The organism is Polynucleobacter sp. JS-JIR-5-A7, assembly GCF_018687935.1.
In the GTDB taxonomy this organism is placed as follows: domain Bacteria; phylum Pseudomonadota; class Gammaproteobacteria; order Burkholderiales; family Burkholderiaceae; genus Polynucleobacter.
The window spans coordinates 175719-288872 of the sequence record NZ_CP061308.1; the positions used below are offsets into that span (position 1 = coordinate 175719).

Annotated in this window: 120 protein-coding genes and 2 pseudogenes (2 of these 122 running past the window's edge); 74 read left to right on the forward strand and 48 right to left on the reverse strand. The window is 45.0% G+C overall.

Annotation, left to right across the window (positions count from 1 at the left end; all coding sequences use genetic code 11):
• The 6 genes in view from zapD to AOC29_RS00990 are tightly spaced (at most 32 nt apart) and all read right to left on the reverse strand, a layout consistent with a single transcriptional unit that may run on beyond the window.
• Positions 1-628: the 5' portion of a cell division protein ZapD gene (gene zapD / locus AOC29_RS00965; RefSeq protein ID WP_215296208.1), read on the reverse strand. The gene continues 125 nt to the left of window position 1, outside the view; the window shows 628 of its 753 coding nt (coding positions 1-628); its start codon is at positions 626-628; its stop codon lies off the left edge, out of view.
• Positions 629-660: 32 nt separating this feature from the next.
• Entirely contained in the window at positions 661-1305 is a 645-nt protein-coding gene (coaE, locus tag AOC29_RS00970) for a dephospho-CoA kinase (protein WP_371819544.1), read from the reverse strand.
• The gene (locus AOC29_RS00975) at positions 1281-1781 is read right to left on the reverse strand and encodes an A24 family peptidase (RefSeq protein WP_215296209.1); all 501 of its coding nucleotides are present in this window, start codon (positions 1779-1781) and stop codon (positions 1281-1283) included. The genes coaE and AOC29_RS00975 overlap by 25 nt, the downstream gene beginning before the upstream one ends.
• Positions 1781-2827: a type II secretion system F family protein gene (locus AOC29_RS00980; RefSeq protein WP_215296210.1), complete on the reverse strand. Its 1047-nt coding sequence runs from the start codon at positions 2825-2827 to the stop codon at positions 1781-1783. The genes AOC29_RS00975 and AOC29_RS00980 overlap by 1 nt, the downstream gene beginning before the upstream one ends.
• Positions 2818-3900 (reverse strand): GspE/PulE family protein, encoded by a 1083-nt coding sequence (locus tag AOC29_RS00985; protein ID WP_215296211.1) that lies wholly within the window; start codon positions 3898-3900, stop codon positions 2818-2820. Before AOC29_RS00985 ends, AOC29_RS00980 begins: the two co-directional genes overlap by 10 nt.
• Positions 3897-5186, reverse strand: coding sequence for an HlyC/CorC family transporter (locus AOC29_RS00990; RefSeq protein ID WP_215296212.1), 1290 nt, complete (start codon positions 5184-5186; stop codon positions 3897-3899). Before AOC29_RS00990 ends, AOC29_RS00985 begins: the two co-directional genes overlap by 4 nt.
• Positions 5187-5316: 130 nt before the next feature.
• Here AOC29_RS00990 and AOC29_RS00995 point away from each other — a divergent pair, with 130 nt between their 5' ends.
• Entirely contained in the window at positions 5317-5829 is a 513-nt protein-coding gene (locus AOC29_RS00995) for a methylated-DNA--[protein]-cysteine S-methyltransferase (protein ID WP_215296213.1), read from the forward strand.
• Between the two features lie 3 nt (positions 5830-5832).
• On the opposite strand, the gene AOC29_RS01000 is transcribed toward AOC29_RS00995, so the two are convergent.
• On the reverse strand, positions 5833-6813 hold the full coding sequence (locus AOC29_RS01000) for a squalene/phytoene synthase family protein (protein ID WP_215296214.1): 981 nt from the start codon (positions 6811-6813) through the stop codon (positions 5833-5835).
• 107 nt (positions 6814-6920) lie between these two features.
• Here AOC29_RS01000 and AOC29_RS01005 point away from each other — a divergent pair, with 107 nt between their 5' ends.
• Positions 6921-8336: a sodium:solute symporter family protein gene (locus AOC29_RS01005; protein WP_215296215.1), complete on the forward strand. Its 1416-nt coding sequence runs from the start codon at positions 6921-6923 to the stop codon at positions 8334-8336.
• A gap of 103 nt (positions 8337-8439) precedes the next feature.
• The gene (locus AOC29_RS01010) at positions 8440-9459 is read left to right on the forward strand and encodes a 2-dehydropantoate 2-reductase (protein ID WP_215296216.1); all 1020 of its coding nucleotides are present in this window, start codon (positions 8440-8442) and stop codon (positions 9457-9459) included.
• 77 nt (positions 9460-9536) lie between these two features.
• Here the strand turns inward: AOC29_RS01010 and AOC29_RS01015 are convergent, their stop codons facing one another.
• Entirely contained in the window at positions 9537-10304 is a 768-nt protein-coding gene (locus tag AOC29_RS01015) for a fumarylacetoacetate hydrolase family protein (protein WP_215296217.1), read from the reverse strand.
• Positions 10305-10359: 55 nt separating this feature from the next.
• On the opposite strand from AOC29_RS01015, the gene AOC29_RS01020 reads away from it, so the two are divergent.
• Positions 10360-11295 (forward strand): hypothetical protein, encoded by a 936-nt coding sequence (locus tag AOC29_RS01020; protein ID WP_215296218.1) that lies wholly within the window; start codon positions 10360-10362, stop codon positions 11293-11295.
• Positions 11296-11301: 6 nt separating this feature from the next.
• On the opposite strand, the gene AOC29_RS01025 is transcribed toward AOC29_RS01020, so the two are convergent.
• Complete coding sequence (locus AOC29_RS01025; RefSeq protein WP_215296219.1) at positions 11302-12306, reverse strand: polyprenyl synthetase family protein; 1005 nt, start codon at positions 12304-12306, stop codon at positions 11302-11304.
• 76 nt (positions 12307-12382) lie between these two features.
• On the opposite strand from AOC29_RS01025, the gene rplU reads away from it, so the two are divergent.
• From rplU to proB, 4 genes and pseudogenes are all read left to right on the forward strand, one after another.
• Positions 12383-12694 carry a 50S ribosomal protein L21 gene (gene rplU, locus AOC29_RS01030; RefSeq protein WP_215296220.1) on the forward strand — a complete coding sequence of 104 codons (312 nt, stop codon included), beginning with the start codon at positions 12383-12385 and terminating at the stop codon, positions 12692-12694.
• Between the two features lie 19 nt (positions 12695-12713).
• Positions 12714-12974, forward strand: coding sequence for a 50S ribosomal protein L27 (gene rpmA / locus AOC29_RS01035; protein ID WP_011902041.1), 261 nt, complete (start codon positions 12714-12716; stop codon positions 12972-12974).
• 87 nt (positions 12975-13061) lie between these two features.
• Positions 13062-14156 (forward strand): Obg family GTPase CgtA, encoded by a 1095-nt coding sequence (gene cgtA, locus AOC29_RS01040; protein ID WP_215296221.1) that lies wholly within the window; start codon positions 13062-13064, stop codon positions 14154-14156.
• 26 nt (positions 14157-14182) lie between these two features.
• Positions 14183-14953, forward strand: a pseudogene (gene proB / locus AOC29_RS01045) (glutamate 5-kinase); the annotation flags it as partial.
• Positions 14954-14979: 26 nt separating this feature from the next.
• Here proB and AOC29_RS01050 read toward each other — a convergent pair.
• Positions 14980-15543: a CNP1-like family protein gene (locus AOC29_RS01050; RefSeq protein ID WP_215296225.1), complete on the reverse strand. Its 564-nt coding sequence runs from the start codon at positions 15541-15543 to the stop codon at positions 14980-14982.
• A complete protein-coding gene (locus AOC29_RS01055) occupies positions 15543-16142 on the reverse strand; it encodes an RNA pyrophosphohydrolase (RefSeq protein WP_215296226.1) in 600 nt (199 codons plus the stop codon). Before AOC29_RS01055 ends, AOC29_RS01050 begins: the two co-directional genes overlap by 1 nt.
• 48 nt (positions 16143-16190) lie before the next feature.
• On the opposite strand from AOC29_RS01055, the gene AOC29_RS01060 reads away from it, so the two are divergent.
• A complete protein-coding gene (locus AOC29_RS01060; protein ID WP_215296227.1) occupies positions 16191-17939 on the forward strand; it encodes a proline--tRNA ligase in 1749 nt (582 codons plus the stop codon).
• Between the two features lie 8 nt (positions 17940-17947).
• Here AOC29_RS01060 and ffh read toward each other — a convergent pair whose 3' ends face one another.
• Positions 17948-19330, reverse strand: a complete 1383-nt coding sequence (gene ffh / locus AOC29_RS01065) for a signal recognition particle protein (RefSeq protein ID WP_215296228.1) — start codon at positions 19328-19330, stop codon at positions 17948-17950.
• A gap of 17 nt (positions 19331-19347) precedes the next feature.
• On the opposite strand from ffh, the gene AOC29_RS01070 reads away from it, so the two are divergent.
• The 5 genes from AOC29_RS01070 to AOC29_RS01090 all read left to right on the forward strand — a co-directional run bounded on the left by AOC29_RS01070 (position 19348) and on the right by AOC29_RS01090 (position 26082).
• The gene (locus AOC29_RS01070; RefSeq protein ID WP_251370026.1) at positions 19348-20202 is read left to right on the forward strand and encodes an inner membrane protein YpjD; all 855 of its coding nucleotides are present in this window, start codon (positions 19348-19350) and stop codon (positions 20200-20202) included.
• A 3-nt stretch (positions 20203-20205) separates the two neighbouring features.
• The gene (gene ampD / locus AOC29_RS01075; RefSeq protein ID WP_256441762.1) at positions 20206-21024 is read left to right on the forward strand and encodes a 1,6-anhydro-N-acetylmuramyl-L-alanine amidase AmpD; all 819 of its coding nucleotides are present in this window, start codon (positions 20206-20208) and stop codon (positions 21022-21024) included.
• A 330-nt stretch (positions 21025-21354) separates the two neighbouring features.
• Entirely contained in the window at positions 21355-24282 is a 2928-nt protein-coding gene (locus AOC29_RS01080) for a ribonucleoside-diphosphate reductase subunit alpha (protein ID WP_371819545.1), read from the forward strand.
• A gap of 45 nt (positions 24283-24327) precedes the next feature.
• Positions 24328-25509 (forward strand): ribonucleotide-diphosphate reductase subunit beta, encoded by a 1182-nt coding sequence (locus AOC29_RS01085; RefSeq protein ID WP_215296230.1) that lies wholly within the window; start codon positions 24328-24330, stop codon positions 25507-25509.
• Positions 25510-25842: 333 nt separating this feature from the next.
• The gene (locus AOC29_RS01090; RefSeq protein WP_251370122.1) at positions 25843-26082 is read left to right on the forward strand and encodes a hypothetical protein; all 240 of its coding nucleotides are present in this window, start codon (positions 25843-25845) and stop codon (positions 26080-26082) included.
• 205 nt (positions 26083-26287) lie between these two features.
• Here AOC29_RS01090 and AOC29_RS01095 read toward each other — a convergent pair whose 3' ends face one another.
• The 7 genes and pseudogenes from AOC29_RS01095 to AOC29_RS01120 form a co-directional block, all read right to left on the reverse strand.
• Positions 26288-27247 carry a carbohydrate kinase family protein gene (locus tag AOC29_RS01095; RefSeq protein ID WP_215296231.1) on the reverse strand — a complete coding sequence of 320 codons (960 nt, stop codon included), beginning with the start codon at positions 27245-27247 and terminating at the stop codon, positions 26288-26290.
• 49 nt (positions 27248-27296) lie between these two features.
• Positions 27297-27866 (reverse strand): DUF3426 domain-containing protein, encoded by a 570-nt coding sequence (locus tag AOC29_RS11300; RefSeq protein WP_251370084.1) that lies wholly within the window; start codon positions 27864-27866, stop codon positions 27297-27299.
• Positions 27867-27926: 60 nt separating this feature from the next.
• A pseudogene (gene prmA, locus AOC29_RS11305) lies at positions 27927-28844 on the reverse strand (50S ribosomal protein L11 methyltransferase); the annotation flags it as partial.
• Positions 28845-28871: 27 nt separating this feature from the next.
• A complete protein-coding gene (gene accC / locus AOC29_RS01105) occupies positions 28872-30236 on the reverse strand; it encodes an acetyl-CoA carboxylase biotin carboxylase subunit (protein ID WP_215296233.1) in 1365 nt (454 codons plus the stop codon).
• Positions 30237-30283: 47 nt separating this feature from the next.
• Complete coding sequence (accB, locus tag AOC29_RS01110) at positions 30284-30745, reverse strand: acetyl-CoA carboxylase biotin carboxyl carrier protein (protein WP_215296234.1); 462 nt, start codon at positions 30743-30745, stop codon at positions 30284-30286.
• 35 nt (positions 30746-30780) lie between these two features.
• Positions 30781-31230, reverse strand: coding sequence for a type II 3-dehydroquinate dehydratase (aroQ, locus tag AOC29_RS01115; protein WP_215296235.1), 450 nt, complete (start codon positions 31228-31230; stop codon positions 30781-30783).
• A 259-nt stretch (positions 31231-31489) separates the two neighbouring features.
• A complete protein-coding gene (locus tag AOC29_RS01120; RefSeq protein WP_215296236.1) occupies positions 31490-32017 on the reverse strand; it encodes a TlpA disulfide reductase family protein in 528 nt (175 codons plus the stop codon).
• Between the two features lie 26 nt (positions 32018-32043).
• On the opposite strand from AOC29_RS01120, the gene mpl reads away from it, so the two are divergent.
• Genes mpl through mtgA form a run of 6 tightly spaced genes read left to right on the forward strand, consistent with a single transcriptional unit; the run spans position 32044 to position 38884 of the window.
• Positions 32044-33441: a UDP-N-acetylmuramate:L-alanyl-gamma-D-glutamyl-meso-diaminopimelate ligase gene (mpl, locus tag AOC29_RS01125; RefSeq protein WP_215296237.1), complete on the forward strand. Its 1398-nt coding sequence runs from the start codon at positions 32044-32046 to the stop codon at positions 33439-33441.
• 43 nt (positions 33442-33484) lie between these two features.
• Positions 33485-34219, forward strand: a complete 735-nt coding sequence (gene fabG / locus AOC29_RS01130) for a 3-oxoacyl-ACP reductase FabG (RefSeq protein WP_215296238.1) — start codon at positions 33485-33487, stop codon at positions 34217-34219.
• Positions 34220-34221: 2 nt separating this feature from the next.
• On the forward strand, positions 34222-36258 hold the full coding sequence (locus AOC29_RS01135) for a ribonuclease catalytic domain-containing protein (protein ID WP_215296239.1): 2037 nt from the start codon (positions 34222-34224) through the stop codon (positions 36256-36258).
• Entirely contained in the window at positions 36242-37129 is an 888-nt protein-coding gene (locus AOC29_RS01140) for an energy transducer TonB (protein WP_215296240.1), read from the forward strand. Before AOC29_RS01135 ends, AOC29_RS01140 begins: the two co-directional genes overlap by 17 nt.
• A gap of 51 nt (positions 37130-37180) precedes the next feature.
• On the forward strand, positions 37181-38086 hold the full coding sequence (gene aroE / locus AOC29_RS01145; protein WP_215296241.1) for a shikimate dehydrogenase: 906 nt from the start codon (positions 37181-37183) through the stop codon (positions 38084-38086).
• 30 nt (positions 38087-38116) lie between these two features.
• Positions 38117-38884, forward strand: coding sequence for a monofunctional biosynthetic peptidoglycan transglycosylase (mtgA, locus tag AOC29_RS01150; protein WP_215296242.1), 768 nt, complete (start codon positions 38117-38119; stop codon positions 38882-38884).
• Here mtgA and pyrF read toward each other — a convergent pair.
• Positions 38877-39716 (reverse strand): orotidine-5'-phosphate decarboxylase, encoded by an 840-nt coding sequence (pyrF, locus tag AOC29_RS01155; protein ID WP_215296243.1) that lies wholly within the window; start codon positions 39714-39716, stop codon positions 38877-38879. The two genes, mtgA and pyrF, sit on opposite strands and share 8 nt — an antisense overlap.
• A gap of 73 nt (positions 39717-39789) precedes the next feature.
• Here pyrF and corA point away from each other — a divergent pair, with 73 nt between their 5' ends.
• Positions 39790-40755, forward strand: a complete 966-nt coding sequence (corA, locus tag AOC29_RS01160) for a magnesium/cobalt transporter CorA (protein WP_215296244.1) — start codon at positions 39790-39792, stop codon at positions 40753-40755.
• 1 nt (position 40756) lies between these two features.
• On the opposite strand, the gene AOC29_RS01165 is transcribed toward corA, so the two are convergent.
• The 3 genes from AOC29_RS01165 to thiL are packed head-to-tail and all read right to left on the reverse strand — an operon-like array spanning position 40757 to position 42839.
• Positions 40757-41251, reverse strand: a complete 495-nt coding sequence (locus tag AOC29_RS01165) for a CinA family protein (protein ID WP_215296245.1) — start codon at positions 41249-41251, stop codon at positions 40757-40759.
• A gap of 2 nt (positions 41252-41253) precedes the next feature.
• Positions 41254-41823, reverse strand: coding sequence for a phosphatidylglycerophosphatase A (locus AOC29_RS01170; protein ID WP_215296246.1), 570 nt, complete (start codon positions 41821-41823; stop codon positions 41254-41256).
• Complete coding sequence (gene thiL / locus AOC29_RS01175) at positions 41820-42839, reverse strand: thiamine-phosphate kinase (protein WP_215296247.1); 1020 nt, start codon at positions 42837-42839, stop codon at positions 41820-41822. The genes AOC29_RS01170 and thiL overlap by 4 nt, the downstream gene beginning before the upstream one ends.
• A 94-nt stretch (positions 42840-42933) precedes the next feature.
• Here thiL and AOC29_RS01180 point away from each other — a divergent pair, with 94 nt between their 5' ends.
• Positions 42934-45255: an NADP-dependent malic enzyme gene (locus tag AOC29_RS01180; RefSeq protein ID WP_215296248.1), complete on the forward strand. Its 2322-nt coding sequence runs from the start codon at positions 42934-42936 to the stop codon at positions 45253-45255.
• A 128-nt stretch (positions 45256-45383) separates the two neighbouring features.
• Positions 45384-46004 carry a barstar family protein gene (locus tag AOC29_RS01185; RefSeq protein ID WP_215296249.1) on the forward strand — a complete coding sequence of 207 codons (621 nt, stop codon included), beginning with the start codon at positions 45384-45386 and terminating at the stop codon, positions 46002-46004.
• 32 nt (positions 46005-46036) lie between these two features.
• On the opposite strand, the gene AOC29_RS01190 is transcribed toward AOC29_RS01185, so the two are convergent.
• A complete protein-coding gene (locus AOC29_RS01190) occupies positions 46037-46798 on the reverse strand; it encodes a 16S rRNA (uracil(1498)-N(3))-methyltransferase (RefSeq protein WP_215296250.1) in 762 nt (253 codons plus the stop codon).
• A 44-nt stretch (positions 46799-46842) separates the two neighbouring features.
• On the opposite strand from AOC29_RS01190, the gene tkt reads away from it, so the two are divergent.
• On the forward strand, positions 46843-48855 hold the full coding sequence (gene tkt, locus AOC29_RS01195; protein ID WP_215297253.1) for a transketolase: 2013 nt from the start codon (positions 46843-46845) through the stop codon (positions 48853-48855).
• A 40-nt stretch (positions 48856-48895) separates the two neighbouring features.
• Entirely contained in the window at positions 48896-49924 is a 1029-nt protein-coding gene (gap, locus tag AOC29_RS01200; protein ID WP_215296251.1) for a type I glyceraldehyde-3-phosphate dehydrogenase, read from the forward strand.
• 113 nt (positions 49925-50037) lie between these two features.
• Here gap and fur read toward each other — a convergent pair whose 3' ends face one another.
• Positions 50038-50493, reverse strand: a complete 456-nt coding sequence (gene fur, locus AOC29_RS01205; RefSeq protein WP_215297255.1) for a ferric iron uptake transcriptional regulator — start codon at positions 50491-50493, stop codon at positions 50038-50040.
• Between the two features lie 124 nt (positions 50494-50617).
• Between fur and AOC29_RS01210 the strand changes: the two genes are divergently transcribed.
• The 10 genes from AOC29_RS01210 to hemL all read left to right on the forward strand — a co-directional run bounded on the left by AOC29_RS01210 (position 50618) and on the right by hemL (position 61353).
• The gene (locus tag AOC29_RS01210) at positions 50618-51268 is read left to right on the forward strand and encodes an outer membrane protein assembly factor BamE (RefSeq protein ID WP_371817087.1); all 651 of its coding nucleotides are present in this window, start codon (positions 50618-50620) and stop codon (positions 51266-51268) included.
• A gap of 79 nt (positions 51269-51347) precedes the next feature.
• Entirely contained in the window at positions 51348-52148 is an 801-nt protein-coding gene (gene dapB, locus AOC29_RS01215; RefSeq protein ID WP_215297257.1) for a 4-hydroxy-tetrahydrodipicolinate reductase, read from the forward strand.
• 53 nt (positions 52149-52201) lie between these two features.
• Positions 52202-54874, forward strand: coding sequence for a leucine--tRNA ligase (gene leuS, locus AOC29_RS01220; RefSeq protein ID WP_215296253.1), 2673 nt, complete (start codon positions 52202-52204; stop codon positions 54872-54874).
• Positions 54875-54906: 32 nt separating this feature from the next.
• A complete protein-coding gene (gene lptE / locus AOC29_RS01225; RefSeq protein WP_215296254.1) occupies positions 54907-55434 on the forward strand; it encodes an LPS assembly lipoprotein LptE in 528 nt (175 codons plus the stop codon).
• Between the two features lie 17 nt (positions 55435-55451).
• Complete coding sequence (gene holA, locus AOC29_RS01230) at positions 55452-56513, forward strand: DNA polymerase III subunit delta (RefSeq protein WP_215296255.1); 1062 nt, start codon at positions 55452-55454, stop codon at positions 56511-56513.
• Positions 56514-56530: 17 nt separating this feature from the next.
• Positions 56531-57808 (forward strand): glutamate-5-semialdehyde dehydrogenase, encoded by a 1278-nt coding sequence (locus AOC29_RS01235; RefSeq protein ID WP_215296256.1) that lies wholly within the window; start codon positions 56531-56533, stop codon positions 57806-57808.
• Between the two features lie 21 nt (positions 57809-57829).
• A complete protein-coding gene (locus AOC29_RS01240) occupies positions 57830-58255 on the forward strand; it encodes a CopD family protein (RefSeq protein WP_215296257.1) in 426 nt (141 codons plus the stop codon).
• A 61-nt stretch (positions 58256-58316) separates the two neighbouring features.
• Complete coding sequence (locus AOC29_RS01245; RefSeq protein WP_215296258.1) at positions 58317-59783, forward strand: class I SAM-dependent RNA methyltransferase; 1467 nt, start codon at positions 58317-58319, stop codon at positions 59781-59783.
• Positions 59784-59841: 58 nt separating this feature from the next.
• Positions 59842-60012, forward strand: coding sequence for a rubredoxin (locus AOC29_RS01250; RefSeq protein ID WP_068947854.1), 171 nt, complete (start codon positions 59842-59844; stop codon positions 60010-60012).
• A 45-nt stretch (positions 60013-60057) separates the two neighbouring features.
• A complete protein-coding gene (gene hemL / locus AOC29_RS01255) occupies positions 60058-61353 on the forward strand; it encodes a glutamate-1-semialdehyde 2,1-aminomutase (RefSeq protein ID WP_215296259.1) in 1296 nt (431 codons plus the stop codon).
• 14 nt (positions 61354-61367) lie between these two features.
• Here the strand turns inward: hemL and AOC29_RS01260 are convergent, their stop codons facing one another.
• Both AOC29_RS01260 and AOC29_RS01265 read right to left on the reverse strand, forming a co-directional pair.
• Entirely contained in the window at positions 61368-62207 is an 840-nt protein-coding gene (locus AOC29_RS01260) for a symmetrical bis(5'-nucleosyl)-tetraphosphatase (RefSeq protein ID WP_215296260.1), read from the reverse strand.
• Positions 62208-62245: 38 nt separating this feature from the next.
• Positions 62246-63718: a deoxyribodipyrimidine photo-lyase gene (locus AOC29_RS01265; protein ID WP_215296261.1), complete on the reverse strand. Its 1473-nt coding sequence runs from the start codon at positions 63716-63718 to the stop codon at positions 62246-62248.
• Between the two features lie 72 nt (positions 63719-63790).
• Here AOC29_RS01265 and AOC29_RS01270 point away from each other — a divergent pair, with 72 nt between their 5' ends.
• The 8 genes from AOC29_RS01270 to AOC29_RS01305 all read left to right on the forward strand — a co-directional run bounded on the left by AOC29_RS01270 (position 63791) and on the right by AOC29_RS01305 (position 70189).
• Positions 63791-64585 carry a YdcF family protein gene (locus AOC29_RS01270; RefSeq protein ID WP_251370027.1) on the forward strand — a complete coding sequence of 265 codons (795 nt, stop codon included), beginning with the start codon at positions 63791-63793 and terminating at the stop codon, positions 64583-64585.
• Positions 64586-64718: 133 nt separating this feature from the next.
• On the forward strand, positions 64719-65258 hold the full coding sequence (locus AOC29_RS01275; RefSeq protein ID WP_251370086.1) for a YqgE/AlgH family protein: 540 nt from the start codon (positions 64719-64721) through the stop codon (positions 65256-65258).
• A 4-nt stretch (positions 65259-65262) separates the two neighbouring features.
• The gene (gene ruvX / locus AOC29_RS01280) at positions 65263-65679 is read left to right on the forward strand and encodes a Holliday junction resolvase RuvX (RefSeq protein ID WP_215297261.1); all 417 of its coding nucleotides are present in this window, start codon (positions 65263-65265) and stop codon (positions 65677-65679) included.
• Between the two features lie 22 nt (positions 65680-65701).
• Positions 65702-66202: a bifunctional pyr operon transcriptional regulator/uracil phosphoribosyltransferase PyrR gene (pyrR, locus tag AOC29_RS01285; protein ID WP_215296263.1), complete on the forward strand. Its 501-nt coding sequence runs from the start codon at positions 65702-65704 to the stop codon at positions 66200-66202.
• Entirely contained in the window at positions 66202-67170 is a 969-nt protein-coding gene (locus tag AOC29_RS01290; RefSeq protein WP_215296264.1) for an aspartate carbamoyltransferase catalytic subunit, read from the forward strand. Before pyrR ends, AOC29_RS01290 begins: the two co-directional genes overlap by 1 nt.
• A 13-nt stretch (positions 67171-67183) precedes the next feature.
• Positions 67184-68536: a glycosyltransferase gene (locus AOC29_RS01295; RefSeq protein WP_251370028.1), complete on the forward strand. Its 1353-nt coding sequence runs from the start codon at positions 67184-67186 to the stop codon at positions 68534-68536.
• Between the two features lie 9 nt (positions 68537-68545).
• Positions 68546-69445 carry a DUF6492 family protein gene (locus AOC29_RS01300; protein ID WP_215296265.1) on the forward strand — a complete coding sequence of 300 codons (900 nt, stop codon included), beginning with the start codon at positions 68546-68548 and terminating at the stop codon, positions 69443-69445.
• A 9-nt stretch (positions 69446-69454) separates the two neighbouring features.
• Positions 69455-70189 carry a glycosyltransferase family 25 protein gene (locus AOC29_RS01305; RefSeq protein WP_215296266.1) on the forward strand — a complete coding sequence of 245 codons (735 nt, stop codon included), beginning with the start codon at positions 69455-69457 and terminating at the stop codon, positions 70187-70189.
• Position 70190: 1 nt separating this feature from the next.
• Here the strand turns inward: AOC29_RS01305 and AOC29_RS01310 are convergent, their stop codons facing one another.
• Positions 70191-71150: a glycosyltransferase family 10 domain-containing protein gene (locus tag AOC29_RS01310; RefSeq protein ID WP_215296267.1), complete on the reverse strand. Its 960-nt coding sequence runs from the start codon at positions 71148-71150 to the stop codon at positions 70191-70193.
• 36 nt (positions 71151-71186) lie between these two features.
• Here AOC29_RS01310 and rfbB point away from each other — a divergent pair, with 36 nt between their 5' ends.
• Genes rfbB through waaC form a run of 5 tightly spaced genes read left to right on the forward strand, consistent with a single transcriptional unit; the run spans position 71187 to position 75796 of the window.
• A complete protein-coding gene (rfbB, locus tag AOC29_RS01315; protein ID WP_215296268.1) occupies positions 71187-72248 on the forward strand; it encodes a dTDP-glucose 4,6-dehydratase in 1062 nt (353 codons plus the stop codon).
• A 13-nt stretch (positions 72249-72261) separates the two neighbouring features.
• The gene (gene rfbD / locus AOC29_RS01320) at positions 72262-73203 is read left to right on the forward strand and encodes a dTDP-4-dehydrorhamnose reductase (protein ID WP_215296269.1); all 942 of its coding nucleotides are present in this window, start codon (positions 72262-72264) and stop codon (positions 73201-73203) included.
• A 33-nt stretch (positions 73204-73236) separates the two neighbouring features.
• Entirely contained in the window at positions 73237-74175 is a 939-nt protein-coding gene (gene rfbA / locus AOC29_RS01325) for a glucose-1-phosphate thymidylyltransferase RfbA (RefSeq protein ID WP_215296270.1), read from the forward strand.
• Positions 74175-74750 (forward strand): dTDP-4-dehydrorhamnose 3,5-epimerase, encoded by a 576-nt coding sequence (rfbC, locus tag AOC29_RS01330; RefSeq protein WP_215296271.1) that lies wholly within the window; start codon positions 74175-74177, stop codon positions 74748-74750. The genes rfbA and rfbC overlap by 1 nt, the downstream gene beginning before the upstream one ends.
• Positions 74726-75796: a lipopolysaccharide heptosyltransferase I gene (waaC, locus tag AOC29_RS01335; RefSeq protein ID WP_251370029.1), complete on the forward strand. Its 1071-nt coding sequence runs from the start codon at positions 74726-74728 to the stop codon at positions 75794-75796. Before rfbC ends, waaC begins: the two co-directional genes overlap by 25 nt.
• Here waaC and AOC29_RS01340 read toward each other — a convergent pair.
• A complete protein-coding gene (locus tag AOC29_RS01340) occupies positions 75777-77411 on the reverse strand; it encodes a TolC family protein (RefSeq protein ID WP_251370030.1) in 1635 nt (544 codons plus the stop codon). The genes waaC and AOC29_RS01340 overlap by 20 nt on opposite strands.
• 109 nt (positions 77412-77520) lie before the next feature.
• On the opposite strand from AOC29_RS01340, the gene AOC29_RS01345 reads away from it, so the two are divergent.
• Genes AOC29_RS01345 through trmB form a run of 4 tightly spaced genes read left to right on the forward strand, consistent with a single transcriptional unit; the run spans position 77521 to position 80628 of the window.
• The gene (locus tag AOC29_RS01345) at positions 77521-78366 is read left to right on the forward strand and encodes an undecaprenyl-diphosphate phosphatase (protein WP_215296272.1); all 846 of its coding nucleotides are present in this window, start codon (positions 77521-77523) and stop codon (positions 78364-78366) included.
• A 27-nt stretch (positions 78367-78393) separates the two neighbouring features.
• Positions 78394-78852 (forward strand): DUF2721 domain-containing protein, encoded by a 459-nt coding sequence (locus AOC29_RS01350; protein ID WP_215296273.1) that lies wholly within the window; start codon positions 78394-78396, stop codon positions 78850-78852.
• 23 nt (positions 78853-78875) lie between these two features.
• Positions 78876-79811 carry a UDP-glucuronic acid decarboxylase family protein gene (locus AOC29_RS01355; protein ID WP_215296274.1) on the forward strand — a complete coding sequence of 312 codons (936 nt, stop codon included), beginning with the start codon at positions 78876-78878 and terminating at the stop codon, positions 79809-79811.
• Positions 79804-80628 carry a tRNA (guanosine(46)-N7)-methyltransferase TrmB gene (gene trmB, locus AOC29_RS01360; RefSeq protein ID WP_251370031.1) on the forward strand — a complete coding sequence of 275 codons (825 nt, stop codon included), beginning with the start codon at positions 79804-79806 and terminating at the stop codon, positions 80626-80628. Before AOC29_RS01355 ends, trmB begins: the two co-directional genes overlap by 8 nt.
• Positions 80629-80639: 11 nt before the next feature.
• Here the strand turns inward: trmB and AOC29_RS01365 are convergent, their stop codons facing one another.
• The 4 genes from AOC29_RS01365 to ribBA all read right to left on the reverse strand — a co-directional run bounded on the left by AOC29_RS01365 (position 80640) and on the right by ribBA (position 84436).
• Positions 80640-82112, reverse strand: a complete 1473-nt coding sequence (locus AOC29_RS01365; protein ID WP_215296276.1) for an NAD-dependent succinate-semialdehyde dehydrogenase — start codon at positions 82110-82112, stop codon at positions 80640-80642.
• Positions 82113-82234: 122 nt separating this feature from the next.
• Positions 82235-82753, reverse strand: coding sequence for a transcription antitermination factor NusB (gene nusB, locus AOC29_RS01370; RefSeq protein WP_251370032.1), 519 nt, complete (start codon positions 82751-82753; stop codon positions 82235-82237).
• An 8-nt stretch (positions 82754-82761) separates the two neighbouring features.
• A complete protein-coding gene (gene ribH, locus AOC29_RS01375; RefSeq protein ID WP_215296277.1) occupies positions 82762-83274 on the reverse strand; it encodes a 6,7-dimethyl-8-ribityllumazine synthase in 513 nt (170 codons plus the stop codon).
• 28 nt (positions 83275-83302) lie between these two features.
• Positions 83303-84436 (reverse strand): bifunctional 3,4-dihydroxy-2-butanone-4-phosphate synthase/GTP cyclohydrolase II, encoded by a 1134-nt coding sequence (gene ribBA / locus AOC29_RS01380; RefSeq protein ID WP_215296278.1) that lies wholly within the window; start codon positions 84434-84436, stop codon positions 83303-83305.
• Positions 84437-84559: 123 nt separating this feature from the next.
• Between ribBA and AOC29_RS01385 the strand changes: the two genes are divergently transcribed.
• From AOC29_RS01385 to AOC29_RS01410, 6 genes are read left to right on the forward strand one after another with little or no spacing between them, the layout of a single operon-like run.
• Positions 84560-84886, forward strand: a complete 327-nt coding sequence (locus AOC29_RS01385; RefSeq protein WP_215296279.1) for a hypothetical protein — start codon at positions 84560-84562, stop codon at positions 84884-84886.
• Positions 84870-85442, forward strand: a complete 573-nt coding sequence (locus AOC29_RS01390) for a hypothetical protein (protein WP_215296280.1) — start codon at positions 84870-84872, stop codon at positions 85440-85442. The genes AOC29_RS01385 and AOC29_RS01390 overlap by 17 nt, the downstream gene beginning before the upstream one ends.
• Positions 85439-85768: a hypothetical protein gene (locus AOC29_RS01395; protein WP_215296281.1), complete on the forward strand. Its 330-nt coding sequence runs from the start codon at positions 85439-85441 to the stop codon at positions 85766-85768. The genes AOC29_RS01390 and AOC29_RS01395 overlap by 4 nt, the downstream gene beginning before the upstream one ends.
• Entirely contained in the window at positions 85761-86318 is a 558-nt protein-coding gene (locus AOC29_RS01400) for a Tfp pilus assembly protein FimT/FimU (RefSeq protein WP_251370033.1), read from the forward strand. The genes AOC29_RS01395 and AOC29_RS01400 overlap by 8 nt, the downstream gene beginning before the upstream one ends.
• A 16-nt stretch (positions 86319-86334) precedes the next feature.
• Positions 86335-87450 (forward strand): bifunctional diaminohydroxyphosphoribosylaminopyrimidine deaminase/5-amino-6-(5-phosphoribosylamino)uracil reductase RibD, encoded by a 1116-nt coding sequence (ribD, locus tag AOC29_RS01405; RefSeq protein WP_215296282.1) that lies wholly within the window; start codon positions 86335-86337, stop codon positions 87448-87450.
• Positions 87451-87485: 35 nt separating this feature from the next.
• Positions 87486-88103, forward strand: a complete 618-nt coding sequence (locus tag AOC29_RS01410; RefSeq protein WP_215296283.1) for a riboflavin synthase — start codon at positions 87486-87488, stop codon at positions 88101-88103.
• Positions 88104-88126: 23 nt separating this feature from the next.
• Here AOC29_RS01410 and queC read toward each other — a convergent pair whose 3' ends face one another.
• From queC to tolQ, 7 genes are all read right to left on the reverse strand, one after another.
• Entirely contained in the window at positions 88127-88870 is a 744-nt protein-coding gene (gene queC, locus AOC29_RS01415; RefSeq protein WP_215296284.1) for a 7-cyano-7-deazaguanine synthase QueC, read from the reverse strand.
• Positions 88871-88887: 17 nt separating this feature from the next.
• Positions 88888-89619 carry a tol-pal system protein YbgF gene (gene ybgF, locus AOC29_RS01420; protein ID WP_215296285.1) on the reverse strand — a complete coding sequence of 244 codons (732 nt, stop codon included), beginning with the start codon at positions 89617-89619 and terminating at the stop codon, positions 88888-88890.
• Entirely contained in the window at positions 89620-90120 is a 501-nt protein-coding gene (pal, locus tag AOC29_RS01425; protein ID WP_215296286.1) for a peptidoglycan-associated lipoprotein Pal, read from the reverse strand.
• 124 nt (positions 90121-90244) lie between these two features.
• The gene (gene tolB / locus AOC29_RS01430) at positions 90245-91555 is read right to left on the reverse strand and encodes a Tol-Pal system beta propeller repeat protein TolB (protein ID WP_215296287.1); all 1311 of its coding nucleotides are present in this window, start codon (positions 91553-91555) and stop codon (positions 90245-90247) included.
• Between the two features lie 3 nt (positions 91556-91558).
• Positions 91559-92362 carry a cell envelope integrity protein TolA gene (locus tag AOC29_RS01435; protein WP_215296288.1) on the reverse strand — a complete coding sequence of 268 codons (804 nt, stop codon included), beginning with the start codon at positions 92360-92362 and terminating at the stop codon, positions 91559-91561.
• A gap of 26 nt (positions 92363-92388) precedes the next feature.
• Positions 92389-92808, reverse strand: a complete 420-nt coding sequence (gene tolR / locus AOC29_RS01440; RefSeq protein ID WP_215296289.1) for a protein TolR — start codon at positions 92806-92808, stop codon at positions 92389-92391.
• Between the two features lie 6 nt (positions 92809-92814).
• Complete coding sequence (tolQ, locus tag AOC29_RS01445; protein WP_215296290.1) at positions 92815-93471, reverse strand: protein TolQ; 657 nt, start codon at positions 93469-93471, stop codon at positions 92815-92817.
• A gap of 76 nt (positions 93472-93547) precedes the next feature.
• Here tolQ and glyA point away from each other — a divergent pair, with 76 nt between their 5' ends.
• Complete coding sequence (gene glyA, locus AOC29_RS01450; RefSeq protein WP_215296291.1) at positions 93548-94792, forward strand: serine hydroxymethyltransferase; 1245 nt, start codon at positions 93548-93550, stop codon at positions 94790-94792.
• A 30-nt stretch (positions 94793-94822) separates the two neighbouring features.
• A complete protein-coding gene (nrdR, locus tag AOC29_RS01455; protein ID WP_215293634.1) occupies positions 94823-95269 on the forward strand; it encodes a transcriptional regulator NrdR in 447 nt (148 codons plus the stop codon).
• Between the two features lie 79 nt (positions 95270-95348).
• Here the strand turns inward: nrdR and adk are convergent, their stop codons facing one another.
• The 6 genes from adk to AOC29_RS01485 form a co-directional block, all read right to left on the reverse strand.
• The gene (adk, locus tag AOC29_RS01460) at positions 95349-96014 is read right to left on the reverse strand and encodes an adenylate kinase (RefSeq protein ID WP_215296292.1); all 666 of its coding nucleotides are present in this window, start codon (positions 96012-96014) and stop codon (positions 95349-95351) included.
• Positions 96015-96119: 105 nt separating this feature from the next.
• Positions 96120-96884, reverse strand: coding sequence for a 3-deoxy-manno-octulosonate cytidylyltransferase (gene kdsB, locus AOC29_RS01465; protein ID WP_215296293.1), 765 nt, complete (start codon positions 96882-96884; stop codon positions 96120-96122).
• Between the two features lie 10 nt (positions 96885-96894).
• Positions 96895-97074: a Trm112 family protein gene (locus tag AOC29_RS01470; protein WP_215296294.1), complete on the reverse strand. Its 180-nt coding sequence runs from the start codon at positions 97072-97074 to the stop codon at positions 96895-96897.
• A gap of 57 nt (positions 97075-97131) precedes the next feature.
• Positions 97132-98217: a tetraacyldisaccharide 4'-kinase gene (gene lpxK / locus AOC29_RS01475; RefSeq protein ID WP_215296295.1), complete on the reverse strand. Its 1086-nt coding sequence runs from the start codon at positions 98215-98217 to the stop codon at positions 97132-97134.
• Between the two features lie 16 nt (positions 98218-98233).
• Positions 98234-98695 carry a biopolymer transporter ExbD gene (locus AOC29_RS01480; RefSeq protein ID WP_215296296.1) on the reverse strand — a complete coding sequence of 154 codons (462 nt, stop codon included), beginning with the start codon at positions 98693-98695 and terminating at the stop codon, positions 98234-98236.
• Positions 98695-99327 (reverse strand): MotA/TolQ/ExbB proton channel family protein, encoded by a 633-nt coding sequence (locus AOC29_RS01485; protein ID WP_215296297.1) that lies wholly within the window; start codon positions 99325-99327, stop codon positions 98695-98697. The genes AOC29_RS01480 and AOC29_RS01485 overlap by 1 nt, the downstream gene beginning before the upstream one ends.
• A gap of 313 nt (positions 99328-99640) precedes the next feature.
• Between AOC29_RS01485 and xseA the strand changes: the two genes are divergently transcribed.
• Complete coding sequence (xseA, locus tag AOC29_RS01490; protein WP_215296298.1) at positions 99641-100855, forward strand: exodeoxyribonuclease VII large subunit; 1215 nt, start codon at positions 99641-99643, stop codon at positions 100853-100855.
• An 18-nt stretch (positions 100856-100873) separates the two neighbouring features.
• Here xseA and murB read toward each other — a convergent pair whose 3' ends face one another.
• Entirely contained in the window at positions 100874-101911 is a 1038-nt protein-coding gene (gene murB, locus AOC29_RS01495; protein ID WP_215296299.1) for a UDP-N-acetylmuramate dehydrogenase, read from the reverse strand.
• A 79-nt stretch (positions 101912-101990) separates the two neighbouring features.
• Here murB and AOC29_RS01500 point away from each other — a divergent pair, with 79 nt between their 5' ends.
• The 10 genes from AOC29_RS01500 (at position 101991) to AOC29_RS01545 (ending at position 108599) form a co-directional block, all read left to right on the forward strand.
• Positions 101991-102476 carry a YajQ family cyclic di-GMP-binding protein gene (locus AOC29_RS01500; RefSeq protein ID WP_215296300.1) on the forward strand — a complete coding sequence of 162 codons (486 nt, stop codon included), beginning with the start codon at positions 101991-101993 and terminating at the stop codon, positions 102474-102476.
• A gap of 70 nt (positions 102477-102546) precedes the next feature.
• Positions 102547-102846, forward strand: a complete 300-nt coding sequence (locus tag AOC29_RS01505) for a BrnT family toxin (protein WP_215296301.1) — start codon at positions 102547-102549, stop codon at positions 102844-102846.
• On the forward strand, positions 102833-103105 hold the full coding sequence (gene brnA / locus AOC29_RS01510) for a type II toxin-antitoxin system BrnA family antitoxin (protein ID WP_215296302.1): 273 nt from the start codon (positions 102833-102835) through the stop codon (positions 103103-103105). Before AOC29_RS01505 ends, brnA begins: the two co-directional genes overlap by 14 nt.
• A gap of 44 nt (positions 103106-103149) precedes the next feature.
• Positions 103150-104070: a site-specific tyrosine recombinase XerD gene (gene xerD / locus AOC29_RS01515; protein ID WP_215296303.1), complete on the forward strand. Its 921-nt coding sequence runs from the start codon at positions 103150-103152 to the stop codon at positions 104068-104070.
• A 31-nt stretch (positions 104071-104101) separates the two neighbouring features.
• A complete protein-coding gene (gene plsY / locus AOC29_RS01520; RefSeq protein ID WP_215296304.1) occupies positions 104102-104734 on the forward strand; it encodes a glycerol-3-phosphate 1-O-acyltransferase PlsY in 633 nt (210 codons plus the stop codon).
• Positions 104735-104762: 28 nt separating this feature from the next.
• Positions 104763-105134: an MAPEG family protein gene (locus tag AOC29_RS01525; protein WP_215296305.1), complete on the forward strand. Its 372-nt coding sequence runs from the start codon at positions 104763-104765 to the stop codon at positions 105132-105134.
• 15 nt (positions 105135-105149) lie between these two features.
• A complete protein-coding gene (gene folE / locus AOC29_RS01530; protein WP_215296306.1) occupies positions 105150-105902 on the forward strand; it encodes a GTP cyclohydrolase I in 753 nt (250 codons plus the stop codon).
• Between the two features lie 13 nt (positions 105903-105915).
• Positions 105916-106122 carry a hypothetical protein gene (locus AOC29_RS01535; RefSeq protein ID WP_215296307.1) on the forward strand — a complete coding sequence of 69 codons (207 nt, stop codon included), beginning with the start codon at positions 105916-105918 and terminating at the stop codon, positions 106120-106122.
• A 159-nt stretch (positions 106123-106281) separates the two neighbouring features.
• Positions 106282-106560 (forward strand): high-potential iron-sulfur protein, encoded by a 279-nt coding sequence (locus AOC29_RS01540; RefSeq protein ID WP_215296308.1) that lies wholly within the window; start codon positions 106282-106284, stop codon positions 106558-106560.
• Positions 106561-106676: 116 nt separating this feature from the next.
• Positions 106677-108599: an acyltransferase family protein gene (locus AOC29_RS01545; RefSeq protein ID WP_215296309.1), complete on the forward strand. Its 1923-nt coding sequence runs from the start codon at positions 106677-106679 to the stop codon at positions 108597-108599.
• Between the two features lie 581 nt (positions 108600-109180).
• On the opposite strand, the gene AOC29_RS01550 is transcribed toward AOC29_RS01545, so the two are convergent.
• The gene (locus AOC29_RS01550; protein ID WP_215296310.1) at positions 109181-109327 is read right to left on the reverse strand and encodes a hypothetical protein; all 147 of its coding nucleotides are present in this window, start codon (positions 109325-109327) and stop codon (positions 109181-109183) included.
• Positions 109328-109489: 162 nt separating this feature from the next.
• Here AOC29_RS01550 and galE point away from each other — a divergent pair, with 162 nt between their 5' ends.
• From galE to AOC29_RS01565, 3 genes are all read left to right on the forward strand, one after another.
• Entirely contained in the window at positions 109490-110503 is a 1014-nt protein-coding gene (gene galE, locus AOC29_RS01555) for a UDP-glucose 4-epimerase GalE (protein WP_215296311.1), read from the forward strand.
• 155 nt (positions 110504-110658) lie between these two features.
• Positions 110659-111888, forward strand: a complete 1230-nt coding sequence (locus tag AOC29_RS01560; protein WP_215296312.1) for an O-antigen ligase family protein — start codon at positions 110659-110661, stop codon at positions 111886-111888.
• Between the two features lie 10 nt (positions 111889-111898).
• Positions 111899-113154: the 5' portion of a mannose-1-phosphate guanylyltransferase/mannose-6-phosphate isomerase gene (locus tag AOC29_RS01565; protein ID WP_215296313.1), read on the forward strand. Its footprint extends 226 nt past the window's final position; 1256 of the gene's 1482 nt are visible here — the first part of the coding sequence; the start codon lies at positions 111899-111901; its stop codon lies beyond the right edge, outside the window.

The window sequence follows — 113154 nt, forward strand, 5'->3', positions numbered from 1 at the left end:
GCGTGTCATCTTCTACCGCAACTCGCATCAGCTGATAAATTTTCCCAGAAGGTGCCTGCTGGAATGAGCCGTTATGAGCCAAGACATCTTTTGCTTCACCTGACTGACGTAGTAAGCGTAAAAATAATTGACAGGCATCTTGCCATGGTAACAAGGGGTGTGCAAAATTTTCTAGTAGCTTGCGACGCTCATTCGATGGACTATTTTTCCAAGCATGATAGCTAGGCAAATCAATCGGACTTGTACCGCCGGGAATATTTAAGCGTGTACGAATACTATTGAGCCACTCGCTCTCAGAAATTGCTAAGTTTGGTCTGCCGGTTGATTGATTAATCTTGCTAGCAACAGAATCTATTTCTGCTAGTGTTTGAGAAAGAGTTTCTTGATCTACTTTTTGTGAGGTCTTAAGTCCATTGAGGGCATATTTTTGACGCTCAAATTCTTTTAGTAGTAGTGATTTGATATCGCCACGTGCACCAATATCTCCCAGGTCAAACAACATGGCGATTGCATTGTGATGAAGTTCGGGGTCATCGGAGCGTACGAAATGATTGAAGCGGGCGAACAAATACTCCAGTCGAAGCATGCTTCGAACTAATTCATTGAAGGGGTATTCGTAGACAATCACAAGCCCATATTCTATGACGAACTGAGCTGTTCTTACTTAATCTGTAGGATTTTTTCGTGCAAATGGTTTACTTCAGCTTTCAACTTCTCAAAGCTAGCTTGATTCTCAATAACGATATCCGCACTAGCAAGACGATCTTTTCTGGCTGCTTGAGCCTGCAAAATTTTTTCCACCTCTGCCCGGGGTAAATTGCTGCGCTGCATCACTCTGGTAATTTGGACTTCTTCAGGGCAGTCCACCACCACCAACTGGTCAATCAGTCCTTGCCAAGAGCCTGATTCAAGCAGGAGAGGAACGACAAAGACTAAGTAGGGCACACCTTCAGCAGCCAATCGCTTGGCTTGCTTGATAGTCTCTAGGCGGATGAGGGGGTGGGTAATCGCCTCTAAGTTCTTTCTCGCCTCAGGCTTAGCAAATACTAGGGCGCGCATCTTGCCCCTATTTAATGCTCCGGCTGCATCGAGATAGTCGGCGCCGAATTGTTCCTTTATAGCTTCTATTGCCACTCCCTTTGGCGAGGTGATCTGATGGGCTATGAGATCCGTATCTACAATCCCTGCTCCTAAGCTGCCCAGTAAATCGCTGACTGCAGTTTTGCCTGAGCCAATGCCTCCGGTTAGACCGATCAGGGGAATGCGCCCCTTGAGTCCGCTTAAATCGGATTGTTCAGAAACCATGTTTGGAGGATCTGTGGCCATAACAACTCAATGATGCCAGCAACAGCCAGGAATGGTCCAAAAGGAAATGCTGAGCGAATAGATTGCTTTTGGTATCGAAGCCAGATGAGCCCCCCAAGCAGGCCGCTGATGGATGCCACTAATAAAATTCCTGGTAAAGCACTGAGGCCAAACCATGCTCCAAGTGCAGCTAGTAGTTTTGCATCGCCCATGCCGACCCCATTTTGCTTTTTAGCCCATCTATAAATGAAGTTGAGCCCCCATAAAAATGCATATCCAAGGAATGCACCTGCAATCGCATTTGGAAAGCTGGTCAATCCTAAATTTGGTAAGTAATTAAAGACTAAGCCAGCGGCAATGATGGGAATAGTCATGGCATCAGGTAGGCGAAAAGTTCGCAGATCAATATAGGCTAGATATACCAAAGCCAAGATCAGCAAGGTGCGAACTAAATCCATCATCGTTAAAGCATGCATTAAACGATTTGCCCTAAATTAAATATTGGTAGATACAGAATAATGACTAGTCCACCAATGATGATGCCAACTAGCATGATGAGCAAGGGCTCTAGAGTCTGGCTAAGACTATTGAGGCCGCCGCTGAGTTGAGAGCCTAAAGTGTTGGCGCGCTTCCTTAGCATCTGTGCAAGAAAGCCACTTGCTGCTGCAATATGAAGCAATTGCAAAGTCTCAGTATCGAAAAAAGAATTTTTTGGATCAGCCTTTTTCAAGGACGCACCTAAGGGCCAGCCTCGGGTCAGGTGTTTAAAAACTTCTGCACTGAGGTCATGACTTAGCCAGTGATTAGAGGATTGCGCGGTGACGCGTAGCGCATCAGGAAGTGGTAAACCTGACTCTAGAAGATGGCCCAGGGTTCGACACCAGTAAGTCAGGGCGGCCAAACGAAGCAATTTACCCAGTAGCGGTATCCGAAAACTCCATTGATCACACATTTTTTGTAAGTAAATAGATTTTATCCAAGCAAGTAAGCAGATGAGAGTGCTAGTAAGAAGGCAGGCACAGATTTCTATAAAGAAATGATTCATGATGGACGATATTTGAATGAGTGCTTTGGTCGGCGGTGGTAATTCTGCTTGAAAGTGACCAAAGACATCTTTAAATACTGGCACCACCCAAATCATCATGACGATGACCAACAGAAGCGAGCTGCTTAAGGTAATGATGGGGTAGCTTAGTGCTTGTTGTACTTTGCGCCTTAATTCAATTTGAGCTTCTAGTTGTTGGCAAATAGTCTTGAGTGCAAGCTCAATATCTCCTGTACGTTCACTCACACGGATCAGATTAATGAACTCCATCGAAAACAGATTGTGTTGTGCCATGAGACTTTGGGAAAAACTGTTACCTTTCTTTAAATGAGCCTGTATATCCTTTAGCCAATGCTGCCATTCCTTAGGCGCTGAAGACTGAATGAGTTCAATGGCATTCAAGAGGGCTAGCCCAGCATTAAACAAGGTCAGTAATTGCTGAGCGAAATCTAATTGCGATTGCTTGTTTAGTGCCATGTACATACCTCAGTATCTAAGGTAGCTTGATCAATGTTGCCCTTTTTGACATGATGTAATCCAGCTTCAGCCATATTGAGGTAGGGCAAGGATGGGTCAAATAATTGCTGACGATCTAGAACCTCATGTACTCCGATGCGACCAAAGTAACCAATGCCCTTACAAACTCTACAAACTTCGGAGACATTGCCAGCAGTGCAGTTTTTACATTCACGGCAGAGTGTTCGAACTAAACGCTGAGAGCTGACACTTTGCAAACAAGATTCAAGCGATTCTTGATCTATCCCGAGACTTTTGAGTCTAGTGAGTGCAGCTCTGGCATCGCGCGTGTGTAAGGTGCTTAAAACAAGATGTCCTGTTTGTGCAGCCTGAATTGCAAGTGCCGCAGTAGCCCCATCCCGAATCTCTCCAATCATGATGACATCAGGATCTTGTCTGAGGAGTGCTTTGATAATGACTGGAAAATCAAGGCCTGGGCGTGGGTGATACGCCACTTGATTAACGCCAGGAAGACGAATTTCGATGGGATCTTCAATCGAACAAAGGTTGCGATGGCTTTGATTGAGTGCGTGTAGGCAGCTATAAAGCGTACGCGTTTTGCCGCTGCCTGTCGGGCCCGTTACTAGTATTAAGCCGTTAGGTCTTGCAATCGCTTTTTGAAAAATATGCAGTTGCTCAGGTAGTAAACCCGTTTGCTCTAGGGAAAGCTCTTCAAGCCGATTGGGAAGGATGCGAATAACCGCTTTTTCACCATGAAGGGTTGGAAGTATTGAGACGCGACAATCAATGATAGGTTTTGAAAAATCTAAGCCAATGCAGAGACGACCATCTTGAGGAATGCGTTTTTCTGCAATATCTAAACGCGCCAATATCTTGATACGCGTAATGAGACGCTCATGCAGTTCGGTAGGGTATTGTGACTGAGCTTGGAGTAAGCCATCCACTCGAATGCGAACTTGCGTTCCTAGAGCACACGCTTCAATGTGAATATCACTCGCCCTAGCGTGAATTGCATTTGCTGCGATTTCATACCAAGTGCGAATAATGAGTGAGTCATCTTGAGAAAGGTTCAATCTTGATCTTGATTGAGGGTAGGGCGATAGAGTTTGACAGTTTTCACTCCTTGATCATCAAACTGTACGATTTCCATGACAATGCCAGCAATTTTGATGCTGACATCATGGTCAGGAATCGCTTCAAGATTTTCTAAAATCAGCCCATTTAAAGTTCGTGGCCCATCGAGCGGTAGATTCAAATTCAAAAGACGATTGAGGTCTCGCAAGGACGCTCCGCCACTAGCTAGATAGGTACCGTCTGAAAGCCAGTGCGGATCGGTCGAGAGGCTGGAGAATGAGGTTGTAAATTCGCCAATAAGCTCCTCCACAATATCCTCAAAGGTAACTAGACCAAGAACCTCGCCATACTCATTCACTACTAGACTTAAGCGTTGCTGGTTGTCTTGGAAAAATTGCATCTGCTGTAATACCGGTGTACCGCTCGGTATGAAGTAAGGCTCATTAACCAAGGATCTAAAGTCCTCATGCTTTAGGTCTGAATCACCCAACAAAGACAAGGCTTTCTTAACCGATAGGATGCCTACAATTCTTTCGGAGTCGCCATAGCAAACAGGTAATTTGTTGTGATAACAAGTTTCTAATTGCTGAACTACTTCATCAATGGGTCTAGCAAGATCCAAAATTTCTATTTTTGACCTTGGTGTCATGACATCATCTACTGTGATGTTCTCTAGGTTAAATAGGTTGAGCAAAATATTGCGATGGTGATTAGAAACAAAGCGATTGGACTCCAAAACCAAGCTACGCAACTCTTCTTTACTCATCGTTCTACTATCTGAGGATGATTGCAGGCCAGAAACCTTCATCAAACCAGAAACAAAACTGTTAATCAGCCAAAGCAAGGGCTTTAATAAGAAAGTCAGCGGCAGAATGAGCCAGCCGACATTGGAGGCAATCTTTTCGGGGAAGGCGGCGCCAATGACCTTGGGAGTAATTTCGCTAAAGATGATGATCAGTAATGCAACTACCAGAGTGGCAATTGATAGAACCAGTCCACTATCACCAAATAGATGGAGAGCAATACCAGTTACCAGAATAGGGAGGATGGTATTGATGAGATTGTTGGATATCAGTAGGACTGATAAAAGGGAATCAATTCGCTTGAGAAGTCTTTCTGCTAGAGCGGCGCCTGTATTACCGCTATTAGCCATGGCGCGTAAGCGATGGCGGTTCGATGACAACATACTAGTTTCGGCCATCGAAAAGAAGCCAGAAAGCGCGAGCAAAAATAGGACTAAGGCAGCCTGGCTATAAAGGGGCCAATCGTCAAAAAAATTGTCCATGGTGTTTGCCTGCAAAAATTAAGGATGATTCAATATAGCAAAGTAGGCTTTCACAAGCCATATTCACAAGCTATGGCTAGGGTAGAAAGGCTTGTAATCTGCCTTACCGAATTATGTGAGAATTATCCCCATGCCCTCCTCTAAAAAATCACCTCTATCAGAAAGTGCGCGTTACTGCGTCATCGACGCCCCTTTTGGAAAATTGGGGATTTTGACTGAATTAGTCGATGGTAGTCTCATGCTATCGAAGATCGACTACCTGCCAGCTAAAGCCGCTTTATCAAAACCTCAGAATGAGCTGGCTAAGGAGGTGGCTCAGCAATGCACGGCCTACTTTAAGGACCCACAGTTCCAATTTGATTTACCTATGAAGCCTATGGGCACAGTTCACCAGCAAAGGGTATGGCAACAGATTCGGGAGATACCAGCTGGAAAGGCAAAAACTTATGGTGAGGTAGCTAGCGTTATCAAGAGTGGTCCCCGTGCGGTGGGCACTGCATGTGGCGCTAACCCTTTTCCTTTGATCACACCCTGTCATCGCGTCGTTTCCGCGCAAGGCATTGGCGGATTTATGAAAGAAAATTCACCAGGTCTTTATCGCCAAATAAAAATATGGCTTTTAAAGCACGAGGGAGTGCTTTAAGTTTTAAAGGGCTTTTCTAAGTGGGCTTGATGCATTATGAAAAAAGAGCTTCATGAGGGCATCGCTACCAACAGCTACTTTGGTAAAAGCATAAAAAGCCATTACTGTTTTTCTAGAAAGCTTTACTTCATCTTTGTGATCAAATTGTTTACGAGCAGCTATTTTGGAGAGTGTCATCACTGCTAAGCCAAAAGCTAAAAAACAAAAGCGCCTTACCCCAGCCTCTTCTTTCGGAATCAGAAGAATGTAACTCATCGAATCTTGAAGTTTTTGATACGCAATCTTGAGCAGCTCAGCTTGAGTCATATTGCCTGGCTTCCATGAGACGCCTCGTGCATTGTCCTCGGGCGAGTCTTTGAGAATGTTAGTCATTTGCAGAGCTTGACCAAAAGCAACCGAGAGGGCCTCGTGTCCCTGAATATTTATTGCAAACTTAGCAGAGTGATTACTAAAGATGCTTGTCAGGAGTTCGCCAACAACTCCAGCGACCACATAGCAATATTTCTCGAACTCTTGCAGATCCCTTAAACCCGATTCGGTTTGCTTCCCATGAAAATGCGACATGCCTTCAGACATGATGGAAACGCAGCGACTCACCGCCACTTGATCTGCACTTGAGCAAGTATGCAAAATTCTGAGGACGGCTGGAGTATGCGTAATTAAATCAAGCTCATCTTGATTGTCATAGCCCTTTAACTCTTGGAGACAGGGATCGACAAATGACTGTACCGGTAATTTATCCAGAACAGCATCGAGAAATAATTTAGATAATGTTTGCTTAGTCTCTGGGCTGAGGCCTGCGGCATCTTCAATCGTATCGACAATGCGGCAAAGCAGGTAGGTATTGCCAACGACCTTTTCCATCTCTGGTGGTAGCAAGGGGATAGTGAGTGCAAAGGTTCGCGATACCGAGCCCAAAATGGCTTTTTGGTAGGCTAGATCAATATCTAGATTCTCGATAGGGTTAGATTTAGGCGATTGCACCCATCAATTATGTCAGACGAACTTGCCCTGAATTGGGACTTATTTCCTTAGTAACAAAAGTGACATAGCCATATAATTTCACCAAATTCTGCAAGGAGAAATCAGGCGTGCTGATTTGGTTCGTCATCATTTACTGGGTTATATCGGTTGGCATCGGCCTATGGGCTGCATTGCGCGTAAAAAATACTGCGGACTTTGCAGCAGCAGGTCATAGCCTTCCAATGCCAATTGTGACGGCCACTGTTTTTGCTACCTGGTTTGGGTCCGAGACAGTTTTAGGCATTCCTGCCACCTTTTTGAAAGAAGGTTTGGGAGGCGTTGTCTCTGATCCATTTGGCTCCTCTCTTTGTTTGATTTTAGTTGGCCTCTTTTTTGCGCGACATCTCTACAACCGTCGCATGCTCACCATTGGTGATTTCTTTCGGGAAAAATATGGTCGCACTGTAGAGGTCTTGGTAACCCTTTGTATCGTTGTTTCGTATTTGGGTTGGGTTGCTGCTCAGATTAAAGCCTTGGGTTTAGTTTTTAACGTGGTGTCTGAGGGCAGCATTTCTCAAACAGGTGGCATGATGATTGGTGCTGCCAGCGTTTTGATCTACACCCTCTTCGGCGGCATGTGGTCAGTAGCCATTACCGACTTTATTCAGATGATCATTATTGTGATTGGCATGCTGTACATCGGTGGCGAGATGACAGCGCAAACAGGTGGTTTTAGCGTAGTCATTGAACATGCTGCTGCAGCGGGGCAATTTAGTAATTTCTGGCCGGAGATGAATTTGGCATCCATTCTCGGGTTTGTTGCAGCGCTTTGCACCATGATGCTAGGCTCCATTCCACAGCAAGATGTTTTCCAGCGCATTACCTCGAGTAAGAACGTCAACATTGCCGTCAATGCTGCCATTCTCGGTGGCGTGCTTTACTTTATTTTTGCTTTTGTACCGATGTACTTGGCCTATTCAGCGACCTTGATTAATCCTGATTTGGTAAAAGAATACTTAGATACCGATCCACAAATGATTTTGCCAAAACTGATTCTGAATCATGTCCCCATCGTTGCACAGGTGATGTTCTTTGGCGCTTTACTCTCGGCAATTAAGAGTTGCGCCAGTGCAACTCTATTGGCACCTTCAGTGACCTTTGCAGAAAATATTGTGAGAGGCTTTTTCAAGCATCTATCCGATCAAGATTTACTAAAAATCATGCGAATCACAGTGTTGTGTTTTGCCGTAATAGTCACTTTCTTTGCAGTGAATTCTGAGTTGTCTATTTTTAAGATGGTGGAGAGCGCTTACAAGGTGACTCTAGTGGCAGCTTTTGTGCCCCTTGCCTTCGGGGTCTATTGGTCTAAGGCTAATTCTTTGGGCGGTCTATTGGCCGTGGTTGGCGGTCTGACTATTTGGATTAGCTGTGAAATCCTGGCTCCTAACGCCATCATGCCACCTCAATTGGCCGGCTTACTGGCCAGTATTGCTGGCATGATTTTGGGCAGTCTAGTACCCAAAGACCTCTTAAAGGCAGTTTAGCTTCAGTAGTGCCTAAAAATTAGGCGCTCAAATGTGTTGTAGCCCAAAATGTTCTCCTCTAATATGACAGTAATACTAAATTTTCTATTCTTCTGGGGTTCCTATGAAAATCTGTGTGATCGGGGGAGGTGGCGCGATTGGCGGTTACCTAGCTGTCATGTTGGCGCGATCGGGCAATGATGTAACGGTTGTTGCGCGCGGTGCAACTTTAGCGGCAATTAAAGAGCGTGGCTTGGCATTAATTATGGATGACCAACCCGAGCCTTTAGTGGCAGAAGTAAAAGCAGTAGAAAAAATTAGAGATGCTGAAACACCAGATGTTGTGATCTTGGCAGTAAAGGCCCATCAAGTTGAGCCGATTATTGATGACTTAGCTGCGATTATGGGCCCAGAAACGATTTTGATCCCGATGCAAAACGGAATTCCTTGGTGGTATTTCCAAAAACTGGGTGGCGAATTTCAAGACCATTCTGTTGAAACAGTCGATGCTGGCGGTCAAGCAAAGAAGGCCATTAATCCAAACAACATCATTGGTTGTGTTGTGTATCCAGCAACTTTTACTCAAGCTCCGGGTGTGATTCGTCACGTAGAAGGCAATCGTTTCCCATTGGGCGAGCTGGATGGTAAGGTAACTGAACGTATTCAGAAGATGTCTGAGATGATGGGTGCAGCTAGCTTTAAGTCGCCCATTTTGGAGGATATCCGTTCCGAAATTTGGCTCAAGCTGTGGGGCAATATGACATTCAATCCAATCAGCTCATTGACTCACGGCACTTTGGAAGGCATTTGCCAATATCCATTAACCAAAGAATTAGCGCGCAGCATGATGGCTGAAGCACAAACGATTGCTGAAAAACTCGGTGTTACTTTCCGCGTGGATATCGAGCGTCGCATTGCGGGTGCCGAGAAGGTGGGCAAGCATAAGACTTCGATGTTGCAAGACTTAGAGGCTGGTCGTAGTTTAGAAATCGATGCACTCTTGGGCTCAGTAATTGAGTTAGGCAAGATTACTCAGACACCTACACCTTGTTTGAACACGGTATTTGCTTTAACGAAATATTTGGATGAAAACGTGCAGGCCTCTAAAGGTAGCTTGGCATTGCCATCGGTATCAGGTTACTAAAAACTTTTAGCTCTTTCAGTAAATAAAAAATCCTTGCTACTTAACATAGCAAGGATTTTTGTCTTGTAGAGAGTCAACTATTCGAAGCGATTATCGAGTCGACCCACGCCATCAATGATGATGCTGACATTGCTACCAGGTTTCATGGAGCCAACGCCTACTGAAGTGCCGCATGCAATGATGTCACCTGCCTCTAAAGGCACATCTTGGGAAATTAGGCTTACCAATTTGGCTGGTGGGAAGATCATGTCTGATATTGGGTAATTCTGACGCTCTTGATCATTGAGAATAGTTTTGATAGTTAATTTGCTTGGGTCAACATCGGTAGTGATGTAAGGACCAAAGACACCAAAAGTGTTGAAGCTCTTGGAGCGGGTCCACTGTGCATAACCAGGATCACGATTCAGAATCTCAATGGCAGTGACATCGTTAATACAGGTGTAACCAAAAATCGCTTTTGCTGCCTCAGCTTCATCTACTTCATGGATGCGCTTACCAATCACGATACCAAGTTCTCCCTCATAAACTACTTTTCCTGAATAGGACTTGGGAGTGCGAATCACTTGATTGGTAGCCAGAAAGGAATTATTGCCTTTGAGGAAATACAGCGGCTCGGCAGGTACGGCGTGCTCAAGCTTAGTTACGAGCGCATGAAAGTTATCCACCATGGCAACCATCTTGGATGGGATACATGGGATGTCAATGGTGACATCGACCAATTTTACGGTTTCGCCAGTCGGTTTTGGGTTTTGAAACAAGTCGCCTGAGTACACCGCGATTTGGTCACCCTGCACTTGTCCTAAACCGCTTTTTCCTTGATGTTGAAATTTGAGCCATTGAGCCATAATGAGTTCCTATGATTTAAATATTTGATAGTCAATATCTTACAGGGGTGAGTTGATGTCTAAGACTTCTGAGCTCGTTTTTGCACCAGAATTGGATCAGCCCGTTCGTTACATGAAACGCACCCGTAGCTATTATTTAGGTTTGGGATACGACAATCCCTATGTGTGGGCTCACTATATTGATGCGCCATTTACGCCGCTCAAGAAACCCCTCAATCAATCTATTTTGGGTTTAATTACTACCGCAGTACCCTTTGATGCTAGCAAAGGCAATCAAGGTCCTGGCGCCCCCTATAACGCGGCAGCAAAGTTTTATCAGCCCTATCAACATTCAATAGATGGCGATATCGATTTAAGAATTGCGCATGTCGGCATTGATCGTAACAATGCCAATATGGAAGATATGCCTTGTTGGTTTCCATTGTCAGCAGCTCAGCAGGCTGTAAAGGCGGGCAGGATCCTAGCACTTTCTCCCCATTTTTATGGTTTACCTACTAATCGCAGTCAACGTCATACTCTCGAGATAGACGCCCCAATCATTTTGGACATGTTGCGTGCAGATCATGTTGAGGTCGCTGTTTTAATTCCGAATTGTCCTGTCTGCCATCAGAGCCAAAGTTTATTGGCGAGATATCTGGAGGAAGCAGGTATTTCAACAGTAGTGATGGGCGCAGCAAAAGATATTGTTGAGTATTGTGGCGTTCCCAGATTTTTGTTTAGCGATTTCCCATTAGGAAATGCCGCTGCAAAACCCAAGGATCCCGAGTCTCAGATTCTCAATTTTGAATTAGCACTACGCCTATTGGAGTCTGCTCCTGCAGCTCGAACCACGATGCAATCACCCCTCGTTTGGTCGGTGGATCCTAGTTGGAAATTAGACTATTCCAATCTGGAAAAGTTATCCAAGCAAGAAGTTGAAAGATTGCGTGATGAAGCTGAACAGGCGCGCATTACAGCGCGTGAACTCAGAATGAAAAGCGTTGGAAATTAAGCGTTTTTAGGTCTGGCGCGAGAGCGAATATTCGCAGAGGGCTTGCAGTGCAGATGTCGCCTCGTTCGCTGGAAAATCCTGAATGCATTCCAAAGCCAAATCTGCTTCACGCTTTGCTGCGGCTTGGGTGTAATCAAGCGCACCAGAACTTTGCACTGCGTTCAGAATTTGTGCAAATACATCATCAGGTAAATCTTGGTTTTGCTCCACCGCTGCGCGGACCAATAAACGTTCTTCATTGCTGCCATTTTCTAGCAGATAGATGAGGGGTAAAGTGGGCTTACCTTCGCGCAAATCATCGCCAGCGTTTTTCCCCATCTGTGAGGAATTGGCTGTGTAATCTAAAAGATCATCCATCAACTGGAATGCAGTGCCAATGTGCCGCCCAAATGCTGCTGCTTGTTCACGTTGAACGTCTGTGGCATTTGCCAAAATGGCGCCAAGCTCAGTAGAAGCCTCAAACAATTTGGCAGTTTTGTAGCGAATGACTTGTAGGTAGCTCGCTTCGTCAACTTCAGGGTCATTCATATTCAGGAGTTGCAGTACCTCTCCTTCAGCAATCGTATTGGTTGCGTCTGACAGAATTTGCATCACCCGCAGATCGTTTGGCTTGACCATCATCTGAAAGGCTCTGGAATATAAAAAATCGCCCACTAATACGCTAGCGGCGTTGCCAAAAGCGGTATTTGCTGTCTCACGACCCCTTCTCAGCGTGGATTCATCGACTACATCGTCATGTAAGAGGGTGGCAGTATGGATGAATTCAACTACAGCAGCCATTTCTTGGGTATGAGGAGATACTTTGCCATTGCTCACAGCCTTGGCAACCAACATCAAGAGCGCAGGCCGCACGCGTTTGCCGCCAGCCTGAATGATATAAGCCGAAATTTGGTCAATTAAGGCTACTTTTGAGGCTAAACGCTCACGAATCACCCCATCTAAGCCCTTGAATTCTAAGGAAATAGGGGCCAGGATTTGGCTTAACTCATTGATTTTGACAGTGCTGGTCATGCAAGATATAATAATCGGCTTAGCTTATCCAGGGTGGATTAGCTTAAATGTTAGATATTAATTGAGGTTTCAAACCATGTACGCGGTCATAAAAACCGGTGGCAAACAGTATAAAGTTGCCGCAGGCGAAAAATTGAAAATAGAACAGATACCAGCGGAAATCGGCAGCGAAATCACTCTTGACCAAGTCCTCGCCGTTGGCGAAGGCGCTTCACTGAAGTTAGGTGATCCAATGGTTAATGGTGCAGCTGTGATGGCCACTGTCGTCTCCCAAGGACGTCACGATAAAGTGACAATCTTTAAGATGCGCCGTCGCAAGCATTATCAAAAGCACCAAGGCCATCGTCAGAATTTCACTGAAATTTTGATCAATACGATTAAAGCCTAATTCAGGGTAGGAGAAAGATATGGCACAGAAAAAAGGCGGCGGCTCAACACGAAATGGTCGCGACTCGGAATCGAAACGCTTAGGCGTTAAGGTATTCGGCGGCGAGCATATTAATGCTGGCAGCATCATTATTCGTCAACGTGGCACACGTGTTCATCCAGGTGCTAACGTTGGCATTGGTAAAGATCACACTTTGTTCGCCTTAATTGACGGTCAAGTGGAATTCGGCGTTAAGGGTGCTTTGAAGAAGGCCCAAGTTTCAGTTTTGCCTCGTTCATAAGGCGCCTGACTGAGACTCGTTTGATTCAGATTCATTCCGAATTTAACTCTTAGGAACAGGCCTCGCTAAGCGAGGCCTTTTTTATTCATGAAATTTATAGACGAAGCACGTATTGAAGTCATAGCTGGCCAGGGTGGCGCCGGGAGTGCTTCCATGCGCCGCGAAAAGTTTATTGAATTTGGTGGACCCGATGGCGGTGATGGTGGTAAGGGCGGGAGCGTTTGGGCAACGGCTGATCGAAATATTAATACCTTGATTGATTACCGCTACGCTAAAACACATACTGCAAAAAATGGTGAGCCAGGCCGAGGCGCTGATTGCTATGGTCGTGCAGGTGATGATATTGAATTGCGCATGCCAGTAGGCACCATCATTTCTGACTATGAAACTGGTGAGCCGATTGCAGACTTAACAACTCACGGTGAGCGTTTGTGTTTGGCACAAGGTGGTGTTGGTGGTTGGGGCAATATTCACTTTAAGAGCAGTACAAATAGAGCGCCACGTCAAAAGACCAATGGCAAGCCTGGTGAACGTCGCAAACTCAAACTCGAATTAAAAGTATTGGCTGACGTGGGTTTGTTGGGCATGCCAAATGCTGGTAAGTCTACTTTGATTACCGTCGTATCCAATGCGCGCCCAAAAATTGCGGACTATCCATTTACAACGCTTCATCCTAATTTGGGCGTAGTGCGTGTCGGTAATGAGCGGAGCTTTGTGATCGCAGATATTCCTGGGTTAATTGAGGGTGCGGCAGAGGGTGCGGGCCTAGGCCATCGTTTCTTACGTCACTTGCAACGTACTGGAGTTCTCTTGCACCTAGTTGATCTAGCCCCATTTGATGAGAATGTAGATCCAGTAGAGGATGCCAAGGCGATCGTGAATGAATTACGTAAATACGATGAGGCTTTGGTTGAAAAGCCACGCTGGTTGGTCTTAAACAAGGTCGATATGATTCCTGAAGAGGATCGTCAAAAAGTTGTTGCTGACTTTGTCAAAAAATTTAAGTGGAAAGGTCCTGTATTTGAGATATCTGCTTTAACTGGGCTGGGTTGCGACAAACTTTGTTATTCCTTGCAAGATTATTTGGATTCTGTACGTCGTGATCGTGATGATGCTGAGGAGCGCGCAGCAGACCCACGCTATCAAGATCAAGCGCAAGACAAAGATAAAACACCAGATTAAAAGTTAATTGAGCATCTTCATTTGCTATGAACCTTAAACAAACTAAACGTATCGTTGTCAAAGTTGGCTCTAGCCTAGTCACAAATAATGGTGAGGGCTTAGATCATGCTGCTATTGGCATGTGGGCAGAACAAATTGCGGGTTTGCTGCAGGCTGGTCATGAGGTTTTAATGGTGAGCTCGGGCGCGATTGCTGAAGGTATGCAGCGTTTGGGTTGGCCTAAGCGTCCACAAGAAATTCACCAATTACAGGCTGCTGCTGCCGTTGGTCAAATGGGTTTAGTGCAGGTATATGAGAGCTGTTTTGCACGCTTTAATTTGCGTAGTGCCCAGGTTTTACTAACCAACGCAGACTTAGCCCATACTGAACGTAATGCGAATGCAAAAGGTACCCTAGACACCTTGTTGAAATTAGGTGTAGTGCCTATCATCAATGAGAATGACACCGTCGTTACTGACGAAATTAAATTTGGTGATAACGATAGTCTCGCTGCCTTGGTGACAAACCTAGTGCATGCAGACCTCTTAGTGATTCTCACTGATCAGGGTGGTTTATTTACCGCTGATCCTCGTCAAAATCCGGATGCAACCCTCTTGATCGATGCGATTGCTGGCGATCCTGCCTTAGAAAAAATGGCTGGCGGGGCGGCAAGTGAGCTGAGTAAAGGTGGCATGCTGACTAAAGTATTAGCGGCAAAAATTGCAGTCCAAACTGGCGCATCTACGGTGATTGCTTCAGGTCGTGAGCCAGAGGTGTTAACACGCCTTCTAGCTGGCGAGAAAATTGGTACTTGCCTAAGCCCTAAATAAACTGCATTGCCACTTTATTGAATACCAAATGAGTTGGTTGGCTTGGTGCCCCCTGTGAATCCATTGGGATTTAGAGATTGAAGAATAGTCTTGATATTCTTTTCTTGCGAGTTGAAATTGCAAAATGCACCTTGCGCTAAAGCCGCTTGGTAGCGATTGGGAACATTGTTTTGGATCCCCCTCCAACTAGAAAGCGGATTTTCTCTCCAAGCATTATTTTCCAAGTTGCCATATAGGCGCCATTGGAATGAATCACAACGGATGCCCTCATATTGTGCTTGTTGACCACCGCTGGGATTTGTCATCACAACAATGTAGCGAGTTACGCCATCGGCACCAATCAAAATCGAGTCGGTGTCGACCGCAAATTTAAAAATAGTGTGTTGTGACACGTAAAAAGGGAGCAGAGTTGATGGATTGGGCGGGTTCAGGGGCATTTTGGTCGTACCTTCTTTAAACACCATCGGTGCGAAAGGATCAAGACCGCTTTGTATGGGATCACCAGCACAGGCCAGTAAAGTTAAGGCAACACAAATACAAGAGACATATTGGCTAAGGGTGCGAAAGAAAGAACTCATTATTTTTGCTTATCCGATTTAGTAGACTCTTGATGAATCTCGTCGCCCTTGGAGTAAAAAGATTGCAGGAGATCTAAAGGCGTTCCCCAAGCTAATTGTTGCATGCGGACCCCTTTAGCAAGATAGCGGGCAAGCTCAGATAAAGCCAGTTGATAAACTTCGCGTTTAAAACCAATAACAGCATCAAGCTGAATCCAAAATGGAACCCAGCGCCAAGCATCAAATTCAGGATGTTCCGTAGCTCTTAATTGAATATCGCTATCTAAGCCGACTAGACGAAGTAGAAACCAGATTTGTTTTTGACCACGGTAGGCGGCACGGTGAACGCGGGTGGCATGTTGACGACGTAAATATTCCTCAGGGACGTCATAACGAAGCCAGTCCCTGGTTCGTCCAATAATCTGGACATGTTCCGGTAGCAAGCCAACCTCTTCATGCAATTCGCGGTACATTGCCTGTTCAGGACTCTCGCCATGCGCTATTCCGCCCTGCGGGAACTGCCACGAATGCTGCCCAACGCGTTTTCCCCAGAAAACCTCGTTACGGCTGTTAAGGAGGACAATGCCGACATTGGGTCTATACCCTTCACGGTCAAGCATGATCGTGCCCCAAATCCTTTAAAATCAATGATTTGATTATATCCATACATGAAAGCATCACAATCATTTCTCGCCACGCTAAAAGAAGCCCCCTCTGACGCTGAGGTGGTTTCGCATAAGCTCATGGTGCGAGCGGGTTTAATTCGTAAGCTGAGTGCCGGTATTTACAACTACTTGCCGCTGGGATTAAAAGTGATCCGCAAGGTTGAAAATATCATTCGCGAAGAAATGAATCGTGCTGGCGCAATCGAATTACTAATGCCAATGATTCAGCCTGCTGAATTATGGCAAGAGACTGGTCGATGGGAAAAGATGGGGTCTGAGTTACTCCGCATTAAAGATCGTCATGATCGCGATTTTTTAATTCAGCCAACCTCGGAAGAAGTTATTACCGATTTAGCTCGCAACGAGATCAAGAGTTACAAGCAGTTACCAGTTAACTTCTATCAAATACAAACGAAGTTCCGGGATGAGCGTCGCCCACGTTTTGGAATCATGCGTGGTCGTGAGTTCAGTATGAAAGACGCTTACTCATTTGATCGAGATGCTGAAGGCTTAAAGAAGTCCTATCAAATCATGTTTGATGCTTATACCCGTATCTTTAAGCGAATGGGACTCAAGTTCCGTGCGGTGACAGCAGATAACGGCGCGATTGGTGGCTCCGGTAGCCAAGAGTTTCATGTGATTGCTGATACCGGTGAAGATGCGATTGTCTATTGCCCGAGTTCAGATTACGCAGCCAACCTAGAGGCTGCAGAATCCCTTGCATTGATAGCTCAACGTGCTGCTGCAAGTATTGCATTGAATAAGGTTCCTACACCTAATAAGAGTACGTGTGCTGATGTTGCCCAGTTTCTCAAGCTTCCATTAGAAAAGACGGTCAAGACTTTATTGTTTGCTGCTGATCAAGAAAAAGGTCCAGCCAAACTCTTTATGTTGTTAGTACGTGGGGACCATGAGCTTAATGAAGTGAAAGCAAGCAAGATTCCAGGGATGGCCGAATCTCGCTTTGCTACTGAAGCAGAAATTAAACAAGCTTGTAATGCACCTGCCGGCTACTTAGGTCCGGTTGGCGTGAGTGCTGATGTCACAGTGGTCGCAGATCGTACGGTTGCCAATATGGCTGACTTTGTATGTGGCGCAAACGAGGCTGGCCACCATTTAACTGGCGTGAACTGGGGCCGTGATTTACCAGAGCCACTCGTCTTGGATATTCGTAATGCGGCCATTGGCGATCCTTCGCCTGACGGTAAAGGTGTTGTTGATATCTGCCGCGGCATCGAAGTAGGCCACGTTTTCCAATTGGGCACTCGTTACTCAGAAGCAATGGGTTGTACATATCTTGATCAGCAAGGCAAAGCACAGCCGATGGTGATGGGCTGCTATGGTATTGGCGTGACGCGTTTACTTGGTGCGGCAATTGAACAAGGGCATGATGAGAAGGGCATTATTTGGCCATTCTCCATGGCGCCATTTGAGGTTGTCATTTGCCCAATGGGTTACGAAAAATCAGAAGCAGTAAAAGCAGCATGCGATCAATTGCATGATGAATTACTTGGGGCTGGTATCGATGTGATTTTGGATGATCGTAATGAGCGTCCGGGCGCGATGTTTGCTGACTGGGAATTGATTGGCGCGCCATTACGCGTTGTTATTGGTGATCGTGGCTTGGCAGATTCTCAAGTGGAATTCAAAGGGCGTACTGATGCGGAATCACAAAATATCCCGCTAGCGCAAATCAAAGAGAAAGTGATTACTGCGGTTCAAGCGGCAAAGAGTTTAGTTAATTCACATTAGTTAGCGATTTATTTTTTGAAGAGCCCGCCAATACCCTTGGCGGCGCCTTTAGCAGCCATCGTTGCCATGGTGCGCGCCATCTTCCCGCCTTTGAATTGCTTCATCATGGTTTGCATTTGCTCAAACTGAGCAAGTAGACGGTTTACTTCTTGCACCTCTACGCCAGCACCTGCAGCAATGCGCCGTTTGCGACTCGCTTTGAGTAACTCAGGTTTACTGCGCTCACGCGGAGTCATGCTGTCGATGATTCCACGCATCCGCTTGGTTTGTTTATCGGCGTTACTCAGATTGGTTTTGGTTGCCGCTTGAGCTACTTGGCTTGGTAGTTTATCCATCAAGCTAGCCATACCACCCATCTTTTGCATTTGCAGAAGTTGATCACGAAAATCCTCGAGATCAAAACCGCCTTTAGAAATCTTGCTAGCTAATTTTTCTGCTTTAGCAACATCCACGTATTGCTGGGCTTGCTCAACCAAGGCCAGGATATCGCCCATACCAAGGATGCGGTTAGCCATCCGCTCAGCATCAAAGGCTTCTAGGCCATCCATCTTTTCTGCCACCCCAATAAATTTGAGTGGCACACCAGTCACCTGACGAACAGAGAGAGCTGCACCGCCGCGTGAGTCACCATCTAACTTAGTGAGGATGACACCGGTAAGTGGCAGCGCTTCATGGAATGCTTTAGCAGTATTGACGGCATCTTGACCAAGCATGGCATCCACCACAAATAAGGTCTCGATCGGATGTAAGCTCGCATGCAAAGTTTTGATTTCTTGCATGAGTGACTCATCAATGCCCAGGCGTCCTGCTGTATCAACAATGACTACGTCAAAATAATGACGGCGTGCCCAATCGAGTGCAGCAGTTGCAATTTCATTTGGTTTTTGATTGATATTGCTGGAGAAAAATTCTGCGCCAACTTGTTTGGTAACCGTTTCTAACTGTTCGATAGCAGCAGGGCGGTATACGTCGCAAGAAACGGTGAGAACTTTCTTTTTCTTTTTTTCTTGGAGCCATTTGGCTAGCTTACCGACGGAGGTAGTCTTACCAGCACCCTGCAAGCCTGCCATCAAAATCACGGCGGGCGGTTGAGTGGCTAAATTGAGTTCACCACTTTGCTGAACATCGCCCCTCATGACTTGGGCCAGCTCGCGCTGAACTACGCCAACGAGCGCCTGACCAGGGCTGAGGCTTCCAACCACTTCCTCGCCAAGGGCTTTAAATTTAATTTGTTCCAGGAGAGATTTGACAACGGGGAGGGCTACGTCGGCTTCTAATAAGGCCAAACGGATCTCCCGCAGCATATCTGCAGTGTTTTCTTCCGTTAGGCGGGCTTGACCCCGCATGGTTTTAACAACGCGAGATAGGCGGTCGGTAAGGTTTTGTAGCATTTATCGATTAGACTTTGATGATGAACATTTTAGATTACTTAAGCCTCGACGCCCTTATCCCCCTGTGCTATTTGATTCTGTTGATCTTTTTGGGCTTAAGGTCCAAGAAAAGAGAGAGCCAATCCTCCCAGTCATCTTTACTGGTAAGAGCGCTGATATTTGCATTGCTGGTAGTGCATGGTATTCAGATTCATGAATCCGTTTTCACGCCAGAAGGCTTTGTATTTGGCTTTGCCCAAGATTTATCCCTGACTGCCTGGGTAGGCTTGGCATTTTATTGGTTCCAATCTTGGTTCTTACCAATCGCCAGTTTGCTCTGGATGTCGGTTTTATTTGCTTTATTTTGTTCCTTGCTGCCACTCTTTTTCCCAGGTACCTTGATTTCTCCAGAGGCTGTTTCAGATCCTTGGTTTAAGGCGCACTTTATTGTGGCAACTGTTTCTGTGGGCTTATTAAGTTTGGCGGCAATGCAAGCAATGTTAATGAGTGCCTATGACCGCGCCTTACATCAACAGCTTGGGATTCTGCCCAATAGCCGCGTGGCTTTTTGGCTGGATGATCTACCACCTTTGATGACTATTGAGAGTCTCTTATTTAACCTGTTGTATGTTGGTTTTGGTCTGCTGACGCTCACTGTATTTTCGGGCCTATTATTTTCTCAAGCATTGTTTGGTAAACCCTTTGTTTGGGACCACAAAACAATTTTTGCCGTAGTGTCTTGGCTTCTATTTGCTGGATTAATTATTGCCCGTTGGAGAGTCGGGCTCAGAGGTAGACTCGCAATTCGTTTAGTCTTGAGTGCCTATGTTGCCCTATTACTCGCTTATGTTGGTAGCCGTTTTGTATTGGAAGTGATTCTTCAGCGAGCATGATCCTTGTTTAAGTGGCTTCTTTTATTTGCTGGCGCATATCTTTTTTATCTCTGGATAAAGGGTAAAAAGCAAATCAAGGCAAATCAAGCAGCTGCCGCGAACCCTAAGCCAGATAAAGCTCACAAGACCTTTGAGCCCGAGATCATGGTGCCTTGTCAGCATTGCAAAGTACACCTTCCAAAATCTGAAGCAATCGTTCATGAGCAACGTTTTTATTGCTCTCATGAGCATCTCAATTCACTGGATGAAGAGGGGTGGATTGGTTCTGCTCACTGGCGTACTTCACCGCATCAAGATGTGAGACCAGACAGCACACAACCAGATCTTGTGGTCATGCATCACATTAGTTTGCCGCCGGGACAATTTAAATCCCAAGACTGTAGCTCTTACATTGTGGATTTTTTCCAAAATAAGCTTGATCCAAATGTGCATCCTTATTTTGCGGAAATTGCCGAGCAAAAAGTGTCTAGCCACTTTCTGATTACCCGCTCTGGTGAGTTGATTCAGTTTGTTTCAACCCGAAACAAGGCTTGGCATGCTGGGGTCTCTTCATTTTTGGGTAGGGAAAAGTGCAACGACTTTTCTATTGGCATTGAGTTGGAGGGCGATGGGGATACGCCCTTTGAAGAAGTTCAGTACAAAACTTTGGCAGGCCTAATAAAAAAATTAGAAGTAAGTTATCCCCATCTTCAATTTGCAGGACACAGCGATATCGCGCCCGATAGAAAAACCGATCCTGGAATCTTTTTTGATTGGAAAAAGTTCCAAAATGAGACAGGTGTCTCTACCAAAAACCTTCCTTATGGGATTGCTTCTCGCTAGTCTGTTTTAAGTATGTAAGCGTACGCTTACTTTTTTAGCCTTTGCCTAAAAGGGCTAAAAATCATGCACCAAATTGCCCCCAAGATCATTAGATTCCTTAGTAAAAATACTTATGAATTTTTGTTAGAAAAAGCTTACCAAAGGGTAAATATTTCCCTATACTTAGTATCCAATGCCCTTCAAGACACTAGATGTAGTGTTTGAATCCAGCAATACACCATTGTTTTTTAACGATATTTTGTCCAAATAACTATATAGAGACGTAGGAATAACATGACATACGCAAATCCACCGACGGCAGGTCAAACACCGGGAGCAAATAACCCAGGAATGAGTCCTGTGGGGGCGATTAATCAGACCCCTTCTGCTAGTTTTGTGGCTGGCGGTGTTGGTGGAGCCCAAGCTACCCAGTTGTCTGACTACAAAATTATTCGCCGTAATGGCTCAGTGGTAGCTTTTGAGCCATCTAAGATTGCGATTGCGGTAACTAAAGCATTTTTGGCGGTTAATGGTGGTCAGGGTGCGGCATCAGCACGCGTGCGCGAGCAAGTTGAGCAATTAACTCATGCCGTAGTGCGCGCTCTATTGCGTAGCCGTCCTAATGGCGGTACTTTCCACATTGAAGATATTCAAGACCAAGTTGAATTGGCTTTGATGCGTAGTGGTGAGCACAACGTTGCCCGTGCCTATGTTCTTTATCGCGAGAAGCGCAATCAAGAGCGTGCTGCTCAACAAGAAATCAATCAAGAAACGCAAGCGGCTCATCAAGCTGGTGAATCCGGCATTAAGGTGACTGATAACGGCGTTGAGAGGTATCTCGACATGGCAGCTTTGCGCACTGTGATTGAAGCTGCATGTGAAGGCCTGGGTAATCACATTGATGCAAGCCCAATCATTACTGAAACTATCAAGAACTTGTACGATGGCGTGCCGATGGCGCAAGTTTATGACTCCGCTATTTTGGCTTCACGTACCTTGATCGAAAAAGATCCTGCATATAGTCAAGTAACTGCACGCATTCTGATGCACGTGATCCGTAAGGAAATTTTTGGTAAGGAAGTATTGCAAGGCGATACCCAAGCTGAATACAGCACTTACTTTGCTAAGTACATCAACGAAGGTATCTCTGCAGAATTGTTAGACCCACGCATGCGTGATTTTGATTTGCCAAAATTGGCTACTGCATTGAACGCGAGCCGTGATTTGCAGTTCAACTACCTTGGTCTCCAGACTTTGTATGACCGCTATTTCTTGCACATTGAAGATCGTCGTATTGAAATGCCACAGGCTTTCTTCATGCGTGTTGCAATGGGCTTGGCAATGAATGAGTTGGATCGCGAGCGTCGTGCGATTGAGTTCTATGAAATCCTCTCTACATTTGATTTCATGTCCAGCACACCAACTTTGTTTAATTCAGCAACGACTCGTCCACAGCTCTCTAGCTGCTATTTGACAACTGTTGAAGACGATCTTGATGGCATCTACGAAGCGTTGAAAGAAAATGCCTTGTTATCTAAGTTTGCTGGTGGCTTGGGTAATGATTGGACTAACGTCCGCGCCCTAGGAAGCCATATCAAAGGTACTAACGGTAAATCGCAAGGTGTTGTGCCATTCCTCAAAGTGGTGAATGACACTGCAGTTGCTGTGAACCAAGGCGGTAAGCGTAAGGGTGCAGTTTGCGCCTACTTAGAAACATGGCACTTGGATATTGAAGAGTTCTTAGAATTGCGTAAGAACACTGGTGATGACCGTCGTCGTACCCACGACATGAATACTTCTAACTGGATTCCTGACTTGTTCATGAAGCGTGTCATGGAAAACGGTGACTGGACTCTGTTCTCACCTTCTAATACTCCAGATTTGCATGATAAGTTTGGCAAGGCGTTTGAAGAGGCTTATGTTGCCTATGAGCAAAAAGCAGATCGTGGTGAGTTAAAGCCATTCCGCAGAATTCCAGCGCAACAATTGTGGCGCAAGATGCTTGGTATGTTGTTTGAAACTGGTCACCCATGGATCACTTTCAAAGATCCTTGCAACATCCGTAGCCCACAGCAACATATTGGCGTGGTTCACTCATCTAACCTGTGTACTGAAATTACTCTCAATACCAATGAGGATGAGATTGCAGTTTGTAACTTGGGTTCTGTGAACTTAACTGCGCACATGACTACCGATGCAAGCGGTAAATTGGTCTTAGATCACGAGAAGCTCCAGAAAACTGTGCGCACTGCAATGCGCATGCTCGATAACGTGATCGATATTAACTACTACGCGGTTGCTAAGGCGCGTAATTCCAATCTGAAGCACCGTCCGGTTGGCATGGGCATTATGGGTTTCCAGGATTGCTTGCATATGCAACGTATTCCTTACGCTAGCGATGCAGCAGTGAAGTTTGCTGATTCCTCTATGGAAGCAGTGTGCTACTACGCTTATCAAGCTTCTTGTGAGTTGGCTGAAGAGCGCGGTGTTTATAGCACCTATAAAGGCTCTTTATGGGATCGTGGCATCCTCCCACAAGATTCAGTGGCCTTATTGGCAGCTGAGCGCGGTGGTTATGTAGAAGTGGATAACTCATCCACTATGGATTGGAGCGGTTTGCGTGCCCGTATCAAACAACACGGTATGCGTAACTCCAATTGCGTGGCTATTGCGCCTACGGCAACGATCTCCAACATCATTGGTGTTTCTGCTTGTATCGAGCCAACCTTCCAGAACTTGTTTGTGAAGTCCAACTTATCTGGTGAGTTTACGGTGGTAAACGAGTACTTGGTGCGGGATTTGAAGGATCGCGGTCTTTGGGATGAAGTGATGATTGCCGACTTGAAGTACTTTGATGGCACTTTATCGAAGATCGATCGTATTCCACAAGATTTGCGTGATCTGTATGCGACCGCCTTTGAAGTCGAGCCAAGTTGGTTGGTTGAGGCGGCTTCCCGTCGTCAAAAATGGATTGACCAGGCTCAGTCATTGAATATCTACATGGGCGGTGCATCTGGTAAGAAATTGGACGATACCTATAAGCTGGCTTGGTTGCGTGGTCTAAAGACCACTTATTACCTCCGCACGATGGCCGCAACCCACGTCGAGAAATCAACCGTGGCTAGTGGTCAATTGAACTCAGTATCGAGTGGTGGTGGCGTAAATGGAACTGATGCGACAGCTGCTGCAAATGCAACTGGTGCAGTAGAGGCTGATGGCCCAGTTTGCACAATGCGCCCAGGCGATGCTGGCTTTGAAGAATGTGAAGCATGCCAATAAGCCATTTGCTGATTGGTCAGGAATAGAAGAATTTAGGAGAAAGTTATGTTGAATTGGGAAGAGGAAGTTGCTCCAGCACTAGCGAAAGCTGGTCTTGCACCGCAGCCGGTTGCAGTGGAGCCACAACGCCCACAGCCAGATCAAGTAGCAATGGCAGCGCCTCAGGTAAGTACGCCTGCACCAGCCGTCTCATTGGCTGGTGGTGCAGCCTTGCGTGTTAATGCTGCTGATAAGCGTGTGATTAATGCTAAGACTGACGTTAATCAGCTGGTGCCATTTAAGTACAAATGGGCTTGGGAGAAATACTTGGCTGGTTGTGCAAATCACTGGATGCCACAAGAGATCAATATGAACCGCGATATCGCGCTCTGGAAAGATCCGAATGGCCTTACAGAAGATGAGCGTCGCATTATTAAGCGCAATCTGGGTTTCTTTACAACTGCCGATTCTTTAGCGGCTAATAATATTGTTTTGGGTACCTATCGCCACATTACTGCTCCAGAATGCCGCCAATACTTATTGCGTCAGGCTTTTGAAGAAGCAATTCATACCCATGCATACCAATATATTGTGGAATCTTTAGGTTTAGATCAGTCCGAAATCTTCAACGCGTATCACGAGATTGACTCGATTCGCGCTAAAGATGAGTTCTTAATTCCGTTTATTGATGTCTTAACTGATCCAAATTTTAAGACTGGCACATTAGAAAACGATCAAAAGTTACTCCGTTCACTCATTGTTTTTGCTTGCGTAATGGAAGGTTTGTTCTTTTATGTTGGTTTTACGCAAATACTTGCAATGGGTCGTCAAAACAAAATGACGGGTGCTGCTGAGCAGTATCAATACATCCTTCGTGATGAGTCTATGCACTGCAATTTTGGTATTGATTTGATTAACCAAATCAAGCTGGAGAACCCGCAGTTATGGACTTCTGCGTTCAAAGATGAGATCAAATCCATCTTTGAAAAAGCAGTCGAATTAGAGTACCGTTATGCCGAAGATACGATGCCTCGTGGAGTGCTCGGATTGAACGCTCCGATGTTCAAAGGGTACTTAAGATACATTTGTAATCGCAGATGTTTGCAAATAGGACTTGACGCGATGTTCCCAAATGAAGAGAATCCATTTCCATGGATGTCAGAAATGATTGATCTGAAAAAAGAACGAAACTTTTTTGAGACACGCGTTATTGAGTATCAAACCGGTGGTGCGCTGAGTTGGGAGTAGTTGGCAGTAAGTAAGCGCACAACTGGCTAAATAGGAGATTAGACGGTTGGATAGTTTAAGAAGTCAGCAGAAACAGACTCAAATCCGCAAACCCTTACTCAAGGGTGCCAGAGCTATTCTCTCCATTTTTTCCAGCACATTTAAGAAGCCGTTGTCCCTTGGGGCCACGGCTTTTTTTCCAGGATTCATTAGCGTGCAGCACTTAGCATCAAGCCGCGCGCCGATGAATGGCTCGCTCGCCAATTCCAAAAGGTTGCAAAACCAGGCGGAAATGAGTGGTCGGGTCTTCTTAATCGGTAGTTTGAACTAATCCTCACGTGAAGGAGTATGACTATGGCAATCGCCAAGAAAAAACCTGCTGCAAAGAAACCAGCTGCTAAGAAAAAAGTAGCTGCTAAGAAACCAGCCGCTAAAAAAGTAGCTAAAAAGAAGCCAGCCGCTAAAAAGCGTCCAGCCGCTAAAAAGAAGCCAGCCGCTAAAAAGCGTCCAGCTGCTAAAAAAGCTGCCGCAAAGAAGAAGCCAGCTGCTAAGAAGCGTCCAGCTGCAAAAAAGCGCGTAGCAAAAAAAAAGTAAGTAAGCCTGCTGCGAAGAAAGCGGGCTCTGCTGTAAAAAAGCCCGTGGCTAAGAAAGCTGCACCAGCGACTAGTGCGTTGAATCCTGCTGCTGCTTGGCCCTTCCCAACTGGCACACGTCCTTAATCAGACGGGTGTTATTAAAAGGGGTCTCTCACGAGACCCCTTTTTTATTGACTATAGGCTTTGATTATTTTGAATCAAGGTTAAAAGCTAAAGCCAAATGCTGCTTTAAATTGGTCTGCGATCTCTGCTTTGCTGAGTTGATGATTTTGTGGTCCTTGATGGGTAATCTTGATCGAACCCATTAGGCTGGCCAAGCGACCAGTGGTTTCCCAATCCATTTCATTCTCAAGACCAAACAAGAGTCCGCCACGAAATGCGTCGCCGCATCCAGTGGGGTCGACTACTTTTCCTGCCGGTACTGGAGGAATCGAGATACATTTGCCTTCGGTATAAATATCAGCACCTTCTGCACCCTTGGTCACGATCAGTGCTTTGACACGCTCAGCAACCTTTGACAAGCTCAAGCCAGTTCGCTGCGAAAGCATTTCGCCTTCATAGTCGTTAACCGCTAAATAGCTGGCGATATCAACTAGCTCTAAGAGCTCTGGCCCGTTAAACATTGGCAATCCTTGACCGGGATCGAAGACAAACGGAATATTGGCTTCTGCTAATTGATGGCAGTGTTCCCACATTCCTTGGCGACCATCAGGCGCAACGATGCCGAATTTAGCTGCCCCTTTGGAGTTTTTGCTTCTTTCGGTGATTACTGCAGAAACTAGATTAAGGTGCGACTCGTCCATCGCGCCTGGATGGAATGCCGTGATTTGGTTATTGGCTTGATCAGTGGTGATCATTGCTTGTGCCGTAAATGCATTTTCAATTTGGCGAATATGGCTCGCATCAATATTCAGTTGCTTTAAGCGGCTCATGTAGGGCGCTGCATCGCCACCAACAGTTGCCATGATGATGGGATCTCCTCCCAAAAGGCTGAGGTTGTAGGCAATATTGCCTGCACAACCACCAAATTCTCGGCGCATGGTTGGTACTAAAAAGGCCACATTCAAGATGTGGATCTGCTCAGGGAGAATTTGATCGGCAAATTTGCCTTCAAAGTTCATGATGGTGTCGTAAGCGATAGAGCCGCAGATCAAGCTAGCCATAAATTACTTTCTGTAATGGGTAAGGTAATAAAAAATGAATAAAAGGAGATTATTCAGGATAAAGAATACGTACTCGATACCCAGCAGTAGTCGGCGGCAGGATAATCGGCAGTTCTGCTTGAATCATTTCTCCAGCAGGTGCACCAATTTTCAAAAAATCAGGATGAGATTCTTGCCAAGATAGTGGTAACCATTCATTTGGGCTGAACCGAATTGATTTCAACTCAGATTCTTCTGCATCAGTGAGAGAAATTTCTAAATTTGGCAACAAAATTGGAATTGCGAGTCGATTTTGTATTTCAATTTGTAATATTGATTGATTTAGGGCGTTTTTAAGGCCCTCTCCCGCGTTTTCTGGGGTTAGTGCGGCAGAAGTTATTTTCCATGCAGCAAAATCGCTTACAGGGCGATTAAAGCACTTCAGTGCGCTACACAATTTCTCATCAATCTGCTGCAATATCGAAAATGCGCCAACTGAAAATGAATTTGATGAGCCATCTACTCTTGGTGCTAGTAAAGGTAGCAGAGAATTCCTAGATAAATGCTCGCCAAAAATGAGGAGCAAAGTCAAAAGGCAAACTAAAAGGATCCGCTTAAGACTTTTTTTTTGACTAGGCACTGCAAAAGGAGCTACAGCATCGGGAATGGATTTAGTACTTTGTTTGTCTTGCTCGAGGATTCCTTGCAAGCATACCCAGCCTTCACTTTCCTTCCAAATGGCAAGTTTGAGCCATTGACTATAGGTCGCAATTACCTCATCCGCTTGTCGCGCCAGCACGCCAGACAAAATGATATGTCCGCCGGCACGCATTTTATTGACCAGAGCGGGGGCAAGCACTTGCAAGGGATTGGCCAAGATATTGGCCATCACGATATCGTATTTCGTTTCTGCCGCTAGCTCTGGTGCGCCTTCGGTTGGTAAAACAAAGCCAATAACCGTATTGTTAATTTCTGCATTGCTACGCGCCGCAATCATGGATTGGGGATCTATATCCGTACCAACAACTGGATTGCAACCCAGTTTTGCGGCTGCAATCGCCAAAATCCCAGATCCACAACCATAATCAAGCAAACTCTGGTTCTTTAAATTGGAGTGCTCCTCAAGCCAAAGTAAGCACAGGTGTGTTGTGGGGTGGCTACCAGTTCCGAAGGCAAGTCCAGGATCTACTGCTAAACAAATTGCATCGGGATCAGTTGGAGCTTCATGCCATGAGGGTACAACCCAGATACGTTTTCCAATTTGGATCGGTGTAAATTGGCTTTGCGTCAGTCGGACCCAATCTTGCTCTTCAATGGTTTTTTCTTGGGGCGGGGCTAATGCAAAGCCTGCTTCATTTAGAGTGGCGAGCAGTTCGGGAATGAATTCTGCTCTGTCTGAGTGATCAATCTCAGGGTTAAAAAGAGCGGTAACGGCAGATCTATCCCATGCTTGGACTTTGGGCGATAGGCCGGGCTCTCCGTAAAGGGGGTTCTCATCGTTCCCCCCTGCGGCTTCATCTTCTACAGTGACAGAGAGTGCTCCTAGTTCGAGTAAGGCATCGCCTAAGGGCTCGGCAGTTTCAGCGGCTACCGTGAATACCAGTTCACGATAAGACATGGAGTGCTCGCATGAATTTGGAGTGAATTAGGATTTACCGCGACTTGCAGCTTGCTCTTCTAAGCGATGCTCTAAGTAGTGAATGCTGGTACCACCTTCCATGAAGTTGGGATCAAGCATCAGTTCGCGGTGAAGCGGAACATTAGTAGTAATCCCATCAATCACCATCTCAGACAAGGCAATTTGCATGCGGCGAATCGCTTGCTCGCGAGTATTGCCGTAAGAAATTAACTTACCAATCATGGAATCGTAATTTGAGGGGACTACATAGCCACTATAGGCATGAGAATCTACGCGAATACCAGGACCGCCAGGCATATGGAATGAACCAATTTTCCCTGGACTTGGCGTGAACTTGAATGGGTCTTCTGCATTCAGACGGCATTCAATTGCATGGCCGCGGAACACAATATCTTTTTGGCGATAAGCCAATTTGAGACCAGCGGCAATTCGAATTTGTTCTTGAACGATATCTACACCAGTGATCATTTCTGTGACTGGATGTTCAACCTGAACGCGAGTATTCATCTCAATAAAGAAAAATTCACCGTTTTCATAGAGGAACTCAAAAGTTCCGGCACCACGATAGCCAATTTTTCTACAAGCTTCAGCACAACGTTCACCAATTTTGGCAATCAAGCGACGGTCAATGCCAGGAGCTGGTGCTTCTTCAATCACTTTTTGATGGCGACGTTGCATTGAGCAATCACGTTCACCTAACCAAATAGCATTGCCATGGGTGTCAGCCAGAATTTGAATCTCAACATGGCGAGGTTTTTCTAAAAACTTCTCCATATAGACTTCTGGATTACCGAATGCGCGCCCAGCTTCCTCGCGAGTCATATTGACAGCATTGATTAGCGCAGCTTCAGTATGGACAACACGCATACCGCGTCCACCACCTCCACCAGCAGCCTTAATGATGACTGGGTAACCCACTTTTTTAGCGGTAGCAATAATTTCTTTTGGATCATCTGGTAGCGCACCTTCAGAACCAGGTACGCAGGGTACACCGGCTTTAATCATGGCGCGCTTAGCCGAAACTTTGTCGCCCATCAAGCGAATCGAGGCAGCAGTAGGACCAATAAAGGCAAAACCAGATTTTTCAACACGCTCTGCAAAATCGGCATTTTCAGAGAGGAAGCCATATCCAGGGTGAATCGCTTCGGCATCAGTCACCTCTGCTGCAGAAATGATTGCAGGCATATTGAGATAACTTAGTGGCGAAGGTGCAGGCCCAATGCAGACCGCCTCATCAGCAAGCTTCACATACTTAGCTTCTTTATCTGCAGTGGAATAGACCACGACGGTTTTGATTCCCAACTCGCGGCATGCGCGTTGGATACGGAGAGCAATTTCTCCCCGATTGGCAATCAGAATCTTATCGAACATGTAGGCTCTGAGTTAGGTAATAAAGATTGGAAAGAAAGGCAGAGAAATTAAGCAATGACAAATAAGGGCTGATCAAACTCAACGCCCTGACCATTCTCACAAAGAATTTCTTTAATGACCCCCGCTTGTTCTGATTCGATTTCGTTAAGCAATTTCATCGCTTCAATGATGCACAGTGTTTGACCAACTTTAACAGTGTCACCAACGTTGACGAAGTTAGGCGATTCTGGATTTGGGGCGCGATAGAAAGTGCCCACCATGGGTGAGCGTGCAATAAACCCAGCTTCAGCTGCAGGCGCATCTAGAACGGGTGATGCAGCAGCTTCAGCAGCAGGCGCTGCTTGCATCGTGTGTGTCGGAGCGGGATTGGTATAAACCACGTGTCCAGTAGGAACTGCAGAGCCGGCATTCACAATGCGAACACGGTCTTCACCTTCGTTGACCTCTAATTCGGAAATGCCTGATTCAGAAACTAAGTCGATCAAGGTTTTGAGTTTTCTTAGATCCATATGAGTGAGTCCTCTCTTGAAATTCTTTAAATAGCTTATTTTTGTATGCGGGCGATCGCAGCTTGCAGGGCTAATTCGTAGCCAATAGCTCCAAGACCACAAATCACACCGGTAGCGATATCTGATAGATAAGAGTGTTTGCGGAACTCTTCTCTTTGGTGAATGTTTGATAGATGCACTTCGGTAAACGGAATGGCTACACCAGCTAAAACGTCACGTAAGGCAACGCTGGTATGGGTAAATGCACCAGGATTAATGATGATGAAATCCACGCCATCTTGTTTAGCCTTCTGAATGCGGTCAATTAACTCGCCTTCATGATTACTTTGGTAGCTACTTAGATCGACAGATTGGGCTTTTGCAAGATCCCCCAGCTTTTGGTGGATATCTTCCAGGGTAGTTTTCCCATAAACCTCAGGCTCACGGGTTCCCAATAGATTGAGGTTGGGGCCTTGAATAACCAGAATTGATGCTTTTTTAGACATAGATCCCTATTTTTAGAGGCAGTTAGATGTCAATGATTTAATTTGGCTTTAGGCCGCTAATCTGTAAGTTGAGCAACTTGATGCATCACCTGCTAAGGATGCGAGTATACCCTCTGGGGTCTTGAAAATGCCCAAAAATGCCTTTAGGAAGCAAATTTTTTACTGCTATTCAGAGTAAATATAAAAATGATGGGTGTAATTGCTTAATATTTAAGCAATTTTTAATGGAATACTGAGGGTTAAAAGTCTTTAAAAATCTTTATAACTCTGAATTAATGACTTTTCTGAGCTCTTCTTCGCTTATCTTCCCTAATTTACTATAAATAGACTTACCTTTTGAATTGATGATGACTGTGAAGGGTAGGGCGCCTTGGGTATTGCCCATTTGTTTGGAGAGATTACTACCCTCTAACCCACCAATCACAATGGGATAAGAAACAGGGGTTTTTTTAAGAAATTCGCGTATGTTAGATGGTGAATCAATGCCGATACCAACAATTAACACATTTTTAGTGGCATATTCTTGGGCAATTTTGTTTAAAGCAGGCATTTCTTCTACGCAAGGGGGGCACCAGGAGGCCCAAAAGTTCACAACGAGTACTTTTGCTCGCCAATTTTCAGAATTTGCCGATTTACCATCGGGTGTTTGCCAAGGGTTGCCAAAGAAAGCTTTGATAGATGGGTCGCTCGCCAAGCCTGTTTGCGAAATCCACTGAGATGAAAAGACTCCAGCAAGGAGCGCCAGAAGACTAATTCCGCCAATCATGATCCACTGTCTTCGATTCATTGCAACTCCTTCGCTAAAATTCGCTAATGCATATTCATATCTTGGGCATTTGCGGTACCTTCATGGGCGGCATTGCCGCAATCGCTCGGCAAGCCGGACATCGTGTAACGGGTTGTGATGCCAACGTGTATCCACCAATGAGCACACAGCTTGAAGCTCAAGGTATTGAGCTCATTGAGGGATTCTCGCCAGATCAATTATTGCAGTTTGAGACCATGCCCGATTTATTTGTGATTGGCAATGTCGTTTCTCGTGGCAATCCCTTAATGGAAGCCATTCTGAATCAAGGGCTGCCCTATATCTCTGGACCTCAATGGCTAGGGGAGCAAGTTTTATATGGCCGACATGTTTTAGCGGTAGCCGGTACGCATGGCAAGACGACTACATCAGCCATGCTCACTTGGATTTTGGAATTTAATGGCTACAAGCCTGGATATTTAATTGGTGGAGTGCCACTGAATTTCACAGTATCTGCACGCTTGGGTGAAAGTCAATATTTTGTAATAGAGGCCGATGAATATGACACTGCCTTTTTCGATAAGCGCAGTAAGTTTGTCCATTACAGGCCACGCACTGCTTTATTAAATAACTTAGAGTTTGATCATGCAGATATTTTTGCGGATCTTGTTGCTATCGAAACTCAGTTTCATCACTTAGTACGCACAGTGCCCAGTGATGGCTTATTGGTAGTCAATGGCGAGGAACCTGCGCTAGAGCGGGTTGTCACCCGCGGTGCTTGGTCGCCTGTAGAGCGTTTTGGACAGGATGCCGCTAACCAGTGGTCATTGATTTCACAAGAGGGTGATGGCTTTATTGTGCGTCAGTTAGGCAAAGAGGTGGCCACCGTGCAATGGGCTCCTGATTCGGGCGTGATGGGCAGACACAACCAACTCAACGCGCTTGCTGCAATTGCATCTGCCAATCACATTGGTATTTCACCAGCAGATTCTGCACGTGCCTTGGCGGCATTTAAAAACGTGAAGCGTCGTCTTGAAACGATTGGTGTTGCAAACGACATTACGGTGTATGACGACTTTGCGCATCATCCAACGGCGATCACCACCACGGTTGATGGTTTACGTCGTCGAGTGGGTAAGGCCCGCATCTTGGCGGTATTGGAGCCACGCTCGAATACGATGAAACTCGGTGTAATGAAGGCACAACTACCTAATAGCTTGCAGCAGGCTGATAAGGTCTTTGCTTATGGAGCCAGTAGTGGCAAGGAATCTTTGGGCTGGGATTTGGCAGAAGTCCTAGCCCCACTAAATACAAAAGAGGCTGGTAAAGCCCATGCCTTCGATGACCTTGGTGCATTAGTGAATGCAGTTGCCAAAGAAGCTAAACCAGGCGATTACATTCTAGTGATGAGTAATGGCGGCTTTGGTGGAGCGCATCAAAAAATATTAGAAGCCATATCTGTTTAATTTAACTTACCGCAACCTAATAAATAAATACTGAAAGCAAAATATGGGCAATCGATTAGAAGATAAGGTCGCCATTGTTACAGGCGCAGCAAAAGGGATTGGATTTGCAACGGCCCAGCGCTTTGCAGAAGCGGGTGCAAGAGTGATCGTTGCTGATATTAATCTTGCGGCAGTAAAGAGTGCTGCAGCCCAAATTCCTCATGCTGAGGCCTATGCAATGGATGTGACTGATCGTGCCAGCATTCAGGCGGTAGTTGATCAAGTCATCCAAAAACATGGCCGCATTGATATTTTGATTAATAATGCTGGTATTACGCAAGATGCACGTTTGATCAAGATGACTGAGGCGCAATTTGATACCGTGCTTGATGTCAACCTCAAGGGCGTATTCAACTGCACCCAATTGGTAGTGCCACACATGCTGGAAGCTGGTACTGGCGCGATTGTGAATGCTTCTAGCGTGGTCGGTTTGTATGGGAACTTTGGTCAAACTAATTATTCAGCGACAAAGTTTGGCGTGATTGGTTTTACCAAGACTTGGGCTCGTGAACTTGGTCCTAAAGGCATTCGAGTCAATGCAGTTTGTCCTGGATTTATTGCGACAGAAATGGTTAAAGCCATGCCAGAAAATATTCTGCAAGATATTGAGCGTCGCAGTTGGCTAGGTCGCTTGGGCACGCCTGAAGAAATGGCCAACGTATATCTATTCCTTGCCAGCGATGAAGCGAGTTACGTTAATGGAGTTGCATTAGAAGCTAGCGGTGGGATTTCCCTCTAAGCATGAATCTCTTATATGAAGAGGGTGGCGATATCAAAATTGCTGCCGTACAGTCTGCAACAGGAACAGGCGATGCTGAATCCTGGCAGGCGACCAGTCTTTCTGGCAAGAAGATCAAACTCAAGGCGAAAGAGGTTTGGTTGCGCTTTGAAAAGCCCGAGGCACAAGCTGCGATGGATGAAGCGCTCGTTTTATCTAAAGATATTGACTTGCAATTGCTCTGGGATTGCGCGCCTGAAGAAGAGTTTGGTCTGGTAGATGTTTCTCTTGAATATTTTGGCTCGCAAGCAACGATCCCTCAGCAAGTAGCATTAGCGATTGCCTTACAAGATGCCCCAGTATTTTTCCGTCGCAAAGGGCGAGGGCGCTTTCAAAGAGCGCCCCTTGAGCAATTGCAAGCAGGCTTAGCTGCACTGGAGCGCAAGCAAAAAGAGTTAGAGCAACAATCTGTTTGGCAACAAGATTTAGTCGCAGGCATATTCCCTGACACCTTGAAGTCTTCAGCTAAGCAACTACTGTTCTCCCCAGATAAGAATTCTTCAGCTTATAAGGCCCTCATAGCCGCATGCACAGAAACAGGTGAATCCCCGGCGCAGTTGATGATTCGTTGTGCTGCAATTGAATCTCCATTGGCCTATCACCAGGGAATGTTCTTGAAAGCCCATTTTCCAAATGGCGCTGCTCATCATGTCAATATCGGAGTTGATCAAGCAGCCTATGATGCGGCGATTGCAGAACTGCCTTTGGCCGAAGTAAATGCTTTCTCGATTGATGACTCAGGAACTACTGAGATTGATGATGCGCTTTCGGTAACAGAACTTGTAGAGGGTAGTCATCGCATCGGTATTCATATTGCAGCACCAGGTTTGGCGATTAGTAAAGATGATCCATTGGACCAAGTGGCTCGCAATCGTATGTCTACCGTTTATTTTCCGGGCAACAAAATTACGATGTTGCCTGATTCGGTCATTGAGCAATTCTCCCTGGATGCGGGCGCTCCTAGACCCGCGCTATCCATCTATGTAGATCTTGATGCGGATGGAATAGTAAACCGAGATACCCTGCAAATGCGGGCAGAGATGGTGCCGATGACTGCTAATCTTCGTCTAGAAGATGTGGAGCATTTGGTGAGCGAAGAGAGTTTGGTAGATGAAGGCGTTAGTTATCCCTATCGAAAAGAGTTAGCTATCTTGTGGCGTGCCGCAAAACTCTTGCATGCTGGTCGACAAGAAAAAAGAATTGCCAATGGTCTACGTGCTGAACAGTTGGGTGTGATTGATCCCAATGCTTTGGCAAGAGATTTTCATTTTCAAATTCAAGATGTGGATGGAGTTCAACGTGTAGAAATTATTCCGCGTCAGCGTGGTTCTATTCTCGATACGATCGTTGCAGAGTGGATGATCTTTTGCAATAGCGCATCTGGTCAATTGCTAGCGGATCATGGTTTGCCGGGTTTGTTCCGAACCCAAAAGGGTTGGGGACCATTGCGTACTCGTATGCAAACTACCCCAGGGCCTCATGAAGGCTTGGGGCTCGACTACTACGCATGGTGCACCTCTCCGCTACGTCGCTACTCCGATCTCGTCAATCAGTGGCAGTTAATCGCCTTAGCAAAACATGGGGTGACTGCGAAGATGATGGCACCATTTCCACCACGAGATGCGACTCTGATGGGAATCGCTGCAGACTTTGAATCTTGTTATCAGGCTTATGGCGAATTTCAAGATCGCCTAGAAAAGTATTGGTGCTTGCGTTGGATTGCGCAGGATGGAGATTCCAAAAACGTTTATGTACGTCACTTAAAAGAGGGGATGTCTAGGGTAGAACTAGTACCTCTACACTTACCTATCCCAGAGTTGGCAAGTCACCCCCGCATGACTCGTGCAGAAGTGGCGGTGGCTGATGTCGACTTGTTGCAATTAAGTGCTGCTGTGAGAGTACTAGAGATTGAAGCCAAAGCAGAGCCAGAAGTAAAGACTGTAGAAGAATTGACCGATGCATTGCCCGAGGATGCAGAAGAAGATGCCAGCCCAGATTAATCCTGTTCAGATTCCTCGCTCAGAAAAATTCAACCGAGCTGTGATCTTTTTTCAGAATACCTGGCGACGCTATCCTTTTCGACTCGCACTATGCGTATCACTCATTATTCATGCACTGTTTCTATCGTTTCGTTGGGGTATTGGTGAAATTCAAAATCGCCGACTCAATACGCCTTTGAGTGTTGTCCTCGTGAATGCCAGTAACAAGATGCCCCCAAAGCAGGCGAACAAATTGGCCCAGGCAGATCTACAGGGTGGCGGTAAGTCTGAAAATCAAGATGCCACAGCACTACATCGAGCCAGACTGGGAGCGGAGGCGCGTCTTGAGGTTTTAGAGAAGCAGCAAAAGCAGATGCTGGCCAAGTTAGACGAGCAGCGAGCTAAATCTGGTGGACGAAAAAGTGGGGATGAGCAAAAGATTGCCCCCCAACTTAATTCTCTAGAGGCAGAGTTGGCGAAGCAGTTGGAAGCGGATGGACGTGAGCCTCGCCGCAAGGTGCTCACCGGCGCTAATACTAGGGCAGTGACTTTTGCCCATTACTTTGATGCTATGCGCCAAAAGATTGAGGCTTACGGTAGTACATTTTTTCCGCGTGCCAATGGTCGACCGCTATATGGCAGCTTGATTATCGTTGTGAGTGTCGATTCTCAAGGCCGAATTACTACCAATGCGCAAGGTAAAGATGGGGTATCAATAGGGCGAAGCTCAGGTAATCCTGAATTGGATCGACAGGCCCTAGCCATTGTTCGTGCATCAGCCCCATTTGGCCCATTCCCTTCAGAAATGCGTAATCAAATTGATGTGCTCGATTGGATCTCCACCTTTGACTTTACTCGCGATGGGAATGATCTTCTGGAACTCAAACGTTAGTGCAGCACTCCTTATTCTTAAAATCGCAAATTCGCTTATTCTGTAGCCATCATGAGTTCAAACGCTTCCGTTGATTTGCATACCGATCCAAGTCTTCACCCGGGTCTAGATGTCTATGCGGTAGCGGGCAATCCAATAGGCCATAGTCAGTCGCCCGCCATTCACCAGCGCTTTGCAGAGCAAGCTAAACAAGCTATGCACTATGGCCGTTTACAGCCGGAGCTAGATGGTTTTGCTCAAGCTGCTAAAACATTCTTTTCTGCTGGCGGTAAGGGTATGAATGTCACCGTGCCATTTAAGTTAGATGCCCAAGCTTTTGCTGATCAATTAACTAGTCGAGCCCAGTTGGCTGGTGCAGTCAATACGCTATGGATTCAGGATGGCAAGATTTATGGTGACAATACTGATGGCGCTGGCTTAGTGCGCGACCTATTGGCGCAGGGTATCGCCATCCATGAGTCGCGTATTTTGCTTTTAGGTGCTGGTGGAGCAGCACGTGGAGTGATCGGGCCCTTATTGGAGCATTCACCTAAATGCTTAGTGATTGCTAATCGCTCAAGCATAAAGGCTGATGAATTGATCAAATTATTTGCCAACGTAGCTGCTTCAAAAGAGGTTGCCTTGGAAGCTCGCACATTAGCTCAATTAGAGAGTTCTGAAAAAACACCCTATCCATTTGACCTGGTGATTAATGCAACTGCTGCAGGACTAGCGGATGAGTCTCCTTTGAGCATTGCCGCTGTAGTAAACATCTTTACGCCAAGCTCATTTGCTTACGACATGGTCTACGGTAAAACAACGGCCTTTATGAAGCAAGCTTTACAGCGTGGGGCACGCATTAGCGATGGCCTTGGTATGTTGGTGGAGCAAGCTGCAGATGCATTCTTGTTATGGCGGGGGACCGATCTAGCAACACAAATTGATCCGCGAGCAGTGCTCGCTCAATTGCGTAGTTGATCAAATTTACTTGCAGTTAATTTCTCACTCATGCGCTGGATTGCTTACCTAGTCAAATGTCTCTTGGCAGGTTTTGTAGCCATGCAGGTATATTTTGCCGTTCAGATCGGCCTATGGATTAGTGTAGATCCCAGCAGCACAGCCTTTCAGAGAGCGGAGCGCTGGCGCTTGTGTTCCTGGCATTGGACTTGTTCCGTGCAATCAAAGTGGACGCCTTACGATAAGATTTCAAACAATCTCAAACGTGCGGTTTTGGTTAGCGAAGACGACATCTTTTTTCAACACAAAGGGGTTCGTGTTGAAGACATGCAAAAAGCATGGCAAAAAAATCAACAGCAAAATCAGCAAAAACCTCAGGCGGGGGCTAAATCTAAAACCGTGCTGCGTGGTGGGTCAACCATTACTCAGCAGCTTGCAAAAAATTTATTCTTATCTTCCGAGCAAAATTATTTTCGTAAAGGGCAAGAGCTTTTCATTACCGGACTCTTAGAGCTGACGCTATCTAAACAGAGATTGTTTGAGATCTACCTTAATTCAGTAGAGTGGGGTGAAGGCATTTTTGGTATTGGGGCTGCTTCTGAGCACTATTACGCAACTACGCCAGCAGGACTAGATCTAGATCAGGCTGCGGCCCTAGCTTCCGCTTTGCCAGCACCCAAGTGTTTTGATAAAGAGAAATATTGCCGCAAGGCCAGGATCCACTTTCCAACCAGACAAGAATTTATTTTGGAGAATATGGGGCGTGTCGCTTTAGCGCCGATAGCTCAGCCCAAGAGTTCGTCTAAGACTGCTAAGTAGCCGCTCTTAACGCATCACGCGTGGACTGTGCCACGTTTCGTGCAGCCTGCGCAAAATCATTTCCAGAGCTTGCATACAGAATGGCTCTTGAAGAATTAATGATCATGCCTGTTCCAGGTTTGCCTGGAATACTGCCCGCTTTAACGGTGGCTTCAATATCTCCACCTTGGGCTCCGATGCCGGGGATGAGTAAAGGCATCTCCCCCACAATTGCTCGTACCTTTGCGATCTCTTCTGGGAAGGTTGCGCCCACAACAAGACCAATTTGACCCGAGCGATTCCAATGAGTGGCTGCAAGTTTGGCTACATGGAGATACAAAGGCTCCCCATTTGGGGAAACATTTAAGAACTGTAAATCTGAGCCACCTGGATTAGAAGTGCGACACAGGACAATGACACCTTTACCAGCATGTTTTAGATAGGGCTCAATCGTGTCAAAGCCCATATAGGGATTGACGGTGATGGCATCCGCACCATAGCGCTCAAAGGCCTCTAGAGCGTAGTGGTCTGCGGTACTGCCAATATCACCACGCTTGGAATCGAGGATGACAGGAATATGGGGGTATTTGTCTTTGAGGTGACGTACCAGTTTTTCTAGTTGGTCTTCAGCGCGTTGTGAGGCAAAGTAGGCAAACTGAGGCTTGAAGGCGCAGACCAAATCTGCAGTGGCATCAGCGATATCGCGACAGAACTCAAAGATCCCCGCAGGTTTCCCTTGCAGGGATGGGGGTAAGCGCTTGGGGTCTGGGTCAAAACCAACACACAGCATGCTGCCTTGGGAAGCCCATGCAGACTGGAGTTGCTGGTGAAAGGTATTTGAGCGAGGGTTCATTGGATTTAGCTTATTTTAGTGAAATAGTCATGATCTATAGGATAAACTAGCGCACATTCCTTAGGAGTTCACCATGATCAACTTGTTCGTCCTGCAAAATGGCCGCCTCTCTCAAGAGCAAGTGGAAGATCGCAATGAATTATTGCAATACGCTAATCCTATCTGGATTGACGTAGTTGATCCAGAGGAAGAAGAGCTCGTTTGGATTAAAGAGGCTTTTGGTGTGCTTTTGCCCGAGTTAGATGACTTGGGCGACCTAGAAGCCTCTGCTCGTTATTTTGAAGCGGATGACGGTCATCTCCATATCCGCACCGATTTTTTATTGGATGAAGAAGAGACTTCTCGCAACGTGCGTGTGGCGTTTGTGCTGACTAAGCAAGTGCTGTTCTCGATTCATGATGAAGATTTACCAGTATTCCGCTTAGTCCGTTTGCGTGCGCGTTTGCGCCCCGGCTCAGTCAGCAATGCAAAAGATGTCTTGCTTGACCTCTACTCCACGGATGCCGAGTATTCAGCCGACGCTTTGGAAGAGGTTTATGAAAACCTTGAGCAAGCAGGTAAGCGAGTGCTGTCTGATAGCATTAACGATGCCGATGCTGCAGAGGTTTTAGAGACGATTGCAAAGGAAGAGGATACCAACGGACGCATTCGTCGTAACGTGATGGATACCCGTAGAGCCCTGTCTTTCTTAATGCGCAGCAAGTTACTATCGGATGAGCAACAAGAGGAAGCGCGCCAAATTTTGCGTGATATTGACTCACTTGAAAACCATACAGCATTCCTATTCGACAAGATCAACTTCTTGATGGATGCGACAGTCGGTTTTATTAATTTGAATCAATCCAAAATTATCAAGATCTTCTCGGTGGTCTCCGTCGCTTTAATGCCACCTACTTTGCTGGCGAGTATTTGGGGTATGAACTACAAGCACATGCCTGAATTGGATGCGACTTGGGGTTATCCAATGGCAATCGGTTTGATGATTATTTCAGCGATTATTCCGCTGGGCTACTTCCATAGCAAAGGCTGGATGAAGTAATTTAATTCTCGAGTAGCTTTGCCAATTCGCTCAGTACGTAATTGCAAGATTGTTCCCGAATCGCTTGGCGGTCTCCAGCAAAGTGCATCGTTTTTGTAAGCACTCTATTTTCACCAGCTTCATTTTGAATAGCCCAGCCAAAGCATACTGTTCCCACAGGTTTTTCTGCTGAGCCACCGCTGGGACCTGCAATACCGGTAATTGAGATGGCGGCATTGACATCTGCATTCAGCTGAGCGCCTTTAGCCATCGCTTTAGCAACTTCCTCGCTCACTGCTCCAAAGCTTTGAATAAGCTCTGCCGGCACCCCCAAGGATTCTTCTTTGGCTTGGTTACTGTAAGTGATGTAGCCCCGCTCAAACCATTCGCTTGAGCCCGCTAATTCAGTGAGAGTGGCGCAGACCAAGCCCCCAGTACAAGACTCTGCAACCGTCATTTTCCAATTTCTCGAGCGCAAAATTTCTGCCAAGGTTTGGACGGTATCGAGTGAATGCATATTTAAATCCAACCCATTTGAGTGCTGACTACTTGCAAGAGAGTAATCACCAAGAGTGTGAAGAAAGCTGCCGCAAGATCATCCACCATGATGCCAAACCCACGCCACAGGAGTTGCAGGAAGTGTGAAGGGGTATCGGTATTCTCGAGCGTTTTAAAGTGGCGATCAATCATGCCGATAGGACCCGGTTTAGCAGCATCGAAATATCTAAAGAGAGCGAACGCAAGGATCTGCATCCAAATACTGGTCGGTGTAATGAATAACAGCACCAACCAAAAAGCCATCATTTCATCCCAAACAATACCGCCAAAATCTTTCTTACCTAACTCTTCACTGACATGGCCACAGATCCAACAGCCCAACAAAATACCGCCACCAGTGATCCATAGAAAATGTTCTATGGTGAGGAAATGCTCAGCAATCAAAAAGCTTGCCCAGGCCCAGAGAGTGCCTGCAGTGCCAGGCGCTACCCGGCTTAGACCGCTACCAAAGCCAAAGGCTAGAGTGCGACTTGGGCTCTGAAGCATCCACTGGAAACCAGGCTTCACAACTGATGGATTCTGATCAGTCATTTTGCGAAGTGGTCAAAAGAGTGGAGTAGTGCAGCGGTATCCGCATCACTGAGTAACTTACCATCAGTTCCCTGGATGCGAATCTGGGTACTACTATTTTTCATGGACGTAATGCGGCCAATACATGTGAGGGGAAGTTTGAGTTCTGTGCTGATATTGAGAATCACATCACGTTTGCTACTAGGTGCAGTGAAGCAAAGTTCATAATCATCACCACCGCTGGCAGCAAATTGGTTTTGTATTGCTTTACTTTGTTTTTGCAATGTGGCTGATATTGGAAGTTGCTCCAAAATAATTTCTGCATCAAGCTGTGATTGTTTCAGGATGTGCTTTAGATCACCAAGTAAGCCATCCGATACATCTAAGGCGGCACTTGCCACTTCCCTTAGTGCCATACCAAGCCCAACTCTGGGTGTGGGTTGATGCATGCGATGGTCAATTGCTTTTAAGTCGCTTTCCGAGAGCGTGATTTCATGACGCAGTGCAGCAAGAGTGAGTCTTGCATCGCCAACAGTTCCTGAAACCCAAATCTCATCATCAATCTTTGCCCCTGATCTAAGAATGGCTTTTCCAGTGGGAATGCTACCAAATGCAGTAATCGAAATGGTGAGGGGGCCAGCACTAGTGTCGCCACCGATGAGGGGGCAAGAAAATTGATTTGCGAACGCAAATAAGCCCTTAGAGAATGCTTCCAGCCATTTTGTATCAACCTCAGGCAAGGCAATGGCCAATGTAAACCCCAGTGGCTTAGCACCCATTGCGGCAAGGTCAGAAAGATTGACTGCTAAGGCTTTGCCGCCTAATTTCTCAGGGTCAGCATCGGCAAAAAAATGTCTACCCGCAACCAACATATCGCTGGTAATAGCAAGTTCTTCGCCTGGCAGGAGTTTGATGAGTGCGCAATCATCCCCAATGCCCAAACTGAGGGTCGTATTTGAAGCGTTTGAGGCACTAGCCGTTTTAAAAAAACGTTCAATGAGATCGAATTCGCCGATTGGGCCGGATTGAGAATGCATACCTTATTTTATGACCCTTGGCAGTGCAATGCGAGAGAGGAATAGAATTAAAGCCTTAATAAGCATTAGACAAAACGAGTTAGCGAGTTAGTTGATGAGCATAGAAAATAGTAAAGAGCAACAAATTGCAGCTTTAAGAGAAGCTGCCCTTCAGTACCACGAGTTTCCAGTTCCTGGAAAGATCGAGATTGCTCCAACTAAGCAACTGACTAATCAACGCGATTTAGCGCTTGCCTATACTCCTGGCGTCGCAGCCCCTTGCGAAGAAATTGTGAAGGACCCAGCCAATGCTTTTAAGTACACCGCCCGTGGAAATTTGGTTGGCGTGATTACAAACGGTACCGCTGTTTTGGGTTTGGGAAATATCGGACCATTGGCAAGTAAGCCAGTGATGGAAGGTAAAGCCGTTCTCTTTAAGAAATTTGCTGGCATTGATGTTTTCGATATCGAAGTCAATGAAAATGATCCAGAAAAATTAGTCGAAATTATTGCGGCACTTGAGCCTACTTTTGGTGGCATCAATTTAGAAGATATCAAAGCTCCAGATTGCTTTATTGTCGAGCGCAAGCTGCAAGCTCGTATGAAGATTCCAGTCTTTCATGATGATCAGCACGGTACTGCGATCGTAGTTGCAGCCGCGATTATCAATGGTTTGAAGGTGGTTGGAAAAGACGTTAGCAATGTGAAGTTAGTTACCTCTGGTGCTGGCGCAGCTGCATTGGCTTGCTTAGATCTGTTGGTGGATCTTGGCATTCCTCGTAAAAATATCTGGGTAACTGACCTTGCTGGTGTTGCTTACAAAGGCCGTAAAGAATTAATGGATCCTGAGAAGGAGCCTTTCTGCCAAGAGACTGATTTGCGTACTCTCGATCAAGTGATTGCTGGCGCAGATATTTTCTTAGGTCTATCTGCTGGTGGTGTATTGAAGCAAGACATGGTGAAGAAGATGGCCGACAAGCCATTGATTTACGCCTTAGCAAATCCAACCCCAGAAATCTTGCCTGAAGAAGTAAAAGCAGTTCGTCCTGATGCGGTGATGGCAACGGGCCGTACTGACTATCCAAATCAAGTCAATAACGTTTTGTGCTTTCCATTTATTTTCCGTGGCGCACTCGATGTTGGCGCTACTACCATTACTCGCGGTATGGAAGTAGCGGCCGTAAAAGCCGTTGCAGAGCTTGCCCAAGCTGAGCAAAGCGAAGTGGTGGCATCGGTTTACGGAATCGAGAATCTTTCTTTTGGTCCTGAGTATTTGATTCCAAAACCATTTGATCCGCGCTTGATTACCGTCATCGCTCCCGCTGTGGCTAAGGCTGCAATGGATGACGGCGTTGCTTTACGTCCGATTAAAGATTTTGATGCGTATCGCAATCAGCTACAACAATTTGTATATCACTCCGGTACTTTGATGAAACCGCTCTTTAGTATTGCGAAGAGAGTTCCAGCAAATCAAAAACGCATTGTCTTTGCCGAAGGTGAGGATGAGCGTGTATTGCGTGCCGTACAAATTATCATCGACGAGCACTTAGCTACCCCAATTCTGATTGGTCGCCCCGAGGTGATTGAACATCGTATTGAGAAGTTCGGCCTGCGGATGAAGACGGGCGATGATTTTGAGATTGTGAATCCAGAGCGTGATTCACGCTTTCGTGACTTCTGGCAAACCTATCTTGGTTTGACTGAGCGTAAGGGTGTCACAGAGTCATTTGCTAAATTAGAAATGCGCCGCCGTCATACTTTAATTGGCTCCATGATGATTGCTAAGGGAATGGCTGACGGCATGATTTGTGGAACGATTGGTAATGCAGCTACTCATCTGAAGTATGTTGATGAAGTAGTTGGTCGTGAGCCAGGTGCAAACGTCTATGGAGCAATGTCTGGATTAATTCTTCCAGGTCGCCAAGTGTTCTTGGTAGATACGCATATCAATCTAGATCCAACTGCCGAAGAATTGGCAGAATTGACTTTGATGGCCGCTAGCGAAATGCGTAAGTTGGGTTTAATTCCTAAAGTGGCATTACTCTCACACTCAAACTTTGGATCTAGTAATGCGCCATCTGCAATCAAAATGCGCGAAGTCTTGGCTTTAATTCAAAAGGCAGATCCCACCTTAGAGGTTGATGGTGAGATGCATGGAGATAGTGCTTTAGATGAAACCATTCGCGCTGGCACAGTGACTTCATCGCCATTAAAAGGCGATGCCAACTTGTTAGTTCTGCCAAATATTGACGCTGCCAACATTTCTTACAACTTGTTAAAAACAGCTGCAGGTAATGGCATTGCTATCGGTCCTCTGTTGCTTGGGGTTGCTAAACCAATTCATATTTTGACGCCAGCAGCGACGGTTCGTAGGATTGTGAATGTGACTACTTTGGCTGTGGTTGAGGCTGCCAGTAACGCAAGAGGCATCTCCTAAGCGCTCATCATTTATGTAAGTTAGCAATTACTTACATAAATTAATCCTATGTTAATCAATAACTTATATAAAAAGCACTGTATTTGGGCTTGATTTGATGACGTGTTAAGGGTAACCTACTACTCATCATGAATAATCGCTCTGAAAATACCAATCTAGCAAGCTTCGAAGAACATAGCCGCGCTGAAAGTTGGGATAGCAATGATCGACTCGAGACCGAATCGTCTGCTGCCAATATTTATGCCCAAGGCGGTTTATCTCGTTTACAAACCTATGCAGCAAATCAAGTTTCGGGGAAAAAAGTGACAGCTTCTTGGCGTGCCGCTTTGGCCGTTCGTGATGCCGGACCGCCGGCCATGTTGCGCAGTGTGCGCACTAATATCGTGCAATCTATTCGTGCTTTCCGTACACCAGATTTACAGGAAGCCGCTACAGAGCTCGGTCAACATTTCATTTATGCCAATTGCGTCAATGCAATGACAAAGAGTGAGGTTCTAGAAGCAATTGCCATTGCTTACACCTTTACTAAGCAACAAGCAAAAAACTTTGACCCTCTATTGGATGCGTTGACCACAACTACAGATAAGGCAGGTCAACAACCTGGATTTGTAGTGGTGCTCGAAGGTTTACCTTGCACTCAAAAGTTTGATAAAGAAGCACGCGAGACTCTGTTAGATGTCTTCCGTGATGCCGTAGATTATTGGGCTGAGCGTCGCACACCATATCGGGTTTTCTACTCTTTTGCTTAATCGCTAAAAGACCGCAAACCAATGAATCGCCTCTATTTGAGGCGATTTTGCATTTCAGGATTCCAAATGCTGTGTACCGCTGTAATGGCTACAAGGCCTGCGGTTTCAGTGCGCAATACGCGCTCTCCTAAAGAAACAATTTGGTACCCCGCGGCTTCAGCTTGCGCTTCCTCTTCTGGTGAGTGACCACCCTCTGGTCCGATCATGAGAACAATATCTTGGGGCTCCTTTTCTATTAAAACGGAGTAGAGGCTTTTGCTAGCATCCGGACTCAGGAGAAGTTTGAGTGCAGGCTTTGAACTTGCTTTGAGGTAAGTTGCAAAATTTTGGATAGGTTCAAGCTGCGCCAATACTGTTCTGTCACATTGCTCACAAGCAGCTTGAATAATCCCACTCCAATGGGTTAAACGCTTTTGGACGCGATCCTGGTCACTTGAGCGGGTCAGTTTGAGAATGGAGCGTTCACACTGTAATGGCGCGATGATTTGGGCACCTGTTTCTATGGCTTTTTCAACAATCCAATCCATTTTGTCACCGCCTGCCAAGCCTTGGGCCAAAGTAATTGCATATGGGGTCTCGCGGTGGGTATCAGTGCGGATATCGCTCAGTTGGGCTAAACCGCTTTTTCCACTGAAGGAAAGGAGCTCTGCCTTAGCGATTTGCCCTTTTCCATCAAATATGGGAAATGATTCCCCAACCTGAACGCGCCGAACCCGTAAATGGTGGCAAACCTCAGAGGTGAGGAGGGTGGGCTTTTGGGATTCCCATGGTCCGGGAAGATAAAATTGAGGCATTACTGAAATATAGCCAATTTATTTTCCTCGAGACCACTTTTACGATGTCAAACCTTCAAATTCGTATGGCCAATGCCATTCGCGCCCTATCCATGGATGCAGTTCAACAGGCAAACTCAGGGCACCCTGGTATGCCGATGGGAATGGCAGATATTGCTGTTGGATTATGGAATGAACATTTAAAACACAATCCGACTGATCCCCACTGGATCGATCGCGATCGTTTTGTTTTATCTAATGGTCATGGATCGATGTTGTTGTATTCACTGTTGCATCTCTCTGGATATGACTTACCCATTGAAGAGTTAAAAAATTTCCGTCAGTTGCATAGTAAAACCCCAGGACATCCTGAGTATGGAATTACAGCCGGGGTAGAAACTACTACAGGTCCATTGGGCCAAGGTATTTCAAATGCGGTTGGCATGGCGCTTGCTGAAAAGTTACTGGCTGAAGAATTTAATCGTCCCGGTCACAACATCATCGATCACTACACTTATGTATTTTTAGGTGACGGTTGCTTGATGGAGGGTATCAGCCATGAAGTTTGTTCATTGGCTGGCACATTAAAGCTAAACAAGTTGATAGCACTTTGGGATGACAACGGTATCTCGATTGACGGCAAGGTGGTTTCTTGGTTTAACGAAGATACGCCAAAACGTTTCGAAGCTTATGGCTGGAATGTCATTCGTGATGTCGATGGTCATGATGCGGAAGCAGTTTCGAAGGCGATTGCTCAGGCTAAAAAGAGTGCTAAGCCAACCCTGATCTGCTGCAAGACAGCGATCGGCAAGGGTTCTCCTAATATGGCTGGTAGCGATAAAGTGCATGGTTCGCCACTAGGCGCTGCTGAAATCGCTGAGACTCGCGTGGCCTTGAATTGGCCCTATCCACCATTTGAAATTCCAAAAGATATTTATGCTGCTTGGGATTTTAAAAAGCGTGGCCAAACTGCTGAACACGAATGGAATAAAGAATTCCAGAAATACAAAATCCAATTTCCAGAACTTGCTTCTGAATTACAGCGCCGTATGCAAGGCGATTTGTCAAAAGACTTTTCAGCCACACTCAATGCGTATTTAAAAACTTGCCAATCTAAAGCAGAAACGATTGCTACTCGTAAAGCGAGTCAAAATGCGATTGAAGCTTTAGCCCCCGTTTTGCCAGAATTTATGGGCGGTTCCGCAGACTTAACCGGTTCAAACTTAACTAATTGGCCTGCATGCAATCCTGTACGTGGCGATCAATGGGGTAATCACATTAACTATGGTGTGCGTGAGTTTGGTATGAGCGCCATCATGAACGGGATTGCCTTGCATGGCGGTTATATCCCATTCGGGGGCACCTTTTTAACCTTCTCTGATTACAGTCGTAATGCTATTCGTATGGCTGCTTTGATGAAGTTACGTAGCATCTTTGTCTTCACCCATGACTCAATTGGTCTAGGAGAAGATGGCCCAACCCATCAATCTGTGGAGCACGTTGCTAGCCTACGTCTGATTCCTAACCTGATGGTTTGGCGTCCTTGTGACACTACCGAGAGCGCTGTTGCTTGGGGCGCGGCGGTTGAACGTCAGAATGGTCCGAGCGCTTTGATCTTTAGTCGTCAAAACTGCCCATTTGTTGCTCGTAACAGCCAGCAGATTAAAGACATTGCACGTGGTGGCTATGTATTGCGTGATCCTCAATCAGGAAAGATCGATGCAGTCATTATTGCTACTGGTTCTGAAATTGCACTTGCATTGCAAACAGCCGAACGTTTAGAAAAAGAGAGTGCTGGAAAAATCGGTATTCGAGTCGTTTCGATGCCTTCGACCACAATATTTGATCAGCAAGATGCTGTCTATAAATTTAAAGTATTGCCGGCCAATACCCCACGCATCGCTGTTGAGGCAGGCGTAACGGATTTCTGGTGGAAGTATGGTTGCGCAGCCGTGCATGGTGTTGATACCTTTGGTGAGTCAGCACCTGCTGCTCAGCTGTATGAATATTTTGGTTTAACGGTCGATCAAATTGCAAAGACTATTAAGCAATGCATCTCGAAGAAATCAAATAAATAAAAGTTAGCGCAATAAATTTAATATTAGTAAGGGGAAATAAATGACAATTCGTGTCGCAATTAATGGTTACGGGCGTATTGGCCGCATGGTACTCCGCGCCTTGTATGAAGATCAGGTAAACGGCAAGCCACGTCGTGATATCAAGATCGTTGCGATTAATGCGATGGGCGATATTGCAATCAACGCCCACCTCACTCAATACGACTCTGCCCATGGTCGTTTCCCTGCCGAGGTATCTGTAGATGGCGATTGCATGGTAGTGAATGGTGATCGTATCAAGATGTTCTGTACACGCAATCCTGCTGAAACCCCATGGGGCGAGTTGGGCGTAGATTTAGTTTTAGAGTGCACTGGTAAGTTCACCTCTAAAGAAAAGGCAATGATTCATATTCAACAGGGTGCTAAGAAAGTATTGATTTCTGCGCCTGGCGAAAAAGATGTCGATGCCACCATTGTGTACGGTGTGAACCAAAATGTATTAAAGCCAAGTGACGTGGTTGTTTCTAATGCAAGTTGTACTACCAACTGTTTAGCGCCATTAGTTAAGCCATTGTTAGAAAAAATTGGCATTGAGTCTGGCTTGATGACAACGATTCATGCATTTACGAATGATCAGGTGTTGACCGATGTGTATCACAAGGATATGCGTCGTGCGCGCTCTGCTGTGAGCAGCATGATTCCAACGAAGACTGGTGCAGCAAAAGCAGTCGGCTTAGTTTTGCCCGCTTTAGCAGGTCGCTTTGATGGTTTTGCGATGCGTGTGCCTGTGATCAATGTCTCAGTGGTTGACCTCACGTTTGCCGCTAGCCGTGCAACGAGCGTAGATGAAGTAAATTCTATTTTGAAGGCTGCTAGCGAGGGCGAGCTCAAAGGCATCTTGGGCTTTAATACTTTGCCTTTGGTTTCCATCGACTTTAACCATGATCCACGCCCAAGTATTTATGACGCCTCTCAAACCCGTGTTTCTGCTGATGGCAAGCTAGTCAAAGTTTTAGCTTGGTACGACAACGAATGGGGTTATTCAGTACAAATGCTCAACGCAGCTGAGGCATTAATGGCGGTAAAGTGATTAAAAGTCATTAAATGTAGTTAAAAGTTGCTAAAAAATAAAAAAGACCTCAATTTGAGGTCTTTTTTCATATCCCTAGCCCTGAGAATCAACTCAAAACCTCAGAAAAGTGCTTATTTTTGCTTATTTCGGCAGTTTTTCTTCTGGCAATGCCCGTACATTGCTAAAGAGTGCTCTTGAAGCTTAAAACCGAGGTTCTTGGCAATATCCCGTTGCCGCTTTTCAATGGCCTCGTCCACAAACTCTTCTACATGCCCGCAGTCTAGGCAAACCAAGTGGTCATGGTGGTTACCTTCATTAAGTTCGTAGATGGCCCTGCTATCACCCTTGCTAGACTCAAAATGGCTGCGGAGCAAAAGCCCTGCCTGCTCAAACTGGGTAAGCACTCGATATACCGTGGCTAAACCGATTTCCTGATCTTCTTTAGTGAGGGCCATAAAGATGTCCTCAGCACTAAAGTGGGTGCCGCCATTTTGATGAAAAAAATCGAGAATTTTCATGCGTGGGCCAGTGGCTTTGAGGCCAATATCACGCAAATTTTCAGGAGTAGGGTTTTGGTTCGTATTCATGGCTTTGGGAGCTAAAATCAATGTCTTAATGATACGGCCAGCCATGCAAAATTGCCTTGAACTTTTTAGTCGTTTTTTTAACCCGTTTCTGAAGAGGTATTTTGCCTCTTCAAGAGGGGGTGTATTGGCTCTTGCTTTGTTTGGCTTGCTAGGTATTGCGGGGTGTACTACCGCGGTAGATGAAACCCAGCGCGCCTGGATGAACAAAATTTTCAGACCATATGTTCCCGACATTGTTCAGGGTAACTTTATTTCCAGCGAGCAATATGCCAAATTGCAGTTGGGTATGACGCGTGAGCAGGTACGTCAAATTTTAGGTACTCCATTATTGGCAAGTTACTTCCATGCCAATCGCTGGGACTATGTTTTTGAATTTAAACGCTCAGGTCAGCGTGTTGGCAAAGAGCGGCATGTCACCGTATTTTTTGATGGCGATAAAGTGGTGAAGTTTGAAGGTGATGCTTTGCCAACAGATGTGGAGTTGGTGGCTGAGATTGATAACTACGCTAAGACGAAACGTTCGTTTTGGGATGTAATGACGGGTTCAAATAAGCCCCCAGTAACACCGCCTTTGCAACAACCAGAATTATTGGTGCCAAGTCCAACCGATAACTTGCCTAAGGGGGCTGCTATACCACCAGTCCCTGCTGCAAGCACAGGCTCTTTCTGGGACTATTTTACTTTTTCAAAGTCGTCAGATGGCAAAGCATCCCAGCCGGAAACTTTAGGCCCTGGCGCAATGAATACTCCGCCAGCGGCTGAGAAAAAGCAGTAGAAATGATTGATACATTGATGCCAGGTAAATAATCCTGGACGTCTCTAGAAACTTTTAATAAGAAGCGAAGAAACACATGATGAAGATTGCAATTGCTGGAGCAACCGGTCGTATGGGCAAGATGTTGATTGAGACTGTTCTTAATGCATCTGATGCGCAACTTGAAGGTGCTCTTGAGCATTCAGCTTGCTCTCAATTGGGAGAAGATGCGGGCGCTTTCCTGGGTAAAAAGACGGGTGTGCTCATTTCTGCTGATGTGTCTAAGGTATTAGCGAACGCTGATTTTCTGATTGATTTCACAAGGCCAGAGGGCACCATGGCGCACTTGGCTGTGGCAGAAAAAACCGGCACCAAGATGATTATTGGTACAACGGGATTGAGTGCGGATCAAATTGCAAATCTTAAAAAAGTTTCTGCAAAGTTAGCTATTGTGTTTGCGCCCAATATGAGTGTTGGTGTGAATGCCACATTCAAGTTACTGGAGATCGCAGCCAAGATGCTCAATCAAGGTTACGACATTGAAATCATCGAAGCCCATCATCGTCACAAAGTAGATGCGCCTTCCGGCACTGCTTTGAAGATGGGTGAGGTTATTGCAGATGCACTTGGTGAAAAGCTAGATGATCTGGCTGTGTATGCACGCGAAGGCCATACTGGCGAGCGTAAAGAGGGGTCAATTGGCTTTGCAACGATTCGTGGTGGCGATATTGTGGGAGATCATACAGTGCTGTTCGCTGGCGATGGCGAACGTATTGAGATTAGCCACAAGTCTTCAAGCCGTCAGTCTTATGCCCAAGGATCTTTGCGGGCCGCGCGTTTCTTGCAGAACCAAACTTCAGGTCTTTATGACATGCAAGACGTGCTTGGCTTACCCAAATAACCATATTAATTTAATAAAAAACCAAAAAATAAGACAGAAAAGAGTTGTTTTGAATGAGTAAGGACTACGACTACCGCAACATTGAAGCAGCAGCACAAGCTGACTGGGAAAGTGCGCAAGTCTATCAAGTAACAGAAAATGCTCTTGGCATAGATGGCAAGAAGAAGCCAAAGTATTACGCTTGCTCCATGTTGCCTTATCCTTCTGGCAAGTTACATATGGGTCATGTGCGCAACTACACCATTAATGATGTGATGGCACGTCAACTCCGCATGCAAGGCTATAACGTCTTGATGCCGATGGGCTGGGATGCTTTTGGTATGCCTGCAGAAAATGCAGCCATTCAGAATAAAGTGCCGCCAGCGAAGTGGACTTACGACAACATTGCCTATATGAAAAAGCAAATGGCGGCGATGGGCTTAGCAATTGATTGGTCAAGAGAAGTAGCAACTTGTAGTCCTGATTATTACCGCTGGAATCAATGGCTCTTTTTGAAGATGCTGGAAAAAGGGATTGCGTATCGCAAGACTCAAGTAGTCAACTGGGATCCGATCGATCAAACTGTTCTAGCAAACGAGCAAGTGATTGATGGTCGTGGTTGGCGTTCAGGCGCCTTAGTTGAAAAGCGCGAGATTCCAGGCTACTACTTCAATATCACTGCTTACGCAGAGCAATTGCTTACTGGCTTAGATGGTTTGGGTTGGCCTGAGCGTGTCAAAACGATGCAGCAGAATTGGATTGGTAAAAGTCGTGGCGTGCGCTTTGCTTTTAAGCATGAGGTCGCAGATGATCATGGCAACTTTATTCAGGATGGCTTGCTATACGTGTTTACTACCCGGGCTGACACCATTATGGGCGTTACTTTCTGCGCCGTGGCAGCTGAGCATCCGTTAGCCACTAAAGCTGCCGCTAATAATCCTGCCTTAGCCGCATTTATTGAGAAGTGCAAAACCGGTAGCGTGATTGAAGCTGACCTAGCTACTCAAGAAAAAGAGGGTATGTTTACCGGTTTATATGTCACGCATCCATTGACGAATGAGCCAGTGCCTGTTTGGGTAGGTAACTATGTCTTGATGTCTTATGGTGATGGCGCCGTGATGGGTGTCCCAGCACATGATGAGCGTGATTTTGCTTTTGCCCTCAAATATGACTTGCCAATCAAACAAGTGATCGCCCTCAAAGGGGAATCACCTATGTTTAATGCAACGCGTTGGGAAGATTGGTATGCCCAAAAAGAAGATGTGATTTGCTTTAACAGCGACAAATATGATGGACTCTCACATGAAGAAGCAGTCAGTGCTGTTGCCAAAGATTTAGAGAAGATGGGTATTGGAGAGATCAAGACTGCTTATCGATTGCGTGATTGGGGTATTTCACGTCAGCGTTATTGGGGCACCCCCATTCCGATTATTCATTGTGGCGATGAGAGTCACCCTGGTTGTGGTGCAGTACCTGTTCCAGAGGCTGATTTGCCAGTGGTTTTGCCAGAAGATTGTGTGCCTGATGGCAGTGGTAATCCTTTAAATAAGCGTGCAGACTTTTTGAATGTGAAATGTCCCAAGTGTGGCAAGCCTGCAAGACGTGAGACTGACACGATGGATACCTTTGTGGATTCGTCTTGGTATTTCATGCGCTATACCGGTCCTGATGCGAAGACCATGGTGGATGAGCGCAATGAGTACTGGATGCCAATGGATCAATACATTGGCGGCATCGAGCATGCGATCCTGCATTTACTGTATGCACGCTTTTGGACCAAGGTCATGCGTGATCTGAACTTGATCACTTTTGATGAGCCTTTCCAAAATCTGTTGACGCAAGGCATGGTACTCAATGAGACCTATTACTCAGAAGAGGCTTCTGGTAAAAAGACTTGGCTTAATCCCTTGGACGTAGAGTTAGAGCTCGATGAAAAAGGTCGTCCTCAAGGCGCGAAGCTAAAGGGCGATACCTCAGGCACACCGGTCATGATTGGTGGCGTTGAGAAGATGTCTAAGAGCAAGAACAATGGCGTTGATCCGCAGGCTTTGATTGATCAATACGGTGCAGATACTGCACGCTTGTTTGTGATGTTTGCGGCACCACCAGAGCAACAGTTGGAGTGGTCGGGTGCTGGGGTTGAGGGCGCTTCCCGTTTCTTACGACGTGTTTGGATGTATTCAAGTAGTCAAGCTAATGGGATTCGTGATGCGCAGGACGCTTTGCCGAGCAATCTTAATGATGCTGAGAAAGAATTACGTCGCGAAGTCCATTCGATTTTGAAGCAGGCGAATTTTGACTACCAGCGTCGCCAGTACAACACAGTGGTATCTGCCGCCATGAAGATGCTCAATGTGCTTGAACCCATTAAATTGGATCAAGCTGCCACTATTAGTGCACCGGTTTTACGGGAGTGCCTTAGCATCTTATTGCGAGTGCTTTACCCAGTGGTGCCACATTTAACGCATGTACTTTGGAAAGATATGGCTTATGCCAAGACCTTTGGCCCTCTTTTGGATGCCCCATGGCCTGCTGTAGATGAATCTGCTCTGGTTCAAAGTGAGATTATTTTGATGCTCCAAATTAATGGTAAGTTGCGAGGTGATATCAGGGTGCCAGCAGAGGCCACCAAAGAGCAAATTGAATCTTTGGCTTTGCAAACTGATTCAGCGGTTAAAGCGCTGAACGGCGGAGCCCCTAAAAAGGTAATCGTCGTGCCTGGCCGTTTAGTAAATATCGTTGCATAGCTGTATAGAGGCTAATGAGAGAAACTAAGGATATGAGCACAAATCGACTGCGACGTGCAATGCTTGGATTAATCGTCAGTGCGCCAATCGGTGGCTTGCTGGCTTGTGGCTATCGCTTACGCGGCATGGTGGACTTACCATTTCAGGTAATTGCCATTACTGGCAATCCATCACCACCCTTACGTGCCGATATTCAAACCTCTATTTTGACGGGTACAGACGTCAAGGTTGCGATTAATCCAAAAGATGCCGACTTAATTTTAGAGATTACGAACGACATTAGTGGTCGCGAGATATTGGCTTATAACTCTGCTGGTCAAGTTTCTGCATATCGCTTAAATATTCGCGTAGGTTTTAGAGCTTACGATCTTGCTGGCGCAGAGATTATTCCTGATAGCGAAATCTATATGACGCGTGATATGGACTTCTCAAATACGACTGTGTTGGCGACCGATGTTCAACAGCAACAATTCTTATCCTTGATGCGTAAAGACTTGGCAGTGCAGATCTTGCGCCGCGTCTCTGCTGCCGCTAAAGCCCCACGCAGTAGAACTTTCTAAGGGTATGTAAAGCTCGCATGGTCAAAGTTGACGCCTTGCAAGTGCACCTTAAATCCTTAGGATCAGGGGGTGCGATGCTCCCCCTCTATGTCTTTAGCGGGGATGAGCCCCTCCTGATGATGGAGGCAATGGATCAATTACGTCTTACCGCCAAGAAATTGGGTTTTACTGAGCGCGAGGTGATGTTACAAGAGCGCGGGTTTGATTGGAGTGCACTCATGAGCGCCGGTCAAACGATGTCTTTGTTTGGAGATAAGCGTTGGGTGGAGCTCCGCATTCCTACTGGTAAGCCGGGGCGTGATGGTGCTGATGCTTTAAAACAATTTGCCGCTCAAATAGAGTCACAGCCAAGCTCTCCAGATGGCCCGGACACAGTGGTATGCATTGTCTTGCCTAGATTAGATGGCAAGACGAAGACTTCGGCTTGGTTTAGCGCTTTAGATGATGCTGGTATGGCTATTCAGATTGACTCTTTAGATCGCAGTCACTTACCAAGATGGATTGCAGGTCGACTGAGGATGCAAAATCAAGAAGTGGAGAGCGGTACTGAGGGTCAACGTGCTCTGGAGTTTATTGCCGACCAGGTTGAGGGTAACCTCATTGCCGCTCACCAAGAGATTCTGAAGCTAGGACTCCTATATCCCACAGGCGTCTTAACTGAAGAGCAAATTCGGTCTGCCATTCTAAAAGTAGCTCGCTATAACGTTTTTGAGTTAACTGAGGCAATGCTTGCGGGTGATTTACCGAGACTAAACCGCATGTTAGATGGTCTAAAAGGCGAGGGCGAGCCCTTAGTATTGATTCTGTGGAGCGTGACCGAAGAGCTTAGGCTACTATCTAAATTGAAGGTAGCTAGTGATGCTGGAGAGTCTGTGCAACAGCTGATGCGGGCAAATCGGATCTGGGGTAACAAAGAGCGTTTATATCCAGCTGCGCTCAGAAGAGTTCAGCCGCTGAAATTGCGCAGGGCAATGCAGGTTGCTGCAGGCCTAGATCGTCAGGTTAAAGGTCTTTCTGCAGCTGAATTGCCTGCAGATCCTTGGGATGGCTTGCGTTTGGTTGGAAACTTATTACGGTAATTTAAAGAACAAAGTCAATGAGTAAAGAGATTCAAGAAATGATGCAGGACATTGGAAAGCGAGCACGCAGTGCGTCGCGTGCCATGGCTCGTGCATCGAGTGAGCAGAAGAACCAAGCTTTATTACATATTGCAAAGTTAGTTCGTCAAAAGACAAGTGAAATTCAAAAAGTAAATCAGATTGATGTTGAGCGTTCTCAGAAAAATGATCAAGATACTGCTTTTATCGATCGCTTAACAATGACTCCTAGGACCATCGAGACAATGGCTTTAGGTTTAGAGCAAATTGTTTCCTTAGAAGACCCAATCGGAAAAATGACTGCCTTGAAAAGGCAGGCCTCTGGTATCGAGCTTGCTCAGATGCGCGTACCACTTGGTGTCATTGGCATCATTTATGAGTCACGTCCCAATGTGACGATTGACGCGGCAGCACTGTGCTTAAAGTCTGGCAATGCAGTGATATTGCGTGGAGGATCTGAGGCAATTGATTCCAACACAGTGTTGGCCCAAATCATTCAAGAAGGTCTTGCTGCTGCGGGCCTGCCTAAAGATGCTGTCCAAGTGGTTACGACCACGGATCGGAGCGCTGTCGGTGAAATGATCACGATGACCCAATATATTGATGTCATTGTTCCTCGTGGTGGCAAGAGTCTGATTGCTCGGCTGATGGCAGAAGCACGTGTCCCAATGATTAAGCACTTGGATGGTATTTGTCATACCTATATTGATGCTGATGCTGATCTCGCGATGGCAGTCAGAGTTTGCGATAACGCCAAGACACAGCGCTATGCACCTTGCAATGCGATGGAGACGCTTTTAGTAAATAAGGCTATTGCCCCCAAGGTCTTGCCTGAGCTTTGCAAAATTTATCAAGATAAAGGTGTTGAGTTGCGCGTGGATACTTTGACGCGCTCAACTCTAGAGGCTAGTGGCTTTAAAAACTTAGTGGATGCTACAGAAGAAGATTGGCACACAGAGTATCTCGCTCCTATTTTGTCGATTAAGACTGTGGCCGATATCGATGAGGCCATGAATCATATCGAGCGGTATGGCAGTAAGCATACTGATGCGATCATCACGAATAACAAGGCGCAAGCCGATCGTTTTTTGCGTGAAGTCGATAGCGCTAGCGTGATGATCAATACTAGCACCCGTTTTGCGGATGGTTTTGAGTATGGCTTAGGCGCTGAAATTGGTATTTCGAATGACAAACTCCATGCCCGGGGTCCTGTTGGCTTAGATGGTTTGACCTCTCTTAAATATGTCGTCATAGGTCATGGCGAAATTCGTACTTAACTTCATCGCATCTAATACACCATGACGAATGCTTACCTCTGGATAAAAACCTTACACATTGTGTTGATCACTTCATGGTTTGCAGGCTTGTTTTATCTCCCGAGAATTTATGTGAACCTGGCTGATGAGAAAAATCCCGAGACTTATGCGCGTCTCTTGGGAATGGCTAATCGCCTCTTTCGCTTTATGACCATATTGGCAGTGCCAGCGGTATTGCTAGGCTTAACACTTTGGCTTGTTTTTGAAGTTGGTGCTGGCGATATATGGATGCACGCTAAATTATTTTTTGTAATCTTGGTGATCGGTTATCACCATGTCTGCCTTAGCTTATTAAAGAAGTTCCGTGCTGGTCTAAATACCAAGTCTGGCGTGTGGTATCGCTGGTTTAATGAAGTCCCTGTCATCTTGCTATTAGTAATTGTGGCTTTAGTCATTTTTAAACCATAAGCTCAAAAACTATCCTAAATTTCTTTTTCTACTCTTTTTTCTATTTAAGACTGTTAGCCCCATGAGATTTTTTGTTGTTTGCCCAGGCGGTTTAGAAGTACCGCTTGCACAGGAGCTTTCAGCAATTTCCCAGCGCCCAGATTCCAAAGCATTGGGTGCATGGGTGATTGATCCAACACCGACCAGTCCTACTGGCGGGATTGGTCTTGCGGGTCCGCTTTCTGCAGCAATGGCATTGAATCTTCATTCCAGAATTGCTAGCCGAGTTTTACTGCAGATGGCGCAAGCGCCCTATCGACAAGAAGATGACTTGTATAAGTTAGCCAGTGGTTTGGCTTGGGAAGATTGGTTTACCAGTAAGCAAACTTTACGGGTAGATGTAACAGCGCATCGTTCGCCATTAAAGAGTTTAAATTTTGCGACCCTCAAAATTAAAGATGCGATTGTGGATCGTTTGCGTGATGTTACAGGTGACCGACCAAGTATTGATACGGCCTTTCCAGATATTCGGGTGCAGGCACATTTAACGGCAACTCAAGTCACCATTTATTTAGACACCTCTGGTGAGGCACTTTTTAAACGAGGTTGGCGAGATGAAAAGGGCGATGCTCCTTTAAAAGAAAATCTGGCCGCAGGGATCTTGTCTATTACAGGCTGGAAGCCTGGGCAGACTTTATTTGATCCGATGTGCGGTAGTGGCACCTTCTTGATTGAGGCAGCACAAATAGCCTTGGCTATCCCGCCTGGCGGGATTCGTGCGGGTATGTATGGTGACGATGTCAAGGCTAGCAGGCTGGCGTATCGTCCATTGGTCACCTCAGCACATGGTTTTGGTTTTCAGAGGTTAAAGCCGTTTAACGAAGCAGTTGAACAAAAGTGTTGGCTTACTCTAAAAGACTCATCTCTAAACGAGATATTGGAGAGGCGTAAGCAACACCCTCATGCTGAATCTCTTGGTATTAGTGGTGGCGATATTAATGAGAAGTTAGTTTCTATGTTTCGGGGAAATTGGCAAAGAGCTCAGTTACCAGATCAACCCGTTGTCCGTCAAATCGATGCGATGGCAAGTAAGCCACCAACCAATACCAAAGGAGGCGTCATGCTATTGAACCCTCCTTATGGAGAGCGTTTGGTTATCAAAGGGGGCAGAGGTCAGGAAAAAGATGGGCGTGATGCTAGTTATGAAACTGCAGAACCTGAAAATCGTTTTGAACTCAATCTAGAAACGGGGCGTCAGAGTGCTAAACGCTCAAGCCGTGAGTCTCTCAAGAAACTTCAGGCTCAGGAGGAACAAGACCCCAAGTTTGTGGAGTTTTTACGGCAGTTTGGGCAGTACCTTAAGGATACGTTTGGCGGCTGGAATGTCTTTGTATTGACGGCGGATATGGCTTTGCCTGGGCAGTTGCGCATTAAAGAGTCAAAACGAACACCTTTATTTAATGGTCCTCTAGAATGTCGTTTATTCAAGTTTGAGATGCATGCAAAGCGTCCAGCGACTAAAAATGTAGACGATGATTTAGAAGATTGATGCGCTTTAAAATAGAAGCTATTCCTTTAAATGCGTGATTACTGCGGAGACTAGGTAAATGGAATTTAAAACGTATATGTGCCTGATTTGTGGATGGGTCTATGACGAGGCTGCTGGTTTGCCTGATGAGGGTATTGCGCCGGGAACACTCTGGAAAGATGTGCCAATGAATTGGACTTGTCCAGAGTGTGGAGCGCGCAAAGACGATTTTGAAATGATGGCAATTTAATTGGCTGATAACAGCTAAAAATAGATAAAAGCGATTGAGATAAACATGAGTCAAAACGACGTTTTATTTGAACGGGCACAGAAGATAATTCCAGGTGGAGTGAACTCACCAGTTCGGGCATTTCGTCAAGTTGGGGGTACCCCTCGTTTTGTAACTAAAGCCAAAGGCCCCTATTTTTGGGATGCTGACAATAAGCGTTATATCGATTTAATTATGTCCTGGGGCCCCATGATTGTTGGTCATGCGAATCCAGAAGTGGTTGAGGCTGTTCAAAAAGCTGCTGAAACGAGTTTTAGTTACGGCGCCCCAACCGAAGGTGAGATTGAGCTAGCAGAGCTTATTTGTGCTGTGATGCCTAGCGTTGAGCAAGTGCGTATGGTCTCTAGCGGTACAGAAGCAACGATGAGCGCTTTACGTCTAGCTCGTGGCTACACAGGTCGTGATCTCATCATTAAGTTTGAAGGTTGCTATCACGGACATGCGGATAGTTTGTTAGTGAAGGCGGGTTCGGGATTACTGACTTTTGCGGACTCAACCCAGAATGCGCCATCTTCTGGTGGTGTACCTCAAGATTTAGTCAAGCACACATTGGTTTTGCCATACAACGATGTTGAGGCCATCGAAGCAGTATTTAAAAAGCAGGGCGATCAAATTGCTGCAGTCATCATCGAGCCGATTGCTGGCAATATGAATTTGATTCAGCCTTCAAAAGCATTTTTGACTGCGATTCGGAATCTCACGAGCAAGCATGGTGGCGTTTTAATTTATGACGAAGTCATGACCGGCTTTAGAGTGGCTCTTGGAGGTGCTCAGTCACTACAAGGTATTGTTCCCGACTTAACTTGTCTTGGAAAAGTCATGGGTGGTGGTATGCCAATGGCAGCCTTTGGCGGCAAAAAAGAAATCATGTCTAAGTTAGCCCCTTTGGGAAGTGTGTACCAGGCTGGCACTTTGTCTGGTAATCCAGTTGCTGTGGCCGCTGGCTTAAAGACTCTGGAGATTATTTCAAGAGAAGGTTTCTATGAGTGCCTGACTGGTCAAACTCAAAAACTCATGGCTGGTTTAAAGCATGCTGCAGATAAAGCGAATATTCCATTTGCGGTCGATAGCATTGGCGGCATGTTTGGCTTCTATTTTGCCAACGCCGTCCCAACCTCATATGAGGCTGTCACAAAAACTGATATTGAAGCTTTTAAGAAGTTTTTTCACTTGATGTTAGATGCAGGTGTTTATCTAGCGCCATCAGCATACGAGGCAGGCTTCACATCGATCGCACATGACAATGAAGTACTGAATGTGATTATTACTGCTGCTGAAAAATCATTCCAAAAACTGAAATAGAGCAGTTTCTTTAATTACATTCGCAAGGGATGGTCATAGCCATCCACTTGAATAATCTCAGACTTCTTCATATCTTTATTGTTGTCTGAGATTTGCATGGCGGTGAGTTTTCCTCCCCACACGCAGCCAGTATCTAGTCCTACAACGTTGTGCTGACGCAGTAAGCCCAGAGTGGACCAATGGCCAAAGTAAATCAAGGTATCTCGGGTTTTTCTCATGGGAACTTTGAACCAGGGGATATAGCCTTTTGGACCATTCTCTAGACCTTCTTTGCTTTCAAACTCCATTTGTCCGCCTGGGGTACAAAAGCGCATTCTGGTCAATGCATTGGTAATGACACGTAAGCGCTCGTAGCCTTTTAGGGAGTTACTCCATTTATTGGGCGTATTGCCATACATATTTCCTAGAAATTCTTTATAGGATTTGCTACGTAAAGCCTTCTCCACTTCTTGCGCACATTCGATCGCTTGCTGTAAATCCCATTGTGGGAGAACACCAGCATGCACGGCCAGTAGTTTTCCATTGCTGAGCGCCATAGGGCGCTTGCGTACCCAATTAATGAGCTCTCTGCGGTCTGGTGCTTTGAGAATTGCTTCCACTGTATCAAGGCTTTTGGTTTTGCGAATTCCAGCATCAATTGCCAGAAGGTGAAGATCGTGATTGCCCAAAATGCATTCAGCCCGACCGGATTCTTGAAGGGCCTTAAGTTGACGTAACGCACCCAGCGAGTTTGGACCGCGATTAACTAAATCACCCAAAAAAATCATTTTCGATTGTTTAGGAAGCTTCTTAACGAGGGCTTTGAGTGATGGCGCACATCCTTGAATGTCACCAACAGCATAGATCTTGCTCATGCCCTATCTTAAAGTGGATTGATAGGTTATTAGTGGACCTAGCTGACTTTTTTAACAACGCTATAACGCACTAAGGTCTTCTTGCGTGCCTCGTCGTGATCAACTACAGGTAGCGGATAGTCTCGTCCCAGTGCGATGCCTGCAGCCTCAAGCTCAATATGACCTGCTTTCCATGGGGCATGAATCGATTTCTTAGAAAGTTTTTCCAATTGCGGCAAGTAACGGCGTATAAATTTTCCTTCTGGATCAAACTTTTCTGATTGAGTAATGGGGTTAAAGATCCGGAAGTAGGGTTGGGCATCGCAACCTGAAGAAGACGCCCATTGCCAGCCGCCATTATTGGATGAGAGCTCAAAGTCATTGAGATGTTCTGCAAAATAGGCTTCACCCCAACGCCAATCAATTCCTAAGTCTTTCGTCAAAAAGCTCGCCACTACCATGCGCAGGCGATTGTGCATATAACCACTTTGATTGAGTTGATGCATTGCTGCATCAACTAATGGGTAGCCAGTTTTACCTTCGCACCAGGCCTTAAATAATTTTTTAGCATGAGCACCTTCTTCCCAAGCAATATTGTCATAGTCTGGTTTGAATGAAGCACCATCAGCCAGACGTGGGTGATTGGCCAGAATCATGAAATAAAAATCTCTCCAAATGAGCTCACTCAGCCAAATGGTAGCACCCATGCTGCCTGCCAGCATTCTGCGATGGGCCTCGCGTACTAGGCCCCGAATCGAGAGCATGCCAAAGCGTAAATGGGTAGAGAGGTAGCTCACGCCCTTGATGGCTGGAAAATCTCTCCCCATTTGGTACTGATCAATTCGCGAGAGAAAGTCTTCCAAGAATGCCTGTCCGCCTTCAGATCCGGGTGGAAGATAAGCTTCAATGCCGGTAGGGCAAAAGCCCATAGATTCTAGCGAGGGGAATGGCAAGTCTAATTTTTTAGGAATAGCAGCAATTTGCCCTGGCTTAGGGCTACATTCATAAGAGGCAAGATCTTTTTGTTGAAGCGTTTTTAGCCAATTGTTTTTATAGGGTGTAAAGATAGAAAAAACAGTATTTGAATTAGTGAGAATTTCTTTTTTCTCAAAAATGACTTGGTCCTTAAAGCTGGAAAACTGAATATTTATTTTTTGTAACGAAGTCTTAATAATTTCATCTCGAGCGATGGCAGAGGGCTCATAGTCATGATTAGTCAATATAGCTTCAACCCCTAAGTCTTGAGCAATTTCAGGGATACATTCAGTTGGCTTTCCGAAGCGAACGATAAGACCGCCACCTTGTTTTTTAAGCTCTTCATCTATCTGTTTTAAGCCTTGCCAGATGAAATCGACTCGACGGTCATGTTTCAAGCCTCTAGCATCGAGTTCACCTTGAATCAGAGGTCTGAGAATATCTGTATCAAAGATAAAAGTCAGCCAGACTTGCTTACTTTCTTTTAAGGCGTGATGAAGCGCCGCATTGTCGTATAAGCGGAGGTCACGTCGGAGCCAAACAAGAGCTTTTTGCATAGCTCCTATATTAGGGGTAATTGGAACAATTTGTTGAGGGGGCTTTAGTTAAAAGGGTTAAGATCTTGATTAATGATGGATTCGATCTTTTTTATTCTTTCGAAGGTGGTGCAGCTCTGCATAGAGCCACTGAATTGGGTCATCACTTTTGTTTTTCTGAGCTTACTATTTCTAGCCCTCAGAAAGCTCGACTTGTGTAAACGCTTCTTGATACTGGCTTTACTGGATCTCCTGATAGTGGGGTGGCTACCGACCTCTGAGTTAGGCTTAAGGAGTCTTGAGGATGCCGTTCCTAAAACGTCTTTAGTAAATCTTGCGGGAAATGATATTGGCGGGATCATCATTTTAGGTGGTGCGATTGAGGGTGGAGAAATCGCACTTGATCGCGGAGAAGTATCTATTGGCTCTGCTGCAGAACGTGTCACCAAAGCTTTTGAGCTCATTCGAAAGTATCCAGACCTACCTTTTATTTTCAGCGGTTACTCAGGTCGCATTAATCCAAGAGGGCCTTCTGAAGCTGAGGCATTCAAGCAATTGGTTACCGAGCAGGGATTGAGTGAAAAGATGGCGCACTACGAAAATCAGTCGCGAAATACCTATGAGAATGTTCTTTATATGAAGCCCATGATTGAAGAATTCGGCCTAAAGAATGCGGCTGGAGCCTCAAAGCCTTGGCTACTGATTACCTCTGCTAGTCATATGTATCGATCGGTCAAGATATTTGAAAAACAAGGTATTGATGTCTTGCCTTTACCAGTGGATTACCAGACAACAAATAGCATTCCATGGACATCATTTAATCTTGGTGTAGGCGCTGATAATTGGAATAACTTGCTGCATGAGCTAGTTGGTATATTTGCCTACTGAATTACCGGAAAAATCTAGATATTCGGTAAAATAAGTCTATATGTCTAAGGCCAAAAAAGCCCCCCGTGATTTAGACCCAGGGTCTTTGATTTCCTATTCTGCCGATCATTTAGCCAATCAGTTTCTCATCTCTATGCCGGGCATGGTAGACCCTAACTTTGCAAACTCTGTCATCTATTTATTTGAGCATAACGAACGAGGTGCGATGGGTTTGGTAGTGAACAAGCCCACTGAAGTTGATTTGGCAACTTTGTTTGACAAGATTGAACTTAAACTTGAAATCGCACCCTTGCTGGAGCAGCCTGTTTATTTCGGTGGCCCTGTTCAGGTAGAGCGTGGATTCGTTCTCCATGAGTCCAACCCTCATCTTGCTTATAGCTCCTCCTTAATTATTCCGGGTGGACTTACGATGACCACATCCAAAGATGTACTTGAGGCAGTAGCCATTGGCAATGGCCCTAGAAAATTTTTGATGACCTTAGGCTATGCAGGTTGGGGTGCTGGTCAGCTAGAAGAAGAGATTATCTTGAATGGTTGGATGAACGTTCCTTTGTCACGTGAACAAATGATAGAAATTATTTTCAATACACCATCGACTCAGCGCTATGAAAAAACCATGAGTCATCTCGGATTTGATTTGGCATCTCTTTCCGGTGAAGCGGGGCATGCCTAATATGATCAACGCTTCACTCACTGAGCCAATTACAGTAATAGCCTTTGATTATGGAACACGTAGAGTTGGTGTCGCAGTCGGAAATTCAGTAACGCAAGCGGGGCAAGCCTTAAAGATAATTGCTGCGCCTAATATTGATGCCCTCTTTCAAGAAATCCAGGAGCTTATAAAGGAGTGGCAACCTCAGCAGCTGGTAGTCGGACGCCCAGTGCATCCTGATGGGGCTGAGCACGAAATGACTGCTAAAGCGACCCGTTTTGGTAATCAATTGCACGGAAGACTCAATTTACCCGTTGCTTGGGTTGATGAGCGTTATACATCCGCTATTTTGGAGGATGACTCCAAGATGCGGGACAATCTAGATGCGCACTCTGCTGCTTTGATTTTGGAGCAGTATTTTGCGGAACGACCGCTGGCTTAAATTAAGAAGTGCTGGAAAACGAATGAACGCTGAACTGTTATACGGGAAATTACTCGAAGAGCTTCACAAAAGGTTGCAGCAAGGCTCTTTTGAACTTGCTGGCTTAGTAATTGGTGGTGCCTGGATTGCAGAACGCTTAGCCAAAGATTTAGGCTTGCCTCACTATGGCGTAATTAATGTCGCATTTCATCGCGATGACTATGCTGAGAAAGGAATGACTGCCTTGAAGACTGCTAGCACCATGACGACTCATTTACCTTTTGATGTGAATGGTGCCAATATTATTTTGATTGATGATGTATTACTGACCGGTAGGACAGTACGCGCAGCATTAAATGAGTTGTTTGACTTTGGTCGTCCTGCACAAGTGGAGTTAATGGTGCTGGCGGATCGGGGTAATCGTGAGCTTCCGGTTTGCGCAAACTTTGTAAGTGAACAAGTCCACATCTCCGAAAAGCAAATCTTAGTTTTAGAAAAAGATACTGCTGGTAAATTTAACTTTCAGCTTGAGGAGCATGAATAATGGGCTCGGAGAGTAGCTTAGTAAATCAATTTAATTCCGCTGGAGAGCTCACCCACCTCTTAACCTTAGAGGGTTTGCCAAAAGAGCAGATCCTTCATATACTCGAAATTGCTCAGCAGTTTGTGAGCATTACTAATCCATCAAGAGAGGTAAAAAAGGTTCCTCTATTGCGAGGTAAGAGTGTCTTTAACCTCTTCTTTGAAAATTCTACACGCACTAGAACGACTTTTGAGATTGCCGCTAAGCGTTTGTCAGCTGATGTGATTAACTTGGATATCTCTACCTCTTCTACTGCGAAGGGTGAGAGCCTTCTCGATACGATTGATAACTTAGTTGCAATGCAGGCAGATATATTTGTAGTGCGCCACAGTGTTTCAAAAGCGCCAATTGAAATTGCTAAACATGTACCAGCACATGTACATGTGGTAAATGCCGGAGATGGAAGTCATCAGCATCCAACTCAAGGCTTGTTAGATATGTATACGATGCGTCACTTCAAGCAGAATTTCAAAGGCTTAAAGGTGGCTATTGTTGGTGATATTGTGCATAGTCGTGTTGCTAAATCAAATATTCATGCGCTAACAACCCTAGGGTGTGAAGATATTCGGGCCATTGGCCCAGAAAGCTTGTTACCAAGCGATCTCAATATGTTGGGCGTGAAGGTCTTTCATAGCATGGAAGAGGGCTTAAAAGATGTTGATGTAGTCATGACTTTGCGCATTCAAAAGGAGCGCATGGAAGCTGGTCAAGTTCCAGAGGGCGATGCTTTCTTTAAGCAGTATGGCTTAACGCCCGCACGTTTAGCGCTTGCGAAATCAGATGCAATCGTCATGCACCCAGGCCCGATGAATCGTGGTGTTGAGATTGATTCTGCTGTAGCTGATGGACCTCAGTCAGTCATCTTGAACCAGGTTACTTTTGGTATTGCAGTCCGTATGGCTGTGATGTCCATTGTTGCTGGCAATTAAGTAGGCTGAGCTAGTGAGCGCTCAACCTCCTGTTGTGGGATCAAAAAAGCGTTGGTTGATTTTGTCTCATGGCTTCAATATGGATGGTCGCGCATCCAGTCAAACTATTACAGACAAAATTCCTTATTTTTTGGAAGCGGGTATCGAGCCTATTATTTTTAGTGCAATCACTGGAATGAAGGATCAGCGTTTTCCTCATCATCAATATTTAGCTTGGGGCCCAGCCGCATTCCGATTCGACTTCCGACACTGGATTGCCAATCAATATGGTCGCGGCTTTATTTATAAACTACTTACCAGAACAGTTTCTATCTTATTGGCCCCATTGATCGGTCTAGAAAAGTTAGTACTGGGGTACTCAAGTCAGTGGTCATGGGCTATGCCAGCATTTATTCATGGCTTGAAATTATTTCGTGCGGGCAAAATAGATTTGATTTATTCAACCGGTGGTGCATGGTCAGCTCATCTTGCTGGACTGTGGTTAAAGAAGGTAACAGGATTGCCACTGATAGTGGAAGTGCATGATCCGTTGGTAATTCGAAAGAGCCCGAATGATCAAGGTTTTAGTAAGCCGGAAAATAGAGATGCACAATTTCGCCAGCAACTTGAAATGAGAATTTGTAAAACCGCAGATTTGGTTTGGTGGTTTACTGATGGCGCATTGCACTATGTAAAAGTACGCAACTCTAATTTAAATACAGCAAATAATGCACATGGGTTTATGCTTTTGCCCGGGGCAGAGCCTCCTGGCGGGCTTACTGCCATAAAGCCCCACAGCTATTCAGGCAACCTCAATTTATGCCACTTTGGTTCATTGGCAAATGATCGCTCCTTATCCATCATATTGCAGGCATTAGTTCCGCTAATAACCAAATATCCTGAAGCAAAAGATCTCATTCGTGTTCATGCTTATGGTGCTCCTTTAGACTCCCTAACGATTGATGCCGTAAAGACTCTGGGATTTGAAAAGATTTTGCAAGCATATGGCCGCTTAGAAAAAGATCCGGTTACCGGAAAATCTGGACGTGAGCGAGTCATTGAAAAAATGCAGTCTGCTGATGTGTTGATTTTGCTTCATGGTAATGATGAGTGGTGTGCCGAGTACATTCCCTCAAAATTCTATGAGTATCTTTGGACTGGACGTCCCATTTGGGGAATAACCCATCGAAATACACAGTTAGATGAAATGTTAGAAGATCGAGGTGCCTACCTAAGTCATGAGGGGGATAAGGTAGGTATTGCGATGGCGCTCGAGAGAATCTGGTTTGATTGGAATGCTAAAGAGCTGATACAGCCTAAATGGGCACCAATCGGCGTGGACCAAGCAGCGTATAAAATACTGTCTGAAATACAAGAAAACATCTAGGAACATTTCTTGAAAGATATAGTCCTCTATTGCAAAACTTACAGCCGAGATTTTCTTCGGCTAAAGCGCTTGCTAAAGTCGATTGATCAATTTAATCAAGACAAAATTCCTTTTTATATATCTACTCCCCAAGATCAACGCGCAGAATTAACAGCGATTCTTGGTGATGTGAATTATCAATGGGTATCAGATGAATCAATCATAGCTGCAAATCCAAAAGCCCCCCAAGGAATTGAAAAGACCAGATCTGGCGGCCTCTCTCAACAGGCAATCAAATCAGAGTTTTGGAGATTGGGTATCTCTGAGAATTATGTTTGCCTAGACTCTGATTGTGTTTTCATAAAATCATTTGGTCGATCAGACTTTTTGGCATCTGATACGAATCCTTACACCGTTATATATCAGAATAAAGAATTTTTCCAGCTAGCGGCTAATCGAAATTATGCGAAGGTAGCAAATAATTTGCGTTTAGAGGGAGATAATGTAAAGGCCTTGTTTGGTAGAGTGGGCCCTAATTACTATTGCCCATGCCCACCCTTTATTTGGTCTGCGAAGGTTTGGAGATCTCTTGATGAGAATTATTTAACGCCACGTAATTTGGGTTTTTGGGATATCTCCACCGAGAGTCATCCCGAAACACTCTTATATCTAGAGGCCCTACTGAATTATCGAGCTATTCCACTTTATCCGATTGAGCAATTATTTAGAATTTATTACTACGATTGGCAATTTTATTTACTACGTAGACAAGGTGAAGTCCAGAAAAAGTTGGCAAACAATTATTTAGGAGTGATCTATCAATCAAATTGGGAGTCTGGTCTTGATTACGGTTCACCCAAGAAATCTTTTCTTTCTAGAGCAAATAAGAGGATAAAAAGTTTTTTACGCTATCTTCAAAGTTATATTTAAGCAGCTTTAATGCTAATCAATCAGCAACTCATTCAGGTATTAGTCATCTCTCTTGAAAGATCTATAGATCGTAGGGCTAAAGTTGTGCATGAAATGGAAAAAATTTCAATGTCATGGTCTTTTCTAAATGCTATCGACGGCTCTGCTTTAAAAGCCCCCCCTCTCGAATATAAGACTCTTAAGGTTAAGTGGTTACTAGGTCATGAATTAACACCTAATGAAATTGGGTGCTATTTATCTCACAAAGAGGCGTGGAAGCTCTGCGTCGATAAAAATATGCCAACGCTTATACTTGAAGATGACTTTGTATTGGTTTCCAATTTTCAGGAGATAGTTGCTGAGTTATTAGTTAATGATGATCTATGGAATTTTGTAAGGCTGCAGGGTTTGTACAATGTTCCTTTTCAAGCTTTGGGCATGGTGGCCGGAGCTGAACTTGCTAAGAATTTGGGTGATGCTGTGGGTGCTACTGCGTATCTGATAAAGCCTGAAATTGCTAGGCAACTCATTGAAGCTTCTTCTGAGATTTACGAACCTGTTGACCACTTTTTAGAACACTATCAAAAACATGGATTGGACTTTTTGGCTATCAGACCCTATCCAGTTGATATTACGCGTACTAAGTCGACAATTGATGATCGTAGTGAGCGCGAGCCAATCAAGGGTGTTAAAAAACGTATCCGCTCAATAGCCAGAGCTATAGATCGCCTTTTTAGTCCCCGTCCTTGGTTCCCTAAGACTTAGATTAACTAAGCGCTTCATCAAGAATATTCTTGATGAAGCTTTTTAGGTGATCTAGTGAGGGTCTTCTCAGTAGTAATGCTTGCTCTACGTAGGTACTCAGTAATTCTTGGGAATGCAATATCTCCTCCAGCTCGAAAAAGTTGTTAAAAGACATTGAGGCAAGATTAATAAATGATTTTGGATTGAAGTCTGCCTTTACATTTTCATCTGCCCAGGTAATGGGTAAACATCCTGCCATAAAGGCCTCAGGAATTTTTTCTGTGTAATAGCCTGGATGCATACCATTTTCTGGACATAAATTAAATGCAACTTTTTGTAACTCATCATATTTGATAATGCCGCTCTCTAAGTGATTTTTAATGTTTGAATTAAAAGAGCGTCCGTATTCAATTACCTCAATTTGTTTTTTGACTACATTCAATAATGTCTGTCTTGGTTCTCTTAGATGAGATGCAAAAATGGCGGCCTTTTGAGGCCTCAACAGGAAATCATTTCCCAGCGGTTTCATGAGTCTATCCAAATTTAGGAGGCGTCCATAGCGTGGGTTTAGATTCCCTGTTACACCTTCTTTGGACCAATCCACCATTTCCATCCAGTAGGGCATCCGGTAATGATTGGGGTTTACTACACCAAGATCGAAAGAGATTGCGTAATCACAATTCTGAAAATCATGCCTTACGTTTTCGCCGGTGATTAGAAGTTTGGGTGAGCCATTTCTTGCTGAGCGATCATTGGCTACGTCATTTTTTGCATTTGCAATGAGCGGTCTGAGTGGCTTCGGTACCCAATTAAACACTTTCTTTTCCTTTAAAAAGGGGCCGACTATCATTAGGGCACTATCGCTAGCGTTAGACCAAACTGGTTCATATCCCAGACTTCTGACAATGGCTGGAAATAGCGAAGTTTCGAAGTCCTTGGCAACACCATGGGCTGCTAATTTGATAGGTTTGAGCTTAGACATGATTTACATGATAATCCCATAAAAGGGTGAATAAATATGGTTTTGGTTACTGGCGGCGCAGGCTTTATTGGAGGAAATTTTGTGCTTCATTGGCTATCTGATATGAGCGCGGAAGGCATCATCAATCTCGATAAGCTCACCTATGCGGGCAATTTGGCAACTTTGGCCTCTCTTGAAGGCGATTCCCGACATATCTTTATTCATGGTGATATTGGTGACCAGGATTTGATAGGGAAGTTGCTTCAAGAATATAAGCCTCGGGCAATCATCAATTTTGCTGCAGAGAGTCATGTAGATCGCTCCATTCATGGCCCCGCAGATTTTATCCAAACCAATGTAGTAGGCACTTTTAATTTGTTGGAGTGTGCCCGTGAGTATTGGAGCGCTCTTCAGGGCTCAGAAAAAGAGCAATTTCGTTTTCACCATGTCTCTACTGATGAAGTGTACGGATCTTTAGCTGATTCTGATCATGCATTTAGAGAGACTAATCCCTACGAGCCTAATAGCCCGTATTCTGCATCTAAGGCAGCATCAGATCATTTAGTGCGCGCTTGGTTCCATACGTATGGACTCCCAGTTGTTACAACCAATTGTTCGAATAACTATGGGCCGTACCATTTTCCGGAGAAGTTAATTCCGCTCATCATATTGAATGCATTAGATGGCAAGCTGCTGCCAGTGTATGGCGATGGCCAGCAAATTCGTGACTGGCTCTATGTTGGCGATCACTGCTCTGCGATTCGCGAAGTGTTGGCTAATGGTCGCCTGGGTGAAACTTATAACATTGGCGGCTGGAATGAGAAAGCCAATCTTGAGGTTGTAAATACCATCTGTAAAATTCTGGATGAGTTAAAACCCCGTACTGATAAAAAATCGTATGCAGTGCAGATTGCTTTTATTAAAGATCGACCTGGACATGATCGTCGCTATGCCATTGATGCCGGTAAGATTGAAAAAGAATTGGGTTGGCGACCCGCCGAAACCTTTGATACCGGTATTCGTAAGACCGTCCAGTGGTACCTAGATAACCCAGCTTGGGTGCAAGGGGTTGTCACAGGCTCTTATCACGATTGGCTCGAAAAGCAATACCTAAACTAATGATAATTCGCTGATGAATATTCTTGTTTTTGGAAAAGATGGTCAGCTCGGAAAGGCTTTTGAACAGCAACTTCAGCATTCATTCTTCCAAAGAGGCAACACAATTCGTTTTGTTGGTCGTGATGAATGCGATCTTATGGACGCGATTCAAATTACTGATTTGCTTAATGCCTTTAAGCCACAGTTGCTGATAAATACTGCCGCTTATACTGCGGTCGATCAGGCAGAGACAGAATCAGATTTAGCTTTTGCAATTAATACAAAAGCTCCGGAAGTGATGGCTAAATATGCCGCTAGCCATGGAGCAACACTTCTTCATTTTTCTACAGATTATGTCTTTGATGGATCTAAACGGGGCTCATATACGGAGCTAGATAGAACCAACCCCTTGAGCGTCTATGGTAAGTCAAAAGAAGTTGGTGAACGCGCAATGCTGAATGCTTTTTTTGATAATTCTCCAGGCCAATTCGCCATTCTGAGGACTAGTTGGGTTTATGGTGATGGCGGTAATTTCATCCGCACTATTTTGCGATTGGCAAAAGAGCGAACTTCTCTCCAAGTGATTGATGATCAATATGGTGTTCCCACCAGCGCAACCTGGTTGGCAGAAGTGGGCTGCTATTTGACGATTGATGGTGAAAAGCCTAGGCAATTTACTTCAGGTATTTATCATGCGGTTCCACTAGGCGAGACGAATTGGTACGGCCTAGCTTCTTTGGTGGTTCAGTCGGCATTGGATGCTGGCCAGCAATTGCAAGTCTCTCCCACTGCCATTTCTCCGATTCCTGCTTCAGGGTATCGGTTGCCAGCCCCAAGACCCATGAATTCTCGTTTATCTACGAATAAGCTGCAAATTGAGCTTGAACGTCTGGGTCTTGTGTCAAAATTACCCCATTGGAATACACCGTGGGATGAGCAAGTAACCGCTTACGTCAAGCAATTATCTAAAAATTGACGTTTTGCTTCATCCTAGTAAATAGGAATCAAGATGGCAGATAGCCTTAGAGAAAATCGCAAGGGAATCATATTGGCTGGTGGGTCGGGCACACGCCTTTATCCGGTCACGCAGGCGGTTTCTAAGCAACTTATGCCGGTGTATGACAAGCCGATGGTGTATTACCCATTGACCACCTTAATGTTGGCGGGTATTCGAGACATTCTGCTCATTTCTACGCCTCATGACACGCCACGCTTTACAGAATTACTGGGCGATGGATCTCAGTGGGGCTTAAATATTGAATATTGTGTACAGCCTTCGCCAGATGGTTTAGCTCAAGCATTTACTCTTGGAAAAAACTTTATTAATAATCACCCAAGTGCATTAGTGCTTGGGGACAATATTTTTTATGGCCATGAGTTAGTAGCCAACCTTGAAAGTGCAGATGAGCGTGACAACGGCGCAACTGTGTTTGCTTATCATGTGACCGATCCAGAGCGGTATGGTGTAGTCGAGTTTGACAAAAGTCACAAAGCAATTTCGATTGAAGAAAAGCCAGCACAGCCTAGAAGTAGTTATGCAGTTACAGGCCTCTATTTTTATGACAATCAAGTATGTGATATCGCCAGCTCAATTAAGCCAAGTGTCCGCGGTGAGCTGGAAATTACAGACGTCAATCGTATCTATCTAGAAAAAGATCAACTCAGTGTTGAGATCATGGGTCGTGGTTTTGCTTGGCTAGATACCGGAACGCATGACTCTTTATTGGATGCCGCCGGTTTTATTGCGACCTTGCAAAAACGCCAAGGTTTGATGGTCGCCTGTCCTGAGGAGATTGCCTATCGGCAGGGTTGGATTGACGCTGAGGCTGTCCAAAAAGTGGCTTCACAGTTGAGTAAAAACAGCTATGGTCAGTATTTAAAAAAGATCCTCAATGAAATGAAAAGTGGTGCGCAACCTACTGCTTTGACATCTAAAAAGGTTGTTTAATGTCAGGCTTTAAACAACATTCTAAAATTACCGTAACGCCTACATCAATTGATGGTGTTTTGATTATTGAGCCTAAAGTATTTGGTGATGAGCGTGGCTGGTTTACTGAATCCTTTAATGCGCAGGATTTTTCGGATGCAGCGGGCCTAAACGTAGAATTTGTCCAAGATAATCATTCTTTCTCTCGCCAATCTACATTGCGTGGCATGCATTATCAGTTAGAGAAAACACAGGGTAAGTTAGTGCGAGTCGTATCTGGGGCTGTTTATGATGTGGCTGTAGATCTCAGGGAGAGCTCACCAACCTATGGTAAGTGGATGGGCCTAGAGTTAAGCGCAGAAAATCATCAGCAGTTATGGGTTCCGGCTGGATTGGCTCATGGATTCTTAGTTCTTTCGCCAACTGCGGAGTTTTTATACAAAACCACTGACTACTATCACCCTCAAAGTGAGGTTTGCTTAGCGTGGAATGACCCCTCAGTTGCAATCCAATGGCCGCTTCCATTGGATTCAAGACCCAATCTCAACACTAAAGATTCAGCCGGCCTTTCTTGGGACCGAGCACCGAAGTTTTAATGGTGGATTCAAGTAAATCTCCCAAGATATTGCTGGTTAAGTTGTCATCGCTTGGTGATGTGCTGCATAACTTACCAATTGTTTGGGATATTCGGGCGCGCTTACCTAACGCACAAATTGATTGGGTGGTTGAAGAAGGGTATGTCCACCTCTTAACACCGTTACTAAGCAGTGAGGGCTTTAGAGGCATTGATCGCATTATTCCTTTTGGCCTGCGTCGCTGGAAAAAATCACCCTTTAGCTTACATTCTTGGGAGCAATTTTTTGTATTTAAGAAAGAGCTTCAAGGGGTGACTTACGACGTCATTATTGAAACTCAAGGATTAATAAAGTCAGCGTTAGTTTGTGCTCTGGCTAATAAAAGTTCGGATGCTGTGGTTGCAGGACTTGCAAATGCTACTGAATTTTCTGGATATGAGCCTATGGCTCAATATTTTTATAATGAGATTGTTCAAGTTCCGCTCCAATGTCATGCAGTTCATCGTTCGCGTTGCATAACATGCTCAGCTCTCGATTGGCCGCTGATTGATAAGACTGAAAAGCCTAATTTCTACCCCGATACCTTTGTGGAGACAATTGGTTTCAAACGGGTAATAGATTTGCAGATACCTTACATTTTGTTTTTCCATTCAACTGCAAGAGATGCTAAGCGCTGGGCCAATACGCATTGGGTTGAACTTGGTAAAAAGCTCTCAGAGCAAGGTTATCAAGTAGTTCTTCCTTGGGGAAGCGCCGTCGAGAGGGCAATTAGCAGGGAGTTAGCTGAGCAAATTCCGGGGTCGATGGTACCAAACGCTTTTTCTATTGAGGAGGCATTTTCTGTGATTGCAAACTCAGCATTGGTGGTTGGCGTTGATACGGGCCTTACACATTTGGCTGCTGTGCTCAATAAACCAACTATCGAGATTTATTGTGATTCACCAAGATGGAAGACAGAAGGCTATTGGTCGAAAAAGATTCGCAATTTTGGTGATATTGAAGCCCCACCTGGAGTTGGTGAAGTGATAGATGCTGCTTTGGATCTCCTTAGCGTAACAAAGAATTAATTGCAATTAAGTCTTCATCAGTTAGAGCAGCAACATGTGCTTTAAGTTTGATTGCATTTAGGATAGTGTTATAACGAGCCTGTTGCAGTTGGGATCTAGTGGTAATTAAAGTATCCAGTGCAATTAAGACATCGATATTAATTAAAGTTCCAACTTGGAATCCCAGCTTACTAGATTCGAGCGCAGAGTTGGAAGATCGTTCGGCCGCCTCATAAGCTTTAACGCTGGCAAGACCACCATAGAAACCTGTGAAAGCTGCACGCGTATTTTGCGCCGCAGTACGGCGAGCGTTATCGTAGTTAGCTTTTGCTGAATCCACTAATGCGGCATTTTGACGAATAACAGAGCTATTAAAGCCGCCAGACACCAAAGGTATTGTCATTTGCAGGGCAACTGTATTGTTGTAAACATTGGTATTAGCGGGTGTATAGCTATTTGGTGTGCCATTTGAGGTGTTATAACCACTGGTACCAACAAAATTAAGCGAAGGATAGTTCAATGCCTGAGAGGCGCGATAGGTACTTTCAGCAAGACTAACTGTTAGCTGACCCGCAAGGACATTAAAGTTTGCTGCTTCCGCTTGATTAATCCAGTCATCTAAGGTTTGTCCTGGTGGCAACTGTGGATTCACGCTTTCGGCAATTGGAACCCCTTTGACATCTTTATTTTTAGAGCGTGGATCTTTCAGCACGCCATCGATTTTTGCTTCCTTAATTAATGGGCGAAGAGGGCCAACCGGCCTTCCTACGAGCTGCTCTAGAACCCCGCGCTTTACCACCAAATCTGCTTGAGCAGCAATTTCTTGGGAATTGGCTAAATCTAGTGCAGCTTGCGCAGTATTAACATCGACAATGGTTGCTAAGCCGGCATCAAATTTTGCCTGTGCAATTTCTAGTTGTTGCTTAATGAGACTTTTTTTATTGCGATATAGCTCAACATTATCCTGGCTAGTCAGAGCATCAAAATAAGCTTGAGAGACGCGAATAATTAAATCTTGTTGCGCTAAATAAAAGCGCATATCTGCAATCTTCGTATTTAAATCACCCTGCTTGAATGCCTCGAGGGCAACCATATTAAAAACGGGTTGCGTTAAGGTAACGGTGTAGCTCTTTTGGTCAAAGACGCGTGAATTACCAGGGCCAGCAGCCACCACGGTGCTTCCTTGGCCATGTTGGTAATAGCGTGTTCCACCAGGGGTTGCATTTGCTTGTGGAAGCAATAAAGAGAGGCCTTGCCAGAACAATTCTTTACTGGCCTGGTAATTAAAGCGCGCTGCATTTAAAATCGGATCGCTAAATGCCGCCTCTTGGTATAGCTGAATCAAATCAGTTAATTGCTCTTTTTGATTGTTGCTATTAGTGCTATTCACGCTTGATGGCGCAGAAGTGTTAGGTAGAGCAGTTTTGCTTGGCACTGGTGCAATTTGAGGCGGCTGCTCCAAGCCTATTAATGTTGAGGCGCTGATTGAGGTCGGCAAAGCGGGCCTTACCGCGCCATTAGGGCTTTGGGCAAATGTCAACGAGCTCCAAGAATTTAGGCCGAGCGCCTGGCTCAGGACCAAGCCAAAGATGGTCAGTCGAGAAAGGCGAAAGCGTGCTGGGTTCATCAAATTCATCTACTTTTAAGGTGCATGAAGTTTAAGGCTAAATCGCTTTAGAAGGGTATTTGCCCTCAATTTTGCCAAATAAGCTTTGGTAACTTCATATCCCTATAAAATTTGTCCCATGGATATTATATTGTTACTAAAAGTAGTGATTTTGGGTGTAGTTGAAGGATTTACAGAGTTTTTACCCATCTCTAGTACCGGACACCTTATCTTGGTCGGAGATTTGCTTGATTTCAATGACGAGCGGGGTAAAGCCTTTGAGGTCATTATTCAGTTTGGCGCTATTTTGGCTGTCTGCTGGGAATTTCGAGAAAAGCTCCTGAAGGTTGCATCCTCTTTTGTGACGAGCGCTAATTCAAGACGTTTTGTCTTGAACCTCATCATTGCCTCTATCCCTGCGATGGGTTTGGCATTTATCTTTGGCAAACATATCAAGGCAATTTTATTTTCACCGGTTCCAGTTGCAAGTGCTCTCATTGTTGGAGCATTGATTATTTTTTGGGTTGAGCGTCGCCAGGAAAAATTAAATACGACTCACAGTCACATTCATTCGGTAGATGATTTGTCTTATTTAGATGCATTGAAGGTTGGTATAGCTCAATGTGCTGCATTAATTCCTGGCACATCCCGCTCAGGCGCTACGATTATTGGAGGAATGTTATTTGGCTTGCCACGAGCTGTAGCTACTGAATTTTCTTTTTTCTTGGCTATCCCTGTTATTGGGGGCGCAACTGCCTATGAATTGCTAAAGCTTTGGAAAAATCCTGTCGCTATCTCTGGAGAATTTGGCCTTGCGATTGCCATTGGTTTTGTGGCTGCATTTATTTCTGCTTTTATTTGTGTGCGCTGGTTAATTCATTATGTCGCACATCACAATTTCCTTCCATTCGCTTGGTATCGGATTATTTTCGGATTATTGGTCTTGGGGACTTCCTATAGCGGCTTAATTGCCTGGTCACAGTAATTACTGAAAGAATTTAGAAAGCTCAATATGGATGTATCAATAGACGCAATCACGAATAATATTCAACTGGCTTTAGCCCCAGTATTTTTGTTGACTGCCGTAGCTACTCTGATTAATGCCATCTCTGGTCGTTTAGCGAGAACGGTTGATCGTATGCGCACAATTCAGAATGCGTTATATGAGGGTAAATTTAAGGATCAAGAGTCTTTAAAGCATATGGAAGTTGAGGCTAATGAGGCTAAGATTCGTGGACGCCTCTGTACCGCCGCTATCTTTTTTGACGTCTTAAGTGGTGTTTTTATCTCTCTTACCGTTCTTGAGTTATTTTTCTTTCAGGCAGGCGCTGCCCGTTCCCTGCAGACAAGCTATGTGATTTGGACCTTCGTGCTGGGTCTGATATCCTTCATGACATCATTATTGATTGTTCTAGCCGAAGTGGTTTATGCCTATAGATCCGCCGGCTGGAGAGCCCCTAGAAATTATTAAAACATCTTATTCAATATAAAAATATGAACAAAATTCTGATTACTGGTGGCGCGGGCTTCTTAGGCTCTCATCTCACCGAGAAATTACTCAAAGAGGGTAATGATGTATTGGTGGTGGATAACTATTTCACTGGCTCTAAAGAAAATTTGGCTCATCTGTTATCAAATCCTCATTTAGAGTTAATGCGTCATGATGTAACTTTTCCTCTTTATGTAGAAACCAATCAAATTTATAACCTTGCTTGTCCAGCGTCTCCAGTACATTATCAATATGATCCAGTGCAGACCACTAAGACAAGCGTGCATGGCGCCATTAATATGCTCGGCCTTGCTAAAAGAACTCGGGCACGTATTTTGCAGGCCTCCACTAGCGAGGTCTATGGCGATCCAGAGGTACATCCTCAGCCCGAGGAATACTGGGGGAAGGTCAATCCAATTGGCATTCGTTCTTGCTATGACGAAGGCAAGCGCTGTGCTGAAACCCTCTTCTTTGATTACAACCGTCAACACAATCTAGATATCAAAGTCGTACGTATCTTTAATACTTATGGTCCGCGGATGCATCCGAATGATGGTCGCGTTGTGAGTAACTTCATAGTACAAGCCTTGCAAGGCAAAGACATTACTATTTATGGAGATGGTCAACAAACTCGCAGTTTTTGTTACGTTGATGATCTCATCGATGCCATGGTCAAAATGATGAACTCCGAACAAGGTTTTACTGGTCCAGTGAATATTGGCAACCCTGGCGAATTCACTATGCTCCAATTGGCGAAAACCATCCTTAGACTCTCCGGCAGTAAATCAAAGATTGTTTATCAACCCTTGCCTCAAGATGATCCTAAACAACGTCAACCGAATATTGAATTAGCTAAAGCGAAGTTAGGATGGCAGCCAAAAGTAAATCTAGAAGATGGCCTGAAAGAGACAATTGCCTACTTTAAGAAGGTTGTTGCTTAAGTTGATCGAGCAAGCAGCAAAAAAACAAGAAAAACGATTTGAGCGTATTCGCTCATTTGTTTTAAGGGCGGGAAGAACTACTACAGGACAACAGCGTGCAATCGATGATCTAGGTCCACGATTTTTGATCCCATATCAAGAAAAGAAGCTTGATATGGGTAGTGCGTTTGAGGGATCTACAAAACCCAAGATTCTAGAAATTGGTTTTGGTATGGGCGAGACCACTGCCAAGATCGCTGCCTTAAGAAGTGAGGATGACTTTTTGGCAATTGAGGTACACCCTCCGGGAGTTGGCGCCTTATTGAAGCTGATTGGAGAAAATAATCTCACCAATCTGCGCCTGATTCGTCATGATGCTGTTGAGGTTCTGGAGAATATGATTGCACCAGAATCTTTAGATGGTATTCATATTTACTTTGCAGATCCCTGGCACAAGAAGCGTCATCATAAGCGTCGCCTGATTCAAGCTGAATTCGTTAGATTGCTGGTATCTGGTTTAAAGGTCGGTGGATATTTGCATTTGGCAACAGATTGGCATAACTATGCAGAGCAAATGCTCTTGGTACTCAATGCCGAACCAACTCTTCAAAATACTTCCAGCCAATTGATTAAAATTGAAACTTTTGGAGTAGAAGATCTCGCTAAACCAGAAGAGGCTGGGGAAAAATTAAATGAATTTAAACCCACTGCTGAGCAATTAAGTGCGCCGCATCTAGGTTATGTTGAGCGTCCAAGCTATCGCCCAGTAACGAAATTTGAAAACCGTGGCATCAAGCTGGGCCACGGCGTGTGGGACTTGGTTTATAAAAAGAAATAAAGCCCTAGGTGTTATAGACCAACGCAGACGTATTTCATTTCTAGGTATTCATCCATTCCGTAGACGCTGCCTTCGCGACCAAGGCCGGATTGTTTAACACCACCAAACGGGGCAACTTCATTAGAAATGATTCCGGTGTTGACCCCAACCATTCCATATTCTAGGGCTTCTGCAACTTTCCAGATGCGCCCAATGTCGCGACTATAAAAATAGGAAGCCAGGCCAAATTGACTATTGTTGGCTAATGCAATCACTTCTTCGTCTGTTTCAAAAGGAATAATCGGGGCAACAGGGCCAAAGGTTTCTTCATAGGTAATCAACATCTGATTATTGACATTGGATAGGATGGTGGGCTCATAGAAGTTCTTTGAAGCAATACTTCTCTTGCCTCCTGTAACAAGTTTGGCACCTTTACTAATAGCATCAGCTACATGCTTTTCGACTTTCTCTAAGGCCGCCGCTTCAATCAGTGGTCCTTGAGTAATGCCTGGCTCCATACCGTTACCCACTTTGATCGCTGTAATCGCTTTGGCAAATTTTTCAACGAATTGATCTTGAACTTTTTTATGGACATAAAAGCGATTGGCACAAACACAGGTCTGCCCAGAGTTGCGGAACTTGGAGGAGATGGCGCCAATGACTGCAGCATCAATATCAGCATCTTCAAACACAATGAAGGGAGCATGACCACCTAGTTCTAAGGCTATTTTTTTAACCGTTGGAGCGGATTGCTCCATCAGAATACGTCCAACTTCTGTAGAACCTGTAAAGGAGAGGTGACGCACTGTTGGTGAGGCGCACAGTGTTTTGCCAATCACAACAGATTGGTTGGCATCAGCGGTAATGATGTTGATGACCCCATCTGGAATCCCAGCGCGCACTGCTAGTTCTGCCAAAGCTAAAGCTGATAAGGGCGTAAGTTCTGCTGGTTTGATCACAATCGTACATCCCGCCGCTAAAGCGGGCGCAATCTTGCGTGTAATCATCGCAATCGGAAAATTCCAAGGAGTGATAGCTACACATACGCCGATAGGCTGCTTAAGTACCATCATACGTTTATCGCCCCAAGTGGTTGTAGGAATAGAGCCGGCAACACGTTTTGCTTCTTCAGCAAACCACTCAACAAAAGAAGCCCCATAGACTACTTCGCCAGAAGCCTCTGCTAAAGGTTTGCCTTGCTCCAATGTCATGAGGGTGGCGAGATCTTTTGTGTTCTCAATAATGAGATCGAACCACTTGCGCATGATTTGGGCGCGCTCTTTGCCAATCTTATTGCGCCAAGCAGGAAGTGCTTGCTCGGCTGCCTTGATAGCCAATTCTGCATCCTTGCTACCCAGGTTGCTTACCGATGCGATTAATTCATCGGTAGCTGGATTGTTGACTGCAAATGTTTCTTTAGAGTCAATCCATTTGCCATTAATAAAGGCCTGCTCTTTAAATAGGCTAGGATCTTTTAAAAGGCTGCGAATATCAATTTTTTGCATGATGAACTTTTCCGATCAAAAGGGGTACGCACTGTTTAGAATGATTTTATCCCTAGAAGTAAAAAAGCCCCATAAGCCTTAGCTTGTGGGGCTGATATCGCCAACTAACTCAATGAACTGATTTATTTCCCTTGGGTTTCAGCTACCCGTAGTTTTTGAGCTAAGAGGTCTAGGACGCCATTGACATATTTGTGGCCATCAGTACCGCCAAATGTTTTAGCAAGTTCTACGGCCTCATTAATGGCGACTTTGTAAGGCACAGATAGGTCGACAGATAATTCGTAGGTGCCAATTAAAAGAGCGGCATGCTCTACTGGCGATAGCTCATTGATGGGTCTATCAAGCGCAGGCGTAATGATGGCCTCAAGTTCGTCAGTACGCTCTAATACGCCTTGAAAAATACCATTAAATAAATCAAGTTGACAACGCTTAAAAGCAGGATCTTCAGACAATTGCTTTGAGATTGCTGCACCATTAGGGGGGCTACCTGCACGACGCACAACTAAGCTTTGATACACGCCTTGGAGGGCATATTCACGAGCGCGACGACGTGGCGTCAGGGAGCGTTTTGGGGCTGCAGACTTGGTATCGCCATCTTTAGCAAAATTTGCTTGAGAAGGGTTAAGAGTCGATTTGTTCATATGAATCATTACTCTTCACCAGCATTCATTTCGATATCAATATCTGGAGTTAGCGCTAAAGCAAGGTTGGCCATTTCCACAACAGCTTTTGCGCAATCAGCACCCTTCACATTCACGCGTACTTTTGCTTGCTCATCGGTATCGCAGGTGAGCACTCCATTGGCAATTGGTAAGCCAGAGTCAATGGAGATGCGAGTAATTCCAGAAGCAGATTCATTAGAGACCAGTTCAAAGTGGTAGGTTTCACCACGAATCACCGCGCCTAATGCTACCAGCCCATCAAACTCATCTGTTTCAACAAGCTTTTGAAGTGCAAATGGAATTTCGAGGGCACCTGGTACGGTAACTAACTTAATGTCTGATTGAGAAACGCCCAAGGAAATTAATTCACTAATGCAAGCATTTGTGAGGGCAACACAATGATCTTCATTGAAGCGTGCTTGCACAATACCAATGCGTAAATCTTGGCCATTGAGATCTGCTTCTAAAACGCCTACAAAGTCATTATTTGAATCGGTCATGATCATATTCCAATAGGATAAATACAGATTACTTGGGCTGATACGGGGTATAGCCAGTAACCTCTAGCTTATAGCCCGAAAGACTGGGTACAGGATTTGGGTTTGCTAATAAGCGCATTTTACCGACACCAATATCTTTCAAAATCTGAGCACCGATTCCGTAACTTCTGAAATCTGTTTTACGAGACAAAGGTTTTTTCACTTCATCTGTTGATTGATTCAATTTTTGAAACTGCGCCAACCAATCTTCGTTGTTGGGTGCGGCAATACCAGCAGCATTCAAAAGAACAGCAACTCCGCTAGGGGCGGCGGCTATGTGCTGCAGGGCTTGCGCTAGCGGCCAAGAGTGATTGCTGACCTTAGCATCTAGAAAATCGAGAACAGTGACGGGTTCATGCACGCGAACAAGGGTTTCTAGCCCTTCGGATGGCTTACCGTGAACAAGTGCAATATGAATGCAAGAGCTTGGTGTGTCGCGATAAATAATGCCTTCAAACTTGCCCCATGGGGTAATAAATTCACGCATTCCTTCGCGCACCACAATGCTTTCATGTTGGCTGCGATACTGAATGAGATCAGCGATACTACCAATCTTCAGTTGATGTTCTTTGGCGAATTCCAGTAAGTCAGGCAGACGTGCCATGCTGCCATCATCTTTCATGATTTCGCAAATCACGGATGTTGCTGAGCAGCCGGCCATTGCGGCAAGATCGCAGCCAGCTTCAGTGTGGCCAGAGCGAATCAGAACGCCACCTGGTTGTGCCATTAAGGGGAAAATATGGCCAGGCTGAACCAAGTCACTTGGTTTAGCATTGGGCGCAACCGCAGTCTTAATGGTGAGGGCGCGATCTGCAGCAGAAATACCTGTAGTGACGCCACTTGCAGCTTCAATCGAGACTGTGAAATTGGTGCCCATTGAAGTACCGTTATCGCGCACCATCAGGGGTAAATTCAGTTGCTGGCAGCGTTCACGGGTCAAGGTCAGGCAAATGAGTCCACGACCATGTTTGGCCATGAAATTCACCACTTCAGCACTGACGTGGTCCGCTGCTAAGACTAAATCACCTTCATTCTCACGATCCTCTTCGTCAACGAGAATGACCATCCGGCCGGCACGTATCTCGGCGATGATTTCTTCTGTAGGGGCAAGGGTGTTTGGCATAGCCCTCTATTTTAAGCTGAGCAGGCGCATGTCGTTATCCTCCAGCAGTAATCTTCCGCTTTTCTGACAGCAAGAGCCTCTGAATGCTGTTTCGGCGCCTATCGAAGCCTTAGAAAATGGCGTATGCGCTCAGAATCACCTAATGGATTCATCCTGCTAGAAGTTTTGGTAGCAATGAGCCTCATTTTGGGGGTTTGGATGACTTCCATTGGCGCTTATCAGAGTTTGGCTCTTCGGCTCAATCAGCAAGAAAGCAAGCATTCACAACTGAGGCAGGCTGTAGACGCATATGAGCTCGCTGAGCAAGTGAGAGCCAATAGCAGTCAAAATAAATCTCCCAGTATCCCTAACACTTTTTCTAAGGGCTTGAAGAATGAATCTTCTCGAGTGTCTAGTCGCAATCGCTCTTTGCGTTCTGTTGCTAAATCCACTTTTGAAAACGAGCGCTGATCTGTTCGTCAAACAAATCGAGTATGAAAAAACGCACGCCTTGACTACTGAAGCAGAGCGCGCCCTAGAGTTAATTGGCCGCGCGCTTCGAATGGCTGGTTATCAAAATATTAAATCTATCCATCAAAAAATTGATCAGAAAAATTCAAACCTAGTAATTGAAATTCAGAAAAGAAGTGGTTACCAGAGATCAGATTCTTTAGTCATCAGGCATCAGTTATCTGATGGTGTTGATTTTGATTGCATTGGGAATGTTTTAACGAGTGATCGAACAAAAAATAACTTAGCTCTTCAAGGTTTTCTAGTAGATAGACAGGCTAGTTTGCCTAAGGGCGCAAAGACTAATGGCGGCTCGCTCCTTTGCCAGTCATTGGATCGTCAAGGACGTATTCAAAATACAACTTTGATGAATGGCATCAATTCCTTTAGGGTTGAGGAGTTAGGAAGCCATTCAAATCTAGGGCAGCGGGCTTTTAAGATCAAGCTTCAAATGACTGATGGCGCTTCAATTCAGAAGGATTTTGAGCGCATCTTCACCACCAGAAATCTTCCATGATTTTGGCTTGGGTTATTTCATTATTGCTTTTGTGTTCGTCTTTGATTGTGTATCTAGAGCGATTGACAGTCTTACGCATGATTCAGGTGCAGACTATCGAGCATGCGCATGAAAGATTTATAACAGCAGAAAAATCAGTTTTAGAGTGTGAAAACAATATCACTAACTTATCTGCATTAACTGAAAATAATTGCTTTATTCAACCTGCAGGAAAAAACCAATGGTTAATTTCTAGTAAAGAGAAGCCAACTATTCAAGTGCACGTCTTGGCGAATGAAAAATCAGGTGTGGTGACACGACTAAATTGGCGTCAAGCATTTGAATAAAGATCATCACCTTGAATCAGGAGCAAGCTTGCTGGAGTTAATGGCGGTAGTTTTAATCCTTGCCATCTCCGCAACAATCACGATGCCACTGTTACAGGAGCAAATTGCTATTCGTGAAATTGAATCAGTGGCCAGAAGATTTATTGCGCATGCCCAATTTGCTCGTCAGCAAGCCTTACATCTCGGTGAGCCTGTAAAAATAGAGCCTCTCTCGAATAGGTCTTGGGAGGACGGGTGGAGTATTAATAGTGGCTGCCTTGGCAGGAGTCCCAAATCCACTTGCGTCGATAAAACATGGATCTCGCATGGCAAGACCGATCCGATTTTTTTTAAGGGTGGGGCTAGGCACTTTATTGATCCACATACAAGCAAGATAGGGATTCTTTTTAATGCTGCCGGAGCGGCCAAGACGGCTCAAGGTGGATTTGTTGCTAATCGTCTGATTTTGGGCCATCAGAGGGTTTCTGGCTTGGAGCGCCAGCTGATACTGGGTAGTGGTGGTCGATGGCGTATCTGTGACCCAGCCAGGGATACAAAGCGTTGCCATTGAATGGTTTAATAGACCCATGTATACCGCTGTTGATTACCAATGGATGGGCGAGGCTTTAGCCGAGGCTCAAAAAGCACTTTATTTGGCTAACCCCAATCCGCGGGTGGGTTGTGTCATTGTTAAGAATGGGCAAGTCATTGGTCGAGGTTTTACTCAACGCGTTGGCGGCTCTCATGCGGAGGTTCAAGCTCTAGCTGATGCTAAGGCAAACGCAAAAGATCCTGCAGGCTCAACGATCTATGTCACTTTAGAGCCATGCAGTCACACTGGACGCACGCCGCCATGTGTTGATGCGCTGATTGCTGCAAAGCCAGCTAAAGTGATTGCTGCAATGGGTGATCCAAATCCATTAGTCGCAGGAAATGGTTTGAAAAGGCTGACAGCGGCTGGCATTGAAGTGCAATGTGGATTGATGGAATCGGAAGCCAAAGTCTTAAATCGTGGATTCATATCCAGGATGAGTCGTGGTCTGCCATGGGTGCGTTTAAAGATTGCCGCAAGTCTGGATGGAAAAACTGCCCTACCTGGTGGTGAGAGTCAATGGATTACTGGGCCGCTCGCAAGGGCTGATGGCCACCACTGGCGTGCGCAAGCTTGTGCCATTGTTACAGGCGTTGGCACAGTTAAAGAAGATGATCCCGCTCTGAATGTGCGTGATGTTGAAACCCAACGTCAGCCATGGCGAATTATTGTTGACTCTAAATTGGAAACACCCCCTCAAGCCAAGATTCTGAATAAGGCAGATCAGTCTGGTGTCATCATTGTTTGCGCAAATCTTGATACGCTAGAGGCACAAGAGAAGGTAAAAGTATTTGCGATAAAAGGTATTGAAGTCATCGCTATGGCTAATGCTCATGGAAAAGTAGATTTACCAAAGCTATTTGCTTTTCTTGCGCAAGAGCGTGAGATGAATGAAATCCATGTGGAGTCAGGTTTTAAGCTCAATGGCTCCATGCTCAGAGAAAACTGTGTAGATGAGATCTTGCTTTATTACGCTCCATTCTTGATGGGTGAAGGTATTGGTATGGCAAATATCCCTGCTTTATCCTCATTGAAATCACGGCAAGATTGGCACATCATTGATCAGAGTTTAATTGGCTCTGATCTCAGGCTCAGGTTAATCAAGTCTTAATCAAGATTTCAATCAGAAGAACTAAAATCACCCATATGTTTACAGGAATCATTACTGCCGTTGGTCAAATCAAAAGTGCTCAATCTAAGGGCGATGGTCTTCATCTAATCGTTGAAGTTCCATCGGGATATTTGGATGATGTAACTCTAGGCGATAGTATTGCTATTCAGGGTGCTTGCATGACAGCAACCCATTTAGAAGGTAATACTTTTGCTTTGGATATCTCTCGAGAGTCCTTAAATAAAACGGTTGGCTTAGATAAATTGGGTCCAGTTAATTTGGAAAAGGCACTCCGACTTAATGATCGTCTTGGCGGTCACCTGGTCAGTGGTCACGTTGATGATGTTGGTAGAGTCGCATACTTTGCGCAAGTCGCTCAAGATGCATGCGGGTCTTGGTTATTGCGAATTGAGGCGCCAAAAGAATTAGCCCCATTCTTAGCCTATAAGGGCTCTATCGTTGTTAATGGCGTATCACTTACTGTAAATAAAACGGAAGATAGTGCCAATGCTTGTGTTATTGATATCAACTTGATTCCACATACCTTACAAAGTACAACTCTTGGAAACTTAAAGCAAGGCGATGCAGTGAATTTGGAGATTGATCTGATTGCGCGTTATGTTGCGCGTATGCTTGAGAGTCAATCTCAATAGGCTTAAACAAGCCTATTTTGTTTTTATTTAGTTTTGCGATAGCGCGTTGGGTCGACAACATTAGCCTGCTTAAAGCCCTCTTGTCTTAGACGACAAGACTCACATTCACCACAGGCTTCACCCAAATCATTAGCTTGATAACAGGATACGGTTTGTGAGTAATCTACGCCAAGAGTGCTGCCAAGCTGAATAATTTCTGCTTTAGTGAGCTTGATGATGGGCGCATGAACTCGAAAGCGATTTTCATTATTGATTGCCTCTACACCAGCCTTAGTCGCTAGGTTGGCCATCATTTCGAAAGAGGCAACGTATTCAGGGCGGCAATCGGGGTAACCTGAGTAGTCGACTGAATTTGCACCATAGAAGACATCCAAGCCACCAAGTGATTCTGCCCAGCCTAAAGCGAGAGATAGCAAAATCGTATTGCGTGCTGGCACATAGGTAATAGGGATTTCTAAATCTTTGCCTGGAGTAGTTGGTATAGCAATGGATGAGTCGGTTAGGGCTGAGCCACCAAAACGGGTTAAATCTAGATTTACTACTTCATGACGAGCGACCCCAATTTGCTTGGCAATATGTTTTGCTGCAGCTAATTCAGAAGAGTGACGCTGACCATATCCTACTGATAGAGCATAGGGTGAGTATCCTAAGTCCTTGGCTAATGCGAGCACTGTAGTGGAGTCTAGGCCACCAGAAAATAAGATCACTGCAGGGGCGCCAGACTTGCGTGGCGCGAGACTCTCAAATGCTGAAGACAACTTAGACATGAAGCTTGGGCATTCGATTATTTGGTAGCGGCGAGCAGTTGCTGCGCATCCTTGGCTGCATCGGTATCAGGATACTTTGTAATAATCTCGCTAAAGGTTTTCTTGGCCGCTGCTTTGTTGCCACTCTCTAATTGAGAGTTGCCCAATGTCACCATTGCAGCGGGAACACGCAGATGGTTGGGATATCGTTTAATCAGACTTTGAAGTTGGCTAATAGCACCCGCGTAGTTTTTATTTGCGTATTTACTATTGCCACTCCAGTACATCACAAGAGGAAGGAAAGGGCTTTGCGGATATTTAGCGCTAAATGCAGAAAATCCTTCATCTGATTTTTTAAGATTGCCTGCCTGGAATGCTTTAAGAGCATCGTCATACGCTTTTTTCTCACCAGGTTGCACTGTGCCACTCACACCTTCAATTGTGACTGTACGTGGCTCAAAATTACCTAAGCGGGCATCTAAATCTTGGTAGTAAGTTTTTTGGCTAGATGAGATGTCATCACCTTGCTTTTCAAGCACTTCCACTTTGCCGCGTAGTTCTGCATTCTCAGCCTTGAGCTTATCAATTTGACTTTGAAGTTCAAGTTGCGTCGTAGCTAGAGATTTACGTAGGTCCAGAATTGCTTTACGAGCCTCATCATCTGAGAATAGGGCCCAAACGTTATTAGAAGCACCTAAGCAAACTAGCGCGGCACTTAAACAAAACGCTCGTGAGAGCGTTTGTTTAAAAGTATGTGAAGAGTGAATCATTTAGTTCGTAATATAAATAATGTCAGCACGACGGTTTTCTGCCCAAGCTGCTTCTGTATCGCCTTCAGCTTTTGGCTTCTCTTTACCAAAACTAACGGCCTCCATTTGATTATCAGATACGCCCATTAAATTGAGTGATTTACGAACAGCATCGGAACGACGTTGACCTAATGCTAGGTTGTACTCAGCTGTACCACGATCATCTGTATTGCCTTGAATAATTATCTTTTGATTTGGATTGACCTTTAAGTATCCAGCGTGTGCAGACAACATCTTCTGATATTTGGTCTGAACGGTGAACTCGTCAAAGCCAAAGTAAACGCTTTTATCAAAAAGCGGACTCTTAGGATCATTCCAGGGTTGGGAGCCAAAGTTACCACTGCCGCTACCGTTGGCACTATCAACATCATCTAATTTCACGCTCGAGCAAGCTACCATCAAAAATGCAGTTGCACCAATCAGGGCAAATGTGGCTGTACGGCGTGCGATAGAAACTTTCATGATTTTCCTTTTCCTGCAAACTTGGTAATGAATTTGATACGTAATTCAGTTGGCATATAGCCTATTGTTAATATTATGCTCCCAAGACCATCAAAAGTGCCTATTTCACCCTGAAAAGGGCGTTTTAGTCCATGAAAGGACCCCAGGAAGGCTGGCGTACATCAGACCCCGGGATGCTTAAAACTTGCTTAGAATTGCCGTCTACTGAAACGGCTGCAAGGACACGTTTGCCATTGACCTTGGTTGAGTAAAGGACATAGCGACCGTTGGCTGCAAATGATGGAGATTCATCGCTCGTACCATCAGTTAATGCTTGGGCATCCCCTGTCGCCAGGTTCAGAATATAGAGTCGATAGGCTCCACCAATATTGGCGATGTAAGCTAAATATTTTCCGTCAGGAGATATTCTGGGTGAAGTCACAAAGCCTTGCTTAAAGGTAACGCGTTTGGCGCCTTCTACTTGTTCACCATCTGCGCTCATGCGATAGATCTGGGGATTGCCACCTCGGTCGCTAGTGAAATAAATATAACGACCATCCATTGAGTACTGCGGCTCAGTATCAATCGTGCTGCCACGAGTTAAGCGATGCAGTCCAGTACCGTCGGCATTGATGCCATAGATTTGGGTATTACCATCCTTAGAAAGTGAGATAGCCAATCTTCTGCCGTCAGGCGACCAAGCTGGGGCGCTGTTATTTCCTTTTTGATTTGAAAGTGAAATACGTCGACCAGTAGCAAGTTCATGAACATAAATCACTGGCTTGCGATCTTCAAAAGAAACATAGGCGACTTTCTTGCCATCGGGTGACCATGATGGAGAAATAATCGGTTCGCTACTATTCATGGCATTGCGAATATTTTGGCCATCTGCATCAGAGATGACTAAGCGATAGCGCTTACCATCTTTGATGACATAAGACAGGCGAGTAGAAAAGATGCCACGTTCGCCCAAGAGTTTGAAAATAATGTCATCTGCAATTTTATGTGCTACTGCGCGTAAATTATCTGCGCTAGAGTTCAGATTCAAGCCACCAAGACTTTGTGACTTGCGAATATCAAATAGCCTATAGCGAATCTCAAATTGTTCGTTACCAGTCTGTGTGACTGAACCCACTACGAGGGCATCAGCACCACGCGCTGCCCAAGACTTATAGTTCAGTGCATCTTCAACACTTTCTACAGCATTGCCGTTCTCGGTATTTTTAAAGTAACCACTACGTGCCAAGTCTTGGCGAATAATTTCAGTAACGCTAGTAGGTAATTTGTTTTCATCTTTAAAGCGCATCACGGCAATAGGGTAAAGCGATTGTCCAACGCCAGTGATTTCAATATTCATTTGTGCGAATGCTGGACTCGTCAAAGTCATCAGTAAGGCAGTTACTGCAATACACAAAGATTGCAATTTCAAAATCATTTTTTTCATCAACTGCAACATGCTTTAGTCCTTGGGCTTAAAGGTCAACTTGACTTCGCGTTGTGGAATTTTGCCATTGTCATCTTTTGGCAGACTTTCTGCGCGAGAAAGTGCCAAGAGCACGGCGCGATCCCAGCTAGGATTGCCGCTGGAAGTTAAAACACTCGTACTGAGAATGGCCCCATCTGGGGCAAGGTTCACCTGAATGACGGCTGCAGGATTCCCGCTGACTGATTCGGGATTAAAGACGATGAGCGGCTTTACTTTCTTAATGACCTTATCTGTCCAGCCTGGGGGAGCGCTGCCACCACCGCCAACACCGCTTCCGACTTTACCTCCACTACCCCCTTCAGCGCCAGCGGCAGCTCGTAGCCTTGCTAATTGATCAGCGCGAACTTTTTCTGCAGCAGCATTTGCTTTAGTCTCAGCAGGGGATAGTGCTTTAGGGACCTCTGTCTTTTTTGGGGGCTCTTCTTTCTTCGGGGGAGGAGGCTTCACTACTTTTGGTATTTCTTTAGCCACCTCTTTTTTAGGAGGCTCTTTTTCTACTTCCTTTTTCTTGACTGCAATATCAGTAGCCTCCTCTTTTATGACTGTTTTGAGCTCAGGTTCAGGCTTAGTTACTACTTGAGGTGCGGAGTCCCATAACTCGACTTCAACCCCAGAAGGGGTAGAGTTGTTCCAACTAATGCCGATGACTAAAAAAGCAAGCAAGCCTAGATGTGCAATGAAAGAAAACGTAAATGCACGCTTAGTGCTTTCCTCTTTAGAAAATCGTCCCCGCTTAAATGAAGAATGAGGTGATTGAAAAGTAGATGCGCTATTCATAAGCAAATAGAGGTTAGATCTGCGTTTTACTGACTCTTGACTGCTAGACCAACACGCTTGACACCATTTTCTTTGAGCTTAGACATAACATTCATCACGGTCTCATATTTGATGGACTTATCTGCAGCCAGAACTACTGGTTGCTCAGCAGATTTCTCAGCTTGCGTTCTTGCAAATGCACCAAGCTCAAATGGGTTCAGTGTCTGAACAGGCTCACCATCTTTGCGAACGATGACATTTTCGCTGGCATCAATCGTCAGAAAGACAGGTGGTAATGATTGCACTTTAGCGCCACCCACGGTTGGTAGGTTGACTACACCTGGATTTACCATGGGTGCGGTGACCATAAAGATCACCAGCAAGACCAACATCACATCAATGTAAGGAACGACATTAATATCGGACATTGCCCGACGTTTTGATTTACGCAAAGAAGATCCGGCCATAGTTAATTAGCGACCTGCAGTTTGTCGTTGCAAGATATTCGTGAACTCTTCGATGAAAGTTTCAAAGCGAATTGCAAGGCGATCTACATCAGTCACTGCGCGGTTATATGCAACTACCGCAGGAATCGCTGCGAATAAACCAATAGCAGTTGCGACGAGTGCTTCAGCAATGCCAGGAGCTACTGCAGCTAAGGTCGCGTTCTGTACATTCGCTAAACCACGGAATGCATGCATGATTCCCCAGACCGTTCCAAAAAGACCGATATAGGGTGATACAGATCCTACGGACGCCAAGAATGGTAAGTTGGCCTCTAAGGTATCCATTTCGCGTTGGTAAGTAGCCTTCATCGCGCGACGGGAGGCATCGATTTCACGAACTTTCATGAACTCTTGCATCCCAGCTTCGAAGATATGTTCCAGGACTGCGTCACTGCGTGTATTGCGCTGTGATGCCTCTAAAAGGGTTTTGAGATCACCGCCAGACCAAAAATCACGTTCAAAGCGTTCGGTATCTCGTCTTACCCCACGCAAAACAGCCGTTTTCTTGAAAATAATGGTCCAAGAGGCAATAGACATCCCCAGTAATAACAACATTACCAACTGTACTAATAGGCTGGCATTGAGGACGAGGGAAAGGAATGAGAGGTCTTGTGTGGTGGTCATGATGGATTTTGTATGATGTAGGTTGATTTTACTAAGTTAATTCACTCAACAATCCAACTTCTTCAGGATTATTACCATGTTTGACCGCCAGAACACTTTAGCCAAAACCGACCCCCAGTTGTGGGAAGCCATCCAGAACGAAAATAAGCGTCAAGAAGACCATATCGAGCTCATTGCCTCTGAGAACTACGCCTCACCCGCAGTGATGGCAGCCCAAGGCTCCCAATTGACGAATAAATATGCTGAGGGATATCCAGGCAAGCGTTATTACGGTGGTTGTGAATTTGTCGACGTTGCTGAGCAGTTAGCAATTGATCGTGTCAAAGTTCTGTATGGTGCTGAAGCTGCTAACGTTCAACCCCATTGCGGTGCATCTGCTAATCAAGCGGTTTTTTTGGCTTTCTTAAAGCCGGGCGATACCTTTATGGGGATGAGTTTGGCCGAGGGTGGTCACTTAACTCATGGTATGGCATTGAATATGAGCGGCAAGTGGTTCAACCCTATTTCTTATGGTCTCGATAAAAACGAAGTAATTGACTATGAGCAAATGGAGCGTTTGGCACGCGAGCACAAACCTAAATTGATTATTGCTGGCGCATCTGCCTACTCACTTGTAATCGATTGGGAACGCATTGGTAAATTAGCAAAAGAGGTCGGCGCAATTTTTATGGTGGACATGGCGCATTACTCTGGTCTGATTGCTGCTGGTGTTTATCCAAACCCAGTACCCCATGCTGACATCGTGACTTCCACTACGCACAAGAGTTTACGTGGCCCCCGTGGCGGCATCATCTTAATGAAGGCTGAGCACGAGAAAGCCATTAACTCTGCTGTATTCCCAGGCCTTCAAGGAGGTCCTTTGATGCACGTGATCGCTGCTAAGGCAACAGCATTCAAAGAGGCGCAAGAGCCAGGATTTAAGGAATATCAAAAGCAAGTGATAGCCAATGCAAGAGCATTAGCTGAAACATTAATCTCTCGTGGGCTTCGCATTGTTTCTGGAGGAACTGATTCTCATGTGATGTTGGTGGATTTACGTGCGAAGAAAATGACTGGTAAAGAAGCGGAGCGTGTTTTGGGTGAAGCCCATATTACTTGCAACAAAAATGGTATTCCGAATGATCCAGAAAAACCAATGGTAACTAGCGGTATTCGTTTGGGTTCGCCAGCGATGACAACGCGGGGCTTTAAAGAAGCAGAAGCAAGACAGGTAGGTAATTTCATTGCAGATGTTTTGGATAACCCAACCGACCCAGAAAATATCGCCAAGGTTCGCGCACAGGTTTCTGAGTTAACGAAGCGCTTTCCAGTTTACGGTTAAGCAAGCTAACACTAAAGAAAAGAGTTCACATTGCGCTGCCCCTTTTGCCATAACGACGATACTCAAGTTTTAGATACCCGGGTATCGGATGAGGGCGATACGATTCGCCGCCGCCGCCGTTGTGCCAAATGCGATAAGCGCTTTACAACTTACGAGCGGGTAGAGCTAGCCTTACCCGCCATTGTGAAAAAGAATGGTAGCCGAGTTGAGTACAGTCATGACAAGCTAGTAAGCTCAATTAAGCTGGCCTTACGTAAGCGCCCAGTATCTTCAGATTCAGTTGACGAATCGATTGCGCGTATTGAAGAAAAGCTACTCAGTCTGGGTGAAAAAGAAATCCCTAGCGAGCGCGTCGGTGAGCTTGTAATGCGTGAGCTGAAGCGTCTTGATAAAGTGGCCTATATACGCTTTGCTTCTGTCTATCGAAGCTTTGCAGATATTGAATCTTTTGAAAGTGCCCTTAAAGAATTAAAGTAAAGACCTATAAGTCTTCTAGACTTCTTGTATTGCAAATAAAAAGGACTGCACTACAGTCCTTTTTATTAAGCAGAATCACTTACTTCAATGCTGCAAAGATTGAAGCAGTAATATCGTCTACATTGCCAGTACCACTTACTTTTCTATAAGCCGGCGCTTTGACTTTGTCTGTTGAGCTAGCTTGCGCAGCCCATGAAGAGTAGTAATCAACCAATGGACGGGTTTGGTCGTCATAAACCTGCAAGCGTTTGCGAACCGTTTCTTCTTTATCGTCATCGCGCTGTATCAGTGCATCACCAGTCACATCATCCTTACCTATAACTTTTGGCGGGTTGAATTTGATGTGATACGTGCGACCAGAAGCAGGATGGACACGACGACCGCTCATACGATCAATGATGGCATTAAATGGAACATCGATTTCTAAAACATAATCGATCGGTACGCCAGCATCTTTCATAGCTTGCGCTTGAGGAATAGTTCTTGGGAAGCCATCAAATAAATAACCTTTACTGCAATCTGGCTGGGTCAAGCGATCTTTCACTAAGCCAATAATGATGTCGTCAGAAACTAAGCCACCGGCATCCATAATTTTTTTAGCGGCAACGCCGAGCTCTGTACCGGCTTTTACGGCAGCGCGCAGCATATCGCCAGTAGAGATTTGTGGAATTGCAAATTTTTCACAAATAAACTGAGCTTGGGTGCCTTTTCCGGCGCCAGGTGCACCGAGCAGAATTAAGCGCATTGTCTTTCCCCTTAGATGATCTGTAATTGTCCCGTATTTTGTCGGGATCTTTTGTTTCTAAAGCCTAGGATTATCCCCGAGAAGCAGCAATCTACTTGCGAACTCTCATACCTTAGCTAGGAGGACTCTTACTCGTTCTAGATCTTCAGGGGTATCCACGCCTGCTGGTGGGGCCTCAGTGGCAGTATGAACCGTAATTCGATAGCCATTCCAAAGGGCGCGAAGCTGCTCTAATGCCTCTGCTAGCTCTGGGGGCGCTGGTTCAAGGCGCGTATAGGCTTGTAAAAAATCAGCTCGGTAGGCGTAAATCCCCAAATGACGCAAATGTTTAGTTGTTCCCGCTAACTGCGAATCTCGAACAAAGGGAATGGCTGCTCTTGAAAAGTAGAGTGCTTCCCCAGTGTGATTGAGAACCACTTTAACGACATTTGGATTTTGAATTTCAGCAACATCATGAATTTGAACAGCAACAGTGGAGATCGCGCATTCCGTATGATCAGCCAATTTTTGCGCAACTTGATTAATGAGCTCTGGCGGTATGAGAGGTTCATCACCTTGAACATTGACTACCAATGCATCACTAGGAAGTTTGAGTAATTGCACTACCTCTGCAAGACGATCAGTCCCGGTTGGGTGGTCTGAGCTAGTCAATAAACATTCGATATGATGCTCATTGCATGCCGCCTGAATTTCAGTTGAATCAGTCGCTACTATTACGCTATGCGCCAAAGATTTTTTGGCCTGCTCCGCAACTCGTATCACCATAGGTTTTCCGCCAATATCGGCAAGTGGTTTACGCGGTAAGCGAGTAGAGCCCAATCTCGCTGGTATAACAACCAAAAAATCTGGGGCTTTTGACACAATAGTCATTCTGAATTGCTTAGATAGCTTCGTCAGCGTTTAAGCTGCGTGCTTCTTCAATCAACATTACTGGTACATCATCACGAATCGGATAGGCTAGGCGATCCGCTTTGCATATCAGCTCATGTTTATCGATATCCAAATGCAGTTGGCTTTTGCACAAAGGGCAAACCAAGATATTGAGTAGGCGTTTATCCATAATGATTTAAATGAAGGGTATGAGAAAGGAGTGTAGCGCTTAATGCACTTACTGGGCTTATAAAGTGTATCGACGAGGATCTGGTCTTTGTAAAATGGATTGCAACCAGTCCATCAGATTGTCGGGTAGATGGAGCAACATTGGTACAACCCAAATACGCTCATCCTCGATGCCTGCACATTTAACCGCATCCTTCTCTGTAATGAGAATGCATTCTGATTTGATGGCAGTGAAAAAGTCTGGACTGAAGGTGGTGTGATCTGGTAGTGGAATACATTTCCCGGTGACGCTATGCTTTGCTAGGTCATCAAAAAATCTTTGTGGGTTACCAAGGCCTGCAAGCGCCGAAATATTCTTTGGTGAGAATTGTTCAGCAATTTGCTCAAGCGACTGAGTGTTCGAGATATTAATGAGTTGATAAGGCATGCCCAAGCGACTGGCCAAATTGAAACATCGACGACCCAGAAAGTATTCATCAAGGAGGCCACTTTTTTGAGTCTTGGGGGGGCTGGTAAATAAAGTAGCATCACGCTCACGGGTAGCTGGTTCACGTAGTGGACCAGCGGGAAGTAGAAAGCGATTGCCTTCACCTCGATCATCACGTACTACGAGCTCTATATCGCGACCACCTTCACGTGCAGGCCAACGAATCAAGCCGCGATGCTGTAAACCATCATCACTAATAATGATATTTACATCAGGGGAGTGCTTTAGCATTGCTTTGATGCTTTGCTGGCGCTTGGGAAAGACCCAGATCGGAAATTGGTTGCCAGTACGCTTTGCAATCAAGGCTGGTTCATCACCAACTACAGCAGGATCAGAGTCACTCTTCACTTGCAGTGGTGTTGTCTGTACAGATGAGCCATAACCTCGACTAATGATTCCAGGCTTCCAGCCGAGTTGAGATAGTTGCTGCGCTAAGGCAATCACAATGGGTGTTTTGCCAGTGCCCCCAACGCGAATATTGCCAACAATGATGATGGGGACTGGAGCGGGTTCAGTCCTACCAATATCTAAGTCGTGAATTAACTTGCGAATTCGTAAGATCACGCTATATAGCCAGGAGAGCGGCCACAGCGCAAGACTGGTTGGACCACGCCTCTCCCAAAACTTGGGGGCATTGCGAAAAATAGATAACGCCATCGCTAATTTCTTCTACTTACTTCTTTGTCTGACTACTAAAAACAATATTGCTCAGATTGGCGTCACGCGCTGCTTCTAGGGCCGTCATGACGGATTGATGAGGCGCTTTAGCATCTGCATCGATATTAATTTGTAGATTATTGTTAGCTTGCTTATTGGATTCAGTGCTTAACTGCGTCAAGACATTGCTTAACTGAGATGGGTCTGTCAATTTGCCATTGATTGCAAAGCGGCCATCTCGACTGACTGCAATATGCACTTGTTTACTCTCTGCTTGAGTTTCATTGCCACTTGCAGTTGGCAAAGTAATCGCTAATTCTTGATAACGTGTGAAGGTGGTAGAGATCATGAGAAAGATCAATACAACCAATAAGACATCAATAAACGGGATTAGATTAATTTCTGGCTCAGCAGAAACCGATGTAGCTCCTAGGGAAAACTGTTTTCCTGATTTCGATTGGGTATCTAGCCAACTCATTATGTAGATTCAGTTGGATACAGTTTTTTAAATAATTGGCGTGTGAACTCTTCGCATTCACGCTGACGTTGATTGGCGATTGCGCGCAATGTTCGCCAGGCTGCCAGCGCAGGTATTGCAATCAACAAACCAAATGCAGTGTTATAGAGTGCCACAGAGATTCCATGTGCAAGTTGTTGGGGATTGCCAGCACCATTGATAGCGCCTTGACTACCAAAGATTTCAATCATGCCGACTACGGTGCCAAATAAGCCTAATAAAGGTGCTAGGGTGGCGATTGTTGCCAATGCTCCTAGATAGCGGTCAAACTTTAACCAAGTAGCCTGTGCAACCGCTTGCAGTTCTTCTAAGGCTGATTGAGTGTTATTGCCGGCAGATTTCTCACGCAAGACGCAGGCAAGCAATGGACTTGCTGGCGATAACTGGGCTAACTGAGTGATTTGCTCACTCGCCAGTGTTTTTTGGCTAGCCACCTGATTGGCAAGGGTAAAAGCAGTTTCTAAGCACCCTTTTGGGAAAATATGAGCCTGGCGCAGATACCAGCTGCGCTCAATGAGAATGGCTAGGCCAATAATAGAAATGATTAAAAGAGGCCAAATAGGCCAGCCAGCGGATAGTAAGATGGAGTACATATGACCAGTACTTTAGCTGAATTAATGTGCTCCTTTCAGAAAGCTTGCCTGTGGATAACTCTGTGCAAAACTTTTTTGTAAGGCCGCTCTAAGTCCTTGATTAATCGTCGGCTGGGGGTAATTCTCCTAAAAGTACTATGAGATGTCGGGATAAATTAAGCATATAAATCATATGCTTATCATTTAACTGTAGTATTTATGAGACGTTTAGGGTCAGTAATTACTTACTTATGCGCATTAAACAAGAGCCAGTGGGCTTCTGTGGATATTTATTACCGTCTAGGCCAGATAGCTTAGGGAGCGAAGAGAAAAAATGTCGGAAATATCAAGGGAAATTCTGTCTGTCGGCGATCTAAACCGCGCCATTGCACAATCTTTGGAAGATCGTTTCGATACTGTTTGGGTTAGCGGGGAGATTTCGAACTTTAAGGCCTATGACAGTGGGCACTGGTATTTCTCATTAAAGGATGAGGAAGGTCAAATTCGCTGTGTGATGTTCCGTGGCCGTAATGGCCAAGTTGGCTTTATGCCGCAAGCGGGAGATTTGGTCGAAGTCAGCGCCAGTTTAGGCATGTATGTTCCTAGAGGCGATATTCAACTGACGATCCAAACTTTACGGCGTGCTGGCATGGGCTGTTTGTATGAGGCATTTTTAAAGCTCAAAGCCAAACTCGCAAAAGAAGGTTTATTTGATGAGGATCGCAAACGAGAGATCCCAACACACCCAAGAGCCATTGGCATTATTACTTCGCCACAAGCAGCCGCATTAAAGGATGTTCTAAGCACCTTGGCAAGACGCGCGCCGCACATTCCGATTGTCATTTACCCAACCCTGGTGCAAGGCTCGGATGCGCCTGCAGGAATCATTGCTGCACTCAAGGCTGCAGAGAAAGAGCAGGCAGTAGATGTAATCTTATTAGTGCGTGGCGGAGGTAGCATTGAAGACCTCTGGGCGTTTAATGATGAACAGTTAGCATATGCAATCGCGGGCTCCTCCATTCCAGTAGTGAGTGGAGTTGGGCATGAAACGGATTTCACGATCGCAGACTTTGTAGCTGATTTACGTGCACCAACCCCGACCGGAGCTGCTGAGCTGGCGGCTCCACGCAGAGATCAAATGCTGCAAGAGCTTGATGCAATCATGCAAGCCTTGTTACAGCGCATCAATCAACGGGTAGAGCGTGAGGCACAAACACTGGATCAATTAGCATTAAGATTAAGTCACGCCTTACCAAATCCAGATAGGATGCGAGAGCAAATGACAGGTTGGCAACAGCGCCTGAATCAAGCCTGGGCTGTGCGCGTGGAAAACTGGAAACGTAATCAAATGCACTATCAATCCCAGTTAGAAATGCTGAATCCTCAAAGAACTTTAGAGCGTGGTTATGCCGTTATCCTGAATGTCAATGAAGGTCTTCACGTAGCCCGCAAGCCAGGAGATCTCCACACTGCAACTGAATATGAAATACGTTTAGCCGAGGGCGCAGCAGCAGTACAGTTTGAAAAAGTATCTTCTCTGAAAGATTAGGTGGAACTCATACAAGAACTAAAGGATATTGGGCTCAATATCGAGGCTCACACCAAACTCTTTGCGAACTTTATCTTGAATGCATTTTGCAAGCCCCAAAATATCTTCTGCTGTGCCATTACCATGATTCACTAGTACTAAGGCTTGCTTTTCATACACGCCCACATCGCCCATGCGCCGACCTTTAAAGCCGCATTGATCAATGAGCCAGCCAGCAGCTAATTTACGCTTACCCGCAGCATCAGGATAGGAAACTAAGCCTGGATGTTTTTGAAGCAAAGTCTCGTATTGTTCATTTGGAACAATTGGGTTTTGAAAGAAGCTACCGGCATTGCCAATCACCTTGGGATCAGGCAACTTATGTGTGCGAATCTTGCAAACCGCCAAAAAGACATCTTCTGAGCTTGGGGACGAGTTTTTTGAAAACTGTTTTGCTAAATCTGCGTAATGAATACGTGCATGCCATAGTTTGGGGATTTTAAAAACGACCTTTGTCACGATATAGTGATGGGGATTTTTCTTGAAGTAGCTATCGCGATATGCAAACTGGCAGGCATCTTTTGTAAGCGTGACAAAGGCATGACTTTTAGAATCAAAAGCTTCAACAGAATCAATGTACTCGCCTATCTCAACACCATAAGCGCCAATATTCTGAATGGGTGCAGCACCAACTGTGCCCGGTATAAGGGCTAGGTTTTCTAGACCCGGTAAATCATTCTCCAAGGTCCAGGCAACGAATTCATGCCAGTTCACTCCGCCGCCAACGGCTATTAAAGTTGAGCTTGCATCAGCAGTAATTATCTGCTGACCGGTGATATTCATGAGTAAGGTTGCGCCAGGTAGAACCTTGGGTAGGATGACGTTACTACCCCCGCCGAGCACTCGCCAAGTCAATTGCTTCTCGGCAATTTCTTGCATTATCCCTGAAATTTGATCTGTGGCGGTAATTTCGTAGGCCAGTTCTGCGCTGGCATCAAACCCAAAGGTATTGCGATCCTGAAGATCGAGGTTTGGGCTCGATTTTGGGTGTGAGGATGCATTCTGGCCAGAGTTCATGCCACAATCTTATTCGAATGTTTGCCAAGTGCGCAGATAATTAAAGATGTTACGTAATTGAATAAATAGGGAGTAAAAAATGCCTTCATTTGACGTGGTTTGCGAGCCGGACATGATTGAGCTGAAAAATGCGATTGAGCAATCTAATAAAGAGATTAGCAATCGCTTTGACTTTAAGGGTTCTGATAGTCGCGTAGAACAAAAAGATGAAACTCTCATCTTATTTGGTGATGATGACTTTAAATTGGGTCAAGTACGGGATGTGCTCTTTGGCAAGATGGCTAAGCGCAATGTAGATGTGCGTTATCTGAAAGATGATAAAAAAGAAACTATTGGTAGCGATAAGCGTAAGCAAACCATGAAGATTCAAAAAGGCATCACTTCGGAGCTTGCTAAAAAAGTAGTCCGCATTATTAAAGATAGCAAAATCAAAGTGCAAGCGAGTATTCAGGGTGATGCGGTTCGTATCACTGGTGCAAAGCGAGATGATCTGCAAGCAACGATGGCTCTACTTAAAAAAGACGTGACCGAAGCGCCATTGGGCTTTAATAATTTCCGTGACTAACGCTAGGCTGGCGAGCCTCTAAAGACCATTTGCTTGTTAAGTTAATGTATATTATGATAATATACTTTTAATGATAGATCTTCATCAAATAGCGGGGTTTCAGTGGGATGCAGGAAATGCCTATAAGAGCCAAGATAAGCATGGAGTTACTCAGGTTGAGGCTGAAGAAATATTTTTTAATCAGCCTTTATTAATTTCGGGTGATGAAAAGCATAGCGAGGAAGAGCGGCGATATCTTGCACTTGGAGTCACTAGCGCAAAAGTGCCGTTGTCTGTAGTGTTTACTTTGCGCAAAAAGGGAACCTTAATTAGAGTGGTTTCTGCAAGACCAATGAGAAAAAAAGAAAGGGCGTTTTATGAAAAAGCCTAATAAGATTATTCCTAAATTCAAGAACGAAAAAGAAGAGCGTGCTTTTTGGGAAAAAAATGATGCCTCAGATTATTTTGATCTGTCCAAGGCAACAAAAGTGACGATGCCAAATCTTAAGCCTTCAACGGCCTCAATTTCTTTGCGCCTATCTCAGAGCGTTCTAGAGAATATTAAATTACAGGCAAATAAGTTGGATGTGCCTTATCAGTCCCTGATGAAAGTTTGGCTAGCTGAAAAGTTGGAAGAGGCTACTAAGTAATCTGGAGGTGCCCCTTTGCTTTTTGCCAAAAAATCTCATCTACTATGACCCCTAAAGGTCAAATACACCCAGCAAGCGAAGAGGCGATAGAGCGCTTTTGTGATGCTTGCTGGTTAGAGGATGGTCTGGCAAAGAACAGTCTGTCTGCTTATCGAAGGGATTTGTTGCTATTAGCGCAATGGCTGTATCAGCAATCTGGCGCTGATTTATACTCGGTTCAAGAAAAAGATCTCACTGCCTATATAGCGCATCGTAGAGCAGACAAGGCAACTACCGCCAATCGACGACTTACGGTTTTCAAACGTTTTTATCGTCACGCCTTACGCATCAACTTAGTCAAGAGCGATCCATGTATTGGATTGCGCGCTGCAAAGCAAGCATTACGTTTTCCAAAGACGCTGAGCGAAGATCAGGTCACCGCTTTACTTAATGCACCTGATATAGAAACTCCGCTGGGTTTACGTGATCGTACGATGTTTGAACTCATGTATGCCTCTGGCTTACGTGTCTCAGAAATTGTTTCTCTTAAGACGGTTGCCATGGGTTTGAATGAGGGCGTCGTACGTGTCGTCAACGGCAAAGGCGGTAAAGAACGTTTAGTGCCTTTTGGTGGCGAAGCGGGGCAGTGGTTAAGAAGATATCTTGCAGAAGCTCGTACACCACTTCTTGAGGGCAAAACGACTGATGCGGTGTTTGTGGGACGCCATACTGGCACAGGCTTAACAAGACAAGCTTTTTGGGCTCTGATTAAGCGTTATGCAACTATTGCCAATATCCCCGTTGCACTATCGCCCCATACTCTTCGGCATGCTTTTGCAACGCACCTACTCAATCATGGTGCTGACTTGAGGGTGGTGCAATTATTACTGGGGCATGCAGACATTTCGACTACGCAGATTTATACCCACGTAGCTAGAGAGCGCCTTAAATCGATTCATCAGCAGCATCACCCACGTGGTTCATGATTAGAATGCTAAAAGTGTTTAAGATGGCGTTATGACTTTAACCTTAGACCTGTTGTTGATTCCGCTTGCCTATCTGATCGGCTCTATTTCATTTGCCGTGGTAGTCAGTAAGTTCATGAACCTACCTGATCCACACTCTTATGGTTCTGGCAATCCGGGGGCTACTAATGTGCTACGAACAGGCAATAAATTAGCAGCTGGGCTCACTTTTCTTGGAGATGCTCTTAAAGGTTATTTTGCGGTGATGCTGGCTCGACTTTTGTTGGGCGATCAATCGCTCACTTCTTCCTTGGGTTCATGGGTGCTGTGTGGTGTAGTGCTTGCCGTTTTCTTGGGGCATCTGTTTCCAATCTTTCATGGCTTTAAAGGTGGCAAAGGCGTTGCTACCGCATGCGGTATTTTGTTTGGCGTAAATGTGATCCTTGGTGTCGCTACTCTTGGTACTTGGATCATCGTGGCTGTATTCATGCGCTACTCTTCTTTAGCCGCTTTGGCTGCTGCCGTATTTGGCCCCATTTATTTTGTATTTTTGTTTGGCTTCCAGCCAATGGGTATATCACTCTTAGTGGTGTGTCTACTTTTAATCTGGCGTCATCGAAGTAATATCCAAAATTTACTCAACGGCACAGAAAGTCGTATTGGTTCAAAAAAGAATAAAACCTAAAGAGCCCAACAGTAGATAAGGAGAAAAAATGACTATTGCATATGCTTGTGTCTTATTCATGGGTTTATTTCCCTATGTTGCTGCGGGCATTGCCAAAAAAGGTTTTGATCAATATGACAACAGCATGCCAAGGCAATGGCTCGCTAAGCAAACTGGTTTTAGGGCAAGAGCCAACGCAGCTCAAGCCAACCTTTTTGAATCTCTCCCCCTCTTTTTTGCGGCGGTGATGATCGCATCTATAAACAATGCGCCGCAAGCAAGAATAGATTTGCTTGCGATTGGCTTTGTAATTGCTCGTATTGCATATTTAATTTGTTATATCGCCAATTGGCCCTCCACAAGATCAATCGTTTGGCTGTTGGGGTTAGTTTGTGCCGTCGCAATATTTTTCCAGATCTAAATAAGATAAAAAAACATGGCAACCAAAAAAACTACTCTGACTGCACCAGCCAAGAAGGCTATAAAAAAATCTAACAATGAGAAGGAAGATTCAGGTCTTCCTCTTTCCGTTGTAATCCGTCGCCGAATAGAGGTGCAGAAAGCGCGCTTTAATGCAAATGACAATATTGCAGCTTTTATTAAACCAGGTGAGCTAGAGCGTCTAGTTGATGAAGTTTCTGAAAAGATGCAGGCTGTATTAGAGAGCTTGGTCATAGATACACAAAATGATCACAACACCAGAAATACCAGCCAGCGCGTAGCTAAGATGTATGTGCAAGAAGTATTCAATGGCCGTTACGTTGAGCAGCCCACTTTAACGAAGTTTCCGAACGTGAGCCGCTTAAATGAGCTCATGATTATTGGTCCAATTACCGTACGAAGTGCATGCTCTCATCATTTATGCCCCATCATGGGCCGCATTTGGATTGGTGTTTTACCCAGTAAGGAGTCTGCATTAATTGGTTTATCCAAATACTCTCGCTTAACTGAGTGGGTCATGTGTAGACCGCAAATTCAGGAAGAAGCTGTAGTGGAGTTGGCTGATATGCTCGAGAAAAAAATTAAGCCAGTTGGTGTTGCAGTGGTCATGGATGCCGATCATTTTTGCATGCAGTGGCGCGGTGTAAAAGATCGTGACTCCAAGATGATCAATAGCGTGATGCGAGGGGCTTTCTTAAAAGACTCCAACCTGCGCCGTGAATTCCTGGCCCTCATTGACCGAAAATAATCAGAGGCCATCGGTGCTTCGAATTCTCTTTATGGTTTTATTGGTTGCAATAGTCTGTTCTTGCGGCGCCATCCCAGATAAAAACATTGACCCCGCTAAAAACAATGTGGCAAATTTTCGAAAAGATTTAAAGGAGTGTGGTGAGGATTACCCGGAGCAAGCCTCTGGTGTTCATATTCGTCAGTGGCAAGGATGCATGGAGTTAAAGGGCTGGAAATAGACAATTGCTCTTCATTGGTTTGCTGAGAACAATTCTCATCTATATTGATATATAAATCAGGCACTTACGGCTTGTTTGGCAAGCAGAAATAATTCCCACTATGATCACCTTAGTTTTAGAAAATGCATATCTTTTACCGCTTTTAATTTTGGAGAATCCATGAAAAATAGTCGTCGCCAATTTATGATTTTGTCTGCTGCTGGTGCCTGCACATTGGCATTGAACAGCAAGGTTCAAGCTCAAGCAATGGTTGCTGAATCTGATCCACAAGCCAAGGCTTTGAAGTATGTTGCAGTCTCTGACGTTGCTGGTAAGAATTGCGCTAATTGCGCTCTCTATCAAGGCAAACCAGATTCCGCTGCAGGTGGTTGCGCTTTGTTTGCTGGTAAGCAAGTGGCTGCTAAAGCCCATTGCAGTGCTTGGGCCAAGAAGGCTTAACCCTTAGAGTTTTTACTAAGCTAATCTGTATAAAAAAGCCACTCAGTAGAGTGGCTTTTTTATTGCAAACTTTTGGCATGATTTATTCTTGGACTTAAATAGATCGAGAAAATCTTTTGAAGTCCAACCATCCTGACCTAATTCATCCTAAATATCGTTCTGATATAGATGGATTGCGCGCGATTGCAGTTCTATCGGTTCTCATCTTTCATGCCTTTTCTGAGTGGCTCAGTGGTGGATTTATTGGGGTCGATGTCTTTTTCATCATCTCGGGCTATCTCATCTCGACCATTATTTTTGTAAATATCAATGAAAGACGATTTAGCTTTGTAGAGTTTTATACCCGCCGGGTTAATCGCATTTTCCCGGCCCTATTTGTTGTGCTGATTTTTAGTTATGCATTCGGCTGGCTCAATTTGTTAGCAGATGATTTTGCGCAATTAGGAAAACATATCGCAGGTGGCGCAGGTTTTGTATCCAATCTCGTTTTATGGAATGAGAGTGGTTACTTTGATAAGGCTGCTGAGCTAAAGCCCTTGCTTCATTTATGGTCCCTAGGGATTGAGGAACAGTTTTACTTTGTCTGGCCTCTGGTGATTTTTTTTATTGCTCGTTGGCCCAAAAAAGTATTGCCATTTATTTTGGTGCTTGCTGGCATTTCATTTGGCTTAAATGTTTTATATATCAACACTAATCCCGTTGCCACTTTTTACTCCCCGATCACTCGGTTTTGGGAGTTGCTCATTGGGTCATTACTTGCTTATCTGACAATCTATCGATTATCTGTATTGCAGGTAATTCAGGTAAAGCATCAACACTGGTTATCTGCGCTGGGTTTAGTGCTCATCTTACTTGGATCATTCATTCTCAATCAAAAGAGCGCTTTTCCGGGTTGGTGGGCCTTGATGCCAACAGTGGGCGCAGCCTTAGTGATTGGTGCAGGAACAAATGCTTGGTGTAATCAAAAAATCCTGAGTAGTAAGGTCTTGGTTTGGTTTGGCTTAATTAGCTTTCCTTTGTACTTGTGGCATTGGCCCTTGCTCGCTTTTGCAAGACTGCAGGAAGGTGAAACCCCCTCCTGGTTATTTCGTGCAGGGCTAGTACTTGTATCCATTGCTTTAGCTTGGCTAACCTATCGTTTTGTCGAGAGACCAATACGCTTTAATGCTAGCTACCGCACTCATAAAAATATCGCTCTGATATTTTTGATGATTCTTGTTGGCTATTTGGGTTACAACTGCTTTGATCGCAAGGGTATTGCATTTCGCCATAAGTTTTTCATGAAAGAAATCTCGGGCTATACCTTTGATAAGGTTGCTGAGCAGCGCCAACGCACTTGCTTTCTCATGGATATTGGCGATGATGTGAATAACTTCTCAACGCAGTGTATCCATCAAGATCGCCCTTATAAGCTAGTATTGTGGGGGGACTCGCATGGTGGCTCGATATACCCCGGCTTTAGTGAGCTCGAAAAAAATAATCCCCAAATCAGTGTCACTCAATTGACTGCTGCCGGTTGTGGCGGACTCATACCAACGGATGAGCAAGGGCCTTTTTGTAAGCGGGCCAATGAAGTTGCTTTAAAAGAAATACTCAAACTCAAGCCTAATTTAGTGGTGATTTATAAAGCATGGCATCCATCTTATTTTGCACAGATTGCCCCAACGGTTGAGATTTTGAAAAAAGACAATATTCAAGTGCTCATCATTGGGCCAACTCCTCGCTGGAAGGATGATTTACCCAAAGTGGTTTACCGTTATTGGAGGAAGTACAAAGCTTTGCCGCCACCTTACTATTCTGAGTCCTTGGAGCCCGGTATTGAGCAGATGGATCGCGATTTGCGTAAGGTGGCAGAGCAAAATCAAGCTTTGTATTACTCCGCCTATGATCGACTTTGTAATGCTGACGGATGTTTAAATCGCATTCCTGACACCGATAACGCACTCACTACATTAGATGAGGATCACATCACTCCAGCGGCAGGCAGATATATAGTTCAGGGCTTAAATCAAGATATCTTGATCAGGCTGGTGAAGTAATCTTGGTTTTTAAATGGCGCTCTAAGTGAAGATGAAATATTCCCCTCGCGCTTAGCTCAAACAAATCTCCTTTTACCATGGAGGCGATCAGCCCCCGGTCTCCTCAAATGAGAGATTAAGGGCGGGTATAGACGGATTTATTGGCCCTATGTTAGTGCTCACTATCAAAAAATACCTTGGTGAGCTCAATGGGGTGGATGAATGGTTGATGACTAGGGGCCAGTGCGTTACTAGTGTTTGGGTTGCCTCAAAGATGACCCAGTCTTGGTAGGTTATCGCTGGAAATATGCTATCTGCTATGGCCGGGATCAGTATTAAGCGCCTATTTACTCGGCCCCTTGACCATGCCGGCTGCTGCGATGTTGTCTATTTGGGGGATGTTTATCCTGCGCTACCTGCATACACCTAGCGCTGCACCAGCGTTGATTGTGGTCTTGAGCTAAACGATGGGGTTTCGCTATGCCTTTTTCTCGGTGTTTATTGACTCGGTATTACTGATTTTGGCAGGGGCGGTTTATAGCAATTTAACGGGAAAAAGCTACCCAAACCGCCCAAAATAGCCAAAATACGTAGTTTTTTGCTTATTTCACCTTGGATGCGGCTATCGATACGATGCAGTCTTTAATGCCGTAGTTATGAAATTTGCCAAAATTTTCCTTACGGATGGATTGGGCGCATTCAGTAACAGAGTTGCGAAGCTTGATTTTTGGGGTGTTTGAGGCTGTCATTTTTTCTCCTATTTTTTTATATGTACTTGCCCCTTAAAGATATACCTTAGAGGACTCCACAAAGATTTTAATTAGTCCTGAAAGTATGCGTCAGGCTATAAAATCAAGAACTCAGGTGGTCGTCAACTATATATACATTTGATTTAATACGAAAATTTGCCCTTGAACATACTATTAACTGGCGGAACTGGATATATAGGCAGCCATACTGCCGTAGTTTTGGCCAACGCGGGCCATTCCGTTGTTCTATTGGATAATTTTTGTAATAGTAATCGAAGCGTATCGGAACGCATTAATCAGATTACCAATCAAATGATTCCGTGCATCGAAGGCGATGTGCGTGATACAGGCTTACTAGTCAAAACACTTACAGAATTTAAAATTGAAGCCGTCATTCATTTTGCTGGTTTAAAGGCGGTTGGAGAATCTGGTCAAGAGCCACTCAAGTATTACGACAATAATGTGGCTGGCTCGATTAGTTTGCTCGAGGCAATGAAGCAGGTAAATGTCAAAACCATTGTGTTTAGTAGTAGTGCTACAGTGTATGGAGAGCCTCAATATTTACCTTACGACGAGGAGCACCCACTCAATCCGATTAACACCTATGGTCGCACCAAGCTTCAAGTTGAGGAGATTTTGCAAGATTTAGCAAAAAGTGATCCGCAGTGGAGGATTACTTTGTTGCGTTACTTTAATCCAGTCGGCGCTCATGAATCTGGATTGATTGGCGAAGACCCAAATGGCATTCCCAATAATTTGATGCCTTACATCATGCAGGTTGCCTCTGGAAAACTTCCTCACCTAAATATCTTTGGCAATGACTATGACACTAGAGATGGCACTGGTGAGCGAGATTACATTCATGTGATGGATCTGGCTGAGGGGCACCTAGCCGCGCTGAGTTTCCTCCAAAATCATCAAGGGTGTGAAACTTTTAATTTGGGAACTGGAAAGCCAGTCAGCGTGATAGAGTTATTAAGCGCTTATGAGCAGGCTTGTGGTCAGAAACTGCCAACGAAGCTAGCCCCAAGGAGAGAAGGAGATCTCCCTATTTATTATGCAAAGCCCAATAAGGCTAAAGAGTATTTAGGTTGGATGGTGACGAGAGGCGTTGCAGATGTTTCGACAAGCTCATATCGCTGGCAGCAGATGCGTGATGGTTTAGCGGCCTCATGAAGAGCTTGATTCAATCCGTGCACATGAAGCAAGGTGACGCTATGCCTCAGTGGATTTCAACTGCGATGGCATGTATCTTTGCATTGCAGTGGACATTCACTATGCTTCCTCATACGTTGGGAATTCGTAGCATTAGTTTTGCTGTTGGAGCGATTTTGGGTGTTTACATCATCATAAAGAATTATCGATTGCTGTTTCAAAAAAATGCAGTACCCATTTGGTTGATATTTTTACTATTCGCCTGGATGACGGCTCATCTTTTATTTATTGGAACAAATCATGAGCTTCAAACTGCAGAATATTTGAGCCTTTGGAAGCGTGCGGCTTTGGGCGCTATCTTTGCAATCGGTTTTGGGATTTCAGTCTCTAAGAGTAATCGGGCCCGTGATTGGTGGATTGTGATCATCGGTATTTGGACTCCGACGATAATTTATTTTATTAAATATGTAGCCACCTTTTTTCTGTCAGCTATTGCTTTAAAAGCGCCAATTTTCCTTAAACTTTTTTATGGCCCTGAAGAGTTTTATGTAGCCAAGATAGCCTATGTATTTTTTTGTTTACCACTTTTGGCTATTGCACTAGGTATGTTGTCAGTCAACCTCAAGAGGGCTGATGTTAATCAAGCAAGCTATATTGGTGAGCAATGGTTTTGGCTATTTGCCGTAATTGCTGTGTTAGGTCTATTCATTTGTGAAAATATCAAGAACGGCATTATTTACTCTGCGGTGCTGATAATTGTTTTCTTGATTTCAGTATTGAAAAATGGCCTGTATAGACTATCGAAGTCTAATTTGAAAATGATTGCGGTGATTTTGTTGGCTGGCATTATTTTTGTATTCCATAACATTTGTTCTAATTCTTCTTGGGGAACTCTGTGGGCAGATTATGAAATTGCTTCTCAGGTTTCCCCCGATGTTGTTTGGAAAACTCAAGATTCCTATTATCCAAAAAATAAATATGGGGTGACTGTTTCAGTCACCAATTTTGATCGTATTTTTTTTGCCGCCACTGGACTAAATTTGCTGGAAAATAATCTAATGGGGTATGGTTTGGTGCAGAGCTCGTTTGGGCATCTTGCTCGTGAGCAATGGCCTAACGCCCCCTTAATCCAGAGTCATAGTGGATGGTTGGATTTGGCTTTAGGTTTAGGTGTGCCAGGAGTTTTATTTCTCCTTATCAGCTCTCTATTGGCGATTAGCAATATTGCCCCCCAATCATTGCCTTGGTCTATATTTGGAGCGTGGGGTCTAGGAAGCATTTTGCTTTTATATTGCACCACTGAGGTAGCCCAAAAAAATTATGTTGATACCTTTGTTTGGTTGATTGTGCTGGTAGCATCACTGTCATTGCAGCCACCTAAAGACTTTTCTAAGCTTGCTCATTAACATTTAATTTATGTCAAAGATCGATATCAACCCAATTGTCTTGTGCGGAGGCTCTGGCACTCGTTTGTGGCCTTTATCTCGTGTGAGTTTTCCTAAGCAATTTTTGGTTTTATCGGGCGATGACTCTGGCAAGAGCTTATTTCAACAGGCTATTGAGCGAATTAATTTGATTGGCGATTCCGAATTGCAAATCGGCCAAACCTTAGTGGTGACTAATGAGGATCATCGTTTTTTGGTGCTAGATCAATTGCGCGAACTGCCCAATATTCATGCCACCTTGTTGCTTGAGCCATCCGGAAGAAACACTGCTCCTGCCCTAACCTTGGCTGCATTGCAAGCAATGACAGAAAAAAGTGACCCAATTTTGGTTATTACGCCAGCAGATCAAACAGTTAAAGATTCTGCTACGTTTACTAAAGCTCTCCAAGAATGTACTAAGGTTGTTGCATCTGATGGTGATAAGAAAACTATTGTTATTTTGGGTATTACTCCAACAGCACCAGAAACTGGTTATGGCTACATACAGCGCAATGACAATGTTGGTCCATTTGGAGAGTTCTCAGTCAACAAATTTGTTGAAAAACCAAATCTAGAAACCGCCCAGTCTTATTTAGATAATGGACATTATTTTTGGAATAGCGGAATGTTTGTCCTGCACGCTAGTACCTGGCTTTCAGCCTTAAAAGAATATCGTCCAGATATTTTTGATATGGCAAATAAATCCTGGGAGGCTAAAACGATTGATCAGACTGGCACCGTCTCTTTTGCCCGTCCTGATAAAGCGCTTTTTAATGCAATACCCAGTGAGTCTATTGACTATGCTGTAATTGAAAAGTGTCCTGGCTCTCAGTTTTCTGTAAAGATGGTTGAGCTTAATGCAGGCTGGAATGATCTTGGTGCATGGGATGCGGTATGGCAAGTTGGTATGCAAGATGAGCAAGGAAATGTAATCGTAGGCGATGCCATGTTGTCTAACTCCAGAAATTCCTTGGTCCATGCAAGTGGTAGGCTAGTAAGTGCCGTAGGGGTAGATAATCTGATTATTGTAGAGACTGCTGATGCTGTATTGGTTGCTGATAGGGCTAATAGTCAAGACGTTAAAAATATTGTGCTTCGTTTAGAGGCTCAAAATCGCGAAGAGAAAAATTTACACCGAAAAGTAGCAAGACCTTGGGGTTGGTACGATAGCGTGGATGAGGGTGAGCGATTTAAAGTGAAACGAATTCAGGTAAAACCAGGCGCAAGCTTGTCTTTGCAAATGCATCA

Bases quoted from the DNA above. Each gene is read 5' to 3' on its own strand.
- coaE (WP_371819544.1), bottom strand. From the start codon at position 1,305: ATGGTTTCTGAACAATCCGATTTAAGCGGACTCAAGGGGCGCATTCCC.
- AOC29_RS00975 (WP_215296209.1), bottom strand. From the start codon at position 1,781: ATGCATGCTTTAACGATGATGGATTTAGTTCGCACCTTGCTGATCTTG.
- AOC29_RS00980 (WP_215296210.1), bottom strand. From the start codon at position 2,827: ATGGCACTAAACAAGCAATCGCAATTAGATTTCGCTCAGCAATTACTG.
- AOC29_RS00990 (WP_215296212.1), bottom strand. From the start codon at position 5,186: ATGGACAATTTTTTTGACGATTGGCCCCTTTATAGCCAGGCTGCCTTA.
- AOC29_RS00995 (WP_215296213.1), top strand. From the start codon at position 5,317: ATGCCCTCCTCTAAAAAATCACCTCTATCAGAAAGTGCGCGTTACTGC.
- AOC29_RS01010 (WP_215296216.1), top strand. From the start codon at position 8,440: ATGAAAATCTGTGTGATCGGGGGAGGTGGCGCGATTGGCGGTTACCTA.
- AOC29_RS01015 (WP_215296217.1), bottom strand. From the start codon at position 10,304: ATGGCTCAATGGCTCAAATTTCAACATCAAGGAAAAAGCGGTTTAGGA.
- AOC29_RS01020 (WP_215296218.1), top strand. From the start codon at position 10,360: ATGTCTAAGACTTCTGAGCTCGTTTTTGCACCAGAATTGGATCAGCCC.
- AOC29_RS01025 (WP_215296219.1), bottom strand. From the start codon at position 12,306: ATGACCAGCACTGTCAAAATCAATGAGTTAAGCCAAATCCTGGCCCCT.
- rplU (WP_215296220.1), top strand. From the start codon at position 12,383: ATGTACGCGGTCATAAAAACCGGTGGCAAACAGTATAAAGTTGCCGCA.
- rpmA (WP_011902041.1), top strand. From the start codon at position 12,714: ATGGCACAGAAAAAAGGCGGCGGCTCAACACGAAATGGTCGCGACTCG.
- cgtA (WP_215296221.1), top strand. From the start codon at position 13,062: ATGAAATTTATAGACGAAGCACGTATTGAAGTCATAGCTGGCCAGGGT.
- AOC29_RS01050 (WP_215296225.1), bottom strand. From the start codon at position 15,543: ATGAGTTCTTTCTTTCGCACCCTTAGCCAATATGTCTCTTGTATTTGT.
- AOC29_RS01055 (WP_215296226.1), bottom strand. From the start codon at position 16,142: ATGCTTGACCGTGAAGGGTATAGACCCAATGTCGGCATTGTCCTCCTT.
- AOC29_RS01060 (WP_215296227.1), top strand. From the start codon at position 16,191: ATGAAAGCATCACAATCATTTCTCGCCACGCTAAAAGAAGCCCCCTCT.
- ffh (WP_215296228.1), bottom strand. From the start codon at position 19,330: ATGCTACAAAACCTTACCGACCGCCTATCTCGCGTTGTTAAAACCATG.
- AOC29_RS01070 (WP_251370026.1), top strand. From the start codon at position 19,348: ATGATGAACATTTTAGATTACTTAAGCCTCGACGCCCTTATCCCCCTG.
- AOC29_RS01080 (WP_371819545.1), top strand. From the start codon at position 21,355: ATGAGTCCTGTGGGGGCGATTAATCAGACCCCTTCTGCTAGTTTTGTG.
- AOC29_RS01085 (WP_215296230.1), top strand. From the start codon at position 24,328: ATGTTGAATTGGGAAGAGGAAGTTGCTCCAGCACTAGCGAAAGCTGGT.
- AOC29_RS01090 (WP_251370122.1), top strand. From the start codon at position 25,843: ATGGCAATCGCCAAGAAAAAACCTGCTGCAAAGAAACCAGCTGCTAAG.
- AOC29_RS01095 (WP_215296231.1), bottom strand. From the start codon at position 27,247: ATGGCTAGCTTGATCTGCGGCTCTATCGCTTACGACACCATCATGAAC.
- accC (WP_215296233.1), bottom strand. From the start codon at position 30,236: ATGTTCGATAAGATTCTGATTGCCAATCGGGGAGAAATTGCTCTCCGT.
- accB (WP_215296234.1), bottom strand. From the start codon at position 30,745: ATGGATCTAAGAAAACTCAAAACCTTGATCGACTTAGTTTCTGAATCA.
- aroQ (WP_215296235.1), bottom strand. From the start codon at position 31,230: ATGTCTAAAAAAGCATCAATTCTGGTTATTCAAGGCCCCAACCTCAAT.
- AOC29_RS01120 (WP_215296236.1), bottom strand. From the start codon at position 32,017: ATGAATCGAAGACAGTGGATCATGATTGGCGGAATTAGTCTTCTGGCG.
- mpl (WP_215296237.1), top strand. From the start codon at position 32,044: ATGCATATTCATATCTTGGGCATTTGCGGTACCTTCATGGGCGGCATT.
- fabG (WP_215296238.1), top strand. From the start codon at position 33,485: ATGGGCAATCGATTAGAAGATAAGGTCGCCATTGTTACAGGCGCAGCA.
- AOC29_RS01135 (WP_215296239.1), top strand. From the start codon at position 34,222: ATGAATCTCTTATATGAAGAGGGTGGCGATATCAAAATTGCTGCCGTA.
- AOC29_RS01140 (WP_215296240.1), top strand. From the start codon at position 36,242: ATGCCAGCCCAGATTAATCCTGTTCAGATTCCTCGCTCAGAAAAATTC.
- aroE (WP_215296241.1), top strand. From the start codon at position 37,181: ATGAGTTCAAACGCTTCCGTTGATTTGCATACCGATCCAAGTCTTCAC.
- mtgA (WP_215296242.1), top strand. From the start codon at position 38,117: ATGCGCTGGATTGCTTACCTAGTCAAATGTCTCTTGGCAGGTTTTGTA.
- pyrF (WP_215296243.1), bottom strand. From the start codon at position 39,716: ATGAACCCTCGCTCAAATACCTTTCACCAGCAACTCCAGTCTGCATGG.
- corA (WP_215296244.1), top strand. From the start codon at position 39,790: ATGATCAACTTGTTCGTCCTGCAAAATGGCCGCCTCTCTCAAGAGCAA.
- AOC29_RS01165 (WP_215296245.1), bottom strand. From the start codon at position 41,251: ATGCATTCACTCGATACCGTCCAAACCTTGGCAGAAATTTTGCGCTCG.
- AOC29_RS01170 (WP_215296246.1), bottom strand. From the start codon at position 41,823: ATGACTGATCAGAATCCATCAGTTGTGAAGCCTGGTTTCCAGTGGATG.
- thiL (WP_215296247.1), bottom strand. From the start codon at position 42,839: ATGCATTCTCAATCCGGCCCAATCGGCGAATTCGATCTCATTGAACGT.
- AOC29_RS01180 (WP_215296248.1), top strand. From the start codon at position 42,934: ATGAGCATAGAAAATAGTAAAGAGCAACAAATTGCAGCTTTAAGAGAA.
- AOC29_RS01185 (WP_215296249.1), top strand. From the start codon at position 45,384: ATGAATAATCGCTCTGAAAATACCAATCTAGCAAGCTTCGAAGAACAT.
- AOC29_RS01190 (WP_215296250.1), bottom strand. From the start codon at position 46,798: ATGCCTCAATTTTATCTTCCCGGACCATGGGAATCCCAAAAGCCCACC.
- tkt (WP_215297253.1), top strand. From the start codon at position 46,843: ATGTCAAACCTTCAAATTCGTATGGCCAATGCCATTCGCGCCCTATCC.
- gap (WP_215296251.1), top strand. From the start codon at position 48,896: ATGACAATTCGTGTCGCAATTAATGGTTACGGGCGTATTGGCCGCATG.
- fur (WP_215297255.1), bottom strand. From the start codon at position 50,493: ATGAATACGAACCAAAACCCTACTCCTGAAAATTTGCGTGATATTGGC.
- dapB (WP_215297257.1), top strand. From the start codon at position 51,348: ATGAAGATTGCAATTGCTGGAGCAACCGGTCGTATGGGCAAGATGTTG.
- leuS (WP_215296253.1), top strand. From the start codon at position 52,202: ATGAGTAAGGACTACGACTACCGCAACATTGAAGCAGCAGCACAAGCT.
- lptE (WP_215296254.1), top strand. From the start codon at position 54,907: ATGAGCACAAATCGACTGCGACGTGCAATGCTTGGATTAATCGTCAGT.
- holA (WP_215296255.1), top strand. From the start codon at position 55,452: ATGGTCAAAGTTGACGCCTTGCAAGTGCACCTTAAATCCTTAGGATCA.
- AOC29_RS01235 (WP_215296256.1), top strand. From the start codon at position 56,531: ATGAGTAAAGAGATTCAAGAAATGATGCAGGACATTGGAAAGCGAGCA.
- AOC29_RS01240 (WP_215296257.1), top strand. From the start codon at position 57,830: ATGACGAATGCTTACCTCTGGATAAAAACCTTACACATTGTGTTGATC.
- AOC29_RS01245 (WP_215296258.1), top strand. From the start codon at position 58,317: ATGAGATTTTTTGTTGTTTGCCCAGGCGGTTTAGAAGTACCGCTTGCA.
- AOC29_RS01250 (WP_068947854.1), top strand. From the start codon at position 59,842: ATGGAATTTAAAACGTATATGTGCCTGATTTGTGGATGGGTCTATGAC.
- hemL (WP_215296259.1), top strand. From the start codon at position 60,058: ATGAGTCAAAACGACGTTTTATTTGAACGGGCACAGAAGATAATTCCA.
- AOC29_RS01260 (WP_215296260.1), bottom strand. From the start codon at position 62,207: ATGAGCAAGATCTATGCTGTTGGTGACATTCAAGGATGTGCGCCATCA.
- AOC29_RS01265 (WP_215296261.1), bottom strand. From the start codon at position 63,718: ATGCAAAAAGCTCTTGTTTGGCTCCGACGTGACCTCCGCTTATACGAC.
- AOC29_RS01270 (WP_251370027.1), top strand. From the start codon at position 63,791: ATGATGGATTCGATCTTTTTTATTCTTTCGAAGGTGGTGCAGCTCTGC.
- AOC29_RS01275 (WP_251370086.1), top strand. From the start codon at position 64,719: ATGCCGGGCATGGTAGACCCTAACTTTGCAAACTCTGTCATCTATTTA.
- pyrR (WP_215296263.1), top strand. From the start codon at position 65,702: ATGAACGCTGAACTGTTATACGGGAAATTACTCGAAGAGCTTCACAAA.
- AOC29_RS01290 (WP_215296264.1), top strand. From the start codon at position 66,202: ATGGGCTCGGAGAGTAGCTTAGTAAATCAATTTAATTCCGCTGGAGAG.
- AOC29_RS01305 (WP_215296266.1), top strand. From the start codon at position 69,455: ATGCTAATCAATCAGCAACTCATTCAGGTATTAGTCATCTCTCTTGAA.
- AOC29_RS01310 (WP_215296267.1), bottom strand. From the start codon at position 71,150: ATGTCTAAGCTCAAACCTATCAAATTAGCAGCCCATGGTGTTGCCAAG.
- rfbB (WP_215296268.1), top strand. From the start codon at position 71,187: ATGGTTTTGGTTACTGGCGGCGCAGGCTTTATTGGAGGAAATTTTGTG.
- rfbD (WP_215296269.1), top strand. From the start codon at position 72,262: ATGAATATTCTTGTTTTTGGAAAAGATGGTCAGCTCGGAAAGGCTTTT.
- rfbA (WP_215296270.1), top strand. From the start codon at position 73,237: ATGGCAGATAGCCTTAGAGAAAATCGCAAGGGAATCATATTGGCTGGT.
- rfbC (WP_215296271.1), top strand. From the start codon at position 74,175: ATGTCAGGCTTTAAACAACATTCTAAAATTACCGTAACGCCTACATCA.
- AOC29_RS01340 (WP_251370030.1), bottom strand. From the start codon at position 77,411: ATGAATTTGATGAACCCAGCACGCTTTCGCCTTTCTCGACTGACCATC.
- AOC29_RS01345 (WP_215296272.1), top strand. From the start codon at position 77,521: ATGGATATTATATTGTTACTAAAAGTAGTGATTTTGGGTGTAGTTGAA.
- AOC29_RS01350 (WP_215296273.1), top strand. From the start codon at position 78,394: ATGGATGTATCAATAGACGCAATCACGAATAATATTCAACTGGCTTTA.
- AOC29_RS01355 (WP_215296274.1), top strand. From the start codon at position 78,876: ATGAACAAAATTCTGATTACTGGTGGCGCGGGCTTCTTAGGCTCTCAT.
- AOC29_RS01365 (WP_215296276.1), bottom strand. From the start codon at position 82,112: ATGCAAAAAATTGATATTCGCAGCCTTTTAAAAGATCCTAGCCTATTT.
- nusB (WP_251370032.1), bottom strand. From the start codon at position 82,753: ATGAACAAATCGACTCTTAACCCTTCTCAAGCAAATTTTGCTAAAGAT.
- ribH (WP_215296277.1), bottom strand. From the start codon at position 83,274: ATGACCGATTCAAATAATGACTTTGTAGGCGTTTTAGAAGCAGATCTC.
- ribBA (WP_215296278.1), bottom strand. From the start codon at position 84,436: ATGCCAAACACCCTTGCCCCTACAGAAGAAATCATCGCCGAGATACGT.
- AOC29_RS01385 (WP_215296279.1), top strand. From the start codon at position 84,560: ATGCGCTCAGAATCACCTAATGGATTCATCCTGCTAGAAGTTTTGGTA.
- AOC29_RS01395 (WP_215296281.1), top strand. From the start codon at position 85,439: ATGATTTTGGCTTGGGTTATTTCATTATTGCTTTTGTGTTCGTCTTTG.
- ribD (WP_215296282.1), top strand. From the start codon at position 86,335: ATGTATACCGCTGTTGATTACCAATGGATGGGCGAGGCTTTAGCCGAG.
- AOC29_RS01410 (WP_215296283.1), top strand. From the start codon at position 87,486: ATGTTTACAGGAATCATTACTGCCGTTGGTCAAATCAAAAGTGCTCAA.
- queC (WP_215296284.1), bottom strand. From the start codon at position 88,870: ATGTCTAAGTTGTCTTCAGCATTTGAGAGTCTCGCGCCACGCAAGTCT.
- ybgF (WP_215296285.1), bottom strand. From the start codon at position 89,619: ATGATTCACTCTTCACATACTTTTAAACAAACGCTCTCACGAGCGTTT.
- pal (WP_215296286.1), bottom strand. From the start codon at position 90,120: ATGAAAGTTTCTATCGCACGCCGTACAGCCACATTTGCCCTGATTGGT.
- tolB (WP_215296287.1), bottom strand. From the start codon at position 91,555: ATGTTGCAGTTGATGAAAAAAATGATTTTGAAATTGCAATCTTTGTGT.
- AOC29_RS01435 (WP_215296288.1), bottom strand. From the start codon at position 92,362: ATGAATAGCGCATCTACTTTTCAATCACCTCATTCTTCATTTAAGCGG.
- tolR (WP_215296289.1), bottom strand. From the start codon at position 92,808: ATGGCCGGATCTTCTTTGCGTAAATCAAAACGTCGGGCAATGTCCGAT.
- tolQ (WP_215296290.1), bottom strand. From the start codon at position 93,471: ATGACCACCACACAAGACCTCTCATTCCTTTCCCTCGTCCTCAATGCC.
- glyA (WP_215296291.1), top strand. From the start codon at position 93,548: ATGTTTGACCGCCAGAACACTTTAGCCAAAACCGACCCCCAGTTGTGG.
- adk (WP_215296292.1), bottom strand. From the start codon at position 96,014: ATGCGCTTAATTCTGCTCGGTGCACCTGGCGCCGGAAAAGGCACCCAA.
- kdsB (WP_215296293.1), bottom strand. From the start codon at position 96,884: ATGACTATTGTGTCAAAAGCCCCAGATTTTTTGGTTGTTATACCAGCG.
- AOC29_RS01470 (WP_215296294.1), bottom strand. From the start codon at position 97,074: ATGGATAAACGCCTACTCAATATCTTGGTTTGCCCTTTGTGCAAAAGC.
- lpxK (WP_215296295.1), bottom strand. From the start codon at position 98,217: ATGGCGTTATCTATTTTTCGCAATGCCCCCAAGTTTTGGGAGAGGCGT.
- AOC29_RS01480 (WP_215296296.1), bottom strand. From the start codon at position 98,695: ATGAGTTGGCTAGATACCCAATCGAAATCAGGAAAACAGTTTTCCCTA.
- AOC29_RS01485 (WP_215296297.1), bottom strand. From the start codon at position 99,327: ATGTACTCCATCTTACTATCCGCTGGCTGGCCTATTTGGCCTCTTTTA.
- xseA (WP_215296298.1), top strand. From the start codon at position 99,641: ATGTCGGAAATATCAAGGGAAATTCTGTCTGTCGGCGATCTAAACCGC.
- murB (WP_215296299.1), bottom strand. From the start codon at position 101,911: ATGAACTCTGGCCAGAATGCATCCTCACACCCAAAATCGAGCCCAAAC.
- AOC29_RS01500 (WP_215296300.1), top strand. From the start codon at position 101,991: ATGCCTTCATTTGACGTGGTTTGCGAGCCGGACATGATTGAGCTGAAA.
- AOC29_RS01505 (WP_215296301.1), top strand. From the start codon at position 102,547: ATGATAGATCTTCATCAAATAGCGGGGTTTCAGTGGGATGCAGGAAAT.
- brnA (WP_215296302.1), top strand. From the start codon at position 102,833: ATGAAAAAGCCTAATAAGATTATTCCTAAATTCAAGAACGAAAAAGAA.
- xerD (WP_215296303.1), top strand. From the start codon at position 103,150: ATGACCCCTAAAGGTCAAATACACCCAGCAAGCGAAGAGGCGATAGAG.
- plsY (WP_215296304.1), top strand. From the start codon at position 104,102: ATGACTTTAACCTTAGACCTGTTGTTGATTCCGCTTGCCTATCTGATC.
- AOC29_RS01525 (WP_215296305.1), top strand. From the start codon at position 104,763: ATGACTATTGCATATGCTTGTGTCTTATTCATGGGTTTATTTCCCTAT.
- folE (WP_215296306.1), top strand. From the start codon at position 105,150: ATGGCAACCAAAAAAACTACTCTGACTGCACCAGCCAAGAAGGCTATA.
- AOC29_RS01540 (WP_215296308.1), top strand. From the start codon at position 106,282: ATGAAAAATAGTCGTCGCCAATTTATGATTTTGTCTGCTGCTGGTGCC.
- AOC29_RS01550 (WP_215296310.1), bottom strand. From the start codon at position 109,327: ATGACAGCCTCAAACACCCCAAAAATCAAGCTTCGCAACTCTGTTACT.